Below are 115343 nucleotides of genomic sequence, written 5' to 3'. Positions count from 1 at the left end.
GGCCCCGACGCGGCTGGGCTCCGGAACCCGCACTGCGACTCGGGCCAGCCCATACACTACCAGACCGGCGATGATGCCCGGCATGCCCTCGTAAATATGGCTGTGCCAGCCGAGCCAGCGCCACGTGAGCGCGGCGGCGAGGCCCACCAGACTCATGAGGATATAGACCCGCTGTGATGGGCGGCCACCCAGGGCAAGCACAATCAGGACCGGGGCGAAGGCGGATGCCAGGGACGACCAGGACATCACCACCAGGCTGAATACACTCTGCTGGTTCAGCAGCGCCCAGACCACCGCGCCGCTCGTGATCGCCACCGTGGTCAATTTCAGCACCCAGGTCTTTTCAGTGCGCTGCGGCATCAGGTCGTGGGTCATGGCCGCAGAGCAGCTCAGTACCAGCGAATCCGCCGTGGACATGGTGGCAGCAAACACACCGGCGAGGATCAAACCCACCATCACCGGCGGCAGGACATCCAGAGCCATCATCGGCAGAGCCAGTTCCGCATCAAAGCTGCCCGAATCTCCCAGCATAATACGGGCAAGCATGCCCACCCCTGTGGCCATTGCGTAGAAAGCGGTGAACCAGAGGTAGTACCAGACCCGCGCGTGAATCATGCGATGTTCCGACTCCAGCGCCATAAACCGCACCATGACATGGGGCTGTCCAATCACCGACAGGCCGGCGAACAGCCAGCCCACAGCAAACAGCACACCGCCGGCCAGTCCCGGCAGCAACATATTGTCCGGATACCAGTTGAGGAAGCCTTCCACTTCGCTCATGGACTGTATCGCCGCGCCGATGCCGCCTACAGAATCAGTCGCCACCACCAGCAGTGAGCCCATGGCCACGATCATCACGACGGACTGGGCAGCGTCGGTCCAGATGGATGCGCGGATACCGCCGGCAAGGCAATAGGCGGCGACGATAACGCCGCCGATAACCGCACCACTCCAGATTGGCAGGTCCAGTAATACATGCAGCGCTTTACTGCCGGCCACCAGCTGTGCACTGGCATAGGCCAGCAGGAACATCAGAGACAGCAGCCCGGCGAGACGCTGCCAGTAAACAAAACGCCTGCCAGACCAGGCGCTGATCACACCGGCGTAGCTGGATTCACCCGTCTGGTGCGTGGCGCGGCACAGCGACTTGTGCACCCAGAGTGAGCCGAGAAAATCACCGAGGATCCAGCCAACCATCAGCCAGATGGAGGCCAGTCCGGTGGCATAGGTGTAGCCGATCACGCCGATAAACATGTAGCCGCTGTTGTTGGTGGCAACGGCGGAGAGCCCCACCAGAAACGGCGACACATCGCGGCTGGCCAAATAGTAGTCCTGCTTGGTACCGCGACTTTTCAGGTAAGAACTGACGCCGATGGCGGCGAATATGGCGAGAAAAAACAGAAAACTGGCGAGCACGGGACTCTCCCAATGGCTGGTTATTATTGGACACCACGTTGATTTGAAACCACGTTGTTTGCGGCGAGCCGGCCGCGCGGGGCTTACTACAGCCCCGCGTACTGCCATTCGCCGGTCTCCTGCCGGCAATTACCTTGCTGAAATTGCCTTTAAGAGGAGGACTGCGATTTTTCGGTTGCGTCCACCACCCCGGCTTCCATACCGGTGGACTCAATACCCATCAGGCGGGCAAACGGCGGGTATTCCTGCAGGCCGTCAAGAGCCTCGTCCTCCATCGCCTCGTCCCGGTAAGCAGTGGAGATTTCCAGTGCCCGGGCAAGGTAGTCCACCGCCTCTTCCCACTGCTCCAGGCTCGCGTGGGCACAGGCCAGCTGGTAGTAGGCGTTACCGTTTTCCGGGTCCACCTCCAGTGCGCGCTGACACAGGTGGATGGCCCACTGGGGCTCCCCAAGTTCCAGTACCGCGTCGGCCTTGTAGGTGAGCGCTTCACCATCATCGGCGCGCAGGCCAAGGATCTGATCGTAAATGGCGATCTTGCCCGCGGCGGTATGCTCGCGCCCGGCCCGCAGCCATAGGGACTGGATTTCCTTGGTCAGCTCAATCTCATCGCGGTTGCTTTCGATATGACGGGTCTTCTCGCTGAGCTGCTCCTCGATACCGCGCAGGCGCGCCTCGTACTGGCTCACCAGCTTGGAGATTTCCTCATTGGCGAGGCCGTGGACTTTTTCCTTGATGTCGCGGATTGAAGTCCAGCCCACCAGCACCAGCAGGGAACTCACGCCGGCGATCAGGTAGAAGAAATAGGTCACCGTATCAGTGGCATAGGAGATCGCCTTGTCGGCCACATTGATCTGCCGATCGACAAACTGCTCGGTGAGGGTGACCCTCTGCGCGGCCATCTCGGTGCGCAACTGCTTGAGCTCATCGAGCACATAGCGTTCCACAAAGGGATTGAAGAGCGGCTCTTGCAGGCTGTTCACATGTTCCTCGGCCGCTGCCTGCCGGGCAGCCTGGTGCGCGGTTTGCGCCGCGCCCTGCTCCTGGGGCTGCGCTGGAACCTGCTCCTGAGCCTGGGCCAACACCGAAAGCGGCAGCCAGGAGGCTGCCACTAGCAACATCGTTGCTATCAAGCTGCGCATATCGCCTCGCCGTGATCGTAAACTTCCACCAAAGCGTGGTGCAGGCTTTTCACCGCCTGTTCGTAGTCGTTCTCATTGACCACGAACTGCATATCCACCTGGCGCATGGACTGATGTACCGCCAGTACACTGATGCCGGCGCGGGCCAGTGCCGCCACTGCGCGGGAGAGCATGCCCGGCACTTTCATGTCGCTGCCAATGGCGGAGACAATCGCCACCTTGCGCACCTGAATATCGCAGTCCGGATACGCCTCGCAGATTGCCGCGCGGATACGTTTCACCGTCTTCAGGTTGGTGGCGAGGAAGTTGGTGATCGTGTTGGCATTGATGTCCTTGGTCACCACGCTGCCTTTGAAGCGACGAATGATGTCGTTTATAGCGCGATCATAGGTGGTCATCAGCCCCATCATGTCCTGATCAAAGCACTCCACCGCATAGATGTTCTTGCGCCCGGCAATAATCTCTACACAGGGGGTCTCACTGACATAATCACCGGTCACCAGAGTGCCCGCATGTTCGGGTTCAAAGGTATTCATCACCCGCAGTGGGATTTCCTGCTGGCGCAGTCCCTTGGCAGCGCGAGGGTGGATCGCCTCCATGCCCAGGTTGGCCAGCTGGTCGGCGACATCGTAATTGGTGCGGCCGATCGGCACCGCCTCGGCTTCACCCACCAGCCGCGGGTCGGCGCTGCTGAGGTGGTACTCCTTGTGGATAATGGCCTCCCGGGCACCGGTGACGACGGCGATACGGCTGAAGGTCATCTCGCTGTATCCGCGGGCAAAAGTTCCCATCAAACCTTCGCGGGTGTGGGCATACCCGGTCGCAATCGGCAGCTCAGTGGCCAGATCAATATCCCGGAAGGCCCGTTCGATGCGCTCGTCCAGGGTCAGGTGCTCGCCATCACGCCAGCCGGTCAGGTCCACAAAACGCGCATTGATGCCCTCCTGCCTCAGCAGTTCGGCGGTATTCCAGGCGCTGTGGGCCTCGCCGATACTTGCCAGCATTTCGCAGACAACATTCAAGTGTCCCTCGAGGGCGAAGTGCCCGTGCTGGCAGACCCGTTCCAGATCGGCGAGGCAGCGCTCGGCATCTTCAAGACGCTCACCGATAAAATCATTGGCGCGGGCCAGCTGATTCGCATCGGTAAACAGTGCTGCGTTGATCTCGTGAACGCGGTCGCGAACCGCATCAATGGCATCATTCCAGCTGTGATCTTCATTGGCACCGGCAAACAGCGCGAAGATGCCCGGGCGGCCGGATTTCTTATGCTCCAGCAGCAGGTCGGTGATTCCGCCATAGGCGGATACGACAAAGATGCGCTGGTACAGGCCAGTTTTTACCGCTTTGCCATTCTTAAAAACGATGTTGTCACGAACTGCGGCATAGTCACTCATTGACGTGCCGCCGATTTTTTCTACCGTATGGAGATTCATTGTCTTCCTGTAAGGTCTGCCGCTTGTAAGGTCTGCTGTTATCTCGGATTACAGAGCGGCGCAAACTGCGCCGCTTTGGGACACAACACCTTTACTTGTTATCGGAAACCTCTTCCGCTTCTAGTTCGTAGGCGCCTTGCGCGTTGTGAACTTCCTTACCATGCAGGGGCGGGTTGAAAACGCAGGCCATTTTCATTTCAGTTTTGGCGCGCAGTATGTGCTTGTCATGCTGGTCGAGGATATAAATGGTGCCCGGCTGAATTGGGTACACTTTGCCATCCTCAACGGTTTCCACCTCGCCTTCGCCGGACATGCAGTACACGGACTCCAGATGGTTCTGGTAATGCAGGTGCAGGTCGGCCCCTTCATAGATGGTGGTGATATGGAAAGAGAAGCCCATATTGTCGTTTTTCAGCAGCAGGCGGGTGCTCTCCCAGCCCTCGGAGACAATACGGCGGTTACCCTGTTCGGCTTCTTGCAGATTTCTTACGATCATTTCTTTTCTCTCATCAATTCCAGTTAACTCAGCAATCTCCGCGAAGAGCCTGTATTCAGGCTGCGCCCGCCAGCGTCGCTTCTGCGCTGTCAGCGTCTTCGGCGAAGAAATCGTGCTCTTCCGGCACGTCGTTGCTCTTCAATACTTTCTGTACCGCGGCTTCAACAATATCCAGGCCGCGCTTCAGATTCTCGTCAGTGATGGTCAGGGGACACAGGGTTTTCACCACCTGATCGTCGGCGCCACTGGTTTCGATCACCAGGCCATGCTTGAAGGCTTCTCTGGTGATCTGCCCGGCCAGGTCACCGCTGATGCAGTTCAGGCCGCGCATCATGCCGCGACCGCGGGTGGTCATATTGCCGTCGCCATACTTCTCGACGATGGCGGTCATACGCTGTTCGATATACTCCCCCTTGCGCTGTACTTCCCTGGCGAAGCTGTCATCGCTCCAGAAGTGGTCGATAGCCGCTTTGGCAGTGACAAACGCGAGGTTATTACCGCGGAAGGTGCCGTTGTGCTCACCGGGTTTCCACTGGTCCAGCTCCGGTCCCATCAACACCACCGCGAACGGCAGGCCGTAACCACTCAGAGACTTGGACAGGGTGATGATGTCCGGCTTGATACCCGCTTCCTCGAAGCTGAAAAAGCTGCCGGTTCGGCCACAGCCCGCCTGAATATCATCGACGATCAGCAGGACATCGTGCTTGCGGCACACCGCCTCCAGATTGCGCAGCCATTCCACACTGCAGGCGTTGATACCGCCCTCACCCTGTACGGTTTCCACCATAACAGCGGCCGGGTGATCCACACCGGAGGAGGAATCGGAAAGCACCTTGTCGAGATAGGCGGTAGTGTCGATATCGTCACCCAGATAGCCCTCGTAAGGCATACGGGTGATACCGCTCATGCTCACACCGGCGGCACCGCGGTGGTGGGAATTACCGGTGGCCGCCAGCGCGCCCATACTGCAGCCGTGGAAGCCGTTGGTAAACGCGATGACGTTTTCGCGACCTTTGTATTTACGCGCGATCTTCAGCGCCGCCTCAACCGCATTGGTGCCGGTCGGGCCGGTGAACTGCATGACGTAGCTCATGTCTCGCGGCTTGAGGATCTTTTCGGAAAAAGCTTCCAGAAACTCACCCTTGGCCTTGGTGTGCAGGTCCAGACCGTGGGTAATGCCATCAGCCATGATGTACTCGACCAACGCCTCCTTTAAAAGCGGGTTGTTGTGGCCGTAATTCAGTGTGCCGGCACCACCGAGGAAATCCAGGTACTGATTGCCATCCTCATCGTATAAATATTCCCCTTGCGCCTTGTTAAAAATGCGCGGAAAGGCGCGGGCATAGCTCTGTACTTCGGATTCGATCTCATCAAAGACTTTCATATTGGCAACCTTTGCTTGGTTAATTGTCAGTTCGCTGAAAATAAAAATGGATGGCGATTACCCGCCTCAACCTTGAGCCCGCGTATCGAAGGGCCCGATGCGCAACAGCATTTCGCTGTCGTGGGCGCCCTTGAAGTGACGCTCGCGGTCAAACATCACCGACTCTTCCAGCCCGGCATCCAGCCTGCGAGCGAGACCGCGGAACAGCGCCCAGGAGGCTTTGTTATCAGGGGTAATCGTGGTTTCCAGATAGCGGACCTGCTGGCAGTGCGGGCGGGCCAGAATGTCGCGGATCATGCGACCGGCGAGCCCCATGCCACGGCCCTCCTCTGCCACCGCCACCTGCCATACGAAGAGAGTGTCCGCACGAGCGGGAATCAGGTAGCCGGAGACAAAGCCAACCAGTTGGCCGTCCAGTTCGGCGGCGACGCTGGTGTCGGCGAAGTGGGTGGCCTGCAACAGATTGCAGTAGATGGAGTTTTCATCCAGAGGCGGGCAACGGCTGATCAGGCGGTGCACTTCGGCACCGTCCTCACTGGCGGGCTTGCGCAGCAGAACTTGGCTCTTGCAAGCCTCGCCCTGCCGCGCGGCGACCTTTTCTTCCGGGGACTCGTCGCTGCTGTCGTGGGAACTTGCGCTCTGCGAAGCGCTAACGCTTGTGGCGTTCAAATCGATACCTTTAGCTATCAAATAATTAGAGTTCGCTCAAATGAGACGCCAAACATCAATGATGACGATTAGCAGGTCACATTTGACCTTTAATGCAGATAATTGTTTACTGCTCTAAACAATTTTTTGCATAGTACTCTAAACATTTACCAAGAGGCAAGGCTCGACCCCATGGCAGCTGATCAAAAAGCACGCAGATCTTCCACCTATACAGACGCCTCCGCGCCTGCCAGCGGTGGCGCAGGTCCCCGCGGCAGAAGGCACTCAGCGAAACACTCAACAATTGACAATCTGCGGGCAGCGCATAAAGTCGCGCACAGGCACCTCTCCCGCCGCGAACTGCAGAGCCTGCTCCTGATGGATAAAATTGAAGAAGTACTGATCACCCTCCGCCGCCTCATCCGCGCCACCGACCTGCACTCCAAGCAACTTGTGAAGACCGCGGGCCTGACCGCACCACAACTGTTGCTGCTACAGGCAATTCGTGAAAAGGGGCAGGTGACCATCGGCGCGCTGGCCAAGGAAATCAGCCTCAGCCAGGCGACGGTGACCACCATCCTCGACCGACTGGAAAAAAGGGGGCTGGTGTACCGGGAAAGATCCTCGCAGGACAAGCGCAAGGTACACGCCTACCTCACGGACAAAGGCATGGACCTTATCCGCGACGCCCCCGCGCCGCTGCAGGAACAGTTCGTGCGCCAGTTTCGCGACCTGCGCGAGTGGGAACAGTCCATGATCATCTCCTCCCTGCAGCGGGTCGCGATGATGATGGACGCCGAGCATATCGATGCCTCACCGGTGCTGGATGTGGGCGATTTGGACCGCCAAGACAGCCGCCAGCCGCCCATGGAGCAGCTCGATGCGGACGGCGATAAAAACGCCTGAACAGCGCAAAATTTCTGTGCGCAGAAATAATTTCTGTGCGCAGAAAAACCCTCTCAATCCCCGCCTCAGACCACGCCAAATACCGCGCAAAACACCGAAGTTTTATTCGGTAAATTCCGCTAAATGTTCAAGCTTTCATCGATCATGAGCGATAGTGAAAGCAATCGTTGCATTCCAGCCCGAGTCCGGTATAAAAGGCCCAACAGCACTGGGCGGTCGCGCGTCACTGACGGCAACCGCCAATCAAGACAGGGCGCAAAAAAACCTAGAACAGCGCCCCGCAGCCGGCTCCTCGTTACAGGCTTGGGCCGGCCTATGCAAGACGCCACCAGCGTCGACTGGCAGAAAGCCAGAAACCAGCAGCGCCGGCAGGTGAGCCCGCAAGGGTCGGCCAGTCACTTCAGGCCAAAATAACTAGGCGCGGGCCACCCCCGTCGCTGCAGGCACAAGACTTGCGCCCTGATCTATCCAGTGTGAACAGAGATCGCCAACAACAATCGCTTCGGTCAGATTGCATAAAGCAAATAAGCCGGGGCGAAGGTATTTTAGACATGGCCTGTTTACAGAACCCGGACACGGATCAGTCCCACTATCTGCTGGCTCATCACACCATCGGCCGGCGCCAGGGCGCTGCCGACACGCGCATTGCCAGCGCGGAAATCTCCGGTATCCACGCCGCTATCCAGTGGACCGGCACGCACTGGAATATTCGCGACCTGAGCCGCAATGGCACCTGGCTCAATGGGCAGCAGCTGGTTCCGGCGCGCAATTACCCGTTGCAGCTCGGCGACAAGCTCAGCTTCGGACGCGCCAGCAACCCTGCCTGGAGCGTGGAAAATCTCGACCCGCCCGCCAACCTGCTGATTGACCTCCGCTCCGGCAAAGCCTGCAAGCTGGAGCAGTACAACCTGCTGCCAAACGAAGAGGAGCCTGTTGCCAGCCTGCATTTCAATCCGGCTAGCGGCCAGTGGCTGTTTGAACTGAGCGGGCACAACGGCGCCGCAGAAAACACCACCGTGGTCAAGCACGGACAGCGGCTCGACTGCGGCCCCCACAGCTGGCAGCTGTTTCTCGCCAATAATGAAAAGGCCACCAGCGAGGTGGCGCTGAACCAGCTTTCTATCGCCGACTTCCGCCTGCGCTTCTCGGTCAGTCACCACGAGGAGCATGTGCAGCTGCGAATCGCCCACGGTGAGATCGATATCGACCTGGCCGCACGCAGCCACAACTGCCTGCTGGTGTATCTGGCCAGGGCGCGTATCCGCGATATGGCAAGGGGCGCCGATGCGGACACCCAGGGCTGGGTACCGATCCAGGTCGCCACCCGCGAGCTGGGTATCACCGTCAACCATCTGAATACGCAAATCTTCCGCGCCCGCAAACAGATTGGCGAGGCGCTGCCGGATGCCGTAGACATTTCCAATTTGCTGGAGCGGCGCTCCTGGGAGATACGGCTGGGCTGCAGGGAACTGGAGATCTATAAGGGCACCAGCCTGGAAGCGAGCACAAGCGCAACCACAGAAGCGATAGAAGCCACAGAAGCCAGCGCCTGAAGGCGAACTGATCCGGAGGTGATGAGGCCGGACCAGAACTTGTGAACATCATGGCCAGGGATGACAAAGAGCAGCACAGGGTCCACTCAGCCATACCATGACGTCAGAGCAGCAACCGTTTTACATCGGCCGCTATAAGGTCACCGCCCGGCTCGGCGCCGGCGGCATGGGTGTGGTGTATCTCGCCACCGACGAGCACCTCGCCCGGCAGGTGGCCATCAAGTGCCTGCGGGAAAACCCCACCAGCAGCAATGCCTCACAGCGTATCCGCCAGGAAGCGCAGCTGCTCGCGCAGCTCAACCACCCCAATATTGTTCAGATCTACGACGTCGTCGAACACGGCGACGATCTCGCGTTAGTGATGGAGTATGTGCACGGCAGCACCCTCGGCCAGTGGCAGCGCGAGTGCAGCCCCACCATCCGCCAGTGCCTGGCGCTGTTAAAACAGATCTGTCACGGCCTTTCCCGCGCCCACGGTGCCGGCATCATCCATCGGGACCTGAAAGCCGACAATATCCTGGTAGATGAAAACAGCACCGTCAAAATTACCGATTTCGGTATCGCCAAGCACTGGCGTCAGCACAGCGACCTTACTCGCGAGCAACACATCGCCGGCAGCTGGAGCGCCATGTCGCCGGAACAGGCTCTCGGCAAACCCCTGGATAACCGCTGCGACATCTTCGCCGTGGGGGTTCTCGCCTTCCGCCTGCTGTGCGGGCAGAACCCGTTTGGAGATCACGACAGCCCCTTTGTAATTACTGACCGCATCGTCAATAGCCAGCACCCGCCCGCACAAAAGTTAAACCCGGACCTGCCCCCGGCACTCAGCCAGCTGATCGACCGGCTGCTGGCAAAGGCCCCGCACAAACGCCCACTGAGCGCCAGCGCCGTGGCCGAGGAGCTGGGCGGCATAATGCAGCAGCTGGCCGGCGACACTGGCGAGCGCAGCGTCAGTCAGACCACAAGCCTCACATCCACCATCACCGCCGAAACCTTCCATCGGCGCCAGCGGCGCTTTGGCAGCTCGCGCTCGTGGCACATCGGCAGTGGCATCGCGGGAATCACCGGGGCAGTGCTCGCCGGAGCCCTGTTATGGAATTCGTCGCAGCCAGAGCGCAGCGGCGAGTACATTGCCATCATCACCCCCGATGAAACTAATGTTTCCACTCCCGCGAGCAGGCAGCTGGGCAACAATGTGTTGAGCGCACTGAAACAGGATCTCGCCAACCGTGCAGGCCTGCTACTGGTGCCCTATTCCGAGTCCCAGCAGCTCGCCGGCAAGCCGCTGCGGGAACAGGCCGAGGCGCTCAACGCCGACCTGCTGCTGCACCCGTCGCTGACCTGCTCCGCCGCCCAGTGCGAAACCGCGCTGGAACTGATTGATGCCGACAATATGGCGGTCATCGCCAGCCGCAGCACCGCGCTGGCTGTGGATGAAAGTACCGAGAGTCGCGCGCGCATACTGCAACAGGTGAACAAGCTGCTGCAGCCCTACGAACCCCGCTCAAGCACCGCGACCTTTGCGCTCAGCGACGTGGATTACAAGCGCTACCTGCGCATCTTCGACCGGCGCGATGATGACGCCCACACCTCGCAACACCTCGATGAACTGGAGGCGCTGCAGCAGCACTCGCCTGCCTTCACACCGCTGTACCGTCTGTTCGCCGAGCTGTCTATCGATCAGCGTTACAACAGTCGCGACCTGGCCGCCACCGAGCGACTGGAAAAATTTATTGAGCGCGCCCCGCCACAAATTATCGAACACCCGGATGTACTCAGCGCTCGCCTGCGCCTCGCCGTCAACCGCGAAGACCGGGCGCAGGCCGAGGAGCTGCTGAAGCGGCTCAAACTCATACTCCCCGACCGGGCCAACTACCACTACCTCAAAGCCTCCTCACATCAGCACCTGGGGGATTATGACGAGGCTCTGGCGAGTGCCGATCGCGCCCTGGCTCTGCGCCACAGTTATAGCCACATGGTACAGAAGGCCATGGCGCTCAGCGCCAGCGGCCAGATGGACGCGGCCAGGCCACTGCTTCTGCAGGCGCTGACCATGAGCGAAAGCAACATCGACGCCCTGTCGCTGCTGGCAGCCAACGCACTCGACGCCGGCCACCCACAGGAGGCCCTGCAGCTGCTGGGCAGTATCGATCCCGACAGGCTCGGCTCCATGGACCTCTACAACCTGTGTCTGGCACATTACATAGAACGCCAGTTCCAACAGGCAGACCAGTGCTTTGCCAGCCTGTCGCAAAGGTCTCCAGGCGACGCAGAGAGCCTGCTCTACCGCGCGGAAATCGCCAGCGTACAAAGGAGGCCAGAGCTTGCCAGGGAGTTTGCCCGGCAGGCGCTGGCAACGGTAGCCGAGCGCAGCGACTGGGAGGGGCTGCTGATGCAGGCCCGCGCCCATGCCGTGCTGGGCGAGTCGGCACGGGCGATCGAAAAGCTGATCCGTATCGGGCGCGATGCACCTGACGATATCTATGTCAATTTTGCCCGAGCACAGGTCTATCTCACCACCGGCGACCTCTTTTCCGCCAAGGCGCACCTGCGCAAAACGCTGGACCTGGGACTGTCACCCATCTGGTTCGAGACCTCACCGTTCACACCAGTGTGCGAGCTGCAACCCTTCGCCGATCTCCGCCGGGACTACCCCAAACTGTGCGGTAACCTCCGAGCAGAAATTCAGGCAGCGGGTAGGGGTGAGGGCTGAGAGGCCAATCGGCGCGGCCAGCTTGCAGCACCTGCGTAGAATTAGTCGCCACTGGGCAAAACCGTTAAACTGGAACCAGCCCGCGTAAAGGGCAACGTGCGCACCCGAAGTCGTGCTGGTGAAAAGAATAAACCGCCATGGAAATTGCCGAAGAAAAACAACTACAGCTCGGCCGCTACCGAATCGAGCGCACTCTCGGCGCCGGTGGCATGGGCGTCGTCTATCTGGCCCACGACACCAAACTGCAGCGGCCGGTGGCCATCAAGAAGCTGCGTGACGACACCACCAGCACCAACGCCCGGGCGCGCATCCAGTCGGAGGCGCATCTCCTGGCCCGCCTGAATCATGCCAATATCGTACAGCTCTACGACGTACTTGAAGAGCGCGACGGCATCGCCCTGGTGATGGAGTATGTCGGCGGCAGCACGCTCAAAGTCTGGATGCGCGAAGCCAGCCCCAGCCTGCACGACAAACTCAGCCTGCTTATTCAGCTCTGCCATGGCCTCAACGAGGCGCATTCACTGGGCATCATTCACCGCGACCTGAAACCCGACAATATTCTCATCGCCCCCGCTGGTCCCTATGGCTTTACCGCAAAGATTACCGACTTCGGCATCGCCAAGTCCCTGCAGGAAGACGAGGGTATCACCCGTGAGGATCACGTGGCCGGCACCGTCGAGGTCATGTCACCGGAGCAGCTGCAGGGCCAGCTGCTGTGCCCGCGCAGCGACCTGTTCAGTCTCGGCACCATCGCCTACGAGCTGCTGTGTGGGTGCCGCCCATTCGATAACAGCAAGCGGGGCGAAACCGGCCCCATAGCCCTGGCCCAGCGGGTCATACACTCCCCTCACACGCCTCCGCAACAGGCCAATCCCGACCTGCCGGCCCCACTCGCAGCCCTGCTGGACCATTTACTGGCCAAAGATCCCAGGCAGCGCCCGGAGTCCGCCGCGCAGGTTGCGGAGGCGCTGGAGTTTTTACGCACCGAAGGCTCCAGCACCACTACCGGCGTCCATTCAGAAACCGCCACCCGCCTGCTGCGCACCCCCCCCAACCGGCGCAGGCGTTTGCTGGCCACACTGACCGGGCTGGCCATACTTGGCAGTGCAGGCTATCTGGGCTGGGAGAGGATCAGCGCACCGGAACTTATGACCGTGGCCGTACTGCCACCTCCCACCTCAGACACGGTACTGACCCGGAAAATATCAACGGCGATCGATGAGACGCTGAGAGAGGACATTCTTCACCGGCAAGGGCTGCAACTGATTCCCAAAACGGAAATCTCAAAAACGAACTTCAAGAACACCAGAGAGTTCGCCAGCGCACTGCAGCCGGATATTATTTTGGCCAGCCACGTAGAATGTAATGACATTCAATGTTCGGCACACTTGGAAAAAATCTCCCCTGACAGCCTTGCAGTCACAAGCGCCAAAACCATCAAAATTCCAGCCACAGACCTACTGCACTCATCGGATCTGGTTGCCGCAAATATTGATCACCTGCTTCCTGAGCACCAAAGGCAACAAAATTATAAACAGCACGCCAGCTTTGCGAATGAACAGGACCTGGAGGCTTTTTTAGCGCTGAGTAAGGAAGTTATCCAGGATAACCAAGTCAGCGCAACCACACTGACAACGCTTGAGGGGATGATGCAGCGCAACCCCGCGCACCTACAGCCTTTCCGCCTCTATGCAGAATCCGCGAAACAGCTTTACTCCAGCAGTAGAGACAATCAATACATAGAAAGGCTCGAAAATGTTTTGGAGCGGCTGACGGAGTTACAGCCTGAAAATATCGTTACGGATGAACTCTGGCTGGAGCACGCCCTACTGACCAACAATTTTACTGCGGCCAGAGATACGCTCGACACCCTCAAGAAAAAAGGCTTGGCAGAAGAGCGGGCATTATATCTGGAAGCGCGCCTGCTATACGGTTCAGGAAAATATGAAGATTGCCTGGCAGTCATTAATAAAAGCCTATCCATCCAGGAAAGCTATCTCTCCTTTTTTCAGCAGGGTCTGTGCCACTTTCAGCTCGGCGCCACAGAGAAGGCTACTAACGCCTGGAAGGACAGCCTGGCCTATTCTCCCAATAATCTGACGACTCATTCCATGCTGGCGGCCACAGCTCTGGAGAAAGGCGACCTGGAGACCTCCATTGGCTCCTATCAATTACTGGCTTCAGAGCGCAAAAACCCCGACGAACTGGGCAATCTGGCCACAGCTCAACTCCTGAAAGGGGACTTCTCCAGCGCCAGCGCGACCATTGAGGAAGCGCTGAGCCTGGCACCTGAGAACCCATTCAACCAGGCCAATCTGGCGGAAATACTGGAAGCGCTTGGAAACAAAAATAAAGCAGGGGAGGTTTACAGAACCATCACGGAATTGACAGCGGACGCCAAGTCCTGGCCGGTCCTCTGCATAAAATCCCTCGCCAACGCAAAAATTGGCAACAAGGAAGGGGCCATCATAGCGCTCGAGGAGGCCAAACTCCTGACCGAAGACAACATCTGGCTGAACTATTACGCCGCGCAAACCTATACCGTAATTGGCGATACCATTTCTGCCAAAGTGTACATAGACAAAGCGCTAAAAAAAGGCATGCATCCTGCCTGGTTCAAAACCCCCACTTTCCAGAAAGCATGCGTGCAAAATTCAGCGTTAGCCAAGGCTTCAATCTGTAGTAGCTAGTGAGCACATATAGCAGCAAAAAAGGCCCTGAAACTGATCTAATGAAGCAGCTTACAGGGCCAATTCAGGGCCAATTGGGCGATCCAGATTAACGGACCCAGTCAGTGAACGCAGTAACTCCAGCGAACCGACGCAATAAATTGCCTATCGGTTCAGCGAGGCTTGACCTGAATAAACGGGTCGGCAGAAGCTATTGTATTGCCATCTGAATCCTCAGCCAGCCACTTAAAGCCAAAGCCATTGTCTTGTTGGCGGTTGGCTTTCAGGACGATTTCAAGAAACTGCGCACTGCGGCTTCCAACCTGGCACTTCTGGATGGCACCGAGGCCATCATTGATTTCGTCATAAGTCTCGATGCCGTCGATATTGCCAGGAAGCTTTTTAAACCCCAGCTCGGAATTCACGATCTCCACAATAAGTGTCGCCTTGCCGGACTTAGCGCTCCCCCCTGATACCACTCCCTCAAAGCTGATTGAAATTGGATCCACTTCCTGACCGCTGGAGTCTTTCAAAATCCAGTGCTGGTCGGCGCCAGTCGGCTCGAGGGTAAAGTTTACCGTGACATTTCCTTTGGACGGAACGACCACACTGTTCTTGGCTACTTTGGTTGCTTCAGTCATATTTCACTCCATCAACTCTTTTTCAAGATGTTTTCTATCTTTTATTGTTCACCCTGAAACCACGCAGGATATTGATTCTCTTCATTACCAGCGTCAGTAGACGCCGATGGAAGCTCGCACTTGCTAACGCAATGCCAGTTTGACCGGAACCCCACTTCCCGCGCCTAAAAAAAAGGCAGTCAGAAACCTGACTGCCGGCCGTAAAAGATGGTTCCAGCCATCGACGGTTACAACAACACTATCAAGAGCGAATTGGAGCTTCCTTGCCCCGCCAGGCCCTTATCCATAACACCGGCAGCTCGGGCTCTGTGATTGCCGGTCCGGCCTGACTATCCAGCTTGCACTGAATTCATGTTCCTTTACCGAGCTTGGCACTCGGCGCACGGGACCGTGATCCCACGGAAAGCACTGAAGGTTGGAGAGTGGCATCCTGCCGAGGCTGCGTCGTCAGCCCCCGACACAACCCGCTCTCAATCCTCGTCAAGCACTGTACGGATAGAGCCATTACAGATCGATTACACGCCATTACACCCCATTACACGCCATCGAGCGGGCCTGTTTCAGCCAGGGCAAGCACAGCTGACAAATTAAGTGCCCCTATCGAGAGGGCTATTGTGGTGGGCTATTGACGAGGGCTCCACATGGAGAACACCCTATATAGAGGGGCAGCTGTAGCTAGAAGGACAGCGGTAGCGCCAACAGCCAAGCATTGTGGTAAGTGCTCACTTGTTCACGCCAGCCCCCGGGACACACACCGGGACATCCCCTGGAGCATACTGTCGAAAGCTGCTTTGATTGTGCCGACTATCCCGGCCCACAGACCGGCCAGCAGGCCGACCCGCAAATCAGCCAGCACGCCGAAATGGAATAAAGTAGCACCCAACGCGGCATAGAATCTCCACACCCTACTCGCTCTCCCACACCACCGCAGGAAAACCGCCCTCCCTCGACCAGCTTGCAAGTGCGAGCACTCCCGCCGCCATACGCAGCTCGCGGGTCGGAGCATCGAATTCAGAAAAAACTGCGCTAGGATTTCCGCCTGATGGCCTCAGGGAGAAACTTGTTGCCCCAGTCCTTATCCCGTAAGATCAAAGCCTTTCTGCCCATAATTTACACAAAGCTAATGCCCACACTTTGCGCGCGCCTGATGGTTCTGTTGTTATGTAGTATTCCCTGCTTCGCGCTGGCGCAGAGCTACGAGCAGCTCTACAGAGATTATCGTGGGGCCCTGTATCAGATCCGCCTCATCGAGAAGTCCTCCAACTCCAAAGCCGGCCTCGGCTCCGGTTTCCAGATTTCCCCCGGCGGTCTTGTTGCGACCAACTACCATGTTGTTGCCGAGGCGGTGAGCGACCCGGACAAATACCGCCTGGAATATCTCTCCGTCGATGGCGCTGAAGGCGCGCTGAGCCTTCTGGATATCGATGTCGTCAACGATTTGGCCATCCTGCGTATGGACACGCCCGGCAGTCAGCACCTGCAACTGACGGAAGAAACCCCGAGCAAAGGCGAGACTATTTTTGCCCTGGGCAACCCACTGGATCTGGGCATGACCCTGATCCCCGGCACCTATAACGGCATCGCCAGTGGCAGTTTTTATGACCGTATCCATTTCGCCGGCTCCATTAACCCCGGCATGAGCGGCGGCCCGGTCATCAACGCGAGCGGCAAGGTGGTAGGTATCAATGTGGCCACTGCCGGCAATCAGGTGAGCTTCCTGGTACCGGTGGAAAAGCTGGCAAAACTGCGCCAGCACCTCGGTAGCGAGGACAAAGCCAAAGATCTGCAGCAGGTGACTAGCGAGCAGCTGCTGCAGAACCAGAGGGAAATCATCAGCGAGGTACTCAATGCGGAGTGGAAACTGCGCCCGCTGGGAGATGCCGAAGTGGTAGGCGAAATCGTGCCCGCTATACAGTGCTGGGGAAACACCCAGGAAGATGATGACAACCCGGTAACCCGCATCGACAAGGGCTGTACCGGTCAGGATGTCATCTACCTGTCAGAAAGCTTCAATACCGGCCGAATCGAGTATGAATTTTTCTGGCTGGAGGCAAAAGAAGACCTGCTGCCAACCCGCTTTTACAACTATTACGAACAGCAGATGAACCGCTTCGCGCCGGGCAATGACGCCGGCGAGGATGATGTCACCGCGTTCAAGTGCCGCCAGTCCTTTACCGAGCAGCCGCGCCCAGCCGGTGAGAACGGCGAACAGAACGACCCCATCATCGCCCGCACCAGTTACTGTGTTCGCCGCTATAAACAGTTTCCGGACCTCTACGATATTTTTTATCTGAGTCTCAGTGTCGACAAAGAGGACCGCGCTTTGGTAAGCCACTTCACCCTGTCGGGTTTCACCAAAGAGTCCGCCGCCGCATTCTCTGAGAAGTTCACGAGCGAGATCCAATGGCACTGATTATCGAAGAGCTGAACCGCGCCCGGCGGGTGCAAGCCCGCTACCGCATGGAGGGAGAGCGCTTCACCATCGGACGTGGTTACGACAATGACGCCATTCTGGAGGACGCCCACGCCGATGCCCACCATGCGGAGATACTGTGCGCCGAGGATGGCGGCTTTCTGCTGCGGGACATGAATTCGCTGAACGGCACTCAACTGGTCCGCAACCTGCGGGACAGCAGCATCGAGGGCGGCCAAGTGCGCGAGCGCCGCATTGTCTCCGGCGACGAAATCCAACTGGGCCGCAGCCACTTCCGCCTCGTGGACAGCGCAGCGCCAATGGAAGCCGCAGTGCCACTGCACTCCCTGGAGCACCTGTTCTCGCGACTGGCCAGCCCGACCAAGGCTGTGACCCTACTGGTTCTGGCGGGCCTGCTGACCCTGCTGACCGCCTACCTGAACACCGCCGAGGAATTTCGCTGGACCGGCGCTATCAACATCTTCTTTGGCAGTATTATCGGCCTGTTGATTTATGCCGGTGCCTGGTCACTGATCGGCCGGGTGGTGCACCACGAGTCGATGTTCTTTACTCAACTGACCATTGCCGCCCTCGGTGCGCTGATTTTTGCCGGCTGGGAGTGGTTCAGCACCCTGCTGGATTACAATTTCGCCATGGGCAATCTGGTGGAGATGATCAGTGTGGCCATCCTCGCCGTTTTACTGCCGGCCATGCTGTGGTCCGCCATCTATCTGGCGACGAATATCACCCCCAGATGGCGCCTCGCGGCAGCGATGATCCTGCCGTGGGGGTTCCTCGGCCTGACATTGATGGAGCAGATCGGCAATATGGCGCAGTTTGACGGCATCCCCCAGATCAGCACCGAACTCAAACACAAAGACATGCTTCTGCGCGCGCCGGTGCCATTGGATGAATTTGTGTCCCAAACCCAGGCCCTGTTCGACATTCCTATCGAACAGGAGGAGTCCGCCATTGAGGCGAAGGATGTGACCACCCCCGCACCGGACGCTGACAAGGCCACAAACCCGCACAAAGACCATACTGCCGGCAGTCGAGAGGAGGCAGCCTAGTGACCAACCCGTTCTGGAGTCCCGCCCTGGCGGACCTGCAGCCATATGTGCCCGGTGAACAGCCCCGCGGGCGCAAGCTGATCAAGCTCAATACCAACGAAAACCCCTACCCGCCCTCCCGCAAGGCCATGGCCACACTCGCCGACCCGGCGCTGCCAGAGGCCCTGCGGCGCTACCCCGACCCGGAGTCCGCGGAGCTGTGCGCGGCCATCGCCGCCCACTGCGGGGTAAAAGCGGAGCAGGTGTTCGTCGGCAATGGTTCCGATGAGGTGCTGGCCCACGCTTTTTACAGCTTCTTCCGCCGCGATGAGCCACTGCTGCTCCCGGATATTACCTACAGCTTTTATCCGGTTTACTGCAACCTGTATGGCATCGAGTACGGCACACCGGCACTGCGGGACGATTTCACCGTGGATGTGGAAGACTATAAGGGCCCCGCAGCCGGCGTAATCCTGCCCAACCCCAATGCGCCCACTGGCCGCATTCTGGCGCTGGACGAAATCGAGCGCCTGCTGCAGCTGCACCCGGCGCGGGTGGTGGTGATTGACGAAGCCTATATTGATTTCGGCGGCGACAGCGCGGCTTCGCTGATCGACCAGTACCCGAACCTGCTGGTGATCCGCACCCTGTCCAAGTCCCACGCCCTCGCCGGCCTTCGCCTGGGCTATGCGCTGGGTCAGGCACACCTGATCGAGGGCCTGCAGCGCACCAAAAATTCCTTTAACTCCTACCCCATCGACAGCGTGGCCCAGCAGCTGGGGGCGGTGGCCATTGGCGACGAGGACTGGCTGGAAGAAACCAGCGGCAAAGTGGTCGCCACCCGCAGCAGGGTTGCCGAGGCATTGCATGAGCTGGATTTCGCCGTGGTTCCATCCATGGCCAACTTCGTTCTGGCACGCCCTCGCGGCATGGCTGCGGAGACGGTTTACAACGCCTTGCGGGAGCGCGGGATACTGGTGCGCTACTTCAACAAACCGCGCATCAGTGAATACCTGCGTATCTCCATCGGAACCGATGATGAGATGGATGCCCTGCTTGCGGCACTGCGGGAAATTCTGCGAGCGACGGATACTTCTCCGCACAGCTGAGGTCTATTTTTATTCTTACGATGCTGGCGCAAACTCCTATTGCGCCAGCTCCTCCAGCCATACTCAGGGAATTGTTTCGGCCAGATGGTTTTAAATCGCCAATCCCTTTTGATCGTCCCGCTCGCCGCACTGTTGGCTTTCTCGCTGACTCTGCCCGCCACAGCCCAGCAGCCGCCAAACCCATGGGCGGAGATTGATCGCCCGTCCTCACAACCATCCGCCAGCATCGGCAGCTATACCAATGGCTGCCTCGCCGGGGCCGAGGCGATGACGTTGCGCGGTAAGGGTTTCCAGCTAATGCGCACCGGCCGCAACCGCCACTTCGCCCACCCGGACACCATTCGCTTCCTGAAGGATTTTTCCCGTCGAGTGGCCCGCAATCAGCTGGGCCGGCTGCAGATTGGTGATATGTCCATGCCGCGTGGCGGCCCCTTCACCTTCGGCCACCGCAGCCACCAGATGGGGCTGGATATCGACATCTGGTACAGCCAGGATTGGCGTGCACAGCAGCGCCCCCTGACCAGCTGGGAGCGAGACAACATCTCGGCGGTTCCGCTGGCCGACGAGCAGGAACACCGGCTGCTGGAGGAAAACTGGGATACGCGCATTCCCAAGATCCTGCGTATCGCCTCCGAGGACGAACGGGTAGCGCGCATCTTTGTCCACCCCACCATCAAGCGCAAAATGTGCGCGCTGGCCGGGGACGATAAGGAATGGCTGCGCAAGGTACGCCCCTGGTGGGGCCACAATTACCATTTCCATGTGCGCCTCGCCTGCCCGGGTGACGACGCCAACTGCAAACCCCAACGGCCGCCCAGCGGCGATCCCTGCGGTGCGGACCTGGACTGGTGGTTTAGCGATGAGTTTTACGCCATGCTAAGAGGTGAAGCGCCGACACCGGAGCGGCCCAAACCCAGGCCGCTGCCGCAGCAGTGCCAACAGGTGCTGACTGCCCCCTGATCCACGGGGGCCGAGTCCGTCTAAGCTGGAGCTTGCCGGGCGGGCCTTGGCAACAGGGTCGATAAGCAGAACACCTGGCGACTATCTGCTGCCTGCAACCGATGAGCGGATGCCTGGCCTGAGAGCATGGCCAAAAATAAAAGGGAACTCCATGAGCCAACCAACACCAACCCCGATACAGGCCCTGCTGATCTGTGGCGGTGGCGGCAGTGAGCACGACGTGTCGCTGCGCACGGCAGACTTTATCGAGGAGCAACTCCAGAATGTCAGCGATATCGCCCTGACCCGTGTGGTGATGGATGCCAGTGGCCGCCTCAGCGATCGCAATGGCGGCGTGCACTACCTGAGCCAACAGCGCCAGCTGGTAGCGGAAGATGGCAGCACCCGCGATGTGCACTACGTGGTCCCCGCAATCCATGGCTATCCGGGGGAGACCGGCGACCTGCAAAGCCAGCTGGAATTATTCGGCATCCCCTACTTCGGCTGCGGCCCAGAGGCCAGCAAGCTCTGCTTCAACAAGGTCACCACCAAACTCTGGCTGACCGCACTGGGTATCGACAACACACCCTACCAGTTCCTGTTCAGCAACAGCGAAGAGGAAATCGCCAAGGCCACCATGGCCCTGCGGCAATGGGGAGCGGTATTCGTAAAGGCCTCCAACCAGGGCTCGTCCGTGGGCTGCTTCAGGGTGACGAATGAGGAGCAGATGGCCGAAGCACTCACGCAGGCGTTTGCCCTGTCTCCCTATGTGCTGGTGGAAAAGTCCCTCAAAGTGCGCGAGCTGGAAGTGGCCGCCTATCGCTATGCAGGCGAACTGGTCATCACTCCACCCGGGGAAGTCTGCGCGCCGGAGGATACTTTTTACAGTTACGAGGAAAAGTACGCGGAGGCCAGCCGCGCGAGAACCTTCGTTGAAGCACAGGGCCTGAGTCAGGCACAGCTGGCCTGGATTCACGAGGCATCAAAACGGGCGTTTGCCGGCTTGCAGCTGAAGGACCTGTCGCGTATCGACTTCTTCCTCACCGACGATGGCAATATCTACCTGAACGAGGTGAACACCTTCCCCGGCATGACGCCGATCTCCATGTTTCCGAAGATGCTCGCCCATGCCGGGCACAACTTCAGCGAGTACCTTTCGAGCCTGATCCGCCAGGCGATCGCCTGAGCCATCCATGCTGAAGGGATATTCCACCAGTATGCCGAAGCGGAAGCTGCCCGAAGTCCCGCCCCTTGCCGGGTTAATGGCAAAGCCCGGCTGCGCTCTGCCAGTTGAGACACGCCAGCCGCAGGCTGGCCAGCTGCAACCGCTGGCTTCTTATGCCTGCTGCGAGCATGAGCACTATTCCCAGGCTATTGCTAGGCAATACCCACGCCATGCCAGACCCGGGGAGAGATAAGCTTTCAAGGGAAATAAAGCTAGGTCTTATCGGCGCTGGCTGATTGACTGCTGGCCGATGACACGGAAGCACCAGCGCCGAGTAGCCAACCAAACCGCAGAGAATAGGAAAAGATGGGAAGGGTCGCCATTGCGGATACCGGCGGCCGCATACTCCTGAGCAGCAGTAATGACAGGGTTCGCCCGCATACGCACTTACACACTCGCATGCCCCGCGCTGGTCGGCGGTACTGTTGTCACTGGCAAAAAGTCAGCGCCAAAACGCAAAACACCCCCCGGGCAATCCCGCCCGGGGGGTGTTTCACTCAATCTCACAGGATAGCGCTCAATTCCTTTGAGCTTTGCGGTTCGTTCTCTAGAGTTCGTCCACTAGATCCAGCGCCGCGGCATACATCCCTGTTACTTCTTACGTCCACTCTCGTCCGTACTTCTGCCTCGCTGCTTCCATGCTGCGCTGCGATGATTGCCGAACTGCTTCCGTGCTTATCGGCATGCTTGCCTTCGTGCATCCCTGCCGATGGCCTTGCCTGGCTGCTGGCTTCCTTGCCTGCTGCATCCTTGCCATTTAATTATTACCAACGAGCGGAAAGCTGCCAGAGGCAAAAGGCTGAAATTGGAGTGAGATATATCGTACAGGCAGAAGACATTGACCCGGTCACTCAGCTCTCATAACAAAGAACCGCGAGCCGTTTTATCGATACACGTTTTGAAGTGCGGCAGTGGAAGTATCCGCAAAGAACTGAAGCACAGGCTTGAATGACGAATGGACGACGGCAGAACGGAACAAAGAAAAAGGAAGACAGGGGTGCCTGAAAGAACTGAAGGCCTAAATGTGAAACACCGCCCAGGCAATCCGGCCCGGACGGTGCGTCTCACAGGATGGTGCTCAGATCCGTTGAGCGGCGGCACAATCCATTTATTCCCTTGCCGCAGTTTTGCAGTCCCTTAAGCGTCCTTGCACTCTCATTATGGACAGAGCAGCAAAATTTGGTAGTGGAAATCGACTGATTTTCTTGTGCGATATATCGCACAAGGTGCAGACATATCGCACAACGGCATGGAGGTATACAGGCAGGGAAGCGACGCGGCGACACCGCATATGATACAAAAGGCGTCGACGGACAACAGCTTTTACTATAGGCACAATTATTATCGGATCAACCTCTATCGTGAATAAATTGTTGAAATACACGCTCATTTTTATCGTCTTAGTCATCTTTGCGGCATCCTCTATCGTATTGCTGACCCCTGGAGTCAATGTGCCGTGGCAACAGATAACCGGCACCGCGGATACCGACGAAGAAACAGTTAAACGCCAGCTCTCGGTGACGCAAGGCTTCGGCGTGACCCTGTTTGCGGATGACGTGCCCAACGCCCGCTGGCTAGCCGTCACCCACAACGGCGATGTCCTGGTTTCGCAACCCCGGCAAGGCCAGGTCAGCCTGTTGCAGAAAGATGCCAATGGCGATGGTCGCGCCGATGGTCAGCGGGTGCTGATCGATGGCCTGCGCCGCCCCCACGGCCTTCTGCTGCACGAAGACTGGCTGTATATCGCCGAAAGCGATGCTATCGGCCGGGTGCCCTTCGATCATTCCGATGGCCGCCTGGCCGGAAGTTACCAGCGCATCATTGAAGGGCTCGACGATAGCGGCAATCACTGGACCAAAACCATCGGCCTGGGCCCAGACGGTTGGATCTACCTGAGCAGCGGCTCCAGCTGCAATGTCTGCGAAGAGGAAAACCCGCGGCGCGCCACCATCATGCGCTTCAAGCCAGAAGGCGGCGAGCCGGAAATCTTTGCCTCGGGGCTGCGCAACAGTGTCGGTTTTGACTGGTCGCCAGTGGACGGAGCCCTCTACGCCACCGACAACGGCCGCGATTGGCTGGGCGACGGTTTCCCCCCCGACGAACTCAACCAGGTGCGCCAGGGCGGCTTTTACGGCTGGCCCTACGCAAACGGAAACCTTGTTGCCGACCCGGACTTCGGCGTCGGCGCCGGCCCGGAGACCCAAAAGAAGATCGCGGAGTCCATTGCGCCGGCACACGGTTTCCAGGCCCACAACGCCCCGCTCGGCATCCACTTCCTCGAGAGCCCCTCGCAACCGGCCTCCCATCGGCATGCCGCACTGGTGGCGCTGCATGGCAGCTGGAACCGGGAACAAAAAGATGGCTACAAGGTGGTATCCCTACACTGGGACGACAAAGGCAATATCCGCGAACGGGATTTTTTATGGGGTTTTCTCGGCGAGGACCGGGAAACGGTTTACGGCAGGCCGGTGGCCTTTACCGAGGACACCAGTGGCAACATCTATATCTCCGATGATTACGCCGGCGCTGTCTATCGCGTGCGTTACGGGGAGCCAGACGGCAGCGGCCCCCTTCCCGGCCCAGACAGCCGTTCGGAACTCCAGGCCCTACCGAAACCGCAGTCCATCGACAGCGGCGCCGCACAGCGCGGCGAGGCAATCTACCAGCGCTTTGGCTGTGCCGGCTGCCATGGGGTTCAGTTACCACTCACAAACCTCGCCAGTAAATACTCACTTCAGCAGCTGGCGAACTATTTCGACACCCCCACCCCGCCCATGCCAACCTATGATTTCAGTGCCGCGCAAAAGCGCGCCCTGGCCCATTACCTGATGTCGCTGGAGCAGGATGCCGAGAAGACCGCACCCCTCAATTGACCACCTGTGCGCCAGCCGCTAAGGTTGCGCGCACGATCAAGACCGGCCCCCGGGACATCCACTCCCGGGCCCGGCGCCAGAGCAGAAACAGGCGGACCCCAAATGGCGGCAAAGAAGAAAGCGGCAACCTTCGAGCAGGCGCTCGAGGAACTGGAACAGCTGGTGGAGCGTCTCGAAGCGGGCGACCTACCCCTTGAGGAAGCGCTGGCGGACTTCGAGCGCGGGGTAAAGCTGACTCGGGAATGCCAGCAGAAACTGGCCAGCGCCGAACAGAAGGTCAAGGTGCTGATGGAACAGAACGGCACAATACAGGAAGCGCCATTCGAAAGCGGCGACAACAGCCAAACCGAGCAGGATCTCTGAGGCGTGACTCCCATCAACCAGGCACCCCTGCCGGTTTTCCTGAAGGCGGCTGCCGAGCGGGTGGAAGCCCGCCTCAAGGTAGCGCTGGCACCCTCGGTCCCGGCTGCTGACACCCTGTTTGCCGCCATGCAGTATGGCGCCCTCGGACCGGGCAAACGACTGCGGCCGGCACTGGTCTACGCCTGTGCCGCCCTCATCCAGGAGCAGCATTTCGACCCGGCCCGTTGCGACAGCGCTGCGGCGGCAATGGAGTGTATCCACGCCTACTCCCTGATTCATGACGACCTGCCCGCCATGGACGATGACGACCTGCGCCGTGGCCGCGCCACCTGCCATATCGCATTCGACGAGGCCAGCGCCATTCTCGCCGGCGACGCCCTGCAGACTCTGGCATTTGAATTGCTGCTGGACTCCGAGGCGGATGCCCGCCTGAAGATTCGCCTGATGCAGGAACTCGCCGCCGGCTCCGGCGCGCGCGGCATGGTCTCTGGCCAGGCCATCGATCTGGCGGCAGTCAACCACCAGCTCGATATCGCGCAACTGGAACAGATGCACCGCCTGAAGACCGGGGCACTGATCCGCGCCAGCGCCCGTATCGGCGCGCTGCTCGGCGGCGCCAACGAGGTACAGCTCGCTGCCGTGAGCCGCTACGCGGAGGCTCTGGGATTGGCCTTTCAAGTGCAGGACGATATTCTCGATGTCACCGCAGACACCGAGACCCTGGGCAAAACCCAGGGCGCCGACGCGGCGCGCAACAAGCCCACCTATGTGTCACTGCTGGGGCTGGACGAGGCCCGGCGGAAACTGGCGGGCCTGCACAGGGAAGCACTGGACGCGCTGCAGGCAGTGCGCGGGGATACCGCACTGCTGGAACAGTTGGCGGAGTATGTTGCCAACCGCAGTCACTAATCGCGCCGCTTGCGCGAAAACTTGACCAGAGACGCCCTTATTCCGGGGTGAACCCCGCTGCCGGAGCCCGTTCGGGATGCAATATGCCCCATGCGGGCATACAATCCTTTTCCATACTTTTGTTGCAATTGATACGTTTGATGTTCGACGAAATCCCCCGTACTCGACCGCAGACACCGCTGCTCGATGGTATCGACAGCCCGGCGCAGCTGCGCGCCCTCGATGAGCGCCAGCTGCCGGAGCTGGCCAGCCAGCTGCGCGAGTACCTGCTTTACTGCGTGGGTCAGACCGGCGGCCACTTTGGTGCCGGGCTGGGCGTGGTGGAGCTGACCATTGCCCTGCACTACATCTACAACACCCCGGACGACCGGCTGGTGTGGGATGTGGGACACCAGACCTACCCGCACAAGATCCTGACCGGGCGCCGCGAAGAGATGCTGACCATTCGCCAGCAGGGCGGCTTGTCCGGTTTCCCCAAGCGCAGCGAAAGCCCCTACGACACCTTCGGCGTGGGCCACTCGAGCACCTCCATCAGCGCCGCGCTGGGAATGGCGCTGGGATCGCAGGACGAACGCAAAGTGGTGGCGGTAATTGGCGACGGCGCCATGACCGCAGGCATGGCCTTCGAGGCCCTCAACCACGCCGCCTATACCGGCCAGGATATGCTGGTGGTGCTGAACGACAACCGCATGTCGATCTCGAAGAATGTGGGCGGTCTGGCGACCTATTTCGCCAAAATCCTCGCCAGCAAGACCTATCTCACCATGCGCGAGGGCAGCCGCAGAATCCTGTCCAAGATTCCCAGGGCCTGGCAGCTGGCGCGGCGCACCGAGGAACATGTAAAAGGCATGATCACCCCCGGCACCCTGTTCGAGGAGCTGGGCTTTAATTATGTGGGCCCGGTGGACGGTCACAACCTGCAAGACCTTGTGCCAACCCTGCGCAACCTGCGCAGCCAGCGCGGCCCGCAGCTGCTGCATATCGTCACCACCAAGGGCAAGGGTTTCGGTCCCGCCGAGGAAGACCCGGTGGGCTACCACGCCCTCAACAAGCTCGAGCCGGAACCCAAGGTGCAGGTGGCGGTATCCACAAGCACTCAGGGCGAGCGCAAACTGCCCAAATACCAGGACATCTTCGGCCAGTGGCTGTGCGACACCGCCGAGCAGGATGAGCGCCTGATCGCCATCACCCCCGCCATGTGCGAGGGGTCCGGCATGGTGGAATTCTCCGAGCGCTTCCCCGAGCGTTTCCACGACGTCGCCATCGCCGAACAGCACGCGGTGACTTTCGCCGCCGGTCTCGCCTGTGAGGGGCAAAAACCGGTCGTGGCCATATACTCCACCTTCCTGCAGCGCGGCTACGACCAGATGGTGCACGATGTGGCGATCCAGGATCTGGACGTTACCTTCGCCATCGATCGCGCGGGACTCGTGGGCGAGGATGGCCCCACCCACGCCGGCAGCTTCGACCTCACGTTCATGCGCTGCCTGCCCAATTTGGTCATCGCCGCCCCCAGTGACGAAAACGAGTGCCGCCAACTGCTGTACAGCGCCTACCAGCACAGCGGGCCATCCGCCGTGCGCTATCCGCGCGGCACCGGACCGGGAGTCGAAATCGACAAAACGATGACGGCACTGCCGATCGGCAAGGCGCGCCCCGTGCGCGAGGGCAGCCAGGTGGCGATACTCAACTTCGGCACCCTGCTGGAACCGGCTGTCGCCGCGGCGGAAAAACTCGGCGCCACCGTTGTCGACATGCGCTGGGTCAAGCCGCTCGATGAGAAACTGATCGACCAGCTGGCCGCAAGCCACCAGCTGCTGGTGACCCTGGAAGAAAACACCATCGCCGGCGGTGCCGGCAGTGGGGTGATGGAATACCTCAGCAGCAGCGGCACCGTGATTCCGCTGCTGCAGCTGGGCCTGCCGGACAAAATCATCGAACACGGCAAACATCCCGATCTCCTCGCCGGCATCGGCCTCGACGCCGCCGGTATCGAGGAAAGCATCCGCCGGCGACTGCAACAACTCGACGACAAGCATTTTTCCGGTCAGGCAGCTGCCCTCTAGAGACAGCGCCAGCACACCGATTCATAGCCGCCCGCTGACGCTTTGGACAGCCCTCATTTTCTGCTGTCTCTTTGCCCAGCCGAGCCATTGATATGCAGGCGGCAGCTACAAAATTGTATTCGACCAGATTTGAGGGGGGACCATGTCCTTGATACGCAAGACCGCGTTGGCCGCCCTGGCCATTTTTTCCTCCGCCGGCGTCACCGCCATGGAACAGGAGGCGTTCGACAAAGCCTTCGATGCCCTGCCGCGCAAAGGCGCCGAGGCACAGCTCGAGGCCCTGCAGGACCTCCGTTACCAGTGGCTCATGGAGAGTTTCCCAAGCTGGGGCACCTATCAAGGCTACCCGGGGGTGAATGACCGCTGGACCGACAACTCCATGGAGGCCATCAGCCGCCGCCGCGAGCAGACTCGCCGCATGCTGGCCGCCAGCCGCCACATCGACACCGACGCACTGCCGGAGTCCCGCCTGCTGGATCACCAGCTGCTGTACCAGGACCTGCTCTCGGAGGTAAAAGGCTTCCAGTTCCCCGAGCACCTGCTGCCCATCACCCATATGAGCGGTATCCAGCGCAATGTGCCTTCCGTGCTCGAAGCCATGCCCAAGGCCAATAGCGCAGACTACGACCAGCTCATCGTGCGCCTGGACCGCCTGCCACTGCTGATTCAGCAGACCCGCACCCTGATGGAAAAGGGACTGGAAAAGGGCATCACCCCGCCGCAGATCACCCTGCGCGACCTGCCGGCACAGATCCGCTCCCTGATTCCCGAAGCCGCGGAGGAAAGCCCGCTACTGAAGGCTTTTGTAACAATGCCGGGAAGCCTGTCGGCGTCACAACAAAAGCGCCTGCGCAACCGCGCCTTCGCCCTCTACCACCGCGAGCTGGTCCCGGCCTGGCGCGACCTGGCGGAGTTTGTCGAGCGCGTTTACATCCCGCAGGCACGGGTGGACAGCGCCTTCACCAGCCTGCCGGATGGCACCCGCTGGTATGCCCACAAGGTGCGCGAAGAAACCACCACCGCACTCAGCCCGGAGGAGATTCACCGCATCGGCCTGCAAGAGGTCAAACGCATACGCGCAGAGATGGAAAAGATCATCGCCAAAACCGCCTTCGAGGGTGACTTCGCCGCCTTTACCGACTTCCTGCGCAGCGACCCGCAGTTCTACCACACCAGCCGCGAAGACCTGATGCGCGATTATCGCGATATAGCCAAGCGTATCGACGCGGAACTGCCAAAGCTGTTCCGCACCCTGCCGCGCCTGCCCTACGGCGTAAAACCCATTCCCAGCTACTCGGAGAAGTCGCAGACCACCGCCTACTACCAGCCTGGCTCACTCGAAGCCGGTCGCGCCGGCATCTTCTTCGCCAACACTTACAAAGTGAGCAGCCGCCCCAAGTGGGAGATGGAAGCGCTGACGGTGCATGAGGCCATGCCCGGCCACCACCTGCAGATCGCCCTGGCGCAGGAAGTCGAGGATGTTCACCCGCTGCGCCGCCTGGGCATGTACACCGCCTTCGTCGAGGGCTGGGGCCTCTACTCAGAGAGCCTCGGTTACGATCTCGGCCTGTACACCGACCCCTACAACGAGTTTGGCGCCCTCACCTACGACATGTGGCGCGCCGTGCGCCTGGTGGTGGATACCGGCATGCACCAGCTGGGCTGGAGCCGCGAACAGGCCATCGAATACTTTATGGATAACAGCGCCAAGCCCCGCCACGACGTGACCGTGGAGATCGACCGCTATCTGGTGTGGCCGGGCCAGGCCCTCGCCTACAAGCTGGGGCAACTGAAGATCATGGACCTGCGGGCCACAGCCCAGCAGCGGCTGGGTAATAACTTCGATATCCGCAGCTTCCACGATGAACTGCTGGGAGCCGGCGCCCTGCCCTTGAATGTGCTGGAAAAACGCATGAATCAGTGGATTGTCTCCCAGGGAGGGCAGTCCGCCAGCAACCCGGCCACAGAGTCAGCGGACCCCGTGGCCCCCATTTGATTCAGACCGTTAGTAGATGACAGCCGGTTTCTTCGGGTTAGTGCTTGTGAGCTTGTCGCTGAGACTTAATGGCTGAGAGGCAACCGCCAGGCGCTGACAGCCGGGAGCGAGCAGCGGCGAATAAATACCGAGGAGCCGGCACAGCCGCAACAGCGCCAGAGGTATAAAAGCGGGCTCGCCTCCGCGGACACACCCGCCGAACACGGCTTCGCTGCGGATAAAACCCTGATGAGGAAAGATCGCAAGCGGGTAAAGATTGGTATGCGCTAAAGCCCGGGATGACTGCAAACGAATCAAGGCGGCCAGCCGCCAGGTCATTACCGGGCTGGAGCCACTGCAGGAGCGGCTAAGAGCTACTGAGCGCTACCACTGCCTCTTTGATTCAACTCCAGTTTCCAGCCTTCACCCCGGCAATCCCTGCTTTTGCCCGCTTTCCGCCCCGCTATTGCCCTTACTTACGCAGGTCAAATAATTGCCGCTCGTAGTCTCTCTTGATCTGGGGGTCGTCCACCAGGGCGAATGCGTGGCGCAGATGCTTTTTGGAAAGCGGAAAGTCCCCCTGCACAAATGCCACCTTCCCCAGCAGGAAGTGCAGTCTGTGATCGGCATTGTCGCGGCGGATCGCGGACTCAAGCAGCTTGCGCGCCTCGCCGAACCTGTCTTCCTGATAAGCCGAGCGCGCGGCAAAGTAAGCGAATACGGGGTTGTGGCTGCGCAGCCTTACGACCTGATCAGTGAGGCCCGCCGCCACCGATTCCCGCCCCTGCTCTGCCAGCAGTCGCTCCAGATTGCGGGCGGCAACCAGGCTCAGTGGATCCAGCTGCAGCGCCTGAATAAAGGCCTGCTCCGCGTACTCGGGCAAGCGCTGTTTTTCGTATAACACACCGAGGTTGACCCAGAAATCGCTGTTGCCGGGCGAAAGCCTCAAGGCTTCCCGCATATTGAGGAAAGCTGCCCGGTAGTCACCGGCCAGAAGTCGTTCCGCACCGACATTGCTGAAGTATTGCGCGAGGGCCTGTTGGTCAGAGAGCGCTCGACGGTTGAAGGCGATCTCAAAGTCCACCACACCAAAATCAATCACCTGGGGACCGGTGGATAATTCCAGCACAAGATTGATATGCCGCAAGTTGATTAATACCCCCCCTTCCTCGGTGCGGGTATTAGGCACATCGACCTCATTAAAGGTCCCTTTTAGGCCCAGCTCCCGCGCCATCGCCGCCAGCAGAATGGTCACACTCAGGCAGTTGCCCTCACGCCGGGCAAAAGTTTCTGCCGCGGGCAGAGTGGTCAGCGTATCGTAGTCCACACTGAACATGCCATTGCGGAACATGCCGACCAAAACCGACCATTTCTCTTCCGCCGACGCCCCCGCAAGCCCGGCGAGAAAAGCCCGAATTTCAGGGGTCAGGGCCATTATCTGTTGCTGGGGGATGACTCCGCCCGGTCCGGCAACCAGCGACTCAGCGACATCGAAGTCAGCCATCAACGGCGACTCAGCAAGCAGCCGGTGACTGTCAACGGGAACACCAAAGGGGTAGCCGACGGCACTATCGCTTGGACCATGCGTACTGCAGGCCACGCAAAATAGCACCAGCAGCACCATCAAGGCATGGGGCATCAGGGCATGGGGCATCAGGGCATGGGGCTTTTTAAGCCATTTTGTTGTTTTTATTTTCTTGATTGTCATGGCGGCGAAGTTTTTATTTTATGGCGCGCAATTCTACCCCCGTGTGGCTTCGCCTCAAGTGTCGCCAGGTCTAAGCGCCAAGGTTACCGGCATTACATCGTGACGCGACTGCCTGATCTGACTTTATATTTCACAAGCCAGAGCGCCTATTCTCATGGGAACCGCAGAATCACGTAGATAAATTTTGCTCGTTATACCGGGCCTGGGCGGGTGACTCTGTGATGACTACAAAATCCAGATTGCAGGAATTTTCACAGCGGGATTTGAATGGCAAAACTCTGGCGTACTCTGCGGCAGGAGCCCACGGGTCCACACTGTGTGAAAGGTTTGCAAGAAAACCTGTAAGAACGGCCTTTGACACAGCTCCACAGAACAGTTCTGATAGCGCGCTCTGGAAGGGTGTTCTGGAAGGGTGTTCTGGAAGGGTGTTCTGGAAGTGTTCTGGAAGGGAGCTCTGACAGGGAGCTCTGACAGGGAGCTCTGACAGGGAGCTCTGACAGGCAGCTCTGACAGGCAGCTCTGACAGGGAGTTCCAACAGGGAGCCCTGCAAGGAAATTCTGCGGAAAAACAGCAACCCATCCCGCAGCCAGCCCCACCGAGCTGATCGAGTCGCCCCAAAAAAAAGCCGGCAAAGCCGGCTTTTGTATCGGGTCCCCGCGAGTGCATCACCTTTCTCGACCCACGACGACCTGATAGTTTGAGTGTAGACCCCAGAGAGGGTTCCCGCTGGTATTTCACTCAACACCAAGTATGACTCAGGTAGATTGCAACGCCGTGAAGCATCTGTAACGGATTTATGACACTCAAAATCGGCTCCGCACTATCGAGCCTGTCCCCAGCAGAGAAGAGCGGTGAGCGGTGAAAAACAACAAGGCAACAGTAAAGAAGTAGTGCGCAGATAAAGCTTTGCAGGCAGTGACTGCAGAGCAGATCTAACGCCTGCACAAGGGGTTACCGCCCGCCCCACCAACACAAAGGGGGACGGCTTCTGCCGTCCCCCTTTGTGTATTGCGCTTCTTTATTGCCGCGATTCTTGCTCTTGGCTCTTGGCTCTTGGCTCTTGGCTCTTGGCTCCTGGCTCTTGTCTCCTGGCTCCTGGCTCCTGGCTCCTGGCTCCTGGCTCCTGGCTCCTGGCTCCTGAAAAATGCTATGGGCGTTGTTCCCTCGGCCAGAAACCAGAGCAGGCTTTTTTATTAAAGCTGCGCACCTAATCTTGCGGGTCGTTTTGGTCCTCGTCCGCGAACAGATGGCCGAGCTTGCCCTTCTTTGTGGACAGGTACTTCACATTGTGCGGATTGCGGCCGGTCTCGTGGGGCAGGCGCTCGGTCACGTCGATGCCCAGTTCCTCCAGTGCTTTCACCTTGCGCGGGTTATTGGTCATCAGGCGGATGGATTTTGCACCCAGGTGTTTGAGCATTTCTTGCAGGATCGAGTAATCCCGCATATCGGCGCCGAAGCCCAGCTGCTCGTTGGCTTCCACCGTGTCCGCGCCGCAATCCTGCAGGTGATAGGCCCGAATCTTATTCAACAGACCAATGCCGCGACCCTCCTGGCGCAGGTAAAAAATGGCCCCACGCCCTTCCAGGGCAATACGGTGCATGGCGTGCTGCAGCTGCGCGCCACAGTCGCAGCGCAGCGAGAAGAGGGCGTCCCCGGTCAGGCACTCGGAGTGGATGCGGGCCAGCAGCGGCTCGTCCGTATCCATGTCCCCCATGGTGAGGACAACGTGCTCCTTGCCGGATTCCGTATCCTCAAAACCGTGCATTTCGAACATGCCCCAGGGTGTGGGAAGTTTCGAGGATTCCACGAAGCGAATGGTCAAACTCTTACCTCATTCAGTCACTGACAGCGCCGAGACACTGCGCCAAATTGTTCAGTCGCGGGCGCGAAGAATAAGCACACCTTGCTGCTGCTGTATATCCACCCGGCTGAGAAAAGTGTTGCCCAGCAGGGTGACCTCGGGAAAGTCCCCTTCATGCACCGTGGCGTCCACATTGTGCAGCTTGATGCCGCCAATCGTGACGCTATCCAGCGTCAGGCGAAAAGCCTTGGCGATACCGCTGGCGGTGGACACACGGATCGGTTGCGCGCGCTCCAGGTTCAGCCCGAGGCTGCGCGCGGTCGGATAATTGAACGCGATACTGGTGGCACCGGTATCCACCATCATATTAACCCGGCGACCGTTGACCCAGGCGCTGGTGCTGTAATGGCCACGGCTGTCGGCCATCAGGCGCACCTCCGCGCGGGCGGCCTCGGCGTAGCTGGCCGCCACTGGGGCATCCAGCGTCAACTCCTGCCGCCGCCCGCCAATCCGCACCACCGCAACACCGGAAGCCACCTCCTGCAGCTGCACACCCTCGGGAGAGGTCTGCCCCGCTTTCAAGAGCCGCTGCTGGCCATCCACCTCCAGCATGGCACTGCTGCCAAACAGGGCCTTCAACTGCACTTCCTGGGACCAGGCGAGCGGTACAGACAGCAATAACAGAAGAAAAGCCAGGGATCGCATCGATCGCTCCTAAGCCATGATGTAGGCGGTCAGATGCAGCACCAGCGCCGCATATCCGGCGGCCAGTATATCGTCCAGCATGATGCCCACACCACCGTGCACATGGCGATCCGCCCAGCCAATGGGCTGCGGTTTGGCGATATCGAAAATCCTGAACAGCACAAAACCGTAAATGGCCCAGCCCCAGCCGGCTGGCGCCATAAACATGGTGAGCCAGTAGCCCACCATTTCATCCCAGACAATGCCGCCGTGATCGTGTACGCCCATCTTGCGCGATGCGGCGCCACACAGGTAGCAGCCGAGAATCGCCGCGGCCACCACCACCGCCAGGTACCACACCGGCGGCAACTGCTGCAGCGGCCACCACAGCGGAATCGCCGCGAGGGTTCCGAAGGTGCCCGGCGCCTTGCGGGCGAGACCGGAGCCAAAGCCAAAGGCGAGCAGCATGGTGGGGCTGCGCAGCAGCTGGGGAAAAGTTGGCTGATTCATGGACGTTTACAATTCCGTTTCCGCCGTGCGCCGGCGGTCAAGCGCCAATGCCTAAAGCTCTAATAACTTAAGCACCGAGGCCTTAAACACTTAGGCCTTAAACACCGAGACCTCAAGCATCGAGGGCTAAAGCACTAAAACCTTAAAAGTGCTGGTATCCCGTCTGTTGCGGCGACCAGCGCCGGCCGCGCCGGTAAGCCATCACTTGTGGCTCCCCTGCGGCGTCCACCAGCCGGCCGATACACGTCGCACCCGAATGTAACTGCTCCAGCGCCGGCACATCCGCCTCGGCAACGCAAAAACACAGCTGGTAGTCATCGCCACCGGTGGCGGCGAGTTCCCGCGCAGATTCCCCGGCCAGCTCCCGTGCCAGCGCCGCCACCGGCAGCGCGTCCACATCCACTTCGGCGCAGACACCGCTGGCGCGGCAGATATGCCCCAGGTCCGCCAGCAGGCCATCGGAGATATCGATTGCGGCTGTGGCCAGGGGCGCGATTGCCCGGCAGAGCGTCAGCTGTGGTTCCGGCCAGTAAAACGCCGCCTCCGCCGCCTGCTGCAACTCGGCATCCACTTTGCGCTTGCGCAGCACCAGCGGCAGCGCCGCAGATGCGGCTCCCAGCGGGCCGGACACATACACGCTGTCGCCGGCCCGGGCGCCGTCGCGCCGCAACGGCTTTGTGGTGTGCCCGGTCACCTGAATGGTGATCGACAGGGGGCCGGCGGTGGTATCGCCGCCCACCAGGGCAATGCCGTATTCCCGCGCGGTTTCCAGCAGGCCCCGGGAAAACCCCTGCAGCCACTTGCGATCAGCCGAGGGCAGTGTCAGCGCCAGGGTGAACCACAGGGGTTCGGCCCCCATTGCCGCCAGGTCGCTGAGGTTGACCCGCAGGGCCCGGCTGGCGACTTTGGCCGCATCCGCCTGTTCGGGGAAATGGCGCCCCGCCACCAGGGTATCCACACTGGTGGCGAGCAGGGCTCCCGCCGGCGGCTGCAGCAGCGCGCAGTCGTCGCCGATGCCCAGCACCACCCCCTCTGCGGCAGGGGCTGCGGCGAAATATTCGCGAATAATGTCGAACTCACCGGTAGCGGCCATACGGGCTTAGCGCTTGTCCGCCTTCACCTCTGCGGCGCGGAGATCCGCAGCAGTCTTGTCGAGAATGCCGTTGATAAACTTGAACGCATCGGTGGGACCGAATTTTTTCGCCAGCGCCACCGCCTCATTGATCACCACTTTGTAGGGCACATCAATTCTGTTTTGCAGCTCGTAAGTGGACATGCGCAACAGGGCGCGGGAAACCGGGTCCAGGTCTTCGACATCGCGATCCAGATGCGGAATAAATGCGCCCTCGACTTCATCGAGGTTCTTCGCCACGCCGTGGAACAGATCGCGGAAGTACGCCACGTCGGTCTTGCTCATATCGTTGTCGGCGTGAAACTCGGCCTCAATGGTATTGAGGCTGGCACCGGCAATCTGCCATTGATACAGCGCCTGCATGGCGTAATGGCGCGCCTTGCGGCGCGCGGAAGCGGTAACGGTCATAACTTCTAATCCCGTAAAACCCGTATTCAAACGGTTCAGATTTTTCCGAGCAGGGAAACCATTTCCAGCGCGGTTTCCGCGGCTTCACAGCCCTTGTTGCCGGCCTTGGTGCCGGCGCGCTCGATGGCCTGCTCAATGGAGTCAACCGTCAGCACCCCGAAGGTCACCGGTACACCGGCGTCGAGGGAAACCTGGGCCAAGCCCTTGGTGCACTCTCCAGCAACGTATTCGAAGTGCGGCGTGCCGCCGCGAATGACCGCCCCGAGGGCGATAATCGCATCGAATTTGCCGGTGGCTGCGAGTTTCTTGGCCGCCAGGGGGAACTCGAAGGCACCCGGCGCATAGTAAATGGTGATGTCCTCGTCCTTGATGCCCTTGCGGCGCAGGGTATCGAGGGCGCCGTCTTTCAGGCTTTCCACCACAAAGCTGTTCCAGCGGCTCACCAGCAGTGCGTACTTGCCGCCACAGTGAACGAAATCGCCTTCGATGGTTTGGATATTGCTCATGATCGGTTTTCCATTTCTCAGCGGGCGGGTCGGTTAAGTTCCTTGCCCGGCTTGTTCCAGCGCGGGGCTCAGGCTTCCGCGACGTTGATGATTTCTACCACCTCAAGGTCGAAACCGGAGATGGCGTTGAACTTGAACGGCGCGCTCATCAGGCGCATTTTGCGCACCTTCAAATCGCGCAGAATCTGCGAACCGGTACCCACCTGCTTGTAGACAAGGTCGGAGCTTGGGCGCTGCTGTTTGCCGCTGATCAGCCAGTCGATGCTCTCCTCGATCTCCTCGGTGGTTTCGTTGTGGCAGATCACCACCACCACACCCTTGCCCTCCCGGGCCACCCGCTCCATGGCGTGACGGAAGGTCCAGGGCTCGAAGGGTTCGTCGCCGCGGCGAATGGTGAGGATATCCCTCATGGTGTTGGCCACATGCACCCGCACCAGCGTGGGCTCTTCCGGGGTCGGGTTGCCGAGCACAAAGGCGAAGTGCCGCTCGCGACGGGCCTTGTCCAGGTAGGTGTGCAGTTTGAACTCGCCAAATTCGGTGTGCACCTGACGCTCGTTGGTGCACTCGACGGTCTTTTCGTTGAGGGCGCGATAGTTGATCAGGTCGGCAATGGTGCCGATCTTCAGGTCGTGTTTCTTGGCGAAAGCCTCGAGGTCCGGCCGGCGGGCCATGGTGCCGTCTTCATTCATGATTTCGACGATAACCGCAGAGGGTTCGAAACCGGCCAGGCGGGCCAGGTCACAGCCAGCCTCTGTGTGGCCTGCGCGGCTCAAAACGCCACCGGGCTGGGCCATGATCGGGAAAATATGACCCGGCTGCACGATGTCGCTGGGCTTGGCTTTGCGGGCCACCGCGGCGCGCACAGTGCGGGCGCGGTCGGCGGCGGAGATGCCGGTGGTCACGCCCTCGGCGGCCTCGATGGAGACGGTGAAGTTGGTGCTGAACTGGGCGCCGTTATCCCGCGACATCAGCGGCAGGTCCAGCTGCTCGCAGCGCTCGCGGGTCATCGGCATACAGATCAGGCCGCGGGCGTGGGTGGCCATGAAGTTGATATCCTCGGCGCGCACCTGCTCCGCCGCCATCACCAGATCGCCCTCATTTTCGCGGTCCTCGTCATCCATCAGGATGACCATCTTGCCCTGGCGAATATCGTCGATCAGCTCTTCAACCGTATTCAGTTCCATAAAACTCTCTAGTCTGTGATTTTCTGCCTGCAACACAGGCCTTGGCGACTCTGCTGGCGCTGGCTCAGGGTTTGTAAAACCCGTGTTCCGCCAGAAATTCCACCGTCAACCCTTCACTCTCGGGCTCGGCGGCCTTGTCACCCAACAGTAGTCGCTCGAGATAACGGGCGATCAGGTCCACTTCCAGGTTCACCCGGGTGCCGGCCTGATAACCGTCCATCACCGTCTCCTGCAGGGTGTGCGGCACAATGGTCAGCTCGAACTCGGCGCCCGCCACCGCGTTCACCGTCAGGCTGGTGCCGTCGACGGTGATGGAGCCCTTGTGGGCAATGTACTTTGCCAGTCCCGCCGGCGCCCGCAGGCGGAAGCGTTCCGCGCGCGCTTCGCGCTTGCGCCACAGCACCTCGCCTATGCCGTCCACATGGCCGCTGACAATATGCCCACCGAGGCGCGTCTGCGGGGTCAGCGCCTTTTCCAGATTGACCCGGTCGCCCTGCTTCCACTGGCCGACCGTGGTCACGGACAGGGTTTCAGCGGAGACATCAGCCCAGTAGCCATTGCCGGGCAGATCCACCACGGTCAGGCAGACGCCGTTGGTGGCGATACTGTCTCCCAGTTGCACGTCGGACAAATCCAGCTTGCCGCTCTCCACCCGCAGGCGCAGGTCGCCGCCCTGGGGCTTGAGTTCGGTGATTCGGCCAACGGCCTCGATAATGCCGGTAAACATCGCGGGCCCCTCTGGGGTTATCGGGTTGTGGCGGCGCTAGCGCTCGATATCTGTGGTGGCGGTAATCCGCCAGTCGTGGCCGACGGCACGCATATCTGTAATGGTAATCGGCAGCACCGAACCCATGCGCTCGATCGGCAGCTCAAACAGCGGTCGCGCGGTGCTCCCGAGCAGTTTGGGCGCCATGTAGACAATCACCTCGTCCACATGGCCGCGATACAGGAATTCGCCGGACAGGGTGGCACCGCTCTCAACCAGCACTTCGTTGCACTGTCGCCGGGCGAGCTCGCGCAGCAGCGCCAGCAGGTCCACCCGGCCGGCGCTGTCTGCCGGCAGTTCAATCACTTCAGCGCCGGCTTTTTGCAGCCGCGCGCGGCGCTCGGGATCGGCGCCCGGGGTTGTGACCACCAATGTGGGGGCGTCGCCCTGCAATATAAAGGCCCGCGCCGGGGTGCGCAGACAGCTGTCGACGATCACCCGCAGCGGCTGCACCTCCGCGGCGGACTCCGCCGCGAGCAGCTCGAGAGCCATCTCGTCGGCGCGCACATTCAGGTTCGGGTTGTCGAAACGGACCGTCTCCACGCCGGTGACGATGGCACAGCTGCGCGCCCGCAGCCGCTGCACATCAGCCCGCGCCGCCGGCCCGGTGACCCATTTGGATTCGCCGCTGGCCATGGCGGTGCGGCCGTCCAGACTCATGGCGGATTTGCTGCGCACCAGCGGCAGGCCGAGGGTCATACGCTTGATAAAACCGGGATTCAGGGCGCGGCAGGACTCTTCCAGCAGGGGCCCCTGCACCTCGATGCCGGCCTCTTTCAACTTCTGCAGGCCACTGCCGGCCACCAGCGGGTTCGGGTCTTCCATGCCGTAGACCACCTTGGCGACACCGGCCTGAATGAGGGCATCGGCGCAGGGGGCGGTCTTGCCGTGGTGGCTGCAGGGCTCCAGGGTCACATAGGCAACGGCGCCGCGCGCCTTGTCGCCGGCGTCTTGCAGCGCTTCGATCTCCGCATGGGGCAGTCCGGCGCGACGGTGCCAGCCCTCGCCGAGAATATTACCCTCGGCATCAGCGATCACACAGCCGACCCTCGGGTTCGGCATGGTGGTGTAGAGTCCGAGTTCGGCCAGCTGAATTGCGCGGGCCATCAGTTCCCGTGGAGAGAGACTCATGGGGTCTCCGTGCGTTTTTTCGTGGTGAGGCGGTCGATCTCTTCGGCAAACTCGCTGACATCCTCGAAACGACGATACACCGAGGCGAAGCGCACGTAGGCCACCTTGTCCAGCTCGCGCAGCTGCTCCATCACCAGTTCGCCAATGGCCCGGGCCGGCAGCTCGCGCTCGCCGGCGGCCTGCAGGGCATGCTTGATCTGGGCCACGGCGGATTCCACCCGCTCGGTGCTGACCGGGCGCTTCTCCACCGCTCGCTGAATGCCGGCGCGAAGCTTGTCTTCATTGAACGGCTCCCGCTGACCATTTTCCTTGATCACACGGGGCAGCAGCAGCTCGGCGGTCTCGAAGGTGGTGAAACGCTCGTGGCAGTCGAGGCACTCGCGGCGGCGACGCACCTGGTCGCCCTCGGCCACGAGACGTGAATCAACCACCTTGGTTTCTTCTGCGCTGCAGAAAGGACAATGCATGAAAATATGGCCCCATGGGAAAATGGGCCGCAGTTTACCATAGCCGGCGCCCGTGAGCGCGCCGGCAAAACAGAGAGATCAGGCCCGCTCAGAGTTTCTCGCGCTCGATGATGCGCCGCCATAAACGCTGGCGCAGGGCCAGCACATCGCCCTCGGTCGGCTTCGGAATCCAGCTTTTCGACAGGGTACCCGGGTCCGGGTATATCACCGGGTTCTGCAATACCTCCGGGTCAATCAGCGGACGGGATTCCAGGTTGGCATTGGCGAACTGGGTTTCGTTGCTGATCTTGGCGATCACCTCCGGCCGCAGCAGGTAGTTCAGCAACTCATAGGCTGCGCTCTTGTTGGGGGCATCGCTGGGAATGGCCAGTACATCGATCCACAGCGGCGAGCCCTCACGCGGGGTGAAATAGCGAATTTCGAATGGGCGCCCGGCCTCCCTGGCCATCTGCTGCGCTTCGAGAATATCGCCACTCCAGCCATGGGCCATGCAGTGCTTGCCGCTGGCCAGGTTTTCCACATATTCGCCGGAATCAAAGTCCGTCACATACAGGCGAACCTTGGCGAGCAAATTGGCCACCATATACTGGTGCGCCACACTCATGCTGTTGGGCTCCTTGCCGAGAAACTTGAGCCCGACATCGAAAATTTCCTCCGGCGAGCGCATCAGCGTCACACCGCAGTGATCCAGCATTGCGAGAAGCTCGGGATCGAAGAGCAAATCCCAGCTGTCTTCCGGGAGCCGTCCGCCAAAAGCCTTTTCCACCGCCTGCACGTTGTAGCCGATACCGACGGTGCCCCAGAGGTAGGGGAATACATATTTATTCCCGGGGTCCGAGTAGAGCAGCCGCTCCATAAATAGCGGATCGTTGCGCTCCCACCCTTCCAGGCGGCTGCGATCCAGGGGTTCGAGCATGCCGGCGTCGATATAGGCGGCCACATTGTCCGAGCCCGGCACAATGACATCGAAACGTTTCTGCTTGTCGATCCACAACTCCTCAAGCTCTTCGATGTCATCAAACACGGTGTAATGCACTTTGATGCCGGTTTCGGCCTCAAACTCCGCCAGCGTGTCTTCGGCAATGTAATAGGACCAGTTGGCGAAGTGCAGCTCCCGGGAGCTGGCCGGCTGCGCGGCCGTTATCGCCACCAGAAAAGCGAGGGTGAATAATTTCAACATTTGCATGAAGCGCTCCAGTCTACGGATAGTCCGCAATCCAGTGTGGGCTGTTCCGCAACCGCCCCCAGATACCGGGGCCGTGCCTTTGCCAGCAGGCTGCCGACAGCGGCAACCAAAGCGGGCGACCTCACCGCGTGACGCCGCCCGCCGGAATTTCGTCGGGGAGCTGCCGAAACCATCTGGCAGCGCCCCAAACGCCTGCAGGGAAAACAGGTTAGCCCTGGTGAATTTCCTGTGCAACGCGTTCGCCGGTGCTGATGGCACCGTCAACGTAGCCAAACATCTCCAATGCGGTGTGCTCACCACAGAAGTGGATGTTGCCTTCCTTCAGGCCCGCGGCGCCCCACCACTCGGTGTAGTCACCAAAAGTCTGGGTGGAGTAGGAACCCTTGGACCAGGGGTTGGCAGCCCACTTGGACAGCATGGCGGTGCCGGTAAAGGCGGCGCCGGTGCCCGGGAAGACGTTTTCGACAATACCAAAGAAGTGGTTCAGATCCTCGGCAGACGGGGCGGCAAACGGCTTGTCGCTACCGATCTGGCGACCATAGTCACCGCCGAAGAAGTTCACCAGGATGCCGTCGGTAGAGCCGGTAATGGAAGTGGAGTCCCAGGTGTCGAACAGCTCCGGGCGGCCCACGTAAGTCACACCATTGGTGGTGAATTCCTGTCCGTTGACAACCGTAGGCTGGGCCCAGGGACGTGTAGAGCAGTAAGTGGCCAACTTGCCGTTGGAACCGAAAGCCATGCGCTCGATGGCCATACGCTTCTCGGGACGGAAACTGTCGTAGATACGCGGATCGATATCCACATCCCTCAGCGTGGAGAAAGGCAGCGCCAGCACCAGGCGATCACAGTTGTACTTGTGGCCATCCTCAAAGGTCAGCTGGTAAGGACCGTTAGAGTCGCCCTTGATGGCAACCAGCTTGCGATCGGTCTCGATGGTGCCCTCTGGCAGCTCCTCCGCCATGCGGGTAACCAGCTGATCGTTACCGCCGGCAATGCGGAAACGCTCGTCGGTGCCCGCCAGCGGCAGTGCGGTGTTGATGGGGTTCCAGGCCAGCAGGTAAATCAGGTTCAGTGCCGTGGTGGCCTCCGGCTGAATACCGTATTCAGCGACGATATCCGCCTGGAAAACCTGCCCCATATTGGAGTTGGCGCCGATACCTACATGGTCAAGCCAGCTGTTCACATCGACGTAATCCAGCTCGCGGTGCATGGGGTTGCTCCACTCGTAAGTGGGCACCCAGGGGGCATCCTGCTGTGCACGCTTGAAGATCTGATAAACCTCGCGCCACTCTTCGTTCAACTGGTGCTCGGTGTAATGCTGACCATTGACGTAGTAGAGCTCGTTGCCGCCGGGCACCGCGTTGCCATTCACATCCTCGACATCCAGCCCCAGCTGACGGGCCAGATTGCGGGCGTAGGTGTGCTCGGTGGAAATCAGCTCGCCGCCGCGCTCGACGGGGCGGCCAAAGATAGTGCGATTGGTGAGCAGGCGGCCACCGAGGCGGGTGTTGCCCTCGAACACTTTGCAGGTGGCGCCATTGTACTGGTACAGACGGTGTGCACAGCGAATACCGGCGACACCGCCACCAATAATGGCAACGCGGCCGGGGTCCGTAGCGCCGCCGGCGATCGCCTGCGCAGGGCGCGAAACAGTACTGGCCGCACCCGCAGTACCCAGTACCGCGGCACCCAGGCCCAGCTGCTTGAGGAACTGGCGACGTCCCTCCTCTGAAGCATTCTTGCCAGCGAACTTGGCGCCTTCATTGATGATATCCAGGCTCTCGTCAGCGGAGATTCCCGTCTTGTCGGAGAGTTCCTCGGCAGCGCGAAGACGGCGCAGGAGGCCTGAGATCGGGGATAGCGACTTGCGGCTTTTCATAATTGTTCTTCCTTAAGCCAGTAAGTTTCGGACCCTAAACCTCAGGGCCGCAGTTAAGGCAAGTACATGCCAAAGAGTGCGACCACGCTGAAAACCATTGAAATGCTCTTCTGAAGCCTAAATCACACTCGCGATAGCGGGTTAAGTGCTTATTACGTTTAGCAATAAGTCGCCTCATTCTACCTAAATCGTCAAAAAAATCGAATAATGATTCGATAAAAGCCACTAATTTAAAATTTTTTACTAAGAACCACTGACGGCGGACAGCTTACGGAAAAGGCTCGCTCAATGGAGTCGCCCGAATCCTGCGATACACCTGGGCTGAGGGCCAGGCTGGGACTGGGGCGACAGTCGCGGTCGGGGAAAAAGAAGGGGGCGGGTGCGCGGCTAGCGAGGCACATCAGAGGACATAAAAAAAGCGGCTCTAAGAGCCGCTTTTTTGAGGGGGGAGCTTCCGGTCAGCCTTGCTGGTAAACCGGGAATTTGGCGCAGATATCCAGCACCTTCTGCTTCACTGCCTCGATGGTCGCTTCCGCATCGCCCTTTTCCAGGGCATCCAGCACATCGCAGATCCAGTGGGTCAGCTGCTGGGTTTCCGCCACACCGAAACCGCGGGTGGTGATGGCCGGGGTGCCCACGCGCAGACCGCTGGTGATAAACGGCGAGCGCGGGTCGTTCGGCACCGCGTTCTTGTTCACGGTGATATTGGCGCGGCCGAGGGCCTCATCCGCATCCTTACCGGTGTACTCCTTGCCGATCAGGTCCACCAGCATCAGGTGGTCATCGGTGCCGCCGGAAACGATGTTGATGCCGCGGTCCAGGAAGGTCTCCGCCATGGCGCGGGCGTTCTCAACCACTTTCTTCTGGTACGCCTTGTACTCCGGGCTCATGGCCTCCTTGAAGGAAACCGCCTTGGCCGCGATCACATGCATCAGCGGACCGCCCTGGCCACCGGGGAACACTGCGGAGTTGAGCTTCTTCTCGATCTCTGCGTTGGCGCGGGCCAGAATGATGCCGCCGCGCGGACCGCGCAGGGTTTTGTGAGTGGTGGAGGTCACCACATCGGCGTGGGGGATCGGCGACGGGTACTCACCGGCGGCGACGAGGCCAGCCACATGGGCCATATCCACCAGCAGGTAGGCGCCAACCTTGTCGGCGATTTCGCGGAAACGGGCCCAATCCATGATGCGGCTGTAGGCGGAGAAGCCGCCGACGATCATCTTCGGCTTGTGCTCCAGCGCCAGGCGCTCCACTTCCTCGTAGTCCACCTCGCCGGTTTCCGGGTTCAGGCCGTACTGCACCGCGTTGTAGATTTTACCGGAGAAGTTCACACGGGCACCGTGGGTCAGGTGGCCACCGTGGGCCAGGCTCATGCCCAGCACGGTATCGCCCGGCTCACACAGCGCCTGATAGACAGCGGCGTTGGCCTGGGAGCCGGAGTGCGGCTGCACGTTGGCGTAGTCGGCGCCAAACAGCTCCTTGGCGCGCTCAATCGCCAGCACTTCTACCTTGTCGACAAACTCACAGCCACCGTAATAGCGCTTGCCGGGGTAACCCTCGGCGTACTTGTTGGTCATGGAGCTGCCCTGAGCCTCCATCACCATTGGGCTGGTGTAGTTTTCAGAGGCAATCAGCTCGATATGCTCTTCCTGACGGTGGTTTTCCTCTTCGATGGCTTCCCAGACTTCCGGGTCAAAGGAGGAAAGTGTGACTGATGGATCAAACATGGTTTTCCCTCGGTAAAGCGAGCTGATAACTGACTGGGCGCATCGGCAGCGGCCGCTCTGTGCGAGTGCAATGAGCGGCCATCTCAAGCCGCAATCACGCAAAATCCGCACACCGGGACCACCACCAAAAGCCTGGGTATTCTAGAAAGGCGCGCATTGTACACCAAGGTGGGAGCCAATGCGCCAGCGCGAGAATGCGCCCGCCCCAGCCGGGAACAGGCTGCGCGCCCTCTGTGAAGCGCTGGCGTAGCGGTCGATGCTGACGCAGCAGGCAGTCCGGCTCACCCCACCGATTCAGCACCCGCGGCAATGGCACCGGGGCGTGAACCGGAGCGCACAGCCGCGACCGGCTGGCGACAAGCTCCAAGAGCGCAAGGTGGCAGCGGCAGGGTTGGCCCGGGCGGCAGGCGCCGCGGCCTTAGCTCCACCTAGGATTTATCCACGCAGGCCTTATTCAGCTGGGCATTATTCGTCAGGGCCTTATTCACCAGAGCCTTAGCGCCCCCTGAATAGACAAAACCCGGGCTTGCGCCCGGGTTTTCGCGGCAATGCCCGCGGTGATCAGAAGCGGTAGCCCAGTCCGGCCATGTAGACCAGCGGATCCACTTCCACATCGGCGGTGATGGTGCCAACACCGGGCACCTTGACCTCGGCCTCGGTGTCGATATCCATCCACCATACCGCCAGGTTGAGCAGCCAGCGCTTGTCCGCGCCAAAGGCAAAGTCCACGCCCATTTCCGCGGCAAGGCCGACCGAGTCATCCAGGGCTATGTCGGCACCGCCAGTCGCTTCCAGCGCGTCTACAAAAAAGCTGTTCGCTTCCGCGCTCACTTCTTCTTCAAAGAAGACGGTGTAATTCAACCCAAGGCCGAAATAGGGCTGCACATCGGCAAAGGGCACATTCGGGTAGTACTGCAGCAGCAGCGTGGGCGGCAGGTGGGTTGCCTCCCCAAGCTTCAGCTCGTCACCGAGCCCGGAAACGGAAAGGTCGTGTGTGAAGGGGCTCGCGGCCACCAGTTCCACCCCCCAGCGGTTGCTCAGCATCCAGGTCGCGGTTAGGCCCAGCGCGGAACCATCGTCCACATCCGCCGCGGTACCGCCCAGCTCCGCACCGTTAAGAGAGAGCGGGCTGGAAGAAGCATCGGGGCTGACGGTCGCTACGCCACCGCGCAGGATGACTTCGCCGGGCTGATAAGCCAGCGCCGGGGCAGTTAGAAATACCGTAGCCAGCACAGCAAGTAATCTCATTGGGTTCTCCATTCACCTTTTATAAATCTACTGATCAATCTATTTGGACCGCTATCTCGCCCGTTGGAAAACACGGATTATTTTTATGGCGATGCCATCGGTCAGGGCGAGACAGGGACAGATTACGGCGGCAGGAGCGAGCGCCCTTGATGCAAATCAATTGATGGCGTTCAACAGGAAGTTTTTTCTTCGATTCTTCGATCACTTTTATTCCGCCGCAAAAATTGACTTCCATCAAGGCGGCAGCGCCAGCACAAACGACGAAAAAATAAGCACAGAAAAACAGCAGCAGGCAGGAAAATAAATTTCTGCGGGAAGCGCGACCACCGGCAAACAACACAACGCATCAGCCACCAGGGTGTTAATCCGCCCGCCAGTAACAGACAGCCGTTCGTAAGCAGCCATCCACTGCCCTTTTCTTAAGCAGTCTGGCAAAGAAATTAACGAGAACGACGTCGGTCTGGGGAACAGTTGATCCAGGTCAAGGGATATCCAGGTCGGCGCAGCAGAATGGTTCTATATCATCTGCTGCGACATCTAGGGGGATCGCAATGCACTATTTATACCGCCAACTGTGCGATGACCATCGCAATATGCAGAGCCTGCTCGACGCACTGGAACAGCTGACAAAAGATCTCGCGCGCAGGGAGCGGGAGCCTGAAACCCTCAGCCTGATTCTCGATGCGATCGACTATATCAATACCTATCCCGACCGCTGGCACCACCCCATCGAAGATCTGGCCATGCAGCGCCTGCTGCTGCACACAGAGGCGGATCGCGACATCATCGAAGCCATACAGGGCGAGCACCAAGCCATCACCAGCGCCACGCGGCACATGAATGCTCTCTTCTATGCCATCGCCAACGATGCCGCCGTGGAGCGCGGTCAGCTGTTTAGCGCCACTCAGGAGTACCTGCAGTTACAGCGCGATCATATGCAGCGCGAAAACGAATCTATTTTTCCGCAGCTTTTCGCCCTGTTGAGCGCCGACGATTGGGCCGCGGTGGAGGCACAGCTGCAGCGCCAGCAGGACCCATTGTTTGGCCCGGACCTCAAGCGACTCTATGAATCACTGCATGACTATGTTGTCGGGCTGCATGAGCCGCTGCGGGCCAGCGCCTGATATACGAAGCGCTGCCGATGATGCAGCGGCGCACTGGTGAATACGCCACACACAGAAACAGCAGGAAGCAGCAGGAAGCGGCGAGAAATGGATAAGGAATGGAGCGCAATGGAGGGCATGAAAAAAAATGACAAGAAAAAGATAGAGAAAGGAGGGATAGGCAATGAGCTGTGTCGATCAGCACGGGTTGTCCATTGGCATTGAGCGCGCTGGCAGTGAGTTTTTCCTGTATTTCAAGGTGAAGGGCAAACTGACCCACGAAGACTACGAGATCATCACCCCCATGCTCGACAGCGCGCTGGCGGCGGTGCCCAACCCGCGCGTCAAAGCACTGGTGGACGTCACCGAGCTGCGTGGCTGGGAACTGCGCGCAGCCTGGGACGACCTGAAACTGGGGCTCTGGCACGGCAGCGAGTTTTCACATATCGCCGTGATCGGTGCAGAGGGCTGGCAACAGCTGGCGACCAAGGTGGCCGGCTGGTTTACCGCGGCCAACACCCGTTACTTCGAGGACCGTGATGACGCACTGGCGTGGCTGGTGGCTGCGGAAGACAGCAAGGGCAACAAAGAAGAGAGGGAGCAGAGCGGGGCTTAGATGCAGACTTAGATACAGGCTTATCTCGGGGCTTAAACCGGCACCCGCACCGGCACTCGCACCGGCATCAGCCCTGAATGAAGGCTGGCATTCAAACCAGAACTAATCCGTCTCAGCCGCCGGCATCCTCATAACTGCAGTGGGTGCCGGCCAGTTCGCTGAGGGCGATCAGATCGAGAATCTCCACCTCGCGCCCGCGCACAGCGATCAGTTTTTCGCGCTGGAACTTGCTCAGCAGGCGGCTGACCGTCTCGGCGGTAAGGCCGAGATAATTGGCGATATCCGTGCGCGGCATCGACAAAACAAAAGCGGTGGCGGAATAACCGCGGCGCGCATAGCGGCTGGAAATATTGATCAGCAGCGCAGCCATGCGCGTTTCCGCCGAGCGCTTGCCGAGCAGCAGCAGCGCTTCGTTTTCCTTTTTCAGCTCTTCGGAGAAAATCGTGTAAATCTGGTGCTGCAGAGCCGGCACTTCCTGGGCGAGGCTTTCCAGCTGGGCGAAGGGCAAAACGCACACGGAGCTGTCTTCCAGCGCCTCGGCGAAGGTGGAGTGCATGCGCCCACTGTAGGCGTCCAGCCCCAGCAATTCACCGGGCAGTGCAAAGTGCGTGACCTGGGTGTCGCCGTCGGTGGCGATGACCGTGGACTTGAAGCTGCCGGAACGGATGGCATAGAGGTTGGCGAAAGGATCGCCGGCCCGGTAGAGGGTCTCCCCGGCCCGCAGCATCCGCCGCTTGCCGGTGATTTCCTCCAGTCGATCGATCTCTTCTGCGGACAGGTCGGCGGGCAGGCACAGGCGCCTGACCGAACAGTTTCCGCAATTTACCGCTGAGAGCGTATCTTTCATGGGCCCGCCATCGACCGTGGGTGTACAACAAACGCCATTGTAACGTCTCGCGGCGTGACTGTCGCAGGCCATCAGATCACTTTCGAATAGCGCGGAGCCTCTTCTCTACGGGCCAGGTAGGCATCGAATGCCGCCGCCACATGGCGGACAAACCAGCGCCCCAGCGGCGTGATCCACAGGCGCTCGCGATCCTCTTCGATCAGGCCGTCCGCGGCCAGTGGCGCCAGCCGTGACCGTTCGGGAGCAAAGTACTCCTCGAAGGGCACACCCGCGCGGCGGGCCACCTCGCGCTTGTCGAGACTGAGCCGACACATCAATTCCATGATGACGTATTGGCGCAGGCGATCATCGGCGGACAGCTGCCAGCCGCGGAACACCGCGGAACCGCCCTCGGCGATCGCGCTGTTGTAGTCCTTCAGGCGATGGTGGTTCTGCCAGTAGCCGTCGGCGCTGTAGCTGATCGCCGAAGCCCCGAGTCCCACCAGCGCATCCGCCGGCATCAGCGTGTAACCTTGAAAGTTGCGCTGCAGCTCACCGGCGCGGGCGGCCCGGGCCATGCTGTCGTCGCGGCGGGCGAAGTGGTCCATGCCCAGGTAGTCGTAGCCGGCTTCTTCCAAAGCCTGCACCGCGGCCAGCTGCATGTCGACCTTCTGCTGGGCGTTCGGCACCGCATCGGTGTCGATCAGGCGCTGGGATTTGAAGCGTTCCGGCAGGTGCGCGTAGTGATACAGCGCGATGCGGTCCGGAGCCAGCTCCATCACCTGTTCGATGGTGCCGCGCAGGGTGGCCAGATTCTGGTGCGGCAGGCCGTAAATCAGATCGTAGGAAATGGATTCAAAGCCCTGGCGACGGGCCTCCTCGGTCAGTTCCCGCACCTGCCCGGCGGTGCAGATGCGGTTGATCGCCCGCTGCACGGTGAGGTCAAAATCCTGAATGCCGAGGCTGAGGCGATTGAAGCCGAGTTCACGCAGGGTCGACAGACTCTCCAGTTCCAGGGTGCGGGGGTCTGCCTCGATACTGTACTCGCGCCCCTCTCCGCCCAGCTCGCGCCCCGCCCCGCCCAGCTCGCGCCCCGCCCCGCCCAGATTAAAGGTTTCTCCCAGCCCCTCGATCAGCCGCCGCAGGTCACCGTCGTTGAGGAAGGTGGGCGTACCGCCGCCCAGGTGCAGCTGCACCACCGGCACATCCGCCACCCGGCCGCGATAGCTGCGCGCCTCCGCCAGCAGCTGCTGCAAATACTCGGAAGCCAGCCCGTACTGCTGCGTCACCACCTTGTTGCAGGCGCAGAAGTAGCACAGCGAGCGGCAGAAAGGCACGTGCACGTACAGCGACAGCGCGCGCACATTCGCCAGCGCCGCCCAGGGCTCGGCACCGTTCAGATCGCCAAAGCGGTCTGCGGTGGGATAAGAGGTATAGCGCGGACAGGAGGTGCCATAGCGATTGAGGAGCGCCGCGCTGGGTATGGAGTCGGCCTGCAGCATGTCTCACACCTGTGAAAAATCGATGTGGCAAGCCTAAGGGGGGCGGACCGGAGGGCTCTTGATGCATATCAAGTCACCACTCAAGCCCGCCGGGACAGCCGCCGGGTCAGTCTCCCACCGGGCGCCGGAACAGGCTCTGGATACTGGAGAAGTCGAGCCGGAGAGTGTCGTCGTCACCGCCGTGCAGCTGGTACAGGTTCCTGGCCAGGGCGCCAAGAGGGGTGGAGGTGGCGCTGCCGCTGGCCGACTCCATGGCCAGCCCCAGATCCTTCAGCATCAGCGCCACGGAAAATCCGTCGCTGTAACCGCGGGAAGCAGGCACCCCCTCCATAACCCCGGGATAGGGGTTGTACTTCTGCAGTGACCAGTTGCCGCCGGAGCTGGCTTTCATGATGTCAGACAATACCGAGGGGTCGAGGCCATTATCGACACCCAGCTGCAGCGTCTCGGCGGTTCCGACCATCTGGATCGCCAGCAGCATGTTGTTACAGATCTTGGCCACCTGGCCACAGCCGGCAGGCCCGGCGTGAAAGATATTGGAGCCCATCGCCGCCAGCAGCGGCCGCGCCGCTGCCACCGCGGCGGCATCACCACCGCACATAAAAGACAGGGTGCCTGCCGCGGCGGCGGCGGTACCACCGGAGACCGGCGCATCGATGGCGCGGATACCCCGCTCGCCGGCGGCGGCGATCAGCTGGCGGGCATCGTCGGCGGCGATGGTGGAACAGTCAATAATCAGGGTTTCGGCGGCCAGCACCTGCAGCAGGCCGGCCGCGTCCTGATCGCCCAGATAGAGATCTCTGACGATGGCGCCGCTTGGCAACATCGAAATCACCGCGTCGGCCCCAGCTACCGCTTCCGCCGCTGTTGCGCCGCTGGCACAACCGGCCTGGCGGGCCTGTTCCATGGCCGCAGAGGCGGGGTCGAAAGCGGTGACGGCGAATCCGGCGCGCACCAGATTGGCGGCCATGGGCCCGCCCATATTACCCAGACCGAGAAATGCAATTTTCTTCACGAGGCTCCTCCTCTTTCTTTTTTATTCCGTTATCGCTTTGCGCCCTAGTCGGGCAGGCTGCTTCCTGCGTGCTTATTCTGCGCGCTGCCGCCACTTTACAGGAGAGCGGTTGCGAGTCACCGGGTCATGCCGGCGGTGCCGGGCAGCAGGTCTACAGGCCTGCCCGACTGTAAAGCTAAAGATCGGCCAGGGGGTGCGCCCCCGCCCAGGGCGCCACAAAACAGCGCTCAACTTCCTCCGCGCTGATCTCCCTGAAGCTGGCCGGCTGCCATCGGGGCGAGCGGTCCTTGTCGATCAGCAGTGCGCGCACCCCCTCGTGGAAATGCCCGCTGGCACAGAGGTTCACCGCCAGAATAAGCTCCATGCGCAACACCTCTGCCAGCGACCGGTGGCGCCCGCGGCGCAACTGCTCCCAGACAATCCACGGGGTCAGCGGTGAACCGGCGGCGAGGGTCTGCGCGGCCCTGCGCAACCACTCGTCATCGCCTTTGTAGCCGCCAATGGCATCGCACACTGCCGGCAGAGAGGCGAAATCCGTCAGCGCCTGAATCTGCTCGTAGTGGTTGCGCAGGTTCGAGAGCGGCTGCAACTCCGCAGCCAGCTCCAGCCCCTTCAGGCACTCGCTGACCAGACGCCGATTCTCATCCGTGGTGGCGCAAAACGGCAGCTGCGCGATGGCGTCCAGAGTGGTGTGGCGCTCACTGTCGGCGATCAGGCGATCGGCGAGGCCGGCAAACAGCGCATCCGCGCCGTTAAATTGCGCCCCGGTCAGGCCGAGGAAAAGCCCGATGCGCCCGGGCATACGGTTCAGGAACCAGCTGCCGCCGACGTCCGGAAACAGGCCGATGGTCACCTCCGGCATGGCCATGCGGGTGCGCTCGGTGACGATCCGGTGGCTGGCGCCGGCCATAATGCCGACACCCCCGCCCATCACGATACCGCCGCCCCAGACCACAATGGGCTTGGCGTAGGTGTGGATGCGGTAATCGAGGCGATATTCGTGGGAAAAAAACTCGCTGGCGTAGTCGATCCGCGGCGCTTCGCCATAGGCGTTGCTGCCCTTGTAGAGGGAGACCACATCCCCACCGGCGCAGAGCCCCTTGTCGCCACTGCCCTCGACCCAGACGCAGGCCACGCTGTCATCCTCCGCCCAATCCTGCAGCTGCCGGTCCAGCAGTTTGATCATGTCCAGATTGAGGGCGTTGAGCGCCCGGGGCAGGTTGAGGGTCACCAGCGCCAGGGCGCCGCGGCGGGAAAACAATATCGGCGAATTCTTGTCCATCAGTGTTCATTTATTCTCTGCAGAAGCGGTCGCAGGAGTTAAACATACATCCGTGTCGCCGTCAGCCGCATACCCGCTCGCGCCACCGCCGTGGGCCGGTTGCACTTTTTCTGCAACCTGATAAGTTGCGCGCAAAATGTGAACGATTGCTCCCGTCTTTCATTACTCAGTGCGCATTGCGCATTGCGGGAATTGCGGAATCCCAACAGAACCCGAACTGGACCCCTAAATGGCTGAATACGTATACACCATGAACCGGGTGGGCAAGGTAGTGCCGCCCAAACGCGAAATCCTCAAGGACATCTCCCTGTCTTTCTTCCCCGGCGCCAAGATCGGCGTACTGGGCCTGAACGGTGCCGGCAAGTCCACCCTGCTGCGCATCATGGCGGGTGTCGACCAGGACTATAATGGCGAGGCCCGCGCCATGCCCGGCATCAAGGTGGGCTACCTGCCCCAGGAGCCGCAGCTGGACCCGGCCAAGACCGTGCGCGGCAATGTGGAAGACGGTGTGCGCGAGGCTATCGACGCCCTGCAGGGCCTTGAGAAGGTGTACGCAGACTACGCCGAGCCGGATGCGGATTTCGACGCGCTGGCGAAAAAACAGCAGCAGTACGAAGACATCATCCAGGCCTGGGACGCCCACAACCTGGAGCACCGCCTGGAAGTGGCCGCCGACGCGCTGCGCCTGCCGCCCTGGGATGCGGACGTCAACCTGCTGTCTGGCGGTGAAAAACGCCGCGTGGCCCTGTGCCGCCTGCTGATGTCGCGCCCCGACATGCTGCTGCTGGACGAACCCACCAACCACCTGGATGCCGAGAGCGTTTTCTGGCTCGAACGCTTCCTGCACGACTTCACCGGCACCGTGGTGGCGATCACCCACGACCGCTACTTCCTCGACAATGTCGCCGGCTGGATTCTGGAACTGGACCGCGGCCACGGCATCCCCTGGGAAGGCAACTACACCACCTGGCTGGAACAGAAGGAAAAGCGCCTCGAGCAGGAGGCCCGCGGCGAGCAGGCCCGCGCCAAGGCCATGCAGAAAGAACTGGAGTGGGCGCGCCAGAACCCCAAGGGTCGCCAGTCCAAGAACAAGGCCCGTCTGGCCCGCCTGGAGGAAATGCAGTCGCAGGAATTCCAGGCCCGCAACGAAACCAACGAGATCTACATTCCGCCCGGCGAGCGCCTCGGGGATAACGTGATTGAGTTCAACGGCGTCAGCAAGGGCTTCGGCGACCGCCTGCTGATCGAAAACCTGTCGTTCCGCGTCCCCAAGGGCGCCATCGTCGGTATCGTCGGCGGCAACGGGGCCGGTAAGTCCACCCTGTTCCGCATGATTACCGGCACCGAAAAGCCCGACAGCGGCGAGATCAAAATCGGCGAGACGGTGAAAATCGCCTATGTCGAACAGGGCCGCGAAAACCTCGACGACAACAAGACCGTGTGGGAAGCCATCTCTGACGGCCATGACATGCTGAAGATCGGCAACTACGAAGTGGGCTCGCGCAACTACGTTGGGCGCTTCAACTTCAAGGGCTCCGACCAGCAGAAGCGCGTCGGCGAGCTGTCCGGTGGTGAGCGCGGCCGCCTGCACCTGGCCTACACCCTCAAGCAGGGCGCCAACGTGCTGCTGCTCGACGAACCGTCCAACGATCTGGATATCGAAACCCTGCGTGCACTGGAAGAAGCCATGCTGAGCTTCCCCGGCTGCGCACTGGTGATCTCCCACGACCGCTGGTTCCTCGACCGTGTCGCCACCCACATCCTCGCCTACGAGGGCGAGAGCGAGGCGGTGTTCTTCGAGGGCAACTACACCGAATACCACGAGGATTTTGTGCAGCGCAAAGGCGAAGATGCCGCACCGCACCGCATGCACTACAAAAAGCTCAAGACCTGACCGGGAGCGTCATCGAGAGCGATTCGGGAGCCCGCATTACGCGGGCTTCTTTTTATTTATCCCGCCTGATCGGAGGTGCCCTCCTTTCCCCCAGCCTCGGCGCGCCATGCGCGCAGAAGGATATTGCGCGGGGTCAGTTCCCGCTCACAGAACTCTCCCAGCTCCACCTCGGCGCCACACTCCTGCAGAAACAGCGCCCGGTCCAGCACCAGCCACAGCTCCAGCGGCCGCCGGAAGACATGGGTGACCAGCTCCATGCGCCGCACCCGGCGCAGCCGCTGCCAGCCCAACTGCAGGTACAACGCCTCGTCGATGGCCGCAGGCAGTACCAGTTTTTTTTGCGCGCCGGCCCAGCGGGCAAATGCGCTAAAACCCTCCTGCAAAAGGCTCTTGCGCACATTCGGCACCGGCAGATAGGAATCTTCCGCGCGGACTTGCCGCTGCAGCTCGTCGAAAGCCAGCCGCCAGTGCAGCTCGCGCTCCCGCAGCCGGCGCACCGCGGCCCCGGCGGTGACGGTTTCCTGAAGCGGCAGCTGCAGGTCTTCCCTGCCGAGGCGTGTTTGCCCATTGCGCCCGGCGCTCGACATCGGCACATACTCTTTTGTGCGAATCAGGTGATAACAACAGGGCGAGAGCACCAGCTGCGCGCCGCCCTTTTCCGCCCAGTGCCGCATCAGTGTGGTATGCAGGTCGCCACAGGCGTGCAGGGCCACCGCGTGACCGCCGGGCTTTACCCAGCTGGCTGCTTCTGGTGCAAACGCATCGCAGTGGGCAAAGTGCATGGGCGCGGCTCTGTGCTGAAAGCGCTGCGCCAGCGCGGCGCCTTCAGCACAGAGCTGCGCCTGCCACTCCAGGCTGGTGACCGCACGCCGGTCCACCACCGCCAGAAGCCGCCCCAGGTGCCCCTTGCCCGCGCACCACTCCAGTACCGGCTCCGCAACCGGCGCGACACTGCTGGCGAAGGCGAGCAGCTGCTGCCACTTGCGCCCAGGAATACCATGGTCGAGCCGCTCCGGTGGGGAAATTACCCGCTGCGACAGCCGCGGCAACCGACTCAACTCATGCAAGCGCCGACCGTCCGCAACCCAGGGCGACAGCCAGCGGATCGCGTCAATCGGGTTCTGCTGCAAGTGCTCGAGTTCGCTGTCCGCCAGCCGGTCCAGCGCCGCACAGAGGTCCGGGTGGCTGTCCTGCCAGCAATAGCCGCGCTGATGAAACGGCCGCGCCCGCCACCAGTGCGCGCTGGCCGCCAGCAAACTGTCCAGCAACTGGAAACGCCGTTCCAATGCCCGACCGCGCAACGCTGTAATCGCCTCGTTCATGAATATCCTCGGTCTAAATCCCCTGCCCCAGCTCCCAGGCCCTGGGCACATACCCGCACGCGCTATTTTATCCGCTGGCGGGCCAATGCCAGCCCCGCATCTGTAAATTTGCCCATATCGCTGCGCTTTTGAGCCCGCACTCTTGCCGCTGCCGACCTTTATCGGCTTCGCGGCAGAATTGGAAAGCTGAGAGAGAAGTGATGAAAGGGGAAAGGAAAATAAAGAGTGAAGAATGAAGAATGAAGAATGAAACCAACAGGTAATACCCGCAGCGGCAACACAGACCCCGGCACAAAATAAAAATCCCCGCCGGGTGGCGGGGATCTTCATGACTTCAAACCAAGAAAAACTTAGTTGAAGTCGTAGCGGATGCCGAGACGGATACTGCGCGGATCCTGATAGTAAACCGGGCTTCCGAAATTCGGATTCGCCTGCTCACCACGGTCATCCTCACCAACCTCGTAAGTCTCCACCACGGTGTCGTTGTTGAGGAGGTTGAATACATCCACAGACAACAGAACTTTCTGGTTGCCGGCAAACTGAATCGGATACTGAGCCTTCAGGTCCAGATTCCAGTAGTTCTCTGTCCGTCCATAGCTGCCACGGGGGCCAAACTCGCCACCACAGTAGAAAGACTCTGCACCGTATTCGAACGCGAAATCATCGTCCGGATGCACACCAAAACAGTTCTGCGGGCGCCCGGTTTGCCACATGAAGTTGGCACCGACGAGCAGGCCAATATCAAACTGGTAACTACCGAATGCTTTAACGGTGTGACGACGATCGTTCGGCAGATCACCATAGGCACCGTCAAGCAGTCCCGGCTGGTCAAAGTTGGTGGTCAGGCCAGAGTCGCTCTGACCATTGTCTGAGCGCACACCGCCTTCGTTGTTACCCCAGTTGTGGGCCCAGGTATAGGAAGCATTCATGGACCACTTGCCATCAAAGGGACGATTAAAGGTCAGCTCAACCGCACCATACTGACGCTTGGCCTCCGGGTAGCCCAACTGATCTGCAGACAGTTCAACATACTCCTCCATCTCCGGAATATAGACGCGCATGTCATTGCCCGGATTGGTGAGCACATACTGATGGAAACCGCCGAATAACTCTTCTACGGTAGCACCGCCCACCTTGGAGGCATCCCAGGTACCACTGTTGTTGTAGTAATCGATTACTGCCGCGTCGATGGCTACGTCTTCAATAGAGGTTTCCAGGTTGCGGTACATGCCTTTAACACCCAGCTGAATACCGCTTTCCAGTACGTATTCATAACCCAAGATGAACTCGGACTGGTACATGGGCTCGATATTGGAATCCACCAGGCTGCGGGTATCGTTCAGCTCACCATTTGCGTAAACGTACTCCGCAAAAGAATCACCCAGATTACAGGGGGTGCCGTCCTCGTTCTGGCAGACACCATCCCACTCCTGATAGTCATAGATGAACAGTTCATCACCCGCCATGCGGATATTGGTATTGGACGGAATCGGCAGGTAGTACATCCCCATATTGGCATAGACTTTCTGATTGCCGCTGCCGGTGGGATCCCAAACGGCGCCCAAACGGGGAGCCCACTGGTTGTCCACCTCAATAAAGGCGTCACCTGCCTTGTTCATATTCTCGAAGGTTTCGTTACGCAGCCCCATCTGCACAGACAGGTTATCGGTAACATCCCAAGTATCCTGGATATAGAACGCGTTGGAAATGGTCTCAAAGTTACCAATATTTGTGGCTATGCCCTGCATGACATAACCAAAATCCGGGTACAGTTCCCAGTAGTCCCCACCGGAGAATACGGTGTGCTCGCTGGAGCTATTTTTCTCCCGGTCCAGGCCCACTTCCAGCAGGTGATCATCCAGCTCCCAGGTAAAGTCTACACGCACCATTTTGCGCTGGTCTTCACCTTCGCTTACATTGGTATCCACCCAGTCACCTTCAACCGACCAAGTGCCCGTAGCGGCATCGTAGGCCCAAACGACCGGAGCGTCTGCGTTGTCCGGAACCGTGCTGCGATCCTGCTCGCTTTCGCCGTAGGAAACGGACAGTGTCATGCTGTCGCTCAGGTCACCGACATAAGTGGCAATCCAGTTCAGGCCGCCGCGCTGGTAATAGACATTACCTTCGTAATCACCTACCTGCTCGGTTCCTGAATCGTATTCATAGATACCCTCAATAGTTTCGCGCTCATCACTGAATGCGGTGAACTCAACACGGTGGTTGTCGGTAATATAACCATCGAGTTTCACACCCCAGAAATCGGTGTCTCGCTTGGTCTTATATCCACGCCCACTGGTCATATCGTAAGCTTCGGAGTCCATGCTTTCACGGCTGTACAGCGCGTAATAAAACAGGCGGTCCTGAATCAGGGCGCCAGAAGCGTAGATATCGGTGTTTGTCTCTTCAAATACGTCCTGGTCGTTATCAGCGGAGAACGTATTGGGGGCAGTTTCCAGGTCTTTATCAAAGTAGACGTTCGAGCCAAACTTGAATTCGTTGCTGCCGCTTTTGGTGGTGGCGTTCATCACACCGCCGGTGGAGCGGCCAAACTTGGCAGAGTAACCGCCTGTTTTCACCTGGATATTGTCATAAAACTCAAACGGCACCGTGGCAAAGCCGAGGCCAGTGCGGAAGTTGGTGGTGTTGAGGCCGTTAATGTAGCTGGTGTTTTCAGACACCGAGGCACCGGCAAAGCTGGCATTGTTACCAAAGGTTCTATCGCCTTTGGACACACTCGGGGCCAGCAGGGTGACCGAAGTTAGATCCCGCGCAACCGGAATTTCCAGCAGTTCTTCTGAGGACATAACCAAACCGGATTCGGCAACACCCACGTCCACCTGAGAGATACGCTCGCCGTTGACCACGACCTCTTCCAGCGCGGCGCCGGCGCCAAGCACGATGGAGGCGGTACCGCCCAGGCTGACAGAAACAGTCTGGGTATCCACCACACCAGTTTCATTGAACACCTGCAGCTGATACTTGCCCGGTGTCAGGCTGCCGAAGCGGAACTTGCCATCGGCTTCCACGCCGATTTCCTTGGTGATACCGCGGGCGGTATCGGTCAGCTTGATGGTCTTGGCATTCTCAACCCCCACCACGGCCCCGCGAATGGTACCGGTGATCTCATCGGCAAATACTGCCGGGCTCGCCAAGGTGGCGGCACCAATAGCCAATGCCAGAGCGCTTCGCGCCAGATTGTGGCGCAGGGAACGATGGTTACTCATATTTGACCCCTAGTTTTATTGAGTTATTACCAACCTCCGCTGTTGAAAAAATAACCACCCCAAGCAATTATTTTTTCCTAGCAGGATGAATTAGACGACTGAGTAACAACATCCCTCAATGAAAAAACAATAAAAACCGCCTTATCATAAAAATCTAACCATATTTAAACAAAAACATGCACATAGAACCTTTTGACCTTCGAATTGACCCAGCTATCAACAAATAGCAAGATCAATATCCCACACGGAATCGAGAAAGGTGGGGATTCCATGGCGCCGCGTCCCTTTAATAGGGTCTGGCGCGGCTCGCGTCTTCACTCGCCTGTCACACATTGCACCAAGCAGATTCCGCAAGAGCGACCTACAGTCCCGGCCTTCCCGGCGAAAACCAGGAAATGCCAAAAGCAGCAATATGCCCGCAGTGCCGACTGGGCCATGACCTCCAGCCCAGCGCCTGTTTACGGGTTAAACAGCAGCGGGGCGCACAGACCGATGGCCGCGCTTGCCCGTCGTTTTTCTTTCTCAGCAATGCGAAGCAACACACGCTGATCGCTGGGCTATTCAGCCACCCCGGCCGAACTACAGGGAGCCGGCCGAGGCTGAGAAAGCTGTTTATCCGGGCAGAGGAAGCTGGAGAAAGCCGATGCTTTGTTTGTGAGAGGAGGGAAGGAAAATCGAAGAACAACCGAGGAAGCAGTGATGCAGACCGGGAGAGAGGGAGAGAGGGAGAGAGGGAGAGAGGGAGAGAGGGTGTGCACCTAACAAGCATTCAGGCAGAGCGGGAAATCCGCCCCGCTTGAATGCTGCGGCCTGTTAACGGCGCAGGAACTCCACCATCCACTTGGCGATGACACTCTCGTGGATGTCGTTCTGCAGGGATGCCTTGCCCTTTTCCACCAGTTCACTGCCGAACACTTCGGCGCGCAGTTCCATCAGGCTTTTGGAGTAGGGTTTGGTGAACTCCGGGTGCGCCTGCATGGTGAGGATGTGGTCACCCACCTGCACCATCGCGTTGGGGCAGAAATCACTGGCCGCCAGCACCTTGGCGCCTTCAGGCAACTCCTCCACCTGATCCTGGTGACTCACCAGCAGGCTGAATCCGGCGCGGGGCTCAGACACCCAGGTGGGCATATCCTGAATTTCGTAGCTGTGCACACCAATCCCCCAGCCCTTGCTGGACTTGCGGGTCTTGCCGCCCAGGGCTTCGGCAATCAGCTGATGCCCGAAGCAGATGCCGATGGTGGGCTTTTTCTTAGCGTGCAGCTCGCGCACGAAGTCCATCAGCGGCGGGATCCACACCTTGTCCTCATAGACACCGGTCTTGCTGCCGGTAATCAGGTAGGCATCCACCTCATCGATATTCTCAGGGTAGTGCCCACGCTGCACCTCGTAGGTGACAAATTCCAGGCTCGGGTCCTGAGCACGCAACAGGTCGGCAAACATCTGCGGATACTCGCCGAACTCTCCCACCAGTTCCTTGCGTACATCGTCGGTTTTCAACACACCAATTTTCATTCACTCACCACTGTTAACTGCAGAGCAGTCCGATTATGGCATATTTTCTGGCGCGTATAGCCACCTAGTGGCAACCCATCAGAAGGCGCGGGCCTCCTCATGTTTTACCCCGGGGCGACTAAACTCATTCCACCAACCCCACCTGTCGATTCACGGAGTGAACACCATGAAATCAGCCATCGTCGGCATTCTAATACTCACCGCAATGCTCGCCGCGACAACGGCCACCGCTGAACATCGCGCAGGTGACTTCATTGCGCGGATCGGTTACGGCGAAGTAAACCCCAATGACGATTCCGGCTGGATTCGCCTCGATGGCAGCGCCGTGGAGGGCACCCGCGTCTACGTGGACAGCGGCCAGAGCGCCACTCTGACCGGCACCTGGCTATTTGCCGATCACTGGGGCCTGGGGATTGTAGCCGCGCTGCCCTTCAAGCACGACCTGGATGTGGCCGGCCTGCCCAACCCGGCTGGCGGCCCCGCCCTGGGCAAAGTGTCGCTCGGGGACATCGAGCACCTGCCCCCCACCGTGACTTTACAGTGGTTCCCGGTGTGCGTGGAATCCTGGGTGCAGCCCTATGTGGGTATCGGGGTGAACTACACCACCTTCTTCAGCGAAGATATCTCGCGCACCGCCAACAACTATTTCAGAGACGCGCTGGGAGCCACGAGAAATGCCAGCCTGAACCTGGATGACTCCTGGGGACTGGCCGGGGAGCTGGGGATCGACATCGAGCTTGGGGAAGGCAGCCAATGGCTGTTCAACGCCGCGATCTGGTATCTGGACATAGACACCGATGCCACCATTAGCTTTCCCACCGACGCGGGACGGAGCCGGGTCAAGGTCGATGTGGATGTTGACCCCTGGGTATATTCCGTTGGCATCGGCTACCGCTTCTGAAAAAACCGCAGCCCCCATTGCGCGTGCGGCGCGCGCGGAGCACCCTCCGCGCGCGCAACGCAAACAGCTCCCTGAAAACGGGGCTGCCAGGATGTGTAAGTGACGGCGCTACTGCGCAGCCACCGTAGCGGTTACGAAAGACATAAAGATAATCAGAGAACAAAAAGAATAAGACGCAAAGAGGTACTAGGAAAGAGCAAAAAAATAAAGGGCAGGCAAAAATTACCACTCAATGCCGTGCCGCGCGGCGATACCCGCCTCGAAGGCATGCTTCAGGGGCCGCATCTCGGTAACCGTATCCGCCAGGTCTCGCAGGTACTGCTTGGCGCCCCGCCCTGTGATGATCACCGTCTGCTCAGGGGGCCGGTTCTCGATGGCCGAAACCACTTCGGCCCTGTCCAGCCAGCGGTAATTGAGGGCGTAGGTCAGCTCATCGAGCACCACCAGATAAACACTGTCATCCGCCAGCGCCGCGCGGGCCTTTGCCCAGAGTTTTTCCGCCGCCGCCTTGTCCCCCTCAAAATCCTGAGTTTCCCAGGTAAAATCCGTGCCCATCTCGCACCACTGCAGTGGAAACTGATCCGCCGGCAAACCCTGCAACAGATTTTTCTCGCCGCAGTCCCAGGCGCCCTTGATAAATTGGGCCACAAAACTGCGATATCCGTAGCCCAGAGCGCGGGTCACCGTGCCCACCGCGGCGGTGGTTTTGCCCTTGCCATCGCCGGTATACAGCAGCACGATTCCGCGCTCTGTCAGCGCGCGGGCCACACCCGCGTCGACAATTTTCTTGCGCTGTTCCATGCGGTTTTTATGCCGCGCCTGTTTTTCCTGTTGCCGGTCTTTTTTATCGGGTTCACTCACTGGTTTTCTCCGCGCTCTTTCCGCGCTCTTTCCGCGCTCTTTCCTCGTCTTTAACGCTGAACTATCGCTTTCACAGTAGCCCTCAGCACTGAGCAGCACCTATGCCTGCTATGGCCTGCTATGGCCTGCTATGCCTGCGCAACCCGCACTGGCCGGTTGCGCAGGCGCGGCCCGTTTAGAGTCTCAGTTCAATACCGGCATACACAGCGGCACCGGCGGTGAAGTAACCGGCCACTTCGCGGTAGTCCCGGTTCAGCACATTTTCCCCGCGCAGATTCAGCTGCACGGTGTCCGACCACTGATAACGGGCATTCAGGTCCAGCTTGCTGTAATCAGCCAGCTCCACATTACTCCCACCCCAGCTCGCCGGTGGGCTCAGGCGGTCTTCCACCCGCTGCCAATTACCGCCCAGCTGCAAGCGCCCCTGCGCCAGCTGATAGGCGAAACCCAGGTTGAACACCCGCTGCGGCACCAGCAGGCGCTGCTGGCCGCTGGCATCGGTGGCATCCAGCCAGGTGCCGTTGAAATTCCAGTCCAGCTGCTCGCTAACGGACCCCGCCAGCGCCAGCTCCGCACCGCGGGATTCGCTCTCGCCGTCATCCTGACCATAGGCACCCCAACCACTCGTACCGAGGCTGTAGTCGTAGACGATGGCATCGGTGACCCGCTGCCGGAACAATACCAGTTCAGCGCGCAGGTCATTGCTTTGCTGGTATTCCGCGCCGATTTCAATGCCCCGACTGCGCTCCGGCGCCACCGGCGCGGCCATTTCGCCGAGGTTGTAGGCCACTTCGAACGGGCTCGGGGCGCGAAAGCCGGTGCCCAGGCTACCGCGCAGTTTGAGCTCGCCACTGCCGGACAGGGCGATCGGATAGGCGAGGGAGGTGCGCCAGCTGCTGTGGTCATCATTTTCCAGCTGATCCCGACGCAGACCGACGGTATAGAACAGGGCGCCGGCGACATCCCCGCGCCACTCGCCAAAAACTCCGACACCGTCCAGGGCAATGTCATTGCCGCTGCCGCGATACGCCTGCTGCTCCAGTTCCGCCCCCCAGGACAGGGCGCCGGCGGCAAGATCCCTATGGCCCAGGTAGTTGAACTCCTTGATATGCCCGCTCACGGCAAAGCTACTGGCACCCTCGCTGAGACTGTCGCGCTTTATCTCCTGCCGGGAAATGGCGAACTCCTGCTCCAGCGCGCCGGCGCGATGCTGCGCCGCCACGCGGGCACTCTTCTGGGTAAACAGATCGAGGCAATCGTTGACGGCCTCAAAGCCACTGAAACAATTGTCGAATTCCGTCTCGGCATCCTGGTAGCGCCATTGTGCTTCGAGACTGAGCGCATCGCTCGCGGCAAAGTTCAGCCGCGCGCTGGCGGAGTCGTTTCGATAGCCGTCCCGCTCGCCGCTGTCATCGCTCTCGCGACTATTAAAACCCTCGCTGTCCAGCTGGGTCAGATCAACGCTAAAGTTCACCCGCTCCTCTTTGCCCGCAAGGCGCACATTGCTCCGCTGGGTTTGGTAACGGCCCGCCTCGAAGGAGGCCTGCAGCTCCAGCGGTTCATTGGCGGCGCGGGTAATGATGTTGATCACGCCGCCGGCGCCGGCACCGTACATCATGCCCTGCGGACCGCGCAGCACTTCCACCCGCTCGATATCACTGGCCAGCAGGTGCTGGAACTGGGCGGCGACCTGGGTATTGGCCGGGTCGGCGATATTGACCCCATCCAGCAATATCAGGGTGCGAAACTGGCTCTCGCCGCGCAGAAACACCGAGCTCACTTTGCCGGGACCGCCATTGTTGCTGACCGCAACGCCGGGCAGGGTGCGGATCACATCCAGCATGCTGGCATAGCCTAAGCGTTCAATATCCGCGGCCGTCAGTACACTGACGGAGACCCCCAGTTGTGCTTTGGGAATTTCCGTGCGGCTGGCGGTAACGGTAAGAAGTTCCAGTGGTTCTGACGCCTGGGCAGCCAGAGGCGCAATGGCCGCAGACAGCGCGGCAACGTAAAGGGTTTTATTCACAGTTAGGTTCCCCAATCTCGAAAAAGAAAACGAATTGAGGGAGGGTGAGTGCAATCAGCACGCGAAAAGACAGCCACAGACAAGGTGACAGAAAGCAGCGTACGGACCAGACAAAGCCCTCCGCTTTATCCTCGAAATGCTGAGGGCCGGTATCGGGCTCGCCGTAAAATGGCTTACCGTTGCGGGGGCAGCGCCGGACTGGTCGAATGACTTCACCGGACTTCCCGTTTAACCCAGCCAAATACGTTTGCACTGCTGGGCACCCAAAAGCGGCGCGAGTATATCAAAGCGGAGAACCGCTGACTCAGAAAAAACCGGGAATATTTTTGTTAACCACCGGCGCCGTGAGTCCGGTGTTTTCTATACCAGATCAAAAACGACAAATTCCGGCTCGCCCGCGCGCCAGCGAAACTCACAGGTAACACCGTACACTTCGCCGATCAGCGCCGGGGTGAAGACATCCTGCGGGGTACCCTGAGCACGCAGGCGACCCCGCTCGAGCAGCACCACGCGATCACAGAAACGCGCCGCCAGGGGCAGGTCGTGCAGGGCGAGAATCACCGTCTTGCCGCCGTCGGCAATGCCGCGCAGTGTCTGCAGCAGCTGCAGCTGGTGGCGCACATCCAGCGCCGCCGTGGGCTCATCGGCGATCAGCAGCGGCGCTTCGCCCACCAGCAGGCGCGCCAGCTGCACACGGCGCAGCTCGCCGCCGGAGAGCTGGGTCACCGGTCGACTGGCGAAGTCAGCCCCCTCGACCCGCGCAAGGGCCGCGCGGACGCGCTCGTCGCGATCACCCAGGCGCCCCCAGGGCAGGAGTCCCAGCGCCACCAGGTCGGCACCACTGACACTCCAGGCAGGGGCCTCCGACTGGGGCAAAAAAGCGCACAGGCGCGCGCGCTCGGCGGCGGATATTTCGGTCAGGGGTTTTTCATTGATGGCAACGGTACCGGATGACGCCGCCAGCACACCCGCCAGCACCTGCAGCAGACTGCTCTTGCCGGCGCCGTTGGGGCCGACCACGGCGGTGAGTTCCCCGGGCCGAAAGGCGCAGCTGATCATCTCCAGCACCCGCTGGCCATGCCGCCGCAGGGACACTTCGTGGCAGCCGATATCCGCGCAATGATCCATCGCCAGCTCGTTCATCACTGCAGCCCTCCTCGGCGCGCGCTGACAATCAGCCAGAAAAAGAACGGCGCACCGATAAAGGCCGTCACCGCGCCGATGCGCAGCTCCTGCGCGCCGACAAAATTCAGCACCAGAATATCCGCCAGCAGCAGCAACAGGGCGCCGCACAACGCGCTGGCCCAGAGCACCCGCGCGGGGTCCTGGCGCACCAGCGGGCGCACCAGATGCGGCACCACCAGACCGATAAAGCCGATGGTGCCGGTCACCGCCACCGCCGCGCCCACCGCCGCGGCAATACCCAGCAATACCCCCAGCGGGTAGCGCCGGCCGCTGAATCCGAGTGAAGCCGCCGACGCCTCCCCCAGGGTCAGCGCGCGCAGATACTGGCGACAGCCAAACAGCAGCACTGCGCCGGCGAGAATAAATGGCAGCGCCAGCAATAACTGGTCCCAGCCGCGGTTGGCCAGCGAGCCCAGCAGCCAGAAGACGATTTCCTGCATGGCGAACATGCTGGGGGCATAGTTCAGCGCCAGCGCCATCAGCGCCGACAGAAAGGCATTGATGGCGACGCCCGCCAGCACCAGACGGCTGGCACTGGCGCCACGGCCCGCCAGCAGCCAGACACTGAGCACGGCGATAAAAGCACCGGCGATGGACAGCAGCGGCAGCCACCAGCCCGAATGCCAGGCGAGGCCATAGTAGAGCAGCAGAATCGCCGCCAGGGCCGCACCGCTGCTCACCCCCAGCAGCGCAGGCTCGGCCAGGGGATTGCGCAGCAGGCCCTGCATCGCCGCCCCGCCCATGCCCAGGGCGGCGCCGACAAGAATCGCCAGCAGCGCCCGCGGCAGGCGCAGCTGCCACAGGATCACCGCATCGCTGCTGTCGCCCCGCCAGCCCTCCCTGAGGGCCGCGGTGAAATCAATGCTCACCGGGCCGCTCAAAAGCGCCGCCAGCAAAGCCAGTGGCAGTGCCGCCGCCAGCAGCGCGATGGCGGTTTTATTGTGTTCGAACAAGACTCTCTCGCTTTTTTTGCAGTGCTTCCAGTACATCCGCGGCCACCAGCGCCGGGCAAAACCCCAGCTCCGGCGGCAGAATAAATACCCGGCCGCTGTCCACATAGCGGCGGATCACCGGGTGGCGAGCGGCCAGGTGGGCCAGGGCAAAGGCCTGCTCGCCGCCGTAGAGCACCAGCAGCTGCGGCTCGGCCGCGATCACCTGCTCCAGCATGACCCGCTGCAGACGCTGCCCGCCCTCGGCCGCCAGGTTGCGAAAACCCGCGAGTTCCAGCAGCTCGTGCTCCAGCATGCCGCCGCCGTAGGTGAGATTATTGGCCGACAGGATCATGGCGGTCAGAGGCTGCTCCGCCGGCGGCTGCCGCACAAGCTGCTCGAAGCGCCGGGCCTGGTGATTGAGCTCGCGGCCGAGGCCCAACTCCTCCCCCAGTGCCCGCAGCTGCTGCTGCAACTGCGCCAGGTTGTAGGCATCGGGAATAGTGACCACTCGCACCCCCAACTCCCTCAGGCGTGTCGAGGCGCGGTTGGCGCCATACTGCCCCGCCAGCACCAGGTCCGGCCGCAGCCCCAGCAGCTCCTCGGCGTGGCCCCGGTTGAGGGTGACATGCTCCGGCAGCGGCGCGCGGCGGTAGTGGGGGTTGGCGGAAAGCCAGGTAACCGAAACGATGCGCCGGTGATCCACCCAGTCCAGCAGCAGCTGGTCCAGGCACACATTCAGCGAGGCGATGCGCTGCGCCGCCAGCGCGGGCAGGCAGAACAGCTGTATGGCTATAGCTAAAACGAAAACGACGCTGAAACCGATGGCCGGAGCCGGGCGCCGCGGCCCGCTGCGGCGCGCACGCTCAGGCGGCATCGATGGCCGCCAGCGCCTCGGCCAGGGTCTTCACCGGGATCATTTCCATGCCGTCGATATCGTTTCTGAGGCGGTTGGCGGCGGGCACAATGGCCTTGCGGAAACCGTGCTTGGCCGCTTCCCGCAGGCGCTCCTGGCCCGAGGGCACCGGGCGGATCTCGCCGGACAGCCCCACCTCGCCAAATACCATCAGCTCGCGGGGCAGCGCGCGGTTGCGGAAGCTGGAAACCACCGCCAGCAGCAGAGTCAAATCGGCACTGGTCTCCATCACCTTGACGCCGCCCACCACATTAATGAAAACATCCTGGTCGCCCACCAGCACGCCGCCGTGGCGGTGCAGAACCGCCAGCAGCATATTGAGGCGGTTCTGGTCCAGCCCCACCGCCACCCGGCGCGGGTTGCCGAGACTGCTGTCGTCCACCAGCGCCTGCAGTTCCACCAGCAGCGGCCGCGTGCCCTCCCACACCGAGGTGACCACGGAGCCCGCCGCCACCTCCTCGGCCCGCTGCAGAAAAATCGCCGAAGGATTGGACACCTCTTTCAGACCCTGCTCCGTCATCGCGAAAACGCCCAGCTCGTTGACGGCGCCAAAGCGGTTTTTGTGCGCGCGCAGGGTGCGGAAACGGGAATCATGGGTGCTCTCCAGCAGTACCGAGCAATCGATAATATGTTCGAGCACCTTGGGGCCGGCGAGACTGCCGTCCTTAGTGACATGGCCCACCAGAATCAGGGCCGTGCCCGTCTGCTTGGCATAGCGGGTCAGGTAGGCGGCGCTCTCGCGCACCTGCGCCACCGAGCCGGGGGCCGACTGCACCTCGCTCATATGCATCACCTGAATGGAGTCCACCACCATCACCCGCGGCTGCACCTCCTTGGCGATGTGACAGATACGCTCCACATCGGTCTCGGACAGCATCTGCAGCTGGTCGGCGGGCAACCCCAGGCGTTTGGCCCGCATGGCCACCTGCTGCAGGGACTCCTCGCCGGTGATGTAGAGCGCCGGCATCTGCTGGGCCAGATGGCACAGGGTCTGCAAAAGAATGGTGGATTTGCCGGCGCCGGGGTGGCCGCCAATCAGCACCACCGAACCGGGCACCAGGCCGCCGCCGAGCACCCGGTCCAGTTCCGTGGCATTGGTGGGAATACGGGGCAGCTCGGTCAGGTCGATTTCGGACAGCTTCTGCACCTTTCCCGCACCAGCGGCACCGGCGTAGCCGCGCTGACCGTCGGTAAAGTCCGCCGCGCGACTGTCCTTGTGGTCGGGCCCCAGGCGCACCTCGCTGAGACTGTTCCAGGTTCCGCAGGCGCTGCACTGGCCGGCCCATTTGCTGTAATCGGCTCCGCATTCATTACAGACATAGGCGGTTTTGCGTTTGCTGGCCAAGGCGGCTCCTCCGGTTCGGTGCACTTATCGGCGGGGTGAGAATCGCCGCACAGTCTACCAGCCCGCCGCGCTGCCGACACCGCCCCGCATCGCCCCACGCCCCATCGCCCCATGCCCATATACCCCCGACCCTGAGCGCCACTGGCACTTCGCCCCGCCGGGGTCAGCACATCACAGCGCAGCCTGCCTGCGGGGCCGGCAGAACCCGGTGCGGGGCAGATTTTCAGAGGGGCTGTAAAGCGATCGGCGGGAGACGGATCAGGGGGCGATCAGCCCGCTCAACAGGTGACGGCCGTGGTAGGGAAACACAATATCGGGGTCCGGGCGGAAGCGGCTCTGGTCGCGCTCCGGGCACTCCACCACCGACAGCAGGTGGCGAATCACATTCAGGCGCGCCAGCTTCTTGTCATTGGCCCGCACCACCGTCCACGGCGCGCTCACATTGTGGGTGGCCGCGAACATTTCATTGCGGGCAAGACTGTACTCGTCCCAATGGGCAATGGCGGCCTCATCAATCGGGCTCACCTTCCACTGCTTGAGGGGGTCGGTGCGTCGCGCCTGCAGGCGCTGGCGCTGCTCCTGCTGATCGATATCCAGATAGTACTTGAGGATCTGGATTCCCGAGTTCACCAGCATCTGCTCGAAAGGCACCACGGTGGCGATAAACTGCTGGTATTCCACCTCTGAACAGAAACCCATCACCCGCTCGACCCCAGCGCGGTTGTACCAGCTGCGATTGAACAGCACCATTTCCTGCTGCGCGGGCAGATGGGGGACATAGCGCTGGAAATACCAGCTGCTGCGATCCCGGTCCGAGGGCTTGCCCAGCGCCACCACGCGCGTTTCCCGCGGACTCAGGTGCTCGACAATACGCTTGATGGTGCCGTCCTTGCCGGCGGCATCCCGCCCTTCGAACAGCACCAGGATTTTCAGATTGTGGGCAATCAGGAAGTGCTGCAGTTTGACCAGCTCAATCTGCAGCTGTCGCAGCATTTCCCGGTACTGGTTATCGGCATCTTTGGCCAAGGTTCGCCTCTTTTGATTTCAGAGCCATCATCCCGGCGCCTTCATTGCGCAGCCTTCGCTGCGACGCCTTTCAATGCGGGCTTCAGTCTCGTCACGCTGAACCCGGCCTGGGCAGGCTCTTCGTACACTGCCGCCCGCCCCGCGCTCGCGCGCCCACTCTCTGCAGCTCTCGGTGATGACATCTCTCATCGCAGAGGGAAACACCTGCCGGGAACCGCCTCTCCGGCAGTAACAGCCTAGACTCGCCATAACAATTTGCAATGACGAAGAACAACCCGCCAAGCCAGGATTTTCACCGGGAAAAATCGCGCAAAATGCAACTTTTGCCGTTTTTCACGGGAAAAAGCACGCTTTTAAAAACCCGCCCCTTGCACCAACAATCTTCAGACAGTATGGTGAAGCGATATTACCGCTACAAACAGATTCTTAAACTCCGCATCTACATCGAAAATATTTCTTGTCTCTAAACCGATAAATTTAAGCCGATCGACTTAAGCTGATAGATCGCAGATAAAAAAATAAAAACCGTACAACATGGAGAAGTCAGGGATTCTGCCCGGGAAATCGCGCAACAAAACTGTGAAAAACCTACAGATCCTGTTAACAGGAGCTGTTGAGCTTTTAACTTTTTAAAGTTTCACGCTTCTTTGCCGGAAACTGAGCGCAAAGATTCAACGGTAAAACCTGCCCTCCTGTAACGGTCTGGCAGCAACACTCAAGTGACAACACTCGGGCAAAAACAGTCGAGCAAAAACAGTCTAGCAACAACAAGCTGAAGCCTGACCGAAACAACCGCGGTCAACCGATGGGTGAGACCAAACCGGCGTCATCACAATGTCCGGGCAACCAATTCAAAGACAGCCCGAATGCGCCACAGCTTCACCGCCATGCGCCAACATAATCCGACACGCACCAACATCAGCCGAAATAAACCGACATGGTCACCATGCGCAGCGCGCCATCCCCGATGGCGGCGCTGCACAACCAGAGTCTCTACCGCAACAGCCGCTCTACAGAAGCAGACTCTCTGCATGACCTGAATAATACCGCCGCAGAAACAGCACCACCGAGACAGCCGTTCGACCGAGGCGAGCGCCTGATAGCGTATAAAAGCCGCAGCACCACGGCGGCGGCTTAAATAGAAAAAACATTTAATACCAAGAACTAAAGCAACATAAAACCAGAACGCAAAAGCATCATTACACCGACAGATGTTGAGTCACAGCGCCTCAATCCAAACCTCTGACCACAAGAAAGACAAGGAGCGTTCCATGAAAGCAGCATCCGTAAAAACCGCGCCGGCGCACAGCCGGTCCAACCCCCGCGGGCAAAAAGGTCATGCAAGGTGGCATCACTGCCTGGCCCCCTCCCTGCTGGCGCTGGCGATAGCCGCGCCCGCCCTGGCCAACGAGCAGTCCGTTCTGGAAGAAGTCACCGTAACGGCGCAAAAACGGCAGCAATCCATGCAGGATGTCTCGATCGCGGTCAGCGCCTTTACCGGAGACGCGATTGAAAAAATGGGGTTTGAAGAGGGCCTGGATATCACCCAGCAGGTTCCAAACATGAATTTCTTCGCCATCTTTGGCGAGGCTTCGAGCCCATCTATCAGCCTGCGCGGCATCAGCCTGGTCAATTTTTCCGACTCCTGGGAACCACCGGTATCCATGTATGTGGACGATGTCTACCGGGGCAATCCCGCGGGCTCGGCAATCCAGTTGTTCGACCTGGAGCGGGTCGAAGTGCTGCGCGGCCCGCAGGGCACCCTGTACGGACGCAACACCACTGGCGGCCTGGTGCACTATGTATCGCGCAAACCCAGCGAGGAGTTCAGCGCCAGTGCCAGCGCCAGCCTGGGCAGCTATTCGCAACAGATTCTGGAAGGCGCCGTCGGCGGCGCGCTCAGCGAGGGCCTGCGCGGCCGCTTCGCCTTCAAGAGCACCACCAGCGACGGCTGGCAGACCAACACGGTCACCGGGGACAAGCTCAATAGCACCGACAACTTTGGTTATCGGGCCCAGCTGGACTTTGACCTGGGTACGGATGGCGGCCTGCTGCTGAATATTCACGGCAGTGAAGCCGACCAGAACTCGGTGGGTTTCGCCCATATGGGTTACCTTGAAGCCCCCGCCGCTGGCGCGCCGAAGTGCTCCGTATCGCGAATCCAGGATGGCCTCTGCACCAGTGACACTTTCGGCTTTACCGGCTCTGAAGCCGTGAATGGCAACTTTGACCCCGAGCACGTGGCCAGTGGCGCCAGTGGCGGGCTGGTGACCGTGATCGACACGTTCGGCAGCTCGGCCACCCTCGACTGGGAGTTCGAAAATTTCACCCTCACCGCCATCACCGCCTACGAGGAACTGGACAAGTTCCTGCAGGATGACGGCGACGGCACCGCCGTGGTCTGGTTCGATGAGCAGTATGCGGTGGATGCGGAGCAATATACCCAGGAGGTTCGCCTGAACGGCGCCACCGAAAGCACAACCTGGGTGACCGGCCTTTACTATTACAAGGATGACCGCGGGCTGGTGACCGAAGCGCCCACCACCGCCGACGGCCTCTGGCACCAGGAGATCGTCACCCTCGACAGTGAATCCTGGGCGCTGTTCGGCCAGCTCGAGTACAGCCTGTCGCCAACGCTGACGCTGGTCAGCGGGCTTCGCTATACGGAAGAGGAGCGGCAGTTTACCCAGGAATCCGGCCCCAGTTTTTACGACCCGCTTTCGGTGCGCGACGACCTTACCGAGAGCGCCACCACCGGCAGAATCGGCTTAGACTGGCGCCCCATGGATGACACCCTCGCTTACGCCAGCTACTCCACCGGCTTCAAGAGCGGAGGATTCTCCGGCAGCTACAACGCCTCCCTGGAAGCCACCCGCCCGGTGGGGGCGGAAGACATCCGCAATATCGAACTGGGCCTGAAAACCACCCTGGCGAATGGCTACCGGCTCAATGCGGCCCTGTTCCATTACACTGTGGAAGACTATCAGGCGCAGGTGTTCCTGACCGTCGCCGACGGCAGCGTGATTACCAATGCGGGAGATGTTACCGGTAGCGGAGCGGAGATCGAGCTGACCGCGCCAGTAACCGACAACTTCGAACTGATCGCCGGTGCCGGCTGGCTATCCACCCGATTTGATTCCGAGCAGATATTTCTTGTTGCCGGCGACAGCTACTCCCTGGACAACAATGAACTGCCATCGGCTCCCGGCTTCACCTATAACCTGGTGGCCCGTTACTACCGGGGCCTGGGTGAATCCGGCGAGCTGGTGTTGCAAGGCGATTACGCCTGGCAGGATGACCACTTCCTGCAGATCGAAAACGACCCCTACTCACGGCATGAGGCATACGGCCTGGCCAATGCCAGCGTGAGCTGGTATTCGCCTTCCCGTCGCTACAGTGTGCAGGCGTTTGTGAACAACCTGACGAATGAGGAGTATTTCACTTACCAGAACACCCTCGGCAGCGACTGGGGCTACGGCGTATGGGGCCAGCCGCGCACCGCCGGTATGCGTCTTAACTGGACGCTGTAACGCCCCATTGATGTGACTCAGATTCCGCTGCGGCCGCCAAGCCGCAGCGGTTTTTCTGCGGCTCGTCCGGTTAATTCCTGCCGCTAATCCCTGCCATCTAGCCCTACCGCCTATCTGCGCCGCCAATTCCCCGCCAACTCCCACAGCTAATCCCTGCCGCTTGCGCAGACTCTCGCGTTGCCGCGACTTTGATGTGCCCATGCGCCAGCAGGACCGGCCGGATACGCCGCGCCTGACAGCGACGCCCTGAGCCACAGCCTGCCGGCACACTTTAGGCATATATCCCAGCCTTGCGCAGGAATTAAAAACCCCATTCCATGTAAAGGCGCATTTGCGCACCAAAAAACCCCGCGTCAGCAGCGGCGGAACACCGAACCACCCCCGCCGTCGGCACCATTAATTTTCACAGCCAGGGCCGCTGCCGGTATCATCCCTGGGCCAACCGCGCGCGCCACAACAGCCATAAAAAATACACTGCCGAATTCCCCAAAAAACTACACAAGACAGCCCGGCCAAAAAACCCTGTAAAAGAACCTTGTAAAAGAACCCTGTCAAAGAGAACCATCGTGAAGCTGGCAAACACCCTCCGCAAAGTACACAAGTGGCTGTTCCTGCTGATCGGCATCCAGGCCCTGCTCTGGACTGCCAGCGGTTTTTATATGGTGGTGATCAATCTGGACTTTATCCACGGCGACCACCTGGTGCGCAACCTGAATGAGCCCCTGCCCGCATTTTCGCGGCCGCTCTACCCCACCGCGCAGCTCATCGGCGGGCGCGAAGCGGTTAAATCCGTGAAGCTCAAAATCCTGATGGGCCATCCGTATTACCTGCTGCAGGACGCTAACGGAACCCACCGCTACGATGCCTATAACGGCGGAAAAATCCCGCCCTTGAATGCCGCCGCCGCAGCGCAGCTGGCGCGGCACTTTTACGCGGCAGATGGCGCAGTCAGCCGCACGAGGCTGATCACCGCCGAACCACCGATAGAAATTCCCGCGCGGGTTTTGCCGGTGTGGCGCATCGACTTCGACGACCGCTTTGGCACCAGCCTGTATATCGACCCGGATACCGGCGCGCTCATCACCCGGCGCCACGACTACTGGCGGGCTTTCGACTTCCTGTGGATGCTGCACATCATGGATTACGACGAGCGCGCGGATATCCACAACACACTGCTGCTGGGCGCCGGCCTGTTAAGCCTCGCCAGCGTCCTTGCCGGCCTGATGCTGCTGTTTCACAGCTTCGGCAAACGCGGCGTAAGTCCCCAAAAATATCCCGCCAACAGGGTAGCCGGGGAGAAAAGAGGGGTCAGGGAGAGGAGAGGCCCGCCGGAGGAAAAAAAAGACCAGCGGGAGGCCAGCGCATGAATTTTGTCAAAGCCACCCACAAGTGGCTCAGCCTGGTTATCGGCCTGCAGCTGGCGCTGTGGCTGGCGAGCGGGCTGGCCTTCAACCTGCTCGACACATCCAGGGTGAGCGGTCGCCATCTGGCGGACCCGCAGCCGGCGCCGGTAAGCCTGATGGCCGCAAAGGCGCTGCTGAGCCACGAGGCGATCGCGGATCGCTACGCGCCGAATACCATCACCTCGCTGGAACTGGTGCACCGGCTGGGGCGGCCTCTGTATGCCATCACCACAGAGCGGGGCATCGAGCTGCGCGACGCCCGCACCGGACTGCCCTTCGCCATCGACAGCGTGCGGGCGCTGGAAATCGCGCGGCGGGACTATGCCGGTGATGACCGCCTGCTGGGCACCCCGGTCAGAATGGAAAGGACAAATCTGGAGACGCGCAACCACCGGCCGCCCATCTGGCGCATCGACGCAGCGGACGAATTTGCCAGCACCCTTTACGTGTCCGCCACGGACGGGCGGGTTCTGGAGCGGCGCAACGACACATGGCGGCTGTTCGATATCTTCTGGATGCTGCATATCATGGATTACAGCGAGCGACAGGATTTCAATAATCCCTTCGTTATCGCCTTCGGTTTTGGGGCGCTGCTGCTGTCTGTCTCCGGCTGCCTGCTGCTGTTCGCCAGCTTCTCCCGTGGGGATTTCAACCTGCTGGCGTCGCTGCCGCTATCGGTGTCGAAAGCGCTGAAACTGCACCAGAATAAAGTCTCCATCGACTTGCTCGACGGCAGCTCAACGCCCATCAACCAATTGGCACTGGCCAGCGGCAGCAACCTCTTCGATGGCCTCAGTGCCAATGGCATTCGCCTGCCCTCAAACTGTGGCGGCGGCGGCAGTTGCGGCCTTTGCCGAATCCGCGTCGAGCCGCAGGCGCCGGCAACCCACAGTGAGAAGACCCTGCTGGACCCCGCAGAGCTGGCGCGGGGTGTCCGCCTGGCCTGCCAGCAGCGCGCCAGCACCCCCACTGCTGTGTGGCTTGCTGACCCGGTGCTGCAGGCCGACACCCTGCCGGCGGAGGTCACCCGTTCGCGCTTCCTGACGCCATTGATCAAGGAAATCCACCTGCAGCCCAGCGCAGGCCAGCGGTTCCAATTCAACGCGGGCAGCTTTGTGCAGGTTGAAATTCCCCCGCACCGGCTGAGGCAGGCGGATCTGCTCGTAGACAGGGAGTATCGCAATGACCGGGACTGGACCCGCTGGCGGCAGGCGCCCGGGGCGCAGCACACGGAAGTGTTAAGGCGTTCTTACTCGATGGCGAACAGCCCCGGCGAAGGCGCAGCGGCAATCGTGCTTAATGTCCGCATTCAACCGCCGGCGGATAACGCACACCCCGCCGGGGCCGGGTCCAGCTATCTTTTCAGCCTCAGAGTCGGCGACCGTGTCGATCTCAGCGGACCGTTCGGCGGCTTTCATGCCCGCGACAGCGAACGGGAAATGGTCCTGATCGGCGGCGGCGCCGGCCTGGCACCGCTGCGCTCCATCATTGTGGACCAGCTGCGCAATCGCAACACGGAGCGCAAAATGCATCTCCTGTATGGCGCGCGCAATTTGCGCGAGGTTTTCTACCGCGAGCTATTCGATCAACTCGCGCTAGAACACCACAACTTCACCTGGCAGCTGGGCCTGTCCGCGCCCCGGCGGGAAGATCGCTGGCACGGCCCTTGCGGCAATATCGGCGATATCGCCGCGTCGCAGTATCTGCGCGGACACACGGACCTTGCCAACTGCGAGTTTTACCTGTGCGGCCCGGCGGCGATGCTCAAGGCCTGCCGCGAGATGCTGGATCAATTGGGCATACCCGGGGAAAACATTCTGTTTGAGGACTTTGGTTTTTGAAGATCGGTTTTTGAAGATCGTTTGCTGAAGATTGGTCACAGAGGACCGTCTGCTGGAAAATGCCAAGAATCGCCGACGGCTGGGCACACGCCTCGCGGGAATGGTGTGGCGCGCCCGGCGCGGCACTACAACAGAAGCTAGCGGTCAATTAAGCGGAGAAAGCGCATGTTCTGCAAAACCATGGTGGCCACTCTGGCGGCCTTCGCCCTGATAACGCTGTCCGCCTGCGGTGGCGACAACGCCGGCCAGGGCGACCATTCAGCGGCGACGGAGGCCGAGGCGCAGCCCGCAATGCCGCTGACCACCTACAAGAGCGCCACCTGTGGCTGCTGCCAGCTGTGGATCGAGCACACCGAGGACAGCGGCTTCTCGGTTAGCGCCCGCGATGTCGAAGACCTCAACGCGGTGAAGGACCAGTACGGCATCGAACCCCGCTACCAGTCCTGCCACACCAGCGTGTCCCCGCAAGGCTTTATTTTCGAGGGACATGTTCCCGCCAAGATTATCCGCCAGTTCCTGCAGAACCCGCCCGAGGGCGCCCGTGGTCTCGCGGTACCGGCCATGCCGCTGGGCAGCCCGGGGATGGAAGTCGGCGAGCGTTTTACTCCCTACGATGTATTCCTGCTGCACAGCGATGGCAGCGTCAGTGTCTACGCCCATATCGACAGCATCGAGGCACAGCACTGAAACGGCGCCAGGAAACAGTGTCGAGCCAGCCGAAAAGTACCGGGCGGTAACGAGGCGAGGCAAGCACTCACCTATTCCACAACCAGCGTTCCCCGGTACATCTGCATCTGGCAGGTAAACGGATACTCCCCCGGCTCCGCCGCCGGCAGGCGCACTTCGGTGACCTGGTGCAGGGCCAGCTGTGCGCTGACTTCGAGATCGGGGAAGAGCACATACTCGGCGCAGGGGCTGGGGTCCTCGCGGCGAAAACGCAGGGTGGCCGGGCTGCCGGATGGCAGCCGGATACGCTCCGGTTCATAAACACCGTTTTTCACCAGGATTTCCGTGGCGGCTCCGGAGGGCACAGCACCAGCGGCCGGCGCCGTGTTTTTGCCGGCAATCCAGAACCACCACACGATCGCGGCGATCAACAGCACACCGGCGATATTCACGATCAGTGTCAGCATCAGGCAGCCTCCCCCGGTTTGAACCAGCGCAATCGATTGGCATTACTCACCACGGTCACGGAAGAAAAGGCCATGGCCGCGCCGGCGATCACCGGGCTGAGTAATGCACCGGTCAAGGGATAGAGCACACCGGCGGCAATGGGGATGCCCAGCACGTTATACACAAAGGCGCCGAACAGGTTTTGCTTGATATTGCGCAGTGTTGCCCGCGACAGCTCTACCGCATCGGCGACGCCGTGCAGGGATGAGCGCATCAGTGTCACGTCGGCGGTTTCGATGGCCACATCGGTACCGGCGCCGATGGCAAAACCCACCTCTGCCCGCGCCAGCGCCGGAGCGTCGTTGATGCCGTCACCGGCCATGCCCACGTGCGCGCCGCCCCGCTGCAGTTCCGCCACGATGCGCTCCTTGTCTTCCGGCTGCAGATCCGCGTGCACGCTGTCGATACCGAGCTGACGCGCCACCGCCCTGGCCGTGCCCTCGTTATCCCCGGTCAGCATATGAATGCTGAGCCCCAGCTTCTGCAGGCGCTCAATCGCCGCCGCGGCATCCTGGCGCAGCGGGTCGGCGACGGCGATCACCCCGGCGATACTGCCATCGACAGCGGCATACATGGCGGTGCGCCCCTCCTGCGCGAGCTTCTGCACCGTCTGCGGCCAGTCGCCGATGTCGATGTTGTGCCTCTGCATCAGCTTGCGATTGCCGAGCAAAACCCGCCGGCCATCCACGCTGCCCTGCACACCGTGGGCGGTGATTGCCTCAAACGCCTCCGCGCTCGCCAGTTCCAGTTCCTTCTCCCGCGCCGCACTCAGCACCGCCTCCGCCAGGGGGTGCTCGGAGCCCTGCTCCAGGCTCGCCAGCAGCCGCAGCAATGCGTCCTCCCCGCCGGCGAAGCCGGGATCGATTTCGATGTCGGTGAGCCGCGGCGCGCCCTCGGTGAGGGTGCCTGTCTTGTCCACCACCAGCGTGTCCAGCTTGCTGGCCTGCTGCAGCGCCTTGCCGTTGCGGATCAGCACGCCGTACTCGGCGCCCTTGCCGACCCCCACCATCACCGACATGGGCGTGGCGAGGCCGAGCGCGCAGGGGCAGGCGATAATCAGCACCGAGGTGAGCACCACCAGCGTGTGCGCGGCGCGGGGGTCGGGGCCGAAGTTGAACCAGATGAGCGCCGCCAGCACGGCGATCATCATCACGGTGGGCACAAATATCGAGGAGATGGTGTCCGCCAGCCGGGCGATGGGAACCCGCGAGCTCTGGGCGTTTTTCACCATCTCGATAATCTGCGCCAGCCGCGTTTCCGCCCCCACCTTTTCGGCGCGAAACAGCAGGGTGCCGTTCTTGTTCAGCGTGCCCGCGGAGAGAAAATCGCCGCTGGCCTTTTTCACCGGCAGCGGCTCGCCGGTGAGCATGGATTCATCCACCAGGCTGCTGCCTTCCTCCACCGCGCCATCCACGGGGATTTTTTCTCCCGGGCGCACGCGGATGCGATCCCCCACCTGCACCAGTTCGAGGGGCAGGTCCCGCTCCTCGCCATCGCGCAGCACCCGCGCGGTGGGTTCCTGCAGCTGCAGCAGCTTTTCCACCGCCGCGCTGGTGCGGCCGCGGGCGCGCAGCTCCAGTGCCTGACCGAGATTGATCAGGCCGATAATCATGGCGCTGGCCTCGAAGTACACATGCCGCGCCGCCTCCGGCAGCAGCTGTGGCGCCACCACCACCAGCATGGAAAAAGCCCAGGCGGTGCCGGTGCCAAGGGCCACCAGCGTGTCCATATTGGCATTGTGGTGCAGGAAGGCGCGCCGGGCACCGGTAAAAAAATGCCCGCCACAATAGACCAGCACCACCAGTGTCAGCAGCCCGACAACACCCCAGGCCAGCTGCTGCCCCGGGGTGTTGACCATCATGTCGCCGCCCAATACCCCCCAGGCCATCAGCGGCACACCGAGGCCGAGGGCGATATAACAGCGCCGCAACAAGTCGCGGTAATGCCGCTGTTCCTCGGCGCGCTGCTGCTCGCGCCGCTCGCGCTCGCTGACCCGCACTTGCTCGGCTCCGTAACCGGCATTTTGCACCGCGGCGATACAGGCTTGCGGGGTGACATCCCCCTGCACCAGCAACGTCTTGTCGGCGAGATTGATCCGCGCATCCTCGACACCCGGCACCTCTGCCAATGCGCCCTCGATCTTGCGCACACAGCCGGCACAGGACGCGCCTTCGAGACGAAAAGTCTGCTTCAGCTCAGACATGGATACTTCACTCTCCTGGTTAAAGCGCTCTCTTACAGCCCACGCTTAAAGCTCATACTCAAAGCTCAGTTACAGCACTGGCGGCGGCGCCGCTATTGCACACAAGCATAACGCCATCCTGCCCGCGCAAGGCAGGTATCGCCGCGCGCAAAACACAAAATCATCACGCCGCGAGGGGCCCCTTTGGGCGAAGCTGGGAGCGGGCAGTCGGCAACTGCCCGGCGATATGGCGGCCCACCCTCCTATACGTCTTCTTTTATGGGTCCCCGCTGGCCCCGCGCCCGCCGCCTTCGGGCAGCATGGGACCATGAATTTTCAGTCAGCCATCAGGGTAACAACCGTGTCGGTCCCTGCGCAAAGGTGGGGCCGGGGTGGTAGAATCGCGCCATGACACATCCCCTGCTTCCGGAACGCCCCCTCTGCCTTTCGCCCACTCTGGCCGCCACCCTCGGCCTGGAGGAGGCGGTGCTGCTGACGGCGCTCGGCGACCTGCTGCCTTTCCTGGCGGTGGAAAGCCACCCCGGGCGCGACTGGTACAGCGTGGAAGCGGAGCAGCTGCAGCAGCTGCTGCCCTTCTGGCAGCCGGCGGATATCCAGCGGGTGGCCACCAGCCTGCGCAACCAGGGCGCGCTGTTGCTGGGCTCGGCGCCCTACGGCGCCAGCGGCCTGCTCAAATTTGCCCTGGCCGGCGAGCAACGCGCAGCGGCGCCGCCGTCGCCGCACCAGTCACCAGCGCGGGCTCCGCTTCAGCCTCCGGCCCAGTCTGCAACTCAGGCTTCGATCCACACCCAGCCGCCGGCCAGCCGCAGCGCCAATAGCATCGCCCCCAACTGGCAGCCGGATCAGGAGACCATGGCGCGGATCGCCCAGCTGGGCGTGCCAGAGCACTTCGTGCGCGAGCAGCTGCCGGAGTTCGTCACCTACTGGCGCGAACGCGGCGAGTCCCGCCACTCCTTCGGCTCCCTGTTCCTGAAACAGGTCAAGAGCAAGTGGGAGGCCTACCGCGCCACCACGCAGCGCAAGCAGCCGCTGCCTGAGGGCTGGTATCCGGGCGAGGACACCCTGAGCAAACTGGCGGATGAAGGCGTCCCCAGCACCTTTGTGCAACGGGGCCTGCAGCGCTTCCTCGACTACCATCGCTCCAGCGGCAAGCTGTCCATTTCCTGGGACCTGGAATTCAATGACTGGATCATGGAAGACTGGGAGAAACAGGACACGCCGTTTATCGAAAAGCGCAAACCCACGGCAATGACCCGCGACTGGCAGCCCAGCGAGCACACCTGGGAGCAGCTGCGCCGGCTGGCCATCAACCCCAACTTCGCCGCCGAGCTGCTGCCGGAATTCATCTACAAATGGCTGGAGCGCGGCGGTCACAGCGCCCGCTGGGGTGAGCAGTTTATCGAGTACGCCCGCGAGGAGTGGGCCTACTACTGCCAGGGTATTGAAAAGAACCCGGTGGCCAAGCCCATTTCCCGCAACTGGCAGCCCAGCAGCGACTGCTTGAGCCATCTGCTCAACCAGTGTGAAATAGAGCGGGAATTTGCCCTCTCCCTGGTGCCCGAATTCATTCTTTACTGGCGCGGCCAGAACGCCGCGCGCAAAAGCTGGGACGCCATTTTCGTGCGTCATGCGCGCTACCAGTGGGCAGAGCGCAACAAGCTGGCGATAGGACAAACTCATGGCAAGCAGCAACTCACTGACCCCAACAAGCAACGCACCCGCGACAGATCGGTCATCGACATCGTCACAGACACAAACTGGTAACGGCGGCGAACAGCTGAACGAGCGCAAGCGCGCCCTCAACGAGGTGTTCGGGCTGCTGAAGCTCAGCTACCACAACCAGTTTAATGCCGCCTTCCCGGATACCGAGACTCTGCACCTGGCCAAGCGCCTGTGGCTGGAATCCCTCGAGGCCTTCACCCCGGAACAGATCGTCGCCGGCGCCAAGCGGGCGATCAAGCAGTGTGAATACCTGCCCACCGTACACAAGATGCTGCAGCTGTGTGCCGCCGGCGACAACGGCCTGCCGGATGCCCGCGCCGCCTACCGCGAGGCCTGCAACGCCCCCAGTCCCAAGGCCAACTACCACTGGAGCCACCCGGCGGTGTACCACGCCGGCCGCGAGGCCAACTGGTTTTTCCTCGCCAACAACCCGGAGTCCACCGCCTACCCGGTGTTTGCCGAGCACTACCGCAAACTCTGCGCGCGAGTGCTCGAGGGCGAGCAGCTGCCGGCACCGGAACAGCTGCGCCTGGAGGACAACCCCGGCAAACCGCTCTCCAAAGAGGAAAACGCGGAAAAAATGGCGGCGCTGCGCGCAGAACTGGACCTGTAAGCCGGCCGTCGGCCACAACTGCCGATGCATCTTTTTTGCCGGTGGCAGCGTAGCTACAAGCTAATGCAAAGCTAATAAAACCGAATAAAAAACGGCAACAGCCCAGCAACAGAATCACCGAGACGGCGGCAGCGGTTCGCCGCCCGCACCATAACAATCACTTCAAGCCAGCAGGTAATACCATGACCCGGTCCTCTGTTCTGCTAGCGGTACCCCTACTGGCGCTGCCCGCCCTGGCCAGTGCCGATTTCTACTCCCACCGCTACGGCGGCATCAGCGTCGGCAGTGTCGAGCAGCAGAACTTCTGCCGCTCGGCGGACAGCCGGATCAATCGCTTCGACACCGACGCTCAGGATGTCAGCGGGCGCAGCTGTGAGAATGGCAGCGAGGTGTTCAAGATCTACAGCGGCTGGCGCTGGACACCGAATCTCGCGGTGGAGGCCAGCGTGCAGCAGCTGCAGGACAACCGCCTCGGCTTCACCCTCAGCAATGATCAGGACGAGTTCCTGCAGATAGAAGAGAAAGTCAAAACCCGCCTGGTCACCGCACATGCGGTGGGCCACCTGCCCTTTTTCAACGGCGCCAGCTTTTTCGCCAAGGCCGGCGGCGGTTACTGGATGAGCGAGCTGTCCAGCCGCCTGCAGGGTGAACTGCTGTTTCCTGTAGTGGTCGAGGATGAAGTGCAGGAACAGCTGGCAGCGGTCAACGGCCGCGACAGGAGAGCCGACAACGGCTTCCACTGGAGCTACGGCGCCGGCATCAGCTACCGCAATGAAAATCGCTGGACCATCCGCGCGGAGTGGGAAAGCTTCCGCAACGTCGGCTCCGACGACCTGCGCGGGGCCTACGACCTGCACACGCTCTCCCTCGGCGTGAGTCTACACTTCTGATGCCCTGAACCGGGCCGGCAATTACCACTTCATCATCGGCGCCGGGTTCAGCGGATGCTTGAGGAACCATTGCCAGGCGCGCACCCCCAGATCGCGGTGAAAGCCCGCGTTGGGGAAAGCCGCCCGCAGGGCCTTGAGCTGCCGCTTGTCGAGACCAAACGACACCAGCCCGCAGGAAAAGTCCACCAAGTCGCCGCGCCGGAACAGTTCCACCAGCCTGGCATAGTCACCGCGGTAGGGGCGCAGCTTGTGGTGCTCGGTGAGCATCAGGCGAATTTCGTCGCACCACTCCGCCCGCCCGTTTTCCTGCAGATACGCCATCGCCGGCGGCAGCGAGGGCTCGATATAGTCCACCGTATCTTCAATCCAGATACCGATATCGTGGAAGGCCCCGGCAATCAGGATTTTCTGCCGCTCCTCATCGGTGCAGCCCGCATTGCGATCTGCCAGCGCCAGGCAGCAATGCACCATCCGGTACACGTGGTTGCGATAACCCAGGTACTGATCGCCGATGGTCTGTCGCCAGGGGGCGAGCAGTTCTTCCAGCAGGGGAATGTCGGTTTCAATCTGCATAACGGTCACCGTGGCGCTTGTCTCTGGCAGTTCTATCGTGCGGGATCGTGCGGGCCATTCTATGGTGCGGGCCACAGCGCCCACAGCGCCCGCCCGCAAGCCCGCCCAATAGCTGTACCGCCTTCGCCGCCTTTTCCACCATCTCCACTTTCGCCGCACGCCCGGACCATCTCGCTTTTAGCGACGCGGTTAAACCCGCAGGCTTTATAGCGCCGCCGGGGCTTCACAGCGCCACTATCGGCCACTATCAGTCACTACCAGCCTCTATCAGCCACCTCCAGCCAGCGCCCAGCACAGAGACCACTAAACTGTTGGCGAGTGTTGACCCGCTCTACTGCCACTCACAAATCCCCGTTTGCAGGACTGTGGGCGCGACGGGCAACCCCGGGGTGAAAACACCGGGCGCGAACTCGGGCTTAATATCGGGAGCAATCATGAAAAAGGCATCGTTCAACCCATCCCGGCGCAGATTGTTCAAGACCCTCGCCGCGCTCGGAGCAACCAGCGCCACCGCCGGGCTGCTCTCCGCCTGCGGCCGCGACAGCGGAAAGGCGCAGGCCGCGCTCAGTTTCAGTGAGATTCCCCACGGGCTGGATCACCGGCACCACCTGCCCGAGGGGTATCGCGCCGATATTCTGCTGCGCTGGGGCGATCCGCTGCATCCCGGCGAGGGGGATTTTGATCCCGCGGGCCTTAGCGCCGAGACACAGGCGAAGCGGTTTGGTTACAACAATGACTTTATCGCTTTCATGCCCTTGGACAGCGCGGCGGGGCCGGGCGAAAACGCGCGGCATCTGGCCAGCGGCAACAGCCGCCGCGGCCTGCTGTGCGTCAACCACGAATACACCCAGCCGCATTTAATGTTCCCCGGCTACCGCGATGAAGCCAGCGCGACCCGCAGTGTCAGCGCCGAGCACGTGGCCATCGAGCAGGCCGCCTGCGGCCACGCCATTACCGAGGTTGAAAAAACCGCAGACGGCTGGCAGCCGGTGCTGCAAAGCCCCTACAACCGCCGCATCACCCTCGCCACGCCGATGCTCATCGTCGGCCCCGCCGCCGGAGACCAGCGCCTGCGGACCAGAGACGACCCGACCGGCACCAGGGTATCCGGCACCGTCGGCAACTGCGCCGGCGGCAAGACCCCCTGGGGCACGGTGCTGATTGCCGAGGAGGGGTTCGGCGGCGCCTTTCAGGGCGACCCGGACAACATCGCCGATCCGGTCGAGGCTCTGAACCACCACCACTTCGGCATCTCTGCCGGCAACCGCAACTGGGGCGAGCACGATTCGCGCTTCGATATCGAGCATGAACCGCAGGAACCCAACCGCTTCGGCTGGATGGTGGAGCTCGACCCCTACGACCCCGCTTCCACCCCGCGCAAGCTCACCAGTCTCGGCCGCTTTCAACACGAGGGCTTCACCCTGGTGTGCAAGCCGGGCCAGCCGGTGGTCGCCTATGGCGGCGACGACGACGAGCACCAGTTCGTGTATCGCTTCGTTTCCCGGCACAGCTATCTGCCCGGCCGGGATCAGCACAACCGCGCCCTGCTGCTGGACGGCACCCTGTTCGCCGGCCAGTTCAACGACGACGGCTCCGGGCGCTGGCTGCCGCTGGCGTTCGGACACGGGCCCCTGACCCCGGAAAACGGCTTTCGCAATCAGGCCGATGTGCTGATCGATGCCCGCCGCGCCGCCGCGCTGCTGGGCGCCACCCCCATGGACCGCCCCGAAGACGTGGAGACCAACCCGGTCAACGACTGCACCTACGTGATGCTGACCAAGAACAAGCGCCGCACCACTGCCGACGCCGCCAACCCGCGGCCAAAGAATGCCACCGGCCACGTTGTGGAAATCGTGCCGCCGGGCGCGTATGGCCGGCGCGATCACGCCAGCGCGACCTTTCAGTGGAACACCTTCCTGCTGGGCGGCAACCCCAACGCCGAGGACCCGCGGCTGCGCGGCGCCTACGGCCAGCAGAGTCCCGGCGCCATCTCCGCCCACGGCTGGTTCGCCAACCCGGACAATGTGGCCTTCGACCCGCGCGGCAATATGTGGGTGGCCACCGATGGCTGCGAGGACTTTGGCTTTCACGACGGCCTGTGGGCCATGGCCACCGAGGGGGAGCTGCGGGCGGCGCCGCGGCATTTCTTCGGCTGCCCGCAGGGCGCGGAAGTGTGCGGCCCGGAGTTCACCCCGGACGGCTCCACCCTGTTCGTGTCGGTACAGCACCCGGCGGATGCGCGCCACTCCACTTTCGACAAGCCCCTGCACCGCTGGCCGGACAATGACACTAAAAAAGCCGCGCTGCCGCCACGGCCCTCGGTACTGGCGATTTATCGCGCGGATGGCAAGCCGGTGGGCAGCTAAGGGGATTAAAGCCCAGCCATCCGGCTGCCGGGCGAAAGAGCGAGAGGGCGAGAGGGCGAGAGGGCGAGAGGGCGAAAACCCTCAGATGGCGAAGAACTGCTGGATACCCACCAGCACATTGGTGGTGGCGACGGAGGCGAGAATCAGCCCCATCACCCGGCTGACGATGCTGGCGCCGGCATCGCCGATAAAGCGGTAGATCCACTGGGCCGTGAGCAGCAGCGCCAGCACCACCCCCAGTACCGCAAACATGGCCGTGGCGGTGCGGAACTGGTGGATGGGGTCAAAGCGGTAGTTGTCGGTCAGCACCACCGCCGACAGCATTGCCCCCGGCGAGGCGATGGACGGTACCGCCAGCGGAAAGATCGCCGTCTCGTGGCCGCTCTTGACGATCCCCACCTCCTGCTCCGGCTTGCCCTCACCGAAAATCATGCTCAGCGCGAAGAGGAACAGCACCACCCCGCCGGCCACCTGAAACGCCGACAGCGGCACGCCGATGGTTTCCAGCAGGTACTGCCCGACCACGAGGAAAAACAGCAGGATCACCGCCGCCACCATTACCGCCAGCAGGGCGATCTTGCGTTTCTGCCACTCCGCATGGCGCGCGGTCACGGCGATAAACACCGGCAGGGTGCCCACCGGGTCGATCACGGCAAAGAAAAAGACAAACGCGCTGATCCAATCGTTCAAGTGAGGCTCCCGCGCAGCGTGGTACTATCGGATGGTTCCCTTGCCCGCTGCCGCTTAAACAGCAGATACAGCGCAGGGATCTCAAAAGGACCTGAAAACGAAGTCTAGTGCATGACCAATCACTCCCCGACCGCGCGCCGCATCGCCAAGACCATCCTCAATGGCTTCGATGCCTACTTTGCCGATTACCAGAACATCACCCTGGGCGCCAAGGCCCGCTTTGAAACCGCCGCCTGGCAGGCGGTGCACCAGGCCAACAAGGAGCGCATCGACCTCTACAAGACCAAGGTCACGCAGGTTCTCAAGCTGGTGCACAGCGTCACCAGTAAAGACACCACCGATCTGGCGCTGTGGCGCGAGGCCCGCGCCACCTTCGCGCAGCTGATCGCCAACCACAGCAACTACGAAATCGCCGAGACCTTTTTCAACTCGGTGTTCTGCAGCCAGTACCACCACGGCCACATCCACGACAGCAATATTTTCGTCAAATCGTCGCGGGCACCGGACGATAAGCCGCTGCGGGATTACAGCATCTATATCAGCTACAGCGCCCGCGACGGCCTCGAACAGATGATCGAGGACATCCTCAACGACTACGGCTTCTCCGCCCCCTGGGAGAGCCTGCAGCGGGATGTGGGCAACATCTGCCACATTCTTCGCGCGGGGCCGCTGGCGCAGCTGGAAAACGAGAAGCAGTTGCGAGTGGATATGCTGGAGTCAGTGTTTTACCGCAACAAGGCGGCCTACCTGGTGGGACGGATGATGTTCGGCGGACAGGTGATCCCACTGCTGCTGCCGTGCCTGAACAACGGCCGCGGCGGTATCTTCGTCGATGCGGCGCTCTACACCAACGACTCCGCCAGCATCATCTTCAGTTTCACCCGCTCCTATTTCATGGTGGACGCGCCAATCCCGTCGCGTTTCGTGCGCTTCCTGTCCACCATCATGCCGCTCAAGGAACGCTCGGAACTGTATAACTCCATCGGTTTCAACAAGCACGGCAAGACCGAGTTTTACCGCCATATCCTCGCCCACATGAAGGTGAGCAATGACAAGTTCATCATCGCCCCGGGTATCAAGGGCATGGTGATGAGCGTGTTCACGCTGCCCTCCTATCCGGTGGTGTTCAAGATCATCAAGGACAAGTTCGATCGCCCGAAAACCGTGACCGAAGCCATCGTGCGCGAGAAGTACAAGTTTGTATCCCGCTCCGACCGGGTGGGGCGCATGGCGGATACCCAGGAATACACCAACTTTATTTTCTACCGCAATCGCTTCAGCGAAGAGCTGCTGGCGGAGCTGCAGGAGGTGGCGCCCTCCAAGCTGGTGATCGATGACAAGTGGGTGATCGTCAAACACCTGTATGTGGAGCGCCGCATGGAGCCGCTCAACCTCTACCTGCAGCACGCCAGTGACAAGGAAATCGGCGAAGCCATGGAGGAGTACGGCAACGCCATCAAGCAGCTGGCCGCGGCCAATATCTTCCCCGGCGATATGCTGCTGAAGAACTTCGGCGTCACCCGTCACGGCCGGGTGGTGTTTTACGACTACGACGAGCTGTGCCCGCTCACCGACTGCCACTTCCGCAAGATTCCCGAGCCGCAAACCGCAGAGCAGGAGCTGTCCGACCAGCCCTGGTACACCGTGGACGAGGCGGATGTATTCCCGGAGGAATTCCGGCTGTTTTTCTCCGGCAACCCGGTCGCCCGCAAAGCTTTCGAGGACCAGCACAGCGATCTGTACGACTACCGTTACTGGCAGCGGCTGCAGGAACGTATCCGCGCCGGCCATATCGAGAGCGCCTTCCCCTACCGGCGCAAATGGCGCTTCAAGCGCCATGCAGCCCTCAAGGCCAAGGATTGAACGGGTATTGAACGGGGATTAAAGTTGAATCAGGGCCGGTGAATTAGAGGTTGCCAGTTAACGGCTATAGTGAGGGAGAGGGTCTGAGGTAAGGAGAAACCTGTGCGGTTCAGCCGTCTTGCAGCACTTGTCGGGATTCTGGCGCTGGGGCTCACCAGCGGTTGCGGTTATCTGCCCAGTGAGGACACGATCCGCACCGGCGGCAAAAAATCCAGCGCCCACGCCAACATCAGCGTCAAGCCCCACAGCGTGGACTGCGGCACTCCCGCCCGGGGCTTCCGCAAGCTCCCCTTCCGCGAGATTTTCACCTTCAACAACGCCGATGACCCGCCCTTCTCCGAATCCAGCAAACTGCCGGCACAGTTCGATGTCGACGCCTACGTGTGGGGCTTTGAGGCCTGCCGGCGCACCGGCACCTGCGGCGAGGGCGATCAGTACTGGCTGATCGGATCGGGGCCCGGCGGCGACTTCAGCACCTGGGTGGTCACCCCCCAGTACCCGCGCCTGCTGATCCAGTCCAGCTGCAGGAACCAACTGAAGGTCGGTGAGCGCTATCGCTTCTCTTTCAGCCGCGGCAAGCTGGTCGGCTTCAGCCGCTAGGCCCGCTCGCGCCTCCCTCCGGCGTCCGGGCCGGCTGCACCGCACGGCGCTTGAGGTAGCGGTAGATGGCATCCTGGGCGCGGCAGCCCCTGTCGCAGAAAGCGGCGATACGCGTATTGCTCTGGTCCGCATCCAGCACCCGCGCCTTCTGGTCGTCACACCACTGCAGCTCCATGATTTGCTTCACGGTCTGGCGGTGGTGCTGATCCACGATGGGAAACGTCACCTCCACCCGGTGATCCAGGTTGCGGGTCATCAGGTCCGCCGAAGACAGCCAAATCCGCTCGTCACCGCCGTTGTGGAAAATATATACCCGCGCGTGCTCCAGAAACTTGTCCACCAGACTGATCACCTGGATATTTTCCACCGCATCGACCACCAGCGCGCACATGCTGCGCACGATAATGCGCACACGCACGCCCGCGGCGCCCGCGCGATAAAGCCGCTCAATGAGCTCCTCATCCACCAGGTTGTTGCACTTGAAAAACAGTTCCGCCTGCCGCCCCGCCCGCGCGGCCTCAATCTCCCGGTCAATGGCCTCAAGCAGCGCCGCGCGGTTGCTATAGGGGGATACCGCGATTTGCTGATAGTCCGGGCGCAGGTACGGCTGCTGCAGAAACTCAAACACATGGAAGGCATCGCGACCCAGATTCTGGTCGCTGGTGAGCAGGCTGAAATCACAGTAGACCCGCGCGGTGTTTTCATTGAAGTTGCCGGTGCCGAAGTGGCTGTAATAGCGCACCTCGCCCTCTTCCTCGCGCAGAATCGAAATCAGCTTGCAGTGCACCTTCAGGCCCGGAACACCGTAAATCACCTCGACGCCGGCATCCTGCAGCTCGTTGGACCAGTGAATATTGGCCTGCTCATCGAAGCGCGCCTGCAGCTCCACCACCGCCACCACTTTTTTATTGTTGCGCACCGCGTTGACCAGCGCCGCCACCACCCGCGAGTTGCTCGCCACCCGGTAGAGGTTGATACGGATTTCCCGCACCCTGGGGTCGATGGCGGCGGAGATCAGGAAGTTGGTGATGGCGCGAAAGTCGTGGTAGGGGTAGTAGAGCAGCTGATCGCCGGCGCGCAGCTGGTTGAAGATGCTCTCGCTCTCCGGCAGGGTCGGAATCGGCTGCAGCGGCCTGTAGCGGTGCCGGGCGGATTCCGCCGGGAACTGCATGAAATCTTTGGAGTTATGGTAACGGCCGCCGGGGGTGTAGCTGTCGTAGCGGCCCATCTTCAGTTTCTTTTTTACCAGGCCGAGCAGCGCCTCCGGCATGGCGGCGTCATAGGCCATCCGCACCGGGTCGGCCTGCTTGCGCTTTTTCAGGGATTTCGCCACCCGGTCGACGATATTCTGGGTAATCCCCTCGCCCAGTTCCAGTTCGGCATCGCGGCTGATCTTGAACATGTAGGCTTCCGCCTTGTGGATCGGCAGCACATAGCGGAACACTTCCGCCAGACAGGCGCGGATAATATTGTCGAGAACGATATAGACTTTTTCCTGCCGTCCCTCGCGGGGCGGAATCACCACAAAGCGCGGCAGGGTATCGGTGGGAATTTCCAGCGCCGCGAAGCGTTCACGGCCATCTTCAAGCTGCAGATAAATCGCGAAATAAATACTCGCCTCGTTCAACAGCGGCATGGTTTCGCGGTCGTCGATAAAAAACGGCTCCAGTTCCGGCAGCACTTCGTCGTGAAAATAGTTTTCCACAAACTGGCGCTGCCGGCCTGTCAGCTGCGCTTCACTGACCAGATGAATGTGGTGTTTATCGAGATCGCAGAGCAACTGGGCATAGGCGGCGGCGGAGCGTCGCTGCAGGCGCAGCACCCGCTCGTTGATGCAATCGAGCAGCTCGCCAAAAAAGGCTTTCTTTTCCTCGCCCTTGGCAAAGGTTGCCACGCGCCGCACATCCGCCACGCGCACGCGAAAAAATTCATCGAGGTTGCTGGAAAAAATCCCGAGAAAGCGCACCCGCTCGATGATCGGCACCGACTCGTCTTCAACTTCCTGCAGTACGCGCTCGTTGAAAGACAGCCAGCTTAACTCTTTGGGGTACAGGGGCGTAGTATCGGCCATTGATAGACTGCTTAGGCTTGCCATCTTTCTGGTAACCAGCACTGTGCTCGCGGGCACTTTGGGTCTAAATAGTAGGGCATTTTGCTACATTCAGATGAAACTTTCGTGACAAGGTGGAAACAGGTGCAAGACGCAGAGCGTTACGCGGCACTGGATCTCGGTTCGAACAGCTTTCACCTGCTGCTGGCGGAATTTCGCAACCAGCGCATGGTGCGCCTGCACACCGACAAAGCCATGGTGCGCCTGGCCGCCGGCCTCGATGATGAGCGCAACCTGGACCCGGCGGTGGCGGAGCGCGCACTGCAGGCGCTGCGCCGCTTCAGTCCGGTACTGGCCGGCCTGCCCATCGACCATGTGCGGGTGGTGGGCACCAACACCCTGCGGGCCGCGGCCAACGCGGACGGTTTTCTGGAGCGGGCGGAGCGCATTCTCGGGGTGCCCATCGAAACTATCAGCGGCATCGAGGAAGCGAGGCTGATTTTCAGCGGCGTCCTGGCCGCCGCTGATGGGCCGCCGCGTCCGCGCTGCGTGATCGATATCGGCGGCGGCTCGACGGAACTGGTTCGCGGCGAGCATAAACCGCAAAAGCTGGAAAGTCTTTATATGGGCTGCGTGTCCTATGCGCGGCGCTTTTTCCCCGATGGCGCCATTCGCGACAACAACGGCAATCATTTTGAGCGCGCCCACCTTGCCGCCCGCGCGGAGCTGCAGGGACTGCAGCATATGGCGGAGAAGGTCGAGGTGGTGGGCGCATCGGGCACGATCAAATCCGTCGCGCGGGTGCTCAGTGGTGGCGAGCTGGACATCATCGAGCGCGCGGCCATCGACAGTCTGGCGCAGCGGGTCGGCGCAGCCAGGCATATCGACGATCTGGATCTCGCCGGCCTCGAAGAGGAGCGCCGCCCGGTGTTCGCCGCCGGCCTGGCGATACTGCACGCCATTTTCTGTGAGCTGGATATCCGCCAGATGGCCGTGTCCCCCTACGCCATTCGCGAGGGCATCGTCCACGATCTGGCCGGCCGCCTGCACGGCGGTGATCGACGCGCAGATACCGTCGCCGTCCTGATGGAGAGAGGGCAGATCGACGCCGCACAGGCTCACCGCGTCGGCCATTCGGCCGCGGCGCTGCTGCAACAACTGCGCGCAGAGACAGCGCCGGAAATCCGCCAGCGGCTGCGCTGGGCAGCCGACCTGCACGAGATCGGCCTCGCGCTCTCCCACACCAACTTCCGCAAGCTCGGTGCCTATATGGTGGAAAACGCCGATCTGGCGGGTTTCGCCCGCAGTGAACAGGAGCACCTGGCGCACCTGATCCGCAACCAGCGCGGCCACATCAAGCCGCCGCGGGAACACTATGGCTTCCACCCGGACCCCGACCTGCTGCTCAGCCTGCGCCTGGCCTGTATCGCGCACCGGGACTACAGCGACCGCGACATCGACGACTGGGACTTGAGTCGCGACACAACAGGCTTCAGGCTGGCCATTCCGCGAAGCTGGCTGAAGCGCCATCCCGCCATCGAAGAGCTGCTCTACCAGGAACAGGTCTTCTGGCGCGACCAGCCCCAAGCGCTGATACTGCGCGCCCACTAACCTCCCTGACCAGCTGGCAGCGCTTGCGACCCTCTACAATGGAATAATATGAAGCTCACTGAAGTCACATTAAGTCACCACTACGCCGATCTCGGCCCCGCCTTTGGCACGCCGGTGGCGCCCACCTCCTTCCAGCACCCGCGGCTGATTCACGTCAATCCGGGTGTGCTTGAGCAGCTGGGCATCAATGCCGACGAGGTGAACAACCCCGCCTGGGCGGAAATCGGCTGTGGCGCCAGACTGCTGCCCGGCAGCAAACCCTTCGCGATGAAATACACCGGCCACCAGTTCGGCGTCTACAACCCGGACCTGGGGGATGGCCGCGCCCTGCTGCTCGGCGCACTGGACCGCGGCGAGCACAGCTGGGAGCTGCACCTGAAAGGCGCGGGAAAAACCCCCTATTCCCGCTTCGGCGACGGCCGCGCGGTACTGCGCTCCACCATCCGCGAATATCTGGCCGGGGAAGCCCTGCACGGGCTCGGCATCCGCACCACCCGCGCCCTGTGCATCGTCGGCAGCGACGAACCGGTGAGCCGCGAAACAATTGAACCCGGCGCCATGCTGATCCGCGTGGCACAGAGCCATGTCCGCTTCGGGCATTTTGAATATTTCTTTTACACCCGCCAGCTGGAGGCCCTGCAGAAGCTGCTCGGTTATGTCTGTGCGCGCTTCCTGCCACAGGCCGCCACCCTGCCGGTGGCCGAACAGGCGCAGGCACTGCTGCACTTCACCGTCGCCCGCACCGCCGAACTGGTGGCGGCCTGGCAGGCGGTGGGCTTCGCCCACGGCGTGCTGAATACCGACAATATGTCCATCCTCGGCGACACTTTCGACTTCGGCCCCTACGGCTTTCTCGACGATTACGAGCCGCCGTTTATCTGCAACCACTCAGACCATACCGGACGCTACGCCTTCGAGCAGCAGCCCGGCGTCGCTCTGTGGAACCTCAATGCGCTGGCGCATTCACTGTCCGCTTTTGTCGACGCCGACAACCTGCGCGACTGCCTGGAGGAATTCCAACCGCGCCTTGTTGCAGCCTATTCCACACGGATGCGCGCCAAGCTGGGATTGCAGCGCAGTGAAGACAGCGACCAGCAATTGTCTGCCGACCTGCTGCAACTGCTGGCGGATGCCCGCGCCGACTACACCCTGTTCTTCCGCGCCCTGGCCCACTACCGAGGCGAGCGCCCGGCCGCCGCCCTGCAGGACCTGCTGCCACCTGCGCACCACGATGCCCTGCAGGCGTGGCTGCACCACTACGATCAGCGCCTGGCGCGCGACGGCGGCGACTCCCGCAGCCGCAACCGCGGCATGCTGGCCGCCAACCCCAAGTTTGTGCTGCGCAATTATCTCGCCCAGCGGGTCATCGAAGCCGCCGAAAAAGGGGACTACGAACCGCTGCGCACGCTGTTCACCCTGCTGCAGACACCCTGCGACGAACACCCGGAGCACGAGACCTGGGCGGCGGCGCCACCGGAGTCCGGCAAACATATGCCTATCAGCTGCTCTTCCTAGGCAAACCCGCAGCCGATAAAACAATACCCGCACACTGCTCCCTCTGTGGCCAGACCTGAGTCTCTGCAAGGGAGAGGATGGGCGGGCGAGTCGTGAGTCGCGGCAATCACAACGGCAATCCAGTGGTTGCCCGCCTGCAACGGACACGGGAAAACAACGCAGCAGGCGTCAGTGACTAGACTGAAGCGAGACACCTTTCACAATGACAGACTTCATGTAAAACTCTGGTCACAAACCCTCAAGAGGCAAGCACAATGATGAGAAAAATACTGCTGACAGCCTGTGGTCTGCTGTTCGCGCTGCAGGCAGGTGCCGCTGACATACTCGGCAAATGGCGCACCATCGACGATGAAACCGGTCAACCCAAGTCCATCGTGGAAATCTACGAGAAGGACGGCAAATATTACGGGCGCGTCGTTGACCTGCTGATGAAGCCCGACGACAGCGTGTGCGACAAGTGCCCCGGTGCCCGCCAAGGCCAGCGCGTAGTGGGCATGGATGTGATCACCGGCATGGTAAAGGATGGGGACGTGTACGAAGGCGGTGAGATTCTCGACCCGAACAACGGCAAGGTCTATGACTGCAAATTGTGGCTTGAAGGCAAGGACCGCCTGATGGTGCGCGGCTATTTAGGCTTTTTCTACCGCACCCAGACCTGGTATCGGGACAACTGAGCCTGAACTCTACTCGCCGGTAACCCGCAGTAATTTACCGATAGTTAAGGCGGCCACCTCAGGCCGCCGATGCCCCCGAAGTTTACCAGCCCGCCTTGATTTCACTTTTTCCCACAGCATTCAGCGCCCCGCACCCAGCGCCTCAATATACCGCCGCATATTACCCAACGGTTTACTTCCTCCGCTGCCAAGCCAGCTTCCCCGCAGAACACGCGGGCACAACCGGTGCGGCTGCCGCTATGGTTGAGCTGCGGACACAAGATCGCTCTTTTTAAAGCGGGGCAAGCGATTTGAACAGCAGATACACACAGAGAGTGATCCCTAATACATAGGTGCTCAATGCGCCGACGAATCGCAGCGGGTATGGCTGCGCAATGGTGGGCGAGAGAATCATGCCGGCAAAATGCAGGTATCGAGCCACAACCAGCAGAGCCATCACCCACAATAGCCATGTGGCCGTGCTGACCTGGGCGACCACAACGATCAGCACGGCAATAAATGGCGCATATTCCACCGCATTCGCATGTGCACGCACAGCCTTATGCAGCCGGTTCGACGGATCTTCCGGGTACCCTTCCACCCGTTTTTCTTTATCCCTGCACAGAGAAACATAGAAGCCTCCGGCAAACACCAGAAGCCCCAGACACGCTATGCATAGCGCAGCAAAGTTCATATCACCCCCTCAATTATTGGGATCAGAGAAAAAATCGGTACGCGGCCAACCCTCGCCCCAGGCTTTACCACTGCGGGATATTCCCGAATACAATTCAGTGTGGAGTCAGGGAATGGAGTGCTTCGAGTTCGCCGACAACCAGATGACTTACAGGCACTATCCACATAAATCCGGAGAAACTTGAAGTTAGAGTGTGGATATTTACCAAGAACTCAATTCTAATTATTTAATCCGCACACCCTAATCCTGCACTTGCGTTTTCCCAACGTCTTTGTGCACATCTTTGTATGCCAGCATATCTAGCAGTCGCTCTTCACGCTCCGGGGTAAAACCACAGCTTCCGGTCCAATCTTTTGGATTTTCATACGTACCAAAGAGCATATCCCACCAGACAATATCCCCGTAATTATTCTTATGCCTACTAAATTGATGGTGAATTCTATGCATTTCCGGACGTTGAAAAACATACCCAATCCACCGTGGAGTTTTCACATTGGTATGGTAAAAGAACTCTCCAACTGCAGTACAAAATGTATAAAACGCACCCGCCTCTATACTTAAACCGAGAATTGTATACACCAACACACTGCCGATGATCGAATTGGCGATCATTTCGCCAGGATGTTTATAGAATGAAGTTATTACTTCAAGCCTCTGCGGGCTATGGTGTATCTGATGAAAAGCTACCCATAAGAAATCAAATTCATGACGCCACCTATGCCACCAATAAAAAATAAAGGTTGCTATAAAGTAAGCGACAAACCCACCTAAAGCGGGACTGACATAATATGACAGATTAAATATCGACCAAGAGGATAACCAAACCTCCCAGGTCACACCAGCCAGCATCACAATCCCCAATTGAACAGCATTAACGGCCAACACTCTAACTGGCCAAGTCTTTACTTCTGGCAGCTGCCACCCAGCAAATATTCGCTCAAGAATAAAACAAAAAATAAATATTCCCAATATGACTTCCAGCATTACAAACCCTTATGATGTATCGGATCATTTATTAAAATAGATGGCGGCAGATACCATATTTGCACTAAATATAACTCCATACGATACTCGCTTTCACGCTTGCAAAATTTTAATCCGCCCTCAACTATTGGGACCAGAGTAGAAATTGATAACCGAGCCACTCTTAACACACCCCAGACTTTACTCCTGTGAAGGTGCTGCCGCATTGTATCCAGCACGGCATATTCGATTGGAGCGCAATGCTGACTGATTACTTATGGAGACTTATTTGTCACTTAAAAAGCGACAGAGTAGAGGCTAGGTTAAAAAATTCGGAACCGACTCGAAACTTATGGAAATGATTGCAGTTCAGCGGCCACAAGATGCATCAGCCTTAAAAATCCCTTGCGACCGCCTCACTCCTACAGATGGCTAGACTTACGTCCACTCACTGATTTTATTGCCGTCACTATCCGTGAAAGAGCCGATAATGATCATGATAAAATCAATCAAAGCCCAGATCCCCAAACCCCCTAAAGTAATTATTTGGAGTATTCCCGTACCAACTTTGCCTGCATAAAACCGGTGGGCACCAAACATACCCAGGAAGAAGCACAGCAGGAAAACTGGCAATATTTTTTTGGTCGGTTCATTACTCATTTTATTATCCTTATTAGTGCCGCATTAAAGCTAACTGGATCAACCGCGACTTCTGAGATCCGGCCCTATTTAAACACGAGATATTCTAAAAATTAAAGTGCACGAGTGAAAAGACTAGGAGTGACGATAAAGAAGGAGAGAGAAACCATGGCTGACGTAGAATATTGCGCCAAAACTTTACTCTGACCCTAATTATCTTATCTTCTTAGTGTTGTTTTACTTTGGTATTGGACACCTCGTCTGTTTGACGTTGGTGAGCGCCAAAGCGGGAGAGGATCATAACGAGGATGTATTTACTTAACAGTTGCGAACTTACCATCACGCCAATACTTTACGTCCAAATGGATGCGTGAAACCTCTTCTTTAATAGAGACTTTACTGGCAGCCATTTGATATTTAAAGCTAACATCAGGCGTTAATGATTTGATAGACGTCCACTTGGGAAGCTCATCGGAGTACATCTCATATAGATTTCTAGCCACATCACCATCGAGTGGCACCTCTAGCCACTCCTCCACATGTTTAATTTCTAACCAACCTCTTAAATAGTGATTGTATAAGCAGTCCCGCAAGAAGATGTTTAATGCCTTTCGGGCAGCACCCCAATTACCTTTTGCTCCATTGGGAAACTTATTAGCCAACGCTTTCGTGTGTCGATTCAGAAATCTCTGAAAGTCTACTTCTGAAGACACATCCCCTAATGCCTTCAGGTTCATTTTTTGCAGATATACTCTTGCAACGTCAATAACGCCAGAAGCGCCTTGATTACGCAAAGTCGAACGCCCGATAGCAAGATAGCCTGTTCTTTCTTGTAGTAATTTCAGATATTTATTATTCACGATAAACAACCAATAGTTATATTTATAAGCCATTCACACTTGTTCCCCTGCGTCCTTTATCTCTGAAATCTCCACTTCGATCAAGCTGCATCCTCTCTTCAAATCAATCGATTAAGAGGAAATCGATTGATTTCGATTAGAGCGCGCTAACTGACAGCTAGTGAATACGCTGTTTATTTTCACCCGGATAAGAAAAACCCCGCATGATGCGGGGTTTGGGAGCTTGTTTCGATAGCGTCGCACGGGCTAAGCCGGTCGGCGCAAGGTTGTTTGCCTGCGGCTCAGCCGTCAGTCGGTATACGTCCCAGGTCGCCTTCCATTTCTGAGGCGAGGAAGGCCATTACCACCCAGGCGGCGACGTTCTGCTTGAGAATTTCCGGGTCCACTTTGTCCAGGGTGTCATTGGGCGTGTGGTGGTAGTCAAAGTAGTCGGTGCCGTCCTGATAGAGTCCGAAGGCGGGCACACCGCGGGCCACGAATACGCTGCTGTCCGGGCCACCGCTGGACTGGTTGTTGCCGCGCTCGATGCCGAGCGGGGCCAAAACCTGCATCATCTGATCGGCGATATCGAATCTGGTTTCCGGCAGGCGGGTGTCGAAGCGCCAGATCTTGCCGGCACCGAAATCGGATTCGGATACGGCGATGATATTATCCAGCTCGCCCTTGTGAGCCTCGACATATTGCTTAGCGCCCACCAGACCGATCTCTTCGGCACCGTAGAGAATCACCCGCAGGGTACGCCGCGGACGCTGCGGCAGCTCGGCGATCATGCGCGCGGCTGCCATCACAATGGCCACACCGGCGCCGTCATCCAGTGCGCCGGTGCCTTCATCCCAGGAATCCAGGTGGGCGCCGATGATCATCACTTCTTCGGGGTTTTCGCGGCCGGTAATTTCTCCAATCACATTAAATGACGGGCCGTCTTCCAGGTGCTGGTTGTGCACGTCGAGGTTCACCACCACCGGGTGACCGCGCCGCAGCATGGCTTGCAGCTGGTTGGCGTCCGGGGCGGAGAGCGCGAGGGCGGGTACCGGCTGTTCGACGCCGTCGATGGACATCATGCCGGTATGGGCAAAACGGTCCGAATCTGTGCCCACCGAGCGAATCATCAGGGCCACGGCCCCTTTCTCGGCGGCGGCGCGCATACCCTGGCTGCGCCCGCCCACAGCGGGTCCGTAACCTTCACCGGTACGGGTGCGCTCCATGCGCTTGTTGATAAAGGCGATTTTGCCGCGCACCTTGGCCGCGGGCGCTTCGATCAGTTCCTGCACATCGGCGAATTCCACGATCTGCGCGGTCAGCCCCTCCTCCGGGGTGCCAACGCTGTAACCCAGTGAGGTGACGATAAGCGGCTGCGGGTAAGGCGTTACCACACGGGCATGGGCGTGGCCACGATGCCAGCGCGGCACTTCGATCTGCTCGGTGTAGACGCGGTCAAAGCCCAGCGCCTGCATTTTTTCCTGCGCCCAGGCCACGGCCCGGCGGTCGCCCGCAGAACCCGCCGGGCGGGGACCCACCTCTACGGTGAGAGACTCGACGATGCTATAGGCATCGGAGAATTCAAGGGCGCGGTCGCGCAGCACTTCGGCCACGGACAGGTCTTCACGGGACAGGGGTTTGGCGGCTGCGGTCGTGACCGCAAGCGTGGCGAGGAATCCGCTGGCCAGGACCAGCAGGGGGCTGAGTTTCATGGCGATACCTTTACCTTTTGGCTCAAGCAGTCTCAAGCAGTTACAACAATTCTTTTTCTTGGGCGATCAATGCGAGCAGCTGACGGCGCTGCTCGCGCAGCCTTTCGATACCGGCCTCGGTAAACAGAAAGGGCTGCCCGCCGCTGTACTCTTCCTCTTCGATGGCGAGGCATTCCAGCCTCAGCGCTTCCAGCTCGGGGTCATGGCGCATGGGGTAACCCACCAGTACGCGCCACTCGTTGTCGTCGGCCTGACCGGCAATCACATCTTCAAGACCCTTGAGAAAGTCGCGGCGCCCCATGCGAAAACGCGGGGTGCGCATCTGCATCAGCGCCCAGACTATCAGGGCGAAAGTGAGGAACGAAAGAATGATCGTCAGCAGGATGGTCATCCGCTCAGCTCTCCAGCAGCAATTTGATGGCGATGGCCACGGTGGCAGCCAGGATCACCGGGCGCACCAGCGCTGCGCCGCGCGCAATCACCATATTGGAGCCAAGCCGCGCGCCGATCGCCTGTGCTCCACCCATGCAGAGCGCCAAGCCCAGCAGCAGATGGCCACCGGCGATAAAAATCACCGTGGAGGTGAAATTGGTGGCCAGTACCAGCGGCTTGGTGTGGGCGGTCGCCCGGCGTATGTTGTAGCCCAGCAGCGCGGCGAAGGCCAGCGCGCAGAACGAGCCCATGCCGGGCCCGAAGAAACCGCCATAGAAACCGGCGCCGCCACCCACCAATAAATTAAAAAACCCATTGGACATGCGCGGCTTGTTATCCACATCGGCGATGCGCGGCGAAACGGCAAAGTAGATGGCAATGGCGATCAACAGCACCGGCAACAGCTTCTGGAGCTGTTCGCCTCCCAGCCGGGTCACGGTCCAGGTTCCCAGCGCGGCACCGGCCACCGCCGCCAGCAAGCCGGGCCACAGCGGGCGAAAGTCCAGGTGACCGGAGCGAAAATAATTGTGGGTGGAAGTCAGGGTGCCGAATACGCTCTGGAACTTGTTGGTTCCCAATGCGTCCAGCGGCGGCACCCCGGCCCAGAGCAGGGCCGGCAGGGTGATGATACCGCCGGCGCCGGCAATGGAGCTGATGAAGCCGGCCGCGAAGGCCACTGCCGTGAGCAGCAGATAGGTGAGCGGGGTGAGTTCGCCAAGCTCCGGCACGTTTATTCGGCCGCGCTTGCTTCCGGCTCTTCGAGCAAATGCCCCTGGTTTTCCGGCCTGCGCCCTTTGTATTGGCTGAAGCGCCGCTGGATCTCGCGCATATCCGTGTCGAGGTCACCGGTGGGGTGATAGAGGGAATCCACCACCATACGCTTGTTGGCGAAGTCCCAGGCAATCAACAGCACCGGCACCTTGGCCGCGTAGGCAATGCGCAGGAAGCCGCTCTTCCACTTCGAGTTTTTCTTGCGGGTGCCTTCCGGGGTAATGGCCATCCAGATTTTTTCCCGCGAGCGGTAGGCGCGGGCCATTTGCTGGGCCAGGCCGCGGGGGGATGAACGGTCGGTGGGCAGCCCGCCAAACCACATGAAAAGGCGCTTGAACGGGAAGAAAAAGGCCTCTCTTTTCATCATGAAGGAAACCTTCACCCGCAATGCCATAATCACCGGCATGGCGACAATAAAGTCCCAGTTGGAGGTGTGCGGAGCCAGCGCCACCATGAGCTTTTTCTCAGCCGGAAGTTCGCCCTCGAAACGCCAGCCCAACAGTTTCAGTGCCAGCACCCCGATGGCACTGGTAATGCGATTGCCGATGCGGGGCACTTCTGCTGGCAACTGTTTTGGAATGGTGCTCATTTTATTCTTCTCGCGAATGACGACCCGCTAGGCGGCTTTCTGCTTCCAGATAACATACTCAAAGTCTCTGCTATCGATTGGCGGCGACCCCGGCGATCGCCGCGTAAAAAACCTAAACGCTGATCAGTGCTCGCGGGTGGCGTAGAAGCGGATATCCGGATTGCGCTCCTCCGCCAGCGAGAGGTTGACCCGCGTTGGTGCCAGATAGGTGAGGTGCCCGGAGCCGTCCAGGGCCAGGTTGGCGCTGTTCTTGCGCCTGAACTGGTCCAGCTCTTTGGCGTTTTCACTGTCGACCCAGCGGGCGGTATTCACGTTCACGCTTTCGTAAACGGCTTCCACCTTGTACTCATCTTTGAGGCGGTAGGCCACCACTTCAAACTGCAACACCCCCACCGCGCCAACGATGATGTCGTTGTTGTCCAGCGGGAAGAATACCTGGGTGGAACCCTCCTCGGACAACTGCTGCAAACCTTTCTGCAGCTGCTTCAGCTTCAAGGGGTCTTTCAGGCGAATACGGCGGAAAAGTTCCGGGGCAAAGTTGGGGATGCCGGTGAACTTGAGGCTTTCGCCCTCGGTGAAGGCATCGCCAATCTGGATGGTGCCGTGATTGTGCAGACCGATGATATCGCCGGCGATAGCCTCCTCCACGTGGGTGCGGTCACCGGCCATAAAGGTTACCGCATCGGCGATTTTCACATCCTTGCCGATCCGCACATGTTTCATTTTCATGCCGCGGTGGTAGGTGCCGGAACACACGCGCATAAAGGCGATGCGGTCGCGGTGCTTGGGGTCCATGTTCGCCTGGATCTTGAACACGAAACCGCTGAATTTTTCCTCGGCGGGCTGCACGGTGCGCTCCTGGGTTTCGCGCGGCTGCGGGCCCGGCGCCCACTCGACAAAACCATCCAGCATTTCGCGCACACCAAAGTTGCCGAGCGCGGTGCCAAAAAATACCGGCGTGAGCTTGCCGGCCAGGTAGGCTTGCAGGTCGAACTCATGGGTGGCGCCGCGCACCAGCTCGATCTCTTCGCGAATATCCTCGGCATCGTCGCCCAGCAGCGCGCTGGCCTCTGCGGAGTCCAGCCCTTGAATCTGAATATCGTCGGGGATGGTGTGGCCCTGGCCCTGTTTGAACACGTGAATGGTGTCGGTGTACAGGTTGTAGACGCCCTTGAAGTGCTGCCCGGAGCCCAGCGGCCAGTTGATCGGCGCGGCCTGGATATTCAGCACTTCCTCGATCTCATCCATCACCTCGATGGGGTCGCGGATATCGCGGTCGAGCTTGTTGATAAACGACAGGATCGGCGTGGTGCGCAGGCGGCACACGTTCATCAGTTTGATGGTGCGATCCTCGACGCCCTTGGCGCCATCGATCACCATCAGCGCGGAGTCCACCGCAGTCAACACCCGGTAGGTATCCTCGGAGAAGTCCTCGTGACCGGGAGTATCCAGCAGGTTGACCACGCGCTGCTTATACGGGAACTGCATCACCGAGGAGGTCACGGAGATACCCCGCTCCTGCTCCATGGTCATCCAGTCGGAGCGGGCGTGGGGGCCCTTCTTGCCCTTGACGGAACCGGCCAGCTGGATGGCGTTCCCGAACAACAGCAGCTTCTCGGTCACGGTGGTTTTACCGGCGTCCGGGTGGGAAATAATGGCGAAGGTACGGCGGCCGCCAATACCCGCCAGGGAGGAGCTATGGCCCATAATCTTTAAATTCGGTAACTCGGCAGATCTGCACAAAAAACAAGCCGGGCATTATACACGCCGGCGGGCTCCGCTGGGGCTGTTAGACTGCGGTTTTGGCCATCCATTCCGCCGCTAAAGCGGCGGTCTCGATGAGCCTGTTGCCACCGGCAAGCCAAAGTTGGAAGCGAAAACTGAACTCTCAACACGACAACTCTCAATACGACAAAGAGGTGAACCATGAGTCTTGAGCGTTTGCGCGCCCTGCGGGAAGAACTGCAACGCCAGGGAGTGCAGGGCTTTCTGGTGCCACGGGGCGACGAGTACCAGAACGAATATGTGCCCCCGTCGGAGGAGCGCCTCGCCTGGCTCACCGGTTTCACCGGCTCCGCCGGGCTCGCCGCCCTCGCCAATGACCAGGCCGCCCTGTTTGTGGATGGCCGCTACACCCTGCAGGCCCAGCAGCAGATCGGCGACCAGCCGCTGCAACAGCAGAGCCTGTCCCCCTCCGCCATCAGCGCCTGGCTGTGTGACAACCTCAAGACCGGTGATGCCCTCGGTTTCGACCCGCGCCTGCACACGGAACCCGGCCTGGAGATGCTGAAACAGCGCCTGGCAGAGCGGGATATCCGCCTGCAGCCGCTGGACAGCAATCCCATCGACACCCTCTGGAGCGACCGCCCTGCAATCCCTTCCGGCCCGGCCCGCCCGCACCCGGAGGTTTTTGCCGGCGAATCCTCTCACGCCAAGCGCCGCCGCATCGCCGAGCTGCTCGATGACAAGCGGGCCGACGCCCTGTGGCTGGCCAACCCCGAAGTGTGCGCCTGGCTGTTCAATATTCGCGGCAGCGATATCCCCCACCTGCCGGTGGCCCTCTGCTGCGCCCTGCTCTACCGGGATGGCAGCGCCACCCTGTACCTGGCCGCGGCCGCCACCACTGACGCCCTGCGCGAGCACCTCGGCAGCGAGGTGGCGCTGGTGCATGACAAGGCGGAGCTGTTTGCCGAGGCCCGCCGCCAGCACCTGGCGCGCATCTGGGTGGACCCGCAACTAACCAACTGCTGGACACTGCAGCAGCTGCGCGCCATGGAACTGGAGCTGATTCTGGATCGCGACCCCATCACCGGCGCCAAGGCGCGCAAAAACGCCGTGGAGCTGGCCGGCAGCCGCGCCGCCCACGAGCGCGACGGCGCGGCCCTGTGCGAATTTCTGGCGGAACTGCCGCAGGCGATCAACAAAGCCAGCGCCGACGACAGCTTTGGCGAACTGGAAGCGGTGCAACTGCTGCGCGCCAAGCGCGAACAGCGCGAGGGCTTCACTGACGACAGCTTCGATTCCATCTCCGGTTACGGCCCCAACGGCGCCATCGTGCACTACCGGGTCAGCCCCGCGTCCAGCCTGCCGATGAAAGCCGAGGGCATTTACCTGATCGACTCCGGTGGCCAGTACCCGGACGGCACCACCGATGTCACCCGCACGGTGGCTCTTGGGGACTTCCCCGAGCAGGCGCGGGATCACTTTACCCGGGTACTGAAAGGCCATATCGCCATCGCCACCCTGCGCTTTCCCGCCGGCACCTGCGGTGAACAGATCGACGCCTTTGCCCGCAAGGCGCTGTGGGACGCCGGCCTCGACTACGCCCACGGCACCGGCCACGGGGTCGGCAGCTTCCTGTCGGTGCATGAAGGCCCGCAGCGCATCGGCAAGGTCAATACCAACGTGGCGCTCGAGGCGGGCATGATCCTCTCCAACGAGCCGGGCTTTTACCTCACCGGCCACTACGGCATCCGCATCGAGAACCTGATCTTCGTCAGGGAGAGCGAGCAGCACTCAGGCTTTCTGGAATTCGAGGCGCTGACCCTCGCGCCCATTGAACGCCGACTGATTGACAAGGCATTGCTGACGCCTGCGGAACTTGAGTGGCTGAACGCCTACCACCGGCGGGTGCGCGACACCCTGCTGCCGCTGGTCAACGAGAACACGCAGGCCTGGCTCCAGCAGGCCACCGCTGAGATCTGAACCCGACAGAGAGCCCGTGAAGCCCCCGCAACAGGGGCCGGGCCATGCAAAGGGCGCAAGAGCGGCGCAAAAGCGGGGATAGAAAGGGTAACGGCAAGAGGAAAGTAGAAAGGGAGATGGAGAGGGGGAAGTAGAAAGGGGGAAGCAAAGAGAGAGAAAAGGGGCCCTGGAAGGCCCCTGCAAATGCCCGTCAGTGCTCCCGCAGAAACGGCACCAGCACTTCCAGCACCCGCTCGCTGGTTACTGGCTCCAGGCCGTGGGCCATGCCGGCAATCGGCGCGAAGCGGGCGGAGGGAATTTTTTCCGCGGTGTCGCGGCCGTGCCCCACGGGCAGCAGCGGGTCGGCCTCGCCGTGAATCACCAGTGTCGGCGCGGTGATACCCCGCAGCAGCGACGAGCGGTCGCCGCTGGCGACGATGGCCTGAAACTGCCGCAGCATGCCGTCGCCATAGGCTCCGCGATTAATCACCCGCTCCGTCACATTGCGGGCGACGGCCTCGTCGAAAAATTCCGGGGAGCCGATGGCGCGGGTGATGGCCACACCGCGCTCAATCATTTCCCGGCGCGAGTCCGCTGGATCCGCCGCACTGGCCAGCGCCTTCACCGCCTGCGGCTGCGGCTCCGGCAGTTCCGGCGCACCGGAGCTGGACATGATCGACGTGAGACTGCGCACCCGCTGCGGGTGCTCAGCCGCCATCACCTGCGCGATCATGCCGCCCATGGAGGCCCCCACCACATGGGCGCGCTCAATATCCAGCTGCTGCAGCAGGCCCGCCGCATCGGCGGCCATATCACTCAGGGTATAGGGCACCCCGGCATTGACGCCGATGCGGTCCTTCAGCCCCGTCCACCATACCGGCGGCGCCGGCAGCTCGTAGAACTTCTGCGACAGTCCCGCATCGCGGTTATCCAGCAGCACCACGCGAAAACCGCGATCCAGCAGCCCCTGCACCAGGGTATCGCCCCAGTGCAGCATTTGCGCCCCGAGCCCCATGATCAGGAGCACCGGCTCGGCATCCCGCGGCCCCATATCCTGATAGGCGATGGCGACATCGTCGATGCTGACAAAGCGCAGCGGGTATCGGTCGAAGGGATTGTCTGCTGTAGATGGCTCCGCCACCGCCAGCGGGGCAGCTACGCCAAAAAGCAGCGCCAGAACAAATGCGCGAAAAAGAACAGCCATCGGCAACTCTCCTGTTGATTGTGGTTATGCCTGTCGCGGGCTGGCGCTAGGCGAGGCGCTCCTCACTGGCGACCATCGAATCGCGATACTCACCCACCGTGCGCCGCAGCCACCACCAGCCGAGAGCGCCGACGATCAGGTTGGCGGCCGCCGTGGCGGCAAACAGCCCGGGAATGCCCCACAGCTGGTTGCCCGCCCACGCCAGCGGCAGGTAGACACCCAACACCCGCAGGAATGAGATCACGGTGGCCGGCAGCGGCCGCCCCAGCCCGTTGAAAGCGGCGCTGCCGGTCATCACGATACCGTAGCCGGCATAGCTGAACGGCACCAGGGTCAGGTAGGCCACCGCCACCGCCAGCACTTCGGGGGAGTCGCTGAACAGTCCCGCCACCGGCTCCGCCAGCAGGAACAACACCAGCGCCAGGCACAGGCCGAAGCCGCAGCAGAAGCGGGTCAGCACGCTCACGGTCTCCTCCATGCGCCCGGGCTTTCCGGCCCCGGCGTTCTGCCCCACAAACGGCCCCACCACCGACGACAGCGCGTAAAACACAATCAGCGCCAGCGGCTCGACCCGCAGCGCGACACCGAGGCCGGCCACCGCCTCGGCGCCGTGCACCGCCACCAGCGCCACCACCACGCCGCCGGCCATGGGGATCAGCACATTGGTGGCGATGGCCGGCAGCCCCACCGCCAGCACCGCGCGCCAGGAGGCCAGCAAGCCGGCCAGGGTTTTCGTCGGCGGGGCGAACAGCTGTACACGCACAGCCAGGTAATAGAAAACGGCGATAAAACTCAGGCCGCGGGCGATAACCGTGGACAGCGCCGCCCCCTGCAGCTCCAGCCGCGGAAAGCCCAGCAGGCCAAAAATCAGCAGCGGGTCGAGTATCAGGTTGAGCACCGCCACCCCCACCATGATGCGGCCGGTGATGGCGCTGTTGCCCACCCCGCGCAGGGCGGAAAGGGCCACCATGGGCACCACGGCGAACACCGCCCCCAGGTACCAGATCACCATGTATTCGGAGATCAGCGGCAGCATCTCGTCGCCGGCGCCCAGCAGCCGGAACAGGGGATCGATGGTGAGCAGGCCGATGACGCTGATGGCGATGGCGATCAGCAGCGCCAGCAGTGCCGCATCGGTAATCAGCCGGCGCAGCTCGCTGGTATTGCCGGCGCCGTAGGCCCTGGCCACCGCCGAGGAGGTACCGGCACCGAGGCCGATGGCAAAACTGTTGATCACCATCACCACCGGGAAACTGAAGCTCATTGCCGCCAGCGGCGCGCTGCCCAGTTGCGCCACAAAATAGGTATCCACCGCGTTGAACGACATGGTGGCGAGCACGCCCCACACCATCGGCAGGGCAAGGCGGTGCAGGTGCCCGGCTACAGGACCTTCGGTGAGTGATGGGTTTCGCGCGGTTCTGGCCATGGAATATTGTTCGATTGTTATTTTTGCTTGGGTTGCTGCTTGGGCGCCTGGGCTACCTGAATTGACACCGCCGGGCTGCGATGCAGCACAGCGTCAGGCGCGCAGCTGGTGCCGCGAACGGAGTGTCAGGGCGGTGCTCAGCCCAGTGACAGGGTCATCAGAACCGCGTCTTCCCTGGCACCGTTGGCCGCCGGATAGTAGTTGCGACGCACGCCATCTTCGCGGAAGCCGAGGCTGCGGTAAAGCGCCCGCGCCCCGGTGTTGCCGGTGCGCACCTCCAGCAGCACGGATTCCGTGTCGGTCGGCAGGCGCGCGATCAGCGTCTGCAGCACAGCGCGGGCGATACCGCGCCGCCGGCACTGCGGGGCCACCGCCACATCCAGCACCTCGAAGGCCTGCGGCAGTGGCATCAATACGCAACTGGCCAGCGCCGAACCATCGGCCGCGGCCAGCAGCCAGCACTGGTGGCCTTCCCGCACGCTGTCGAGGTACTGGCGCTCGGACCAGGGATGGGAATGGGCGCTGCGTGCCAGTGCCGCCAGCGCGGCGCAGTCGCTTTCCGCCGCCGGGCGAAGTCCGGCTCCCGGCGCTTGCGGCAGGCTCAGGGAATCGGCACTCACCGGGCGCGGGTCTGCTCGGGATAGAGACGCTGCAGCAACTGCCACACTTCGCGTTTGCGCGCCGGCGCCTGCAGCAATTCGGACAGGCTGGGCATCGCCAGCAGGTGAAGGTTGTTCCAGGCGGTCACATCGCCCTCAAGGGCAACCGGCGCACAGAAGTCGCGCGCCTGCTGCCCCATCAGCCAGATGCTTTTCACCGGTCGGCGCGCACTGGCGGCTTCCAGCCAGATGGAACAGGTATCGCGGGCATCGCTGGCACTGGCGGCGGCGGCGAAGCGGTTCTCCGCCATCGGCCAGCGCAGGCGCTCCTGCTCACGGGGGAGATCCTGCCAGCCCAGCGCGCGCACCATGTTGTTGAACAGCGCTTCCACCGGCAGCGCCACTCCCGGCTCACGGCTGTCAACCGCCAGCACCTCGTCGCCGATCCACCAGCAGCTGAGCACGAAGGGGGCGACCTGGGTTAACGGCTCGGCAGCGACCAGCGGCTCAGCGCGGCTTTCCGTCACGGCGGCCGGCGGACGGGTATCCGCCACCAGCGATTCCAGCTCGCGGGCCACCTGCGGCGCGGTTTCCCGCGCTGGCGCCACCAAGCCGCCCTGCGTCTGTCCATGCGCCGACTGGGGCGACTGCGCCTCAGGCTGCGCCTGTCGCCTCACCGAGTCGAGGATCTGGTCGGCGCTGCGCGGCAGAGGATTCTGCGGCGCGGCTTCAGCCACCGGCAACTGCGCCTGTCGCGGCGCGGGCGCCAGCGGCAGTACATAGCGGGGCACGTAGCTGGGAATTCCCAGTGCCTGCAGATACTCGGCGCGGTGTAACTCGTGCATCAGACGCCCTGGTGCTTGCGCTGGCCACTGGCGAGCAGGTTGAGCGCGTCGAGATAAGCCTGGGCGGAGGCCACCAGAATATCAGTGTCCGCGCCGACGCCATTGACGAGGCGACCATCGCGCTCCAGGCGCACGGTGACACTGCCCTGGGAATCGGTGCCCTGGGTAACCGCGTTCACCGAGTAGAGCTTCAGGTCGGCCTTGCTGTTGACCACCGACTCGATGGCCTTGAAGGTGGCATCCACCGGGCCGCTGCCATCCGCCTCTGCGCTCACTTCGGCGCCCTCGATCACCAGCCGCAACTGCGCCTGCGGGCGGCTGCCGCTGCGACTGCGCACATCGAGAGAAGCCAGCTGGTAGTGTTCAACCGGTGCTTCGGCACCGGTGAGGATGGACTGCAGATCCTCGTCAAAGATCTCGTGTTTTTTGTCCGCCAGATCCTTGAATCGCTGGAACACGAGCTGGAACTCGGCCGGGTCCTCGAAGCTGACCCCAAGCTCTTCATAGCGCGCTTTGACCGCGGCGCGGCCGGAGTGCTTGCCGAGCACCAGACGGTTCTGACCCCAGCCCACATCCTCGGCGCTCATGATTTCATAGGTTTCGCGGTGCTTGAGCACGCCGTCCTGGTGAATGCCGGACTCGTGGGCAAAAGCGTTGGCACCGACAATGGCCTTGTTCGGCTGCACCGGGAAACCGGTGATGGACGACACCAGCCGCGAGGTGGGCACGATATGGCTGGCGTCGATACGGGTCTCCACCGGGTACACGTCCTGTCGGGTGCGCACCGCCATCACGATTTCCTCCAGGGAGGCGTTGCCGGCCCGCTCGCCGAGGCCGTTGATGGTGCACTCCACCTGCCGCACGCCGTTCATCACCGCGGACAGGGAGTTGGCCACCGCCAGGCCGAGGTCGTTATGACAGTGGGTGGAGAAAATGGCCTTGTCGGAGTTGGGCACATTCTCGATCACGCGGCGGAACATGGCCCCATACTCGGCCGGCTCACCATAGCCGACGGTATCCGGGATATTGATGGTGCCGGCACCAGCCGCAATCACCGCCTCGATGATGCGGTACATGAACTCCGGCTCGGAGCGGCTGCCGTCCTCAAGGGAGAACTCCACATCGTCGGTAAACTGGCGCGCGTGCTTGACCGCCGCCACCGCCTGCTCCAGCACCTGTTCCGGCTGCATCTGCAGCTTGTACTGCATATGAATCGGCGAGGTGGCGATAAAGGTATGGATACGCGAGGCATTGGCCTTCTTGAGAGCTTCGCCGGCACGGATGATGTCCGGGCCGACTGCGCGGGCGAGGCTGCAGACCCGCGAATCCTTGATAGTCTCGGCGACCGCCTGCACCGCCTCGAAGTCGCCCTGGCTGGCGATGGCGAAACCCGCTTCGATCACGTCTACACGCATGCGTTCCAGCATACGCGCAATGCGGATCTTCTCGTCTTTGGTCATGGAGGCGCCGGGGCTCTGCTCGCCGTCCCGGAGCGTGGTGTCGAAAATAACTAATTTATCTTTATTGGTGCTCATCGGTGCTCATCTCCTCATCAGGACCGAGGCTAAACAGGGCCTGCGCCGCTGTCTACGCGCTGATCAAGATAAAGTGTGGAATTCTGCCGGAAGGGTTAGAAATAAAATTATCTGCCACGACGGGCTAGTCGCAGGATCGGCGCGGTGGGTCGGCAACGGAGCCAGAAAGCGAGCTTTACAGCGTGCATGGCGATGGTCGGTATCAATCTGTGTCTTGACTGCCGACTATAGAGGCAGCGGCAACACAGATCAATAACCATCCTAACAAACGGCTATATTTGCAAAATTAAAGGGATGCAAATGCCTTGTGGACGACCCTAGAGAAAAATCATCCTAAGGAAGGTTGACTACCCCAGCTCGCCAATCAGCTGCCAGAGGCGCCGGCGCAGTTCAATCAAATCCTCCCTGGCCAGCCCGCCGGCACGCGCAGAGCCGCGCAACCAGTCCCGTGTGCGCCCCTCAAGGTTGCGCCCGTCGTCGGTCAGCATCAATTCGGTGACGCGCTCGTCAGCGGCACTGCGACGCCGCTGCAACAGCCCCGCGCTTTCCATTCTCTTCAGCAGTGGCGTGAGGGTGCCCGAATCCAGCAGCAGCTTGCGCCCGAGCGCACCCACCGTGGCGGGCCCGTCGCACTCCCGGTCCCAGGGCCACAGGACGAGCAGCACCAGATATTGCGGATAGGTAATGCCAAGCTCCCGCAACATCGGCTGGTAAGCCCGCGTCACCGCCCTGGAGGCGGCGTAGAGAGCGAAGCAGAGCTGGTTGCCCAGCGCGAGCGGGTCATCGCTCTCGCACGGGACAACCGGCTGTGACCCGGGGGCTGTCATCAGAGCAGCGCCTCGATTTCCGCCTCCAGTGATTCGGGCTTGTCTTTGGGCGCGAAACGCTTCACTACCTGCCCATCGCGGTTCACCAGGAACTTGGTGAAGTTCCACTTGACCGCCTCGGTGCCCAGCAGTCCGGGCGCCTCTTTCTTGAGCTCGCGGAAGAGTGGGTGCTCACCATCACCATTTACTTCCACCTTGGAGTACATGGGGAAGCTGACACCATAATTCAGCTCGCAGAAAGACTGGATTTCCTCATCAGTACCCGGTTCCTGCTTGCCAAACTGATTGCAGGGAAAGCCGAGCACCTCGAGCCCCCGCTCGCGGTATTTCTGGTACAGCGCCTCCAGCCCTTCGTACTGGGGGGTGAACCCACACTTACTGGCCGTATTCACAATCAGCAGCACCTTGCCGGCATGCTCTTCCAGCGTGGTCTCGCGGCCATCCTGGGTCTTCAGCGTCTTATCGTACAGATTACTCATGCCTCTCCTCCTTTTTATGTTGCGCACAATTTAATTGGTGGCAACCTATCCATCAACCCTCGCCTCGCCATTACAACGCTTTTATTTGCCTTTTATCGCTTTACCGTCCCCGGATTAGAATAGATTCCCGCCAAAAGCCGCCGGCACACTGCCCGGGCTTTAAACTGAGAATAGTTATCAATAATATTGCCACCTTTGGCCCCGCTGTCCCAGCGAGCCCCACAAGAGCAGAGAGTCCATGCACCTCACCCGCTGTTTCCACTGTTTATTTGCACTGATCATCACCCTGCTGCTGGTCCAGCAGGCCCTGGCAACCGACAGCGGCAAGCCCGTCACGCCCCAGCAGCTGCGCCAGCTGATGCAGGTGGCCGAGTACATTGGTGTCGATTACCCGGAGGCCGTCTCCGATGGCAAAATCATCAACGTCGGTGAATATGCGGAGATGGAGGAATTCTCCCAGCTACTCCTCGATACGGTCGCGCGCCTGCCGGACGCACCGGAGACAAGCACACTGCGCGCCGCAACACAGGCTCTGCAGGAAGCCATTCAGGGCAAGGCACCCGCCCAAATCGTTAAGGGCCACAGCTCGCGACTTCGCGACAACCTGCTGAAACTGGCACCGGCCCTGTCACTGCCAGCCGCCCTGCTGGATACCAAAGATACGGTGTCTCTCTACCAGCAAAACTGCGCGGCCTGCCATGGACAAAGCGGGATGGGTGATGGCCCTCTCGCGGCACAGCTGGACCCGCCGCCGGTCGATTTTTTCGATCGCGCGCGGGCGGAAAACCGCTCCCTGCTCGGCCTTTACGACGCCATCAGCGCCGGTCTCGAAGGAACATCCATGACCGCCTTTACCGACCTGTCTGACGAGGAGCGCTGGTCACTGGCCTTTTATGTGGGCGGGCTGGCATTTGCCGCACCCGAACCGGAGAGCGACAGGCAGGTAGCCCTGACGCTGGAACAGCTGGTCATGTACAGCCCCCGGCTTCTGCAGGAGAAATACCCACAACTGAGCGCTGCGGATATCGCGGCACTGCGGGCGGACCCCACCCCCCTCTTCAAAAAGGCCTCTCATTCTGGCGCTACTCGACCTATTGAACATGCCCAGACTCAGCTACAGAGTGCCTACAGCGCATACCAGCAGGGAGATTTCCAGACGGCTCGATCACTGGCCATCAGCGCCTATCTGGATGGTTTTGAACTGGCGGAAAGCAGCATCGACTCCCACTCTCCTGACCTGCGCCGCTCCATCGAGCGCGACTTGCTCGCCATTCGCTCGCAACTGAATGGCAGCAGCGATCCCACTGTTGTGGAAACGCAAGTGCTGGCCACCCTTGAACGCCTCGTGGAGGCTCAGGTAACGGTAGACAGTGAACAGTTGTCCGACGTAGCTGTATTTCTGGCAAGCCTGCTGATCCTGTTGCGCGAGGGCCTCGAGGCTCTGCTCGTGGTCATCGCTTTGACCACCATTCTTCTTAAAACCGGCCGCAACGATGCCGTGCGTTACGTACATCTGGGCTGGATCAGCGCGTTTGCTGCGGGAGGACTGACCTGGATCACCGCCACTTACCTGGTCACGATAAGCGGTGCCAGCCGCGAGATTATGGAGGGTGTTGCCGCACTGCTGGCTGCGGCGGTACTGTTCTGGGTGGGCTTCTGGATGCACAGCAAGACCCAAGCGGATCAGTGGCAACGCTATATTAGCGAGCGTATCAACCGTAGCCTCAGCACCGGCACACTATGGGGTATTGCGGGCCTGACTTTTGTGGCGGTCTACCGGGAGATCTTCGAGACGATTCTTTTCTACCAGGCCCTCTCTTCACAGACCGACGCGCAACAGAGCACTGCACTCTGGAGCGGCTTCGTCACTGCGGTCATCCTGCTGAGCGGATTCGGCTGGGTCATGGTCCGCTACTCCACACGGCTGCCAATCGGTAAATTCTTTGCCGTGACCACCCTGATACTGCTTGCGCTCTCCTTCGTCCTCGCCGGCAAAGCCGTCGCAGCGCTGCAGGAAGCAGCCCTGATGCCGATTACTGCGTTGCCCTTCGATTTCTCATTAAGCTGGCTCGGCCTCCACTCTACCTGGGAGGGTATCGGACTGCAGGCCATGATTCTGGCAGCGACAGCCTGGCTATGGTTGCGCAGCCGCCCCAGAGCGACAGGGGCCGCAACAGCGTAAGCATTGCTTGCCATGTGCGATCCCGAGGGACGCTTATGGTAGATGACAGATTCGCTCGCGCCTCAAAGCCCCGCACCCGGGGCTTTTTTATGCCTGCACTTCCATCCAGCGCTTTCATGCATGGCAAGTTGCTGGAGCAAGATACAGTGCAAAGCTCGGCAAAAACCGTCAGAGATCACGCGCCTACTGGTTAAAACCAGCGCAAAGCCCCCCAAGAACACCAAGCAGAAATCAGTGAAGCGAACCGTTAAAGCCCCGCAATTCAGTCGACAGCTCACCCAATACGATTCATCAAGCGCATCAGCAGAATACAGAGCTCGGGTTACCAACAGATATTCTGGATGAAGCTGTGCATAACTCTGGGATGAATGGCTCTAAAGTCCGAAACCCAACAGATTTCAGCCTGTGCCGAAAAAAGCGCCAAGCGGATAAGCGTTGCAGAGAGCGCGTATCAGGACATTACAAATAAGAAATTCGTTATCTACGGCTACAGCGTTGACTGAAAAGTCTATGCAGTACGCCAACGCAGGAAACTTATTTCCAAACAAAAAAGGCCCACCCGGCAGGGCGACCCTTCAATCGTGCTACTCACGCTAATCGTTTAATGCGCGTTGAAGACGCTGACCCCCAAGGCACGGCCACTTGTCATGAGCACTGAGACGCAGCCGAGAGTGGGACGAGTATTTGCCTCGCCCAGGTTATCCGCCCACGCATAAGGCCATGATCTGCCTTGATCCCAGCGGTTATGCATTTCCATTCAGCGTAAAAGAAGAAAGGCCGTACAGTTACCTGTACGGCCTTTCGGGTTTGAAGCCTGACGATGACCTACTCTCACATGGGGAAGCCCCACACTACCATCGGCGATGTTGCGTTTCACTTCTG

At 60.7% G+C, this 115343-nt stretch carries 93 protein-coding genes and 1 riboswitch (1 of these 94 running past the window's edge); of the genes, 35 read left to right on the top strand and 58 right to left on the bottom strand.

The annotated features are described in order from the left end of the window. From ABEA58_RS07300 to ectA, 6 genes are all read right to left on the bottom strand, one after another. Positions 1–1416, bottom strand: partial view of a sodium/proline symporter gene (locus ABEA58_RS07300; protein ID WP_345550187.1) — the 5' portion only. 3 nt of this gene lie to the left of the window's left edge; 1416 of the gene's 1419 nt are visible here — the first part of the coding sequence; its start codon is at positions 1414–1416; the stop codon falls past the left edge of the window. Positions 1417–1565: 149 nt separating this feature from the next. Continuing rightward, positions 1566–2534, bottom strand: a complete 969-nt coding sequence (locus ABEA58_RS07295) for a tetratricopeptide repeat protein (RefSeq protein WP_345550185.1) — start codon at positions 2532–2534, stop codon at positions 1566–1568. Positions 2535–2542: 8 nt separating this feature from the next. Continuing rightward, positions 2543–3988: an aspartate kinase gene (locus ABEA58_RS07290; protein ID WP_345550183.1), complete on the bottom strand. Its 1446-nt coding sequence runs from the start codon at positions 3986–3988 to the stop codon at positions 2543–2545. A gap of 91 nt (positions 3989–4079) precedes the next feature. Next, positions 4080–4484, bottom strand: coding sequence for an ectoine synthase (locus tag ABEA58_RS07285; RefSeq protein ID WP_345550181.1), 405 nt, complete (start codon positions 4482–4484; stop codon positions 4080–4082). Between the two features lie 55 nt (positions 4485–4539). Continuing rightward, positions 4540–5868 carry a diaminobutyrate--2-oxoglutarate transaminase gene (gene ectB, locus ABEA58_RS07280; RefSeq protein ID WP_345550179.1) on the bottom strand — a complete coding sequence of 443 codons (1329 nt, stop codon included), beginning with the start codon at positions 5866–5868 and terminating at the stop codon, positions 4540–4542. 66 nt (positions 5869–5934) lie between these two features. Next, a complete protein-coding gene (gene ectA, locus ABEA58_RS07275; protein ID WP_345550177.1) occupies positions 5935–6537 on the bottom strand; it encodes a diaminobutyrate acetyltransferase in 603 nt (200 codons plus the stop codon). Positions 6538–6894: 357 nt separating this feature from the next. Here ectA and ABEA58_RS07270 point away from each other — a divergent pair, with 357 nt between their 5' ends. The 4 genes from ABEA58_RS07270 (at position 6895) to ABEA58_RS07255 (ending at position 14378) form a co-directional block, all read left to right on the top strand. After that, a complete protein-coding gene (locus ABEA58_RS07270; protein WP_345550175.1) occupies positions 6895–7422 on the top strand; it encodes a MarR family winged helix-turn-helix transcriptional regulator in 528 nt (175 codons plus the stop codon). Positions 7423–7973: 551 nt separating this feature from the next. Continuing rightward, entirely contained in the window at positions 7974–8975 is a 1002-nt protein-coding gene (locus tag ABEA58_RS07265; protein WP_345550173.1) for an FHA domain-containing protein, read from the top strand. A 97-nt stretch (positions 8976–9072) separates the two neighbouring features. Next, positions 9073–11688, top strand: a complete 2616-nt coding sequence (locus ABEA58_RS07260) for a protein kinase domain-containing protein (protein ID WP_345550171.1) — start codon at positions 9073–9075, stop codon at positions 11686–11688. Positions 11689–11825: 137 nt separating this feature from the next. Continuing rightward, positions 11826–14378, top strand: a complete 2553-nt coding sequence (locus tag ABEA58_RS07255) for a protein kinase domain-containing protein (RefSeq protein WP_345550169.1) — start codon at positions 11826–11828, stop codon at positions 14376–14378. A 152-nt stretch (positions 14379–14530) separates the two neighbouring features. Here the strand turns inward: ABEA58_RS07255 and ABEA58_RS07250 are convergent, their stop codons facing one another. After that, positions 14531–14998 carry a hypothetical protein gene (locus tag ABEA58_RS07250; protein WP_345550167.1) on the bottom strand — a complete coding sequence of 156 codons (468 nt, stop codon included), beginning with the start codon at positions 14996–14998 and terminating at the stop codon, positions 14531–14533. 1123 nt (positions 14999–16121) lie between these two features. On the opposite strand from ABEA58_RS07250, the gene ABEA58_RS07245 reads away from it, so the two are divergent. From ABEA58_RS07245 to ABEA58_RS07200, 10 genes are all read left to right on the top strand, one after another. Continuing rightward, positions 16122–17411 carry a S1C family serine protease gene (locus tag ABEA58_RS07245; RefSeq protein ID WP_345550165.1) on the top strand — a complete coding sequence of 430 codons (1290 nt, stop codon included), beginning with the start codon at positions 16122–16124 and terminating at the stop codon, positions 17409–17411. Next, positions 17402–18481, top strand: coding sequence for an FHA domain-containing protein (locus ABEA58_RS07240; protein WP_345550163.1), 1080 nt, complete (start codon positions 17402–17404; stop codon positions 18479–18481). Before ABEA58_RS07245 ends, ABEA58_RS07240 begins: the two co-directional genes overlap by 10 nt. After that, the gene (hisC, locus tag ABEA58_RS07235; protein WP_345550161.1) at positions 18481–19569 is read left to right on the top strand and encodes a histidinol-phosphate transaminase; all 1089 of its coding nucleotides are present in this window, start codon (positions 18481–18483) and stop codon (positions 19567–19569) included. Before ABEA58_RS07240 ends, hisC begins: the two co-directional genes overlap by 1 nt. 84 nt (positions 19570–19653) lie before the next feature. After that, a complete protein-coding gene (gene mepA, locus ABEA58_RS07230) occupies positions 19654–20529 on the top strand; it encodes a penicillin-insensitive murein endopeptidase (protein ID WP_345550159.1) in 876 nt (291 codons plus the stop codon). Between the two features lie 151 nt (positions 20530–20680). Then, positions 20681–21694 carry a D-alanine--D-alanine ligase gene (locus ABEA58_RS07225; RefSeq protein WP_345550157.1) on the top strand — a complete coding sequence of 338 codons (1014 nt, stop codon included), beginning with the start codon at positions 20681–20683 and terminating at the stop codon, positions 21692–21694. Between the two features lie 1412 nt (positions 21695–23106). Next, positions 23107–24606, top strand: coding sequence for a DUF7133 domain-containing protein (locus ABEA58_RS07220; protein WP_345550156.1), 1500 nt, complete (start codon positions 23107–23109; stop codon positions 24604–24606). Between the two features lie 102 nt (positions 24607–24708). Further along, a complete protein-coding gene (xseB, locus tag ABEA58_RS07215) occupies positions 24709–24969 on the top strand; it encodes an exodeoxyribonuclease VII small subunit (RefSeq protein WP_345550154.1) in 261 nt (86 codons plus the stop codon). Between the two features lie 12 nt (positions 24970–24981). Then, positions 24982–25878, top strand: a complete 897-nt coding sequence (locus ABEA58_RS07210; protein WP_425563522.1) for a polyprenyl synthetase family protein — start codon at positions 24982–24984, stop codon at positions 25876–25878. Between the two features lie 140 nt (positions 25879–26018). Next, a complete protein-coding gene (dxs, locus tag ABEA58_RS07205; RefSeq protein WP_345550152.1) occupies positions 26019–27944 on the top strand; it encodes a 1-deoxy-D-xylulose-5-phosphate synthase in 1926 nt (641 codons plus the stop codon). 142 nt (positions 27945–28086) lie between these two features. After that, complete coding sequence (locus ABEA58_RS07200; protein ID WP_345550151.1) at positions 28087–29940, top strand: DUF885 domain-containing protein; 1854 nt, start codon at positions 28087–28089, stop codon at positions 29938–29940. 9 nt (positions 29941–29949) lie between these two features. Here ABEA58_RS07200 and ABEA58_RS07195 read toward each other — a convergent pair whose 3' ends face one another. From ABEA58_RS07195 to ABEA58_RS07120, 16 genes are all read right to left on the bottom strand, one after another. Next, the gene (locus ABEA58_RS07195; RefSeq protein WP_345550150.1) at positions 29950–30258 is read right to left on the bottom strand and encodes a hypothetical protein; all 309 of its coding nucleotides are present in this window, start codon (positions 30256–30258) and stop codon (positions 29950–29952) included. 133 nt (positions 30259–30391) lie between these two features. Beyond that, a complete protein-coding gene (locus ABEA58_RS07190) occupies positions 30392–31627 on the bottom strand; it encodes a tetratricopeptide repeat protein (RefSeq protein ID WP_345550148.1) in 1236 nt (411 codons plus the stop codon). Positions 31628–32835: 1208 nt separating this feature from the next. After that, on the bottom strand, positions 32836–33450 hold the full coding sequence (ribA, locus tag ABEA58_RS07185) for a GTP cyclohydrolase II (protein ID WP_345550146.1): 615 nt from the start codon (positions 33448–33450) through the stop codon (positions 32836–32838). Positions 33451–33501: 51 nt separating this feature from the next. Continuing rightward, the gene (locus ABEA58_RS07180; RefSeq protein ID WP_345550145.1) at positions 33502–34134 is read right to left on the bottom strand and encodes a retropepsin-like aspartic protease family protein; all 633 of its coding nucleotides are present in this window, start codon (positions 34132–34134) and stop codon (positions 33502–33504) included. Between the two features lie 9 nt (positions 34135–34143). Further along, a complete protein-coding gene (locus ABEA58_RS07175) occupies positions 34144–34623 on the bottom strand; it encodes a phosphatidylglycerophosphatase A family protein (protein ID WP_345550143.1) in 480 nt (159 codons plus the stop codon). A 142-nt stretch (positions 34624–34765) separates the two neighbouring features. Then, positions 34766–35716, bottom strand: coding sequence for a thiamine-phosphate kinase (thiL, locus tag ABEA58_RS07170; RefSeq protein WP_345550141.1), 951 nt, complete (start codon positions 35714–35716; stop codon positions 34766–34768). Between the two features lie 6 nt (positions 35717–35722). Continuing rightward, entirely contained in the window at positions 35723–36163 is a 441-nt protein-coding gene (gene nusB / locus ABEA58_RS07165; protein ID WP_345550139.1) for a transcription antitermination factor NusB, read from the bottom strand. Between the two features lie 35 nt (positions 36164–36198). Continuing rightward, positions 36199–36669: a 6,7-dimethyl-8-ribityllumazine synthase gene (ribH, locus tag ABEA58_RS07160; RefSeq protein WP_345550138.1), complete on the bottom strand. Its 471-nt coding sequence runs from the start codon at positions 36667–36669 to the stop codon at positions 36199–36201. A 68-nt stretch (positions 36670–36737) separates the two neighbouring features. After that, positions 36738–37853: a bifunctional 3,4-dihydroxy-2-butanone-4-phosphate synthase/GTP cyclohydrolase II gene (gene ribBA, locus ABEA58_RS07155; RefSeq protein ID WP_345550136.1), complete on the bottom strand. Its 1116-nt coding sequence runs from the start codon at positions 37851–37853 to the stop codon at positions 36738–36740. Between the two features lie 64 nt (positions 37854–37917). Continuing rightward, positions 37918–38580, bottom strand: a complete 663-nt coding sequence (locus ABEA58_RS07150; protein ID WP_345550134.1) for a riboflavin synthase — start codon at positions 38578–38580, stop codon at positions 37918–37920. Between the two features lie 36 nt (positions 38581–38616). Further along, positions 38617–39750: a bifunctional diaminohydroxyphosphoribosylaminopyrimidine deaminase/5-amino-6-(5-phosphoribosylamino)uracil reductase RibD gene (gene ribD / locus ABEA58_RS07145; protein ID WP_345550132.1), complete on the bottom strand. Its 1134-nt coding sequence runs from the start codon at positions 39748–39750 to the stop codon at positions 38617–38619. Then, on the bottom strand, positions 39747–40217 hold the full coding sequence (nrdR, locus tag ABEA58_RS07140; RefSeq protein ID WP_345550131.1) for a transcriptional regulator NrdR: 471 nt from the start codon (positions 40215–40217) through the stop codon (positions 39747–39749). The genes ribD and nrdR overlap by 4 nt, the downstream gene beginning before the upstream one ends. An 88-nt stretch (positions 40218–40305) precedes the next feature. Continuing rightward, on the bottom strand, positions 40306–41397 hold the full coding sequence (locus ABEA58_RS07135) for an extracellular solute-binding protein (protein ID WP_345550129.1): 1092 nt from the start codon (positions 41395–41397) through the stop codon (positions 40306–40308). Positions 41398–41611: 214 nt separating this feature from the next. Further along, positions 41612–43282, bottom strand: a complete 1671-nt coding sequence (locus ABEA58_RS07130; RefSeq protein WP_345550127.1) for a flavin monoamine oxidase family protein — start codon at positions 43280–43282, stop codon at positions 41612–41614. 458 nt (positions 43283–43740) lie between these two features. Beyond that, a complete protein-coding gene (gene glyA, locus ABEA58_RS07125; RefSeq protein WP_345550125.1) occupies positions 43741–45009 on the bottom strand; it encodes a serine hydroxymethyltransferase in 1269 nt (422 codons plus the stop codon). Positions 45010–45570: 561 nt separating this feature from the next. Continuing rightward, positions 45571–46257 carry an OmpW/AlkL family protein gene (locus ABEA58_RS07120; protein WP_345550123.1) on the bottom strand — a complete coding sequence of 229 codons (687 nt, stop codon included), beginning with the start codon at positions 46255–46257 and terminating at the stop codon, positions 45571–45573. A 43-nt stretch (positions 46258–46300) separates the two neighbouring features. On the opposite strand from ABEA58_RS07120, the gene ABEA58_RS07115 reads away from it, so the two are divergent. The 3 genes from ABEA58_RS07115 to ABEA58_RS07105 all read left to right on the top strand — a co-directional run bounded on the left by ABEA58_RS07115 (position 46301) and on the right by ABEA58_RS07105 (position 47976). Beyond that, a complete protein-coding gene (locus ABEA58_RS07115; protein WP_345550121.1) occupies positions 46301–46561 on the top strand; it encodes a hypothetical protein in 261 nt (86 codons plus the stop codon). 247 nt (positions 46562–46808) lie between these two features. Beyond that, the gene (locus tag ABEA58_RS07110; protein WP_345550120.1) at positions 46809–47381 is read left to right on the top strand and encodes a hemerythrin domain-containing protein; all 573 of its coding nucleotides are present in this window, start codon (positions 46809–46811) and stop codon (positions 47379–47381) included. A gap of 163 nt (positions 47382–47544) precedes the next feature. After that, positions 47545–47976 carry a SpoIIAA family protein gene (locus ABEA58_RS07105; protein WP_345550118.1) on the top strand — a complete coding sequence of 144 codons (432 nt, stop codon included), beginning with the start codon at positions 47545–47547 and terminating at the stop codon, positions 47974–47976. 112 nt (positions 47977–48088) lie between these two features. On the opposite strand, the gene fnr is transcribed toward ABEA58_RS07105, so the two are convergent. From fnr to ABEA58_RS07085, 4 genes are all read right to left on the bottom strand, one after another. After that, a complete protein-coding gene (fnr, locus tag ABEA58_RS07100; RefSeq protein WP_345550117.1) occupies positions 48089–48823 on the bottom strand; it encodes a fumarate/nitrate reduction transcriptional regulator Fnr in 735 nt (244 codons plus the stop codon). Positions 48824–48894: 71 nt separating this feature from the next. Next, a complete protein-coding gene (gene hemN, locus ABEA58_RS07095; RefSeq protein ID WP_345550115.1) occupies positions 48895–50304 on the bottom strand; it encodes an oxygen-independent coproporphyrinogen III oxidase in 1410 nt (469 codons plus the stop codon). A gap of 106 nt (positions 50305–50410) precedes the next feature. Continuing rightward, a complete protein-coding gene (mmsB, locus tag ABEA58_RS07090; protein ID WP_345550114.1) occupies positions 50411–51319 on the bottom strand; it encodes a 3-hydroxyisobutyrate dehydrogenase in 909 nt (302 codons plus the stop codon). Between the two features lie 175 nt (positions 51320–51494). Then, positions 51495–52601, bottom strand: a complete 1107-nt coding sequence (locus ABEA58_RS07085) for an enoyl-CoA hydratase/isomerase family protein (protein ID WP_345550113.1) — start codon at positions 52599–52601, stop codon at positions 51495–51497. Between the two features lie 229 nt (positions 52602–52830). Between ABEA58_RS07085 and ettA the strand changes: the two genes are divergently transcribed. After that, positions 52831–54495, top strand: coding sequence for an energy-dependent translational throttle protein EttA (gene ettA, locus ABEA58_RS07080; protein WP_345550111.1), 1665 nt, complete (start codon positions 52831–52833; stop codon positions 54493–54495). A 56-nt stretch (positions 54496–54551) separates the two neighbouring features. Here ettA and ABEA58_RS07075 read toward each other — a convergent pair whose 3' ends face one another. The 3 genes from ABEA58_RS07075 to ABEA58_RS07065 form a co-directional block, all read right to left on the bottom strand. Then, positions 54552–55817, bottom strand: coding sequence for a methyltransferase (locus tag ABEA58_RS07075; protein ID WP_345550110.1), 1266 nt, complete (start codon positions 55815–55817; stop codon positions 54552–54554). 350 nt (positions 55818–56167) lie between these two features. Further along, positions 56168–59041, bottom strand: a complete 2874-nt coding sequence (locus ABEA58_RS07070; protein WP_345550108.1) for a TonB-dependent receptor — start codon at positions 59039–59041, stop codon at positions 56168–56170. Between the two features lie 813 nt (positions 59042–59854). Continuing rightward, positions 59855–60556 (bottom strand): glutamine amidotransferase-related protein, encoded by a 702-nt coding sequence (locus ABEA58_RS07065; protein ID WP_345550107.1) that lies wholly within the window; start codon positions 60554–60556, stop codon positions 59855–59857. Positions 60557–60722: 166 nt separating this feature from the next. On the opposite strand from ABEA58_RS07065, the gene ABEA58_RS07060 reads away from it, so the two are divergent. Next, positions 60723–61457, top strand: coding sequence for an OmpW/AlkL family protein (locus ABEA58_RS07060; RefSeq protein WP_345550106.1), 735 nt, complete (start codon positions 60723–60725; stop codon positions 61455–61457). A 222-nt stretch (positions 61458–61679) separates the two neighbouring features. On the opposite strand, the gene cobO is transcribed toward ABEA58_RS07060, so the two are convergent. From cobO to ppk2, 7 genes are all read right to left on the bottom strand, one after another. Then, the gene (gene cobO, locus ABEA58_RS07055; RefSeq protein ID WP_345550104.1) at positions 61680–62318 is read right to left on the bottom strand and encodes a cob(I)yrinic acid a,c-diamide adenosyltransferase; all 639 of its coding nucleotides are present in this window, start codon (positions 62316–62318) and stop codon (positions 61680–61682) included. Positions 62319–62493: 175 nt separating this feature from the next. Further along, positions 62494–64344, bottom strand: coding sequence for a TonB-dependent receptor plug domain-containing protein (locus tag ABEA58_RS07050; RefSeq protein WP_345550103.1), 1851 nt, complete (start codon positions 64342–64344; stop codon positions 62494–62496). A 127-nt stretch (positions 64345–64471) separates the two neighbouring features. Continuing rightward, positions 64472–64626, bottom strand: a riboswitch (cobalamin riboswitch). A 78-nt stretch (positions 64627–64704) separates the two neighbouring features. Further along, entirely contained in the window at positions 64705–65487 is a 783-nt protein-coding gene (locus ABEA58_RS07045) for an ABC transporter ATP-binding protein (RefSeq protein WP_345550232.1), read from the bottom strand. Beyond that, on the bottom strand, positions 65487–66482 hold the full coding sequence (locus ABEA58_RS07040; RefSeq protein WP_345550102.1) for a FecCD family ABC transporter permease: 996 nt from the start codon (positions 66480–66482) through the stop codon (positions 65487–65489). Before ABEA58_RS07040 ends, ABEA58_RS07045 begins: the two co-directional genes overlap by 1 nt. After that, positions 66466–67335, bottom strand: coding sequence for an ABC transporter substrate-binding protein (locus ABEA58_RS07035; protein WP_345550101.1), 870 nt, complete (start codon positions 67333–67335; stop codon positions 66466–66468). Before ABEA58_RS07035 ends, ABEA58_RS07040 begins: the two co-directional genes overlap by 17 nt. Next, on the bottom strand, positions 67325–68719 hold the full coding sequence (gene radA / locus ABEA58_RS07030) for a DNA repair protein RadA (protein WP_345550099.1): 1395 nt from the start codon (positions 68717–68719) through the stop codon (positions 67325–67327). Before radA ends, ABEA58_RS07035 begins: the two co-directional genes overlap by 11 nt. A 258-nt stretch (positions 68720–68977) precedes the next feature. Then, on the bottom strand, positions 68978–69745 hold the full coding sequence (ppk2, locus tag ABEA58_RS07025) for a polyphosphate kinase 2 (RefSeq protein WP_345550097.1): 768 nt from the start codon (positions 69743–69745) through the stop codon (positions 68978–68980). Positions 69746–70005: 260 nt separating this feature from the next. Here ppk2 and ABEA58_RS07020 point away from each other — a divergent pair, with 260 nt between their 5' ends. From ABEA58_RS07020 to ABEA58_RS07000, 5 genes are all read left to right on the top strand, one after another. Continuing rightward, the gene (locus ABEA58_RS07020; protein WP_345550096.1) at positions 70006–70212 is read left to right on the top strand and encodes a hypothetical protein; all 207 of its coding nucleotides are present in this window, start codon (positions 70006–70008) and stop codon (positions 70210–70212) included. An 804-nt stretch (positions 70213–71016) separates the two neighbouring features. Continuing rightward, entirely contained in the window at positions 71017–73275 is a 2259-nt protein-coding gene (locus tag ABEA58_RS07015; protein WP_345550094.1) for a TonB-dependent receptor, read from the top strand. Positions 73276–73841: 566 nt separating this feature from the next. Then, positions 73842–74642, top strand: coding sequence for a hypothetical protein (locus ABEA58_RS07010; RefSeq protein WP_345550092.1), 801 nt, complete (start codon positions 73842–73844; stop codon positions 74640–74642). Next, a complete protein-coding gene (gene nqrF / locus ABEA58_RS07005) occupies positions 74639–76519 on the top strand; it encodes an NADH:ubiquinone reductase (Na(+)-transporting) subunit F (protein ID WP_345550091.1) in 1881 nt (626 codons plus the stop codon). The genes ABEA58_RS07010 and nqrF overlap by 4 nt, the downstream gene beginning before the upstream one ends. Positions 76520–76684: 165 nt before the next feature. Beyond that, a complete protein-coding gene (locus ABEA58_RS07000; protein ID WP_345550089.1) occupies positions 76685–77206 on the top strand; it encodes a DUF411 domain-containing protein in 522 nt (173 codons plus the stop codon). Positions 77207–77277: 71 nt separating this feature from the next. Here the strand turns inward: ABEA58_RS07000 and ABEA58_RS06995 are convergent, their stop codons facing one another. Next, a complete protein-coding gene (locus ABEA58_RS06995; protein WP_345550087.1) occupies positions 77278–77652 on the bottom strand; it encodes a cupredoxin domain-containing protein in 375 nt (124 codons plus the stop codon). Further along, positions 77652–79895 (bottom strand): heavy metal translocating P-type ATPase, encoded by a 2244-nt coding sequence (locus tag ABEA58_RS06990; RefSeq protein WP_345550085.1) that lies wholly within the window; start codon positions 79893–79895, stop codon positions 77652–77654. The genes ABEA58_RS06995 and ABEA58_RS06990 overlap by 1 nt, the downstream gene beginning before the upstream one ends. 387 nt (positions 79896–80282) lie before the next feature. Here ABEA58_RS06990 and ABEA58_RS06985 point away from each other — a divergent pair, with 387 nt between their 5' ends. The 3 genes from ABEA58_RS06985 (at position 80283) to ABEA58_RS06975 (ending at position 83120) form a co-directional block, all read left to right on the top strand. Further along, positions 80283–81659, top strand: coding sequence for a DnaT-like ssDNA-binding domain-containing protein (locus ABEA58_RS06985; protein ID WP_345550083.1), 1377 nt, complete (start codon positions 80283–80285; stop codon positions 81657–81659). Continuing rightward, on the top strand, positions 81574–82230 hold the full coding sequence (locus ABEA58_RS06980) for a replication protein P (RefSeq protein ID WP_345550081.1): 657 nt from the start codon (positions 81574–81576) through the stop codon (positions 82228–82230). Before ABEA58_RS06985 ends, ABEA58_RS06980 begins: the two co-directional genes overlap by 86 nt. Positions 82231–82412: 182 nt before the next feature. Continuing rightward, positions 82413–83120, top strand: a complete 708-nt coding sequence (locus ABEA58_RS06975; RefSeq protein WP_345550079.1) for an outer membrane protein — start codon at positions 82413–82415, stop codon at positions 83118–83120. Between the two features lie 21 nt (positions 83121–83141). Here the strand turns inward: ABEA58_RS06975 and ABEA58_RS06970 are convergent, their stop codons facing one another. Continuing rightward, positions 83142–83693, bottom strand: a complete 552-nt coding sequence (locus ABEA58_RS06970; protein WP_345550078.1) for a hypothetical protein — start codon at positions 83691–83693, stop codon at positions 83142–83144. Between the two features lie 434 nt (positions 83694–84127). On the opposite strand from ABEA58_RS06970, the gene ABEA58_RS06965 reads away from it, so the two are divergent. Then, entirely contained in the window at positions 84128–86059 is a 1932-nt protein-coding gene (locus ABEA58_RS06965; protein ID WP_345550076.1) for a PhoX family protein, read from the top strand. Positions 86060–86140: 81 nt separating this feature from the next. On the opposite strand, the gene ABEA58_RS06960 is transcribed toward ABEA58_RS06965, so the two are convergent. Further along, positions 86141–86749: a MarC family protein gene (locus tag ABEA58_RS06960; RefSeq protein ID WP_345550074.1), complete on the bottom strand. Its 609-nt coding sequence runs from the start codon at positions 86747–86749 to the stop codon at positions 86141–86143. 111 nt (positions 86750–86860) lie between these two features. On the opposite strand from ABEA58_RS06960, the gene aceK reads away from it, so the two are divergent. Both aceK and ABEA58_RS06950 read left to right on the top strand, forming a co-directional pair. Beyond that, positions 86861–88612 carry a bifunctional isocitrate dehydrogenase kinase/phosphatase gene (gene aceK, locus ABEA58_RS06955; protein WP_345550072.1) on the top strand — a complete coding sequence of 584 codons (1752 nt, stop codon included), beginning with the start codon at positions 86861–86863 and terminating at the stop codon, positions 88610–88612. A 102-nt stretch (positions 88613–88714) separates the two neighbouring features. Beyond that, positions 88715–89212 carry a hypothetical protein gene (locus ABEA58_RS06950; protein WP_345550071.1) on the top strand — a complete coding sequence of 166 codons (498 nt, stop codon included), beginning with the start codon at positions 88715–88717 and terminating at the stop codon, positions 89210–89212. Here the strand turns inward: ABEA58_RS06950 and ppk1 are convergent. Further along, entirely contained in the window at positions 89202–91283 is a 2082-nt protein-coding gene (ppk1, locus tag ABEA58_RS06945) for a polyphosphate kinase 1 (protein ID WP_345550069.1), read from the bottom strand. The genes ABEA58_RS06950 and ppk1 overlap by 11 nt on opposite strands. Positions 91284–91406: 123 nt before the next feature. On the opposite strand from ppk1, the gene ABEA58_RS06940 reads away from it, so the two are divergent. From ABEA58_RS06940 to ABEA58_RS06930, 3 genes are all read left to right on the top strand, one after another. Next, positions 91407–92873 carry a Ppx/GppA phosphatase family protein gene (locus ABEA58_RS06940; protein ID WP_345550067.1) on the top strand — a complete coding sequence of 489 codons (1467 nt, stop codon included), beginning with the start codon at positions 91407–91409 and terminating at the stop codon, positions 92871–92873. A 48-nt stretch (positions 92874–92921) separates the two neighbouring features. After that, the gene (locus tag ABEA58_RS06935) at positions 92922–94388 is read left to right on the top strand and encodes a protein adenylyltransferase SelO (protein ID WP_345550066.1); all 1467 of its coding nucleotides are present in this window, start codon (positions 92922–92924) and stop codon (positions 94386–94388) included. 254 nt (positions 94389–94642) lie between these two features. Beyond that, positions 94643–95062, top strand: coding sequence for a DUF2147 domain-containing protein (locus ABEA58_RS06930; protein ID WP_345550065.1), 420 nt, complete (start codon positions 94643–94645; stop codon positions 95060–95062). Between the two features lie 271 nt (positions 95063–95333). On the opposite strand, the gene ABEA58_RS06925 is transcribed toward ABEA58_RS06930, so the two are convergent. From ABEA58_RS06925 to ABEA58_RS06885, 9 genes are all read right to left on the bottom strand, one after another. Then, a complete protein-coding gene (locus ABEA58_RS06925) occupies positions 95334–95735 on the bottom strand; it encodes an MAPEG family protein (protein ID WP_345550063.1) in 402 nt (133 codons plus the stop codon). 240 nt (positions 95736–95975) lie between these two features. Beyond that, complete coding sequence (locus ABEA58_RS06920) at positions 95976–96719, bottom strand: sterol desaturase family protein (protein WP_345550061.1); 744 nt, start codon at positions 96717–96719, stop codon at positions 95976–95978. A 417-nt stretch (positions 96720–97136) separates the two neighbouring features. Further along, on the bottom strand, positions 97137–97358 hold the full coding sequence (locus ABEA58_RS06915; RefSeq protein ID WP_345550060.1) for a TM2 domain-containing protein: 222 nt from the start codon (positions 97356–97358) through the stop codon (positions 97137–97139). Between the two features lie 293 nt (positions 97359–97651). Beyond that, the gene (locus tag ABEA58_RS06910; protein ID WP_345550058.1) at positions 97652–98230 is read right to left on the bottom strand and encodes a hypothetical protein; all 579 of its coding nucleotides are present in this window, start codon (positions 98228–98230) and stop codon (positions 97652–97654) included. 248 nt (positions 98231–98478) lie between these two features. Beyond that, the gene (locus ABEA58_RS06905; protein WP_345550056.1) at positions 98479–99888 is read right to left on the bottom strand and encodes a M20/M25/M40 family metallo-hydrolase; all 1410 of its coding nucleotides are present in this window, start codon (positions 99886–99888) and stop codon (positions 98479–98481) included. 40 nt (positions 99889–99928) lie between these two features. Continuing rightward, on the bottom strand, positions 99929–100279 hold the full coding sequence (locus ABEA58_RS06900; protein WP_345550055.1) for a hypothetical protein: 351 nt from the start codon (positions 100277–100279) through the stop codon (positions 99929–99931). A 4-nt stretch (positions 100280–100283) separates the two neighbouring features. Continuing rightward, positions 100284–101048, bottom strand: a complete 765-nt coding sequence (locus ABEA58_RS06895) for a TSUP family transporter (RefSeq protein WP_345550054.1) — start codon at positions 101046–101048, stop codon at positions 100284–100286. Between the two features lie 2 nt (positions 101049–101050). Continuing rightward, positions 101051–101680, bottom strand: a complete 630-nt coding sequence (locus tag ABEA58_RS06890) for a lysophospholipid acyltransferase family protein (protein WP_345550052.1) — start codon at positions 101678–101680, stop codon at positions 101051–101053. A gap of 123 nt (positions 101681–101803) precedes the next feature. Continuing rightward, entirely contained in the window at positions 101804–103387 is a 1584-nt protein-coding gene (locus ABEA58_RS06885) for a peptide chain release factor 3 (protein WP_345550050.1), read from the bottom strand. A 219-nt stretch (positions 103388–103606) separates the two neighbouring features. On the opposite strand from ABEA58_RS06885, the gene ABEA58_RS06880 reads away from it, so the two are divergent. Then, on the top strand, positions 103607–105385 hold the full coding sequence (locus tag ABEA58_RS06880; protein ID WP_345550048.1) for an aminopeptidase P family protein: 1779 nt from the start codon (positions 103607–103609) through the stop codon (positions 105383–105385). A gap of 190 nt (positions 105386–105575) precedes the next feature. Here the strand turns inward: ABEA58_RS06880 and ABEA58_RS06875 are convergent, their stop codons facing one another. The 7 genes from ABEA58_RS06875 to ABEA58_RS06845 all read right to left on the bottom strand — a co-directional run bounded on the left by ABEA58_RS06875 (position 105576) and on the right by ABEA58_RS06845 (position 112279). Next, the gene (locus ABEA58_RS06875; RefSeq protein WP_345550046.1) at positions 105576–106568 is read right to left on the bottom strand and encodes an alpha/beta hydrolase; all 993 of its coding nucleotides are present in this window, start codon (positions 106566–106568) and stop codon (positions 105576–105578) included. A 46-nt stretch (positions 106569–106614) separates the two neighbouring features. After that, positions 106615–107994, bottom strand: coding sequence for an MATE family efflux transporter (locus ABEA58_RS06870; protein WP_345550044.1), 1380 nt, complete (start codon positions 107992–107994; stop codon positions 106615–106617). 137 nt (positions 107995–108131) lie between these two features. Further along, positions 108132–108614 carry a ribosomal protein S18-alanine N-acetyltransferase gene (rimI, locus tag ABEA58_RS06865; protein ID WP_345550042.1) on the bottom strand — a complete coding sequence of 161 codons (483 nt, stop codon included), beginning with the start codon at positions 108612–108614 and terminating at the stop codon, positions 108132–108134. After that, complete coding sequence (locus ABEA58_RS06860) at positions 108611–109438, bottom strand: flagellar biosynthesis protein FlhF (RefSeq protein ID WP_345550041.1); 828 nt, start codon at positions 109436–109438, stop codon at positions 108611–108613. Before ABEA58_RS06860 ends, rimI begins: the two co-directional genes overlap by 4 nt. Continuing rightward, positions 109438–110973, bottom strand: a complete 1536-nt coding sequence (locus tag ABEA58_RS06855) for a 2-isopropylmalate synthase (protein ID WP_345550039.1) — start codon at positions 110971–110973, stop codon at positions 109438–109440. Before ABEA58_RS06855 ends, ABEA58_RS06860 begins: the two co-directional genes overlap by 1 nt. A 347-nt stretch (positions 110974–111320) precedes the next feature. Beyond that, positions 111321–111800, bottom strand: a complete 480-nt coding sequence (locus tag ABEA58_RS06850) for a MarR family winged helix-turn-helix transcriptional regulator (protein ID WP_345550038.1) — start codon at positions 111798–111800, stop codon at positions 111321–111323. Continuing rightward, positions 111800–112279, bottom strand: a complete 480-nt coding sequence (locus ABEA58_RS06845) for a glutathione peroxidase (protein WP_345550036.1) — start codon at positions 112277–112279, stop codon at positions 111800–111802. The genes ABEA58_RS06850 and ABEA58_RS06845 overlap by 1 nt, the downstream gene beginning before the upstream one ends. Positions 112280–112517: 238 nt before the next feature. On the opposite strand from ABEA58_RS06845, the gene ABEA58_RS06840 reads away from it, so the two are divergent. Further along, on the top strand, positions 112518–114461 hold the full coding sequence (locus ABEA58_RS06840) for an FTR1 family protein (RefSeq protein WP_345550034.1): 1944 nt from the start codon (positions 112518–112520) through the stop codon (positions 114459–114461). Positions 114462–115343: the final 882 nt, after the last annotated feature.

The sequence above is a fragment of the Microbulbifer aestuariivivens genome, assembly GCF_039545115.1.
In the GTDB taxonomy this organism is placed as follows: domain Bacteria; phylum Pseudomonadota; class Gammaproteobacteria; order Pseudomonadales; family Cellvibrionaceae; genus Microbulbifer; species Microbulbifer aestuariivivens.
Note: the sequence above shows the minus strand (reverse complement) of the source record. Positions and strands in the feature narration are given on the sequence as shown.

What these genes read in the sequence shown, in the direction of transcription:
- ABEA58_RS07015 (WP_345550094.1), top strand. Translation starts at nt 71,017, where the DNA reads ATGAAAGCAGCATCCGTAAAAACCGCGCCGGCGCACAGCCGGTCCAAC.
- ABEA58_RS07135 (WP_345550129.1), bottom strand. Translation starts at nt 41,397, where the DNA reads ATGTTGAAATTATTCACCCTCGCTTTTCTGGTGGCGATAACGGCCGCG.
- ABEA58_RS06870 (WP_345550044.1), bottom strand. Translation starts at nt 107,994, where the DNA reads ATGGCCAGAACCGCGCGAAACCCATCACTCACCGAAGGTCCTGTAGCC.
- nusB (WP_345550139.1), bottom strand. Translation starts at nt 36,163, where the DNA reads ATGACCGTTACCGCTTCCGCGCGCCGCAAGGCGCGCCATTACGCCATG.
- ABEA58_RS07105 (WP_345550118.1), top strand. Translation starts at nt 47,545, where the DNA reads ATGAGCTGTGTCGATCAGCACGGGTTGTCCATTGGCATTGAGCGCGCT.
- ABEA58_RS06990 (WP_345550085.1), bottom strand. Translation starts at nt 79,895, where the DNA reads ATGTCTGAGCTGAAGCAGACTTTTCGTCTCGAAGGCGCGTCCTGTGCC.
- glyA (WP_345550125.1), bottom strand. Translation starts at nt 45,009, where the DNA reads ATGTTTGATCCATCAGTCACACTTTCCTCCTTTGACCCGGAAGTCTGG.
- ABEA58_RS07120 (WP_345550123.1), bottom strand. Translation starts at nt 46,257, where the DNA reads ATGAGATTACTTGCTGTGCTGGCTACGGTATTTCTAACTGCCCCGGCG.
- ABEA58_RS06850 (WP_345550038.1), bottom strand. Translation starts at nt 111,800, where the DNA reads ATGACAGCCCCCGGGTCACAGCCGGTTGTCCCGTGCGAGAGCGATGAC.
- ABEA58_RS07020 (WP_345550096.1), top strand. Translation starts at nt 70,006, where the DNA reads ATGACGAAGAACAACCCGCCAAGCCAGGATTTTCACCGGGAAAAATCG.
- dxs (WP_345550152.1), top strand. Translation starts at nt 26,019, where the DNA reads ATGTTCGACGAAATCCCCCGTACTCGACCGCAGACACCGCTGCTCGAT.
- ABEA58_RS06995 (WP_345550087.1), bottom strand. Translation starts at nt 77,652, where the DNA reads ATGCTGACACTGATCGTGAATATCGCCGGTGTGCTGTTGATCGCCGCG.
- ABEA58_RS06980 (WP_345550081.1), top strand. Translation starts at nt 81,574, where the DNA reads ATGGCAAGCAGCAACTCACTGACCCCAACAAGCAACGCACCCGCGACA.
- ABEA58_RS06900 (WP_345550055.1), bottom strand. Translation starts at nt 100,279, where the DNA reads ATGACCATCCTGCTGACGATCATTCTTTCGTTCCTCACTTTCGCCCTG.
- ABEA58_RS07250 (WP_345550167.1), bottom strand. Translation starts at nt 14,998, where the DNA reads ATGACTGAAGCAACCAAAGTAGCCAAGAACAGTGTGGTCGTTCCGTCC.
- ABEA58_RS06845 (WP_345550036.1), bottom strand. Translation starts at nt 112,279, where the DNA reads ATGAGTAATCTGTACGATAAGACGCTGAAGACCCAGGATGGCCGCGAG.
- mepA (WP_345550159.1), top strand. Translation starts at nt 19,654, where the DNA reads ATGGTTTTAAATCGCCAATCCCTTTTGATCGTCCCGCTCGCCGCACTG.
- thiL (WP_345550141.1), bottom strand. Translation starts at nt 35,716, where the DNA reads ATGGCCGCTACCGGTGAGTTCGACATTATTCGCGAATATTTCGCCGCA.
- ABEA58_RS07260 (WP_345550171.1), top strand. Translation starts at nt 9,073, where the DNA reads ATGACGTCAGAGCAGCAACCGTTTTACATCGGCCGCTATAAGGTCACC.
- ABEA58_RS06930 (WP_345550065.1), top strand. Translation starts at nt 94,643, where the DNA reads ATGATGAGAAAAATACTGCTGACAGCCTGTGGTCTGCTGTTCGCGCTG.
- ABEA58_RS07285 (WP_345550181.1), bottom strand. Translation starts at nt 4,484, where the DNA reads ATGATCGTAAGAAATCTGCAAGAAGCCGAACAGGGTAACCGCCGTATT.
- ABEA58_RS07225 (WP_345550157.1), top strand. Translation starts at nt 20,681, where the DNA reads ATGAGCCAACCAACACCAACCCCGATACAGGCCCTGCTGATCTGTGGC.
- ABEA58_RS06885 (WP_345550050.1), bottom strand. Translation starts at nt 103,387, where the DNA reads ATGGGCCATAGCTCCTCCCTGGCGGGTATTGGCGGCCGCCGTACCTTC.
- ABEA58_RS06970 (WP_345550078.1), bottom strand. Translation starts at nt 83,693, where the DNA reads ATGCAGATTGAAACCGACATTCCCCTGCTGGAAGAACTGCTCGCCCCC.
- ABEA58_RS07255 (WP_345550169.1), top strand. Translation starts at nt 11,826, where the DNA reads ATGGAAATTGCCGAAGAAAAACAACTACAGCTCGGCCGCTACCGAATC.
- ABEA58_RS06925 (WP_345550063.1), bottom strand. Translation starts at nt 95,735, where the DNA reads ATGAACTTTGCTGCGCTATGCATAGCGTGTCTGGGGCTTCTGGTGTTT.
- ABEA58_RS07240 (WP_345550163.1), top strand. Translation starts at nt 17,402, where the DNA reads ATGGCACTGATTATCGAAGAGCTGAACCGCGCCCGGCGGGTGCAAGCC.
- xseB (WP_345550154.1), top strand. Translation starts at nt 24,709, where the DNA reads ATGGCGGCAAAGAAGAAAGCGGCAACCTTCGAGCAGGCGCTCGAGGAA.
- ABEA58_RS06910 (WP_345550058.1), bottom strand. Translation starts at nt 98,230, where the DNA reads ATGGCTTATAAATATAACTATTGGTTGTTTATCGTGAATAATAAATAT.
- ABEA58_RS06935 (WP_345550066.1), top strand. Translation starts at nt 92,922, where the DNA reads ATGAAGCTCACTGAAGTCACATTAAGTCACCACTACGCCGATCTCGGC.
- ABEA58_RS07130 (WP_345550127.1), bottom strand. Translation starts at nt 43,282, where the DNA reads ATGAAAAGCCGCAAGTCGCTATCCCCGATCTCAGGCCTCCTGCGCCGT.
- ettA (WP_345550111.1), top strand. Translation starts at nt 52,831, where the DNA reads ATGGCTGAATACGTATACACCATGAACCGGGTGGGCAAGGTAGTGCCG.
- ABEA58_RS07075 (WP_345550110.1), bottom strand. Translation starts at nt 55,817, where the DNA reads ATGAACGAGGCGATTACAGCGTTGCGCGGTCGGGCATTGGAACGGCGT.
- ribH (WP_345550138.1), bottom strand. Translation starts at nt 36,669, where the DNA reads ATGAGCAATATCCAAACCATCGAAGGCGATTTCGTTCACTGTGGCGGC.
- ABEA58_RS06880 (WP_345550048.1), top strand. Translation starts at nt 103,607, where the DNA reads ATGAGTCTTGAGCGTTTGCGCGCCCTGCGGGAAGAACTGCAACGCCAG.
- ABEA58_RS07175 (WP_345550143.1), bottom strand. Translation starts at nt 34,623, where the DNA reads ATGAATCAGCCAACTTTTCCCCAGCTGCTGCGCAGCCCCACCATGCTG.
- ABEA58_RS06875 (WP_345550046.1), bottom strand. Translation starts at nt 106,568, where the DNA reads ATGGCTGTTCTTTTTCGCGCATTTGTTCTGGCGCTGCTTTTTGGCGTA.
- ABEA58_RS06890 (WP_345550052.1), bottom strand. Translation starts at nt 101,680, where the DNA reads ATGAGCACCATTCCAAAACAGTTGCCAGCAGAAGTGCCCCGCATCGGC.
- ppk1 (WP_345550069.1), bottom strand. Translation starts at nt 91,283, where the DNA reads ATGGCCGATACTACGCCCCTGTACCCCAAAGAGTTAAGCTGGCTGTCT.
- hemN (WP_345550115.1), bottom strand. Translation starts at nt 50,304, where the DNA reads ATGCTGCAGGCCGACTCCATACCCAGCGCGGCGCTCCTCAATCGCTAT.
- ABEA58_RS06860 (WP_345550041.1), bottom strand. Translation starts at nt 109,438, where the DNA reads ATGCACGAGTTACACCGCGCCGAGTATCTGCAGGCACTGGGAATTCCC.
- ABEA58_RS07200 (WP_345550151.1), top strand. Translation starts at nt 28,087, where the DNA reads ATGTCCTTGATACGCAAGACCGCGTTGGCCGCCCTGGCCATTTTTTCC.
- ABEA58_RS07195 (WP_345550150.1), bottom strand. Translation starts at nt 30,258, where the DNA reads ATGACCTGGCGGCTGGCCGCCTTGATTCGTTTGCAGTCATCCCGGGCT.
- ABEA58_RS07265 (WP_345550173.1), top strand. Translation starts at nt 7,974, where the DNA reads ATGGCCTGTTTACAGAACCCGGACACGGATCAGTCCCACTATCTGCTG.
- ABEA58_RS07045 (WP_345550232.1), bottom strand. Translation starts at nt 65,487, where the DNA reads ATGAACGAGCTGGCGATGGATCATTGCGCGGATATCGGCTGCCACGAA.
- ABEA58_RS07180 (WP_345550145.1), bottom strand. Translation starts at nt 34,134, where the DNA reads ATGCGATCCCTGGCTTTTCTTCTGTTATTGCTGTCTGTACCGCTCGCC.
- aceK (WP_345550072.1), top strand. Translation starts at nt 86,861, where the DNA reads ATGACCAATCACTCCCCGACCGCGCGCCGCATCGCCAAGACCATCCTC.
- ABEA58_RS06855 (WP_345550039.1), bottom strand. Translation starts at nt 110,973, where the DNA reads ATGAGCACCAATAAAGATAAATTAGTTATTTTCGACACCACGCTCCGG.
- ABEA58_RS07065 (WP_345550107.1), bottom strand. Translation starts at nt 60,556, where the DNA reads ATGAAAATTGGTGTGTTGAAAACCGACGATGTACGCAAGGAACTGGTG.
- ABEA58_RS07150 (WP_345550134.1), bottom strand. Translation starts at nt 38,580, where the DNA reads ATGTTTACCGGCATTATCGAGGCCGTTGGCCGAATCACCGAACTCAAG.
- ABEA58_RS07245 (WP_345550165.1), top strand. Translation starts at nt 16,122, where the DNA reads ATGCCCACACTTTGCGCGCGCCTGATGGTTCTGTTGTTATGTAGTATT.
- ectB (WP_345550179.1), bottom strand. Translation starts at nt 5,868, where the DNA reads ATGAAAGTCTTTGATGAGATCGAATCCGAAGTACAGAGCTATGCCCGC.
- ABEA58_RS07295 (WP_345550185.1), bottom strand. Translation starts at nt 2,534, where the DNA reads ATGTTGCTAGTGGCAGCCTCCTGGCTGCCGCTTTCGGTGTTGGCCCAG.
- ABEA58_RS06985 (WP_345550083.1), top strand. Translation starts at nt 80,283, where the DNA reads ATGACACATCCCCTGCTTCCGGAACGCCCCCTCTGCCTTTCGCCCACT.
- ABEA58_RS07110 (WP_345550120.1), top strand. Translation starts at nt 46,809, where the DNA reads ATGCACTATTTATACCGCCAACTGTGCGATGACCATCGCAATATGCAG.
- ABEA58_RS07060 (WP_345550106.1), top strand. Translation starts at nt 60,723, where the DNA reads ATGAAATCAGCCATCGTCGGCATTCTAATACTCACCGCAATGCTCGCC.
- ABEA58_RS06975 (WP_345550079.1), top strand. Translation starts at nt 82,413, where the DNA reads ATGACCCGGTCCTCTGTTCTGCTAGCGGTACCCCTACTGGCGCTGCCC.
- ribBA (WP_345550136.1), bottom strand. Translation starts at nt 37,853, where the DNA reads ATGGAACTGAATACGGTTGAAGAGCTGATCGACGATATTCGCCAGGGC.
- ABEA58_RS06840 (WP_345550034.1), top strand. Translation starts at nt 112,518, where the DNA reads ATGCACCTCACCCGCTGTTTCCACTGTTTATTTGCACTGATCATCACC.
- ribD (WP_345550132.1), bottom strand. Translation starts at nt 39,750, where the DNA reads ATGAGTCTCTCTCCACGGGAACTGATGGCCCGCGCAATTCAGCTGGCC.
- ABEA58_RS06905 (WP_345550056.1), bottom strand. Translation starts at nt 99,888, where the DNA reads ATGAAACTCAGCCCCCTGCTGGTCCTGGCCAGCGGATTCCTCGCCACG.
- ABEA58_RS06965 (WP_345550076.1), top strand. Translation starts at nt 84,128, where the DNA reads ATGAAAAAGGCATCGTTCAACCCATCCCGGCGCAGATTGTTCAAGACC.
- ABEA58_RS07035 (WP_345550101.1), bottom strand. Translation starts at nt 67,335, where the DNA reads ATGCCGCCTGAGCGTGCGCGCCGCAGCGGGCCGCGGCGCCCGGCTCCG.
- ABEA58_RS07070 (WP_345550108.1), bottom strand. Translation starts at nt 59,041, where the DNA reads ATGAGTAACCATCGTTCCCTGCGCCACAATCTGGCGCGAAGCGCTCTG.
- ABEA58_RS06920 (WP_345550061.1), bottom strand. Translation starts at nt 96,719, where the DNA reads ATGCTGGAAGTCATATTGGGAATATTTATTTTTTGTTTTATTCTTGAG.
- ABEA58_RS07290 (WP_345550183.1), bottom strand. Translation starts at nt 3,988, where the DNA reads ATGAATCTCCATACGGTAGAAAAAATCGGCGGCACGTCAATGAGTGAC.
- nrdR (WP_345550131.1), bottom strand. Translation starts at nt 40,217, where the DNA reads ATGCATTGTCCTTTCTGCAGCGCAGAAGAAACCAAGGTGGTTGATTCA.
- ABEA58_RS07085 (WP_345550113.1), bottom strand. Translation starts at nt 52,601, where the DNA reads ATGGACAAGAATTCGCCGATATTGTTTTCCCGCCGCGGCGCCCTGGCG.
- ABEA58_RS07190 (WP_345550148.1), bottom strand. Translation starts at nt 31,627, where the DNA reads ATGACAATCAAGAAAATAAAAACAACAAAATGGCTTAAAAAGCCCCAT.
- nqrF (WP_345550091.1), top strand. Translation starts at nt 74,639, where the DNA reads ATGAATTTTGTCAAAGCCACCCACAAGTGGCTCAGCCTGGTTATCGGC.
- ABEA58_RS06915 (WP_345550060.1), bottom strand. Translation starts at nt 97,358, where the DNA reads ATGAGTAATGAACCGACCAAAAAAATATTGCCAGTTTTCCTGCTGTGC.
- ABEA58_RS07270 (WP_345550175.1), top strand. Translation starts at nt 6,895, where the DNA reads ATGGATAAAATTGAAGAAGTACTGATCACCCTCCGCCGCCTCATCCGC.
- fnr (WP_345550117.1), bottom strand. Translation starts at nt 48,823, where the DNA reads ATGAAAGATACGCTCTCAGCGGTAAATTGCGGAAACTGTTCGGTCAGG.
- ABEA58_RS07000 (WP_345550089.1), top strand. Translation starts at nt 76,685, where the DNA reads ATGTTCTGCAAAACCATGGTGGCCACTCTGGCGGCCTTCGCCCTGATA.